The sequence below is a fragment of the Cryptosporangium aurantiacum genome, assembly GCF_900143005.1.
In the GTDB taxonomy this organism is placed as follows: domain Bacteria; phylum Actinomycetota; class Actinomycetes; order Mycobacteriales; family Cryptosporangiaceae; genus Cryptosporangium; species Cryptosporangium aurantiacum.
On sequence record NZ_FRCS01000011.1, the window covers coordinates 1 to 115343 of the forward strand.

95 protein-coding genes, 5 pseudogenes and 1 riboswitch are annotated in these 115343 nt (G+C 71.3%); of the genes and pseudogenes, 13 read left to right on the forward strand and 87 right to left on the reverse strand.

The window, feature by feature from the left end:
- Positions 1 to 1360: 1360 nt before the first annotated feature.
- The 9 genes and pseudogenes from tyrS to argC form a co-directional block, all read right to left on the reverse strand.
- Positions 1361 to 2638 carry a tyrosine--tRNA ligase gene (gene tyrS / locus BUB75_RS30215; RefSeq protein WP_342761159.1) on the reverse strand — a complete coding sequence of 426 codons (1278 nt, stop codon included), beginning with the start codon at positions 2636 to 2638 and terminating at the stop codon, positions 1361 to 1363.
- Positions 2622 to 3233: a DNA-3-methyladenine glycosylase gene (locus tag BUB75_RS30220; RefSeq protein ID WP_073262003.1), complete on the reverse strand. Its 612-nt coding sequence runs from the start codon at positions 3231 to 3233 to the stop codon at positions 2622 to 2624. Before BUB75_RS30220 ends, tyrS begins: the two co-directional genes overlap by 17 nt.
- Positions 3230 to 4669: an argininosuccinate lyase gene (argH, locus tag BUB75_RS30225; protein ID WP_073261624.1), complete on the reverse strand. Its 1440-nt coding sequence runs from the start codon at positions 4667 to 4669 to the stop codon at positions 3230 to 3232. Before argH ends, BUB75_RS30220 begins: the two co-directional genes overlap by 4 nt.
- 314 nt (positions 4670 to 4983) lie before the next feature.
- Positions 4984 to 5472: pseudogene (locus BUB75_RS48590) on the reverse strand (arginine repressor); the annotation flags it as partial.
- Between the two features lie 87 nt (positions 5473 to 5559).
- Positions 5560 to 6486 (reverse strand): ornithine carbamoyltransferase, encoded by a 927-nt coding sequence (gene argF, locus BUB75_RS30235; RefSeq protein ID WP_073261626.1) that lies wholly within the window; start codon positions 6484 to 6486, stop codon positions 5560 to 5562.
- Positions 6483 to 7763 carry an acetylornithine transaminase gene (locus BUB75_RS30240; RefSeq protein ID WP_084741895.1) on the reverse strand — a complete coding sequence of 427 codons (1281 nt, stop codon included), beginning with the start codon at positions 7761 to 7763 and terminating at the stop codon, positions 6483 to 6485. The genes argF and BUB75_RS30240 overlap by 4 nt, the downstream gene beginning before the upstream one ends.
- Positions 7760 to 8662 carry an acetylglutamate kinase gene (gene argB, locus BUB75_RS30245; RefSeq protein ID WP_073262007.1) on the reverse strand — a complete coding sequence of 301 codons (903 nt, stop codon included), beginning with the start codon at positions 8660 to 8662 and terminating at the stop codon, positions 7760 to 7762. The genes BUB75_RS30240 and argB overlap by 4 nt, the downstream gene beginning before the upstream one ends.
- A gap of 14 nt (positions 8663 to 8676) precedes the next feature.
- Positions 8677 to 10032, reverse strand: coding sequence for a bifunctional glutamate N-acetyltransferase/amino-acid acetyltransferase (locus tag BUB75_RS47840; protein ID WP_143175503.1), 1356 nt, complete (start codon positions 10030 to 10032; stop codon positions 8677 to 8679).
- Positions 10029 to 11057: an N-acetyl-gamma-glutamyl-phosphate reductase gene (argC, locus tag BUB75_RS30260; RefSeq protein WP_073262009.1), complete on the reverse strand. Its 1029-nt coding sequence runs from the start codon at positions 11055 to 11057 to the stop codon at positions 10029 to 10031. Before argC ends, BUB75_RS47840 begins: the two co-directional genes overlap by 4 nt.
- Before the next feature lie 144 nt (positions 11058 to 11201).
- Between argC and BUB75_RS45620 the strand changes: the two genes are divergently transcribed.
- On the forward strand, positions 11202 to 11669 hold the full coding sequence (locus tag BUB75_RS45620) for a nuclear transport factor 2 family protein (RefSeq protein WP_143175504.1): 468 nt from the start codon (positions 11202 to 11204) through the stop codon (positions 11667 to 11669).
- Between the two features lie 48 nt (positions 11670 to 11717).
- On the opposite strand, the gene pheT is transcribed toward BUB75_RS45620, so the two are convergent.
- From pheT to infC, 6 genes are all read right to left on the reverse strand, one after another.
- Positions 11718 to 14216, reverse strand: a complete 2499-nt coding sequence (pheT, locus tag BUB75_RS30265; RefSeq protein ID WP_073261628.1) for a phenylalanine--tRNA ligase subunit beta — start codon at positions 14214 to 14216, stop codon at positions 11718 to 11720.
- Positions 14216 to 15286, reverse strand: coding sequence for a phenylalanine--tRNA ligase subunit alpha (pheS, locus tag BUB75_RS30270; RefSeq protein ID WP_073261630.1), 1071 nt, complete (start codon positions 15284 to 15286; stop codon positions 14216 to 14218). Before pheS ends, pheT begins: the two co-directional genes overlap by 1 nt.
- 410 nt (positions 15287 to 15696) lie before the next feature.
- Positions 15697 to 16533 carry a TrmH family RNA methyltransferase gene (locus tag BUB75_RS30275; RefSeq protein ID WP_084741896.1) on the reverse strand — a complete coding sequence of 279 codons (837 nt, stop codon included), beginning with the start codon at positions 16531 to 16533 and terminating at the stop codon, positions 15697 to 15699.
- Positions 16530 to 16919: a 50S ribosomal protein L20 gene (rplT, locus tag BUB75_RS30280; protein ID WP_073261634.1), complete on the reverse strand. Its 390-nt coding sequence runs from the start codon at positions 16917 to 16919 to the stop codon at positions 16530 to 16532. The genes BUB75_RS30275 and rplT overlap by 4 nt, the downstream gene beginning before the upstream one ends.
- Positions 16920 to 17005: 86 nt before the next feature.
- Positions 17006 to 17200, reverse strand: a complete 195-nt coding sequence (rpmI, locus tag BUB75_RS30285) for a 50S ribosomal protein L35 (RefSeq protein ID WP_035850665.1) — start codon at positions 17198 to 17200, stop codon at positions 17006 to 17008.
- An 82-nt stretch (positions 17201 to 17282) separates the two neighbouring features.
- Positions 17283 to 17858 carry a translation initiation factor IF-3 gene (infC, locus tag BUB75_RS30290; RefSeq protein ID WP_073261636.1) on the reverse strand — a complete coding sequence of 192 codons (576 nt, stop codon included), beginning with the start codon at positions 17856 to 17858 and terminating at the stop codon, positions 17283 to 17285.
- Positions 17859 to 18092: 234 nt separating this feature from the next.
- Between infC and BUB75_RS30295 the strand changes: the two genes are divergently transcribed.
- A complete protein-coding gene (locus BUB75_RS30295; RefSeq protein WP_073261638.1) occupies positions 18093 to 18458 on the forward strand; it encodes a DUF1844 domain-containing protein in 366 nt (121 codons plus the stop codon).
- Here the strand turns inward: BUB75_RS30295 and BUB75_RS45625 are convergent.
- On the reverse strand, positions 18452 to 19942 hold the full coding sequence (locus BUB75_RS45625; protein ID WP_073261640.1) for an ankyrin repeat domain-containing protein: 1491 nt from the start codon (positions 19940 to 19942) through the stop codon (positions 18452 to 18454). The two genes, BUB75_RS30295 and BUB75_RS45625, sit on opposite strands and share 7 nt — an antisense overlap.
- A gap of 264 nt (positions 19943 to 20206) precedes the next feature.
- Here BUB75_RS45625 and BUB75_RS30305 point away from each other — a divergent pair, with 264 nt between their 5' ends.
- The 3 genes and pseudogenes from BUB75_RS30305 to BUB75_RS48595 all read left to right on the forward strand — a co-directional run bounded on the left by BUB75_RS30305 (position 20207) and on the right by BUB75_RS48595 (position 21626).
- A complete protein-coding gene (locus BUB75_RS30305) occupies positions 20207 to 20764 on the forward strand; it encodes a PadR family transcriptional regulator (protein WP_218617847.1) in 558 nt (185 codons plus the stop codon).
- Positions 20761 to 21216 carry a hypothetical protein gene (locus tag BUB75_RS30310; protein ID WP_073261642.1) on the forward strand — a complete coding sequence of 152 codons (456 nt, stop codon included), beginning with the start codon at positions 20761 to 20763 and terminating at the stop codon, positions 21214 to 21216. The genes BUB75_RS30305 and BUB75_RS30310 overlap by 4 nt, the downstream gene beginning before the upstream one ends.
- 62 nt (positions 21217 to 21278) lie before the next feature.
- A pseudogene (locus tag BUB75_RS48595) lies at positions 21279 to 21626 on the forward strand (dihydrofolate reductase family protein).
- Here the strand turns inward: BUB75_RS48595 and BUB75_RS30320 are convergent.
- The 5 genes from BUB75_RS30320 to BUB75_RS44500 all read right to left on the reverse strand — a co-directional run bounded on the left by BUB75_RS30320 (position 21602) and on the right by BUB75_RS44500 (position 30696).
- Positions 21602 to 23236 (reverse strand): ABC transporter permease, encoded by a 1635-nt coding sequence (locus BUB75_RS30320; protein ID WP_073261644.1) that lies wholly within the window; start codon positions 23234 to 23236, stop codon positions 21602 to 21604. The pseudogene BUB75_RS48595 and the gene BUB75_RS30320 overlap by 25 nt on opposite strands.
- Entirely contained in the window at positions 23233 to 24123 is an 891-nt protein-coding gene (locus BUB75_RS30325) for an ABC transporter ATP-binding protein (RefSeq protein WP_073261646.1), read from the reverse strand. The genes BUB75_RS30320 and BUB75_RS30325 overlap by 4 nt, the downstream gene beginning before the upstream one ends.
- A 100-nt stretch (positions 24124 to 24223) precedes the next feature.
- Positions 24224 to 25528 (reverse strand): Na+/H+ antiporter NhaA, encoded by a 1305-nt coding sequence (nhaA, locus tag BUB75_RS30330; RefSeq protein ID WP_073261648.1) that lies wholly within the window; start codon positions 25526 to 25528, stop codon positions 24224 to 24226.
- Positions 25529 to 26137: 609 nt separating this feature from the next.
- Positions 26138 to 26755 (reverse strand): TetR/AcrR family transcriptional regulator, encoded by a 618-nt coding sequence (locus BUB75_RS48240; protein ID WP_073261650.1) that lies wholly within the window; start codon positions 26753 to 26755, stop codon positions 26138 to 26140.
- Positions 26752 to 30696, reverse strand: a complete 3945-nt coding sequence (locus BUB75_RS44500) for a family 78 glycoside hydrolase catalytic domain (RefSeq protein ID WP_143175505.1) — start codon at positions 30694 to 30696, stop codon at positions 26752 to 26754. Before BUB75_RS44500 ends, BUB75_RS48240 begins: the two co-directional genes overlap by 4 nt.
- A 210-nt stretch (positions 30697 to 30906) precedes the next feature.
- Between BUB75_RS44500 and BUB75_RS30355 the strand changes: the two genes are divergently transcribed.
- Positions 30907 to 32355: an MFS transporter gene (locus tag BUB75_RS30355; protein ID WP_073261652.1), complete on the forward strand. Its 1449-nt coding sequence runs from the start codon at positions 30907 to 30909 to the stop codon at positions 32353 to 32355.
- Positions 32356 to 32497: 142 nt separating this feature from the next.
- Here the strand turns inward: BUB75_RS30355 and BUB75_RS30360 are convergent.
- Positions 32498 to 33361 (reverse strand): annotated as a pseudogene (locus BUB75_RS30360) (ISAzo13 family transposase); the annotation flags it as partial.
- Between the two features lie 261 nt (positions 33362 to 33622).
- Here BUB75_RS30360 and BUB75_RS30365 point away from each other — a divergent pair.
- Positions 33623 to 34825 carry an IS110 family RNA-guided transposase gene (locus BUB75_RS30365; RefSeq protein ID WP_218617849.1) on the forward strand — a complete coding sequence of 401 codons (1203 nt, stop codon included), beginning with the start codon at positions 33623 to 33625 and terminating at the stop codon, positions 34823 to 34825.
- 46 nt (positions 34826 to 34871) lie between these two features.
- Here BUB75_RS30365 and BUB75_RS30370 read toward each other — a convergent pair.
- From BUB75_RS30370 to BUB75_RS30400, 7 genes and pseudogenes are all read right to left on the reverse strand, one after another.
- A pseudogene (locus BUB75_RS30370) lies at positions 34872 to 35710 on the reverse strand (IS256 family transposase); the annotation flags it as partial.
- A 100-nt stretch (positions 35711 to 35810) separates the two neighbouring features.
- On the reverse strand, positions 35811 to 36980 hold the full coding sequence (locus tag BUB75_RS30375) for a M23 family metallopeptidase (RefSeq protein WP_084741900.1): 1170 nt from the start codon (positions 36978 to 36980) through the stop codon (positions 35811 to 35813).
- 9 nt (positions 36981 to 36989) lie between these two features.
- Positions 36990 to 37532, reverse strand: coding sequence for a hypothetical protein (locus tag BUB75_RS30380; protein ID WP_073261656.1), 543 nt, complete (start codon positions 37530 to 37532; stop codon positions 36990 to 36992).
- Positions 37533 to 37558: 26 nt separating this feature from the next.
- Positions 37559 to 39727: an MFS transporter gene (locus tag BUB75_RS45630; protein ID WP_143175506.1), complete on the reverse strand. Its 2169-nt coding sequence runs from the start codon at positions 39725 to 39727 to the stop codon at positions 37559 to 37561.
- 11 nt (positions 39728 to 39738) lie between these two features.
- The gene (locus tag BUB75_RS30390; protein WP_218617850.1) at positions 39739 to 43533 is read right to left on the reverse strand and encodes an ATP-binding protein; all 3795 of its coding nucleotides are present in this window, start codon (positions 43531 to 43533) and stop codon (positions 39739 to 39741) included.
- A 1145-nt stretch (positions 43534 to 44678) separates the two neighbouring features.
- Positions 44679 to 45032 carry a hypothetical protein gene (locus BUB75_RS30395; protein ID WP_073261663.1) on the reverse strand — a complete coding sequence of 118 codons (354 nt, stop codon included), beginning with the start codon at positions 45030 to 45032 and terminating at the stop codon, positions 44679 to 44681.
- A 5-nt stretch (positions 45033 to 45037) separates the two neighbouring features.
- The gene (locus tag BUB75_RS30400) at positions 45038 to 45334 is read right to left on the reverse strand and encodes a hypothetical protein (RefSeq protein ID WP_073262019.1); all 297 of its coding nucleotides are present in this window, start codon (positions 45332 to 45334) and stop codon (positions 45038 to 45040) included.
- Positions 45335 to 45752: 418 nt separating this feature from the next.
- Here BUB75_RS30400 and BUB75_RS30405 point away from each other — a divergent pair, with 418 nt between their 5' ends.
- Together BUB75_RS30405 and BUB75_RS46575 are read left to right on the forward strand one after the other, a co-directional pair.
- The gene (locus BUB75_RS30405; RefSeq protein ID WP_073261665.1) at positions 45753 to 47513 is read left to right on the forward strand and encodes a CvpA family protein; all 1761 of its coding nucleotides are present in this window, start codon (positions 45753 to 45755) and stop codon (positions 47511 to 47513) included.
- A 240-nt stretch (positions 47514 to 47753) separates the two neighbouring features.
- A complete protein-coding gene (locus BUB75_RS46575; protein ID WP_178380014.1) occupies positions 47754 to 47906 on the forward strand; it encodes a hypothetical protein in 153 nt (50 codons plus the stop codon).
- A 97-nt stretch (positions 47907 to 48003) separates the two neighbouring features.
- On the opposite strand, the gene BUB75_RS30410 is transcribed toward BUB75_RS46575, so the two are convergent.
- The 25 genes and pseudogenes from BUB75_RS30410 to pyrR all read right to left on the reverse strand — a co-directional run bounded on the left by BUB75_RS30410 (position 48004) and on the right by pyrR (position 74381).
- On the reverse strand, positions 48004 to 48495 hold the full coding sequence (locus BUB75_RS30410; RefSeq protein WP_218617851.1) for a PH domain-containing protein: 492 nt from the start codon (positions 48493 to 48495) through the stop codon (positions 48004 to 48006).
- Between the two features lie 14 nt (positions 48496 to 48509).
- Complete coding sequence (gene hisG / locus BUB75_RS30415) at positions 48510 to 49364, reverse strand: ATP phosphoribosyltransferase (RefSeq protein WP_073261667.1); 855 nt, start codon at positions 49362 to 49364, stop codon at positions 48510 to 48512.
- 20 nt (positions 49365 to 49384) lie between these two features.
- On the reverse strand, positions 49385 to 49648 hold the full coding sequence (locus BUB75_RS30420; protein ID WP_073261669.1) for a phosphoribosyl-ATP diphosphatase: 264 nt from the start codon (positions 49646 to 49648) through the stop codon (positions 49385 to 49387).
- A gap of 69 nt (positions 49649 to 49717) precedes the next feature.
- A complete protein-coding gene (ribH, locus tag BUB75_RS30425) occupies positions 49718 to 50224 on the reverse strand; it encodes a 6,7-dimethyl-8-ribityllumazine synthase (protein ID WP_073261670.1) in 507 nt (168 codons plus the stop codon).
- Positions 50221 to 51513 (reverse strand): bifunctional 3,4-dihydroxy-2-butanone-4-phosphate synthase/GTP cyclohydrolase II, encoded by a 1293-nt coding sequence (locus BUB75_RS30430; RefSeq protein WP_073261672.1) that lies wholly within the window; start codon positions 51511 to 51513, stop codon positions 50221 to 50223. The genes ribH and BUB75_RS30430 overlap by 4 nt, the downstream gene beginning before the upstream one ends.
- The gene (locus BUB75_RS30435; RefSeq protein ID WP_073261674.1) at positions 51510 to 52112 is read right to left on the reverse strand and encodes a riboflavin synthase; all 603 of its coding nucleotides are present in this window, start codon (positions 52110 to 52112) and stop codon (positions 51510 to 51512) included. Before BUB75_RS30435 ends, BUB75_RS30430 begins: the two co-directional genes overlap by 4 nt.
- 103 nt (positions 52113 to 52215) lie before the next feature.
- Positions 52216 to 52347: riboswitch (FMN riboswitch) on the reverse strand.
- A gap of 140 nt (positions 52348 to 52487) precedes the next feature.
- On the reverse strand, positions 52488 to 53573 hold the full coding sequence (locus tag BUB75_RS30440) for a GGDEF domain-containing response regulator (RefSeq protein ID WP_073261676.1): 1086 nt from the start codon (positions 53571 to 53573) through the stop codon (positions 52488 to 52490).
- Positions 53570 to 54265: a ribulose-phosphate 3-epimerase gene (gene rpe / locus BUB75_RS30445; protein ID WP_073261678.1), complete on the reverse strand. Its 696-nt coding sequence runs from the start codon at positions 54263 to 54265 to the stop codon at positions 53570 to 53572. The genes BUB75_RS30440 and rpe overlap by 4 nt, the downstream gene beginning before the upstream one ends.
- 10 nt (positions 54266 to 54275) lie before the next feature.
- Entirely contained in the window at positions 54276 to 56009 is a 1734-nt protein-coding gene (locus tag BUB75_RS30450; protein WP_073261680.1) for an RsmB/NOP family class I SAM-dependent RNA methyltransferase, read from the reverse strand.
- Positions 56010 to 56091: 82 nt separating this feature from the next.
- A complete protein-coding gene (gene fmt, locus BUB75_RS30455; protein ID WP_073262023.1) occupies positions 56092 to 57021 on the reverse strand; it encodes a methionyl-tRNA formyltransferase in 930 nt (309 codons plus the stop codon).
- Between the two features lie 2 nt (positions 57022 to 57023).
- On the reverse strand, positions 57024 to 57572 hold the full coding sequence (gene def / locus BUB75_RS30460) for a peptide deformylase (RefSeq protein ID WP_073261681.1): 549 nt from the start codon (positions 57570 to 57572) through the stop codon (positions 57024 to 57026).
- Between the two features lie 101 nt (positions 57573 to 57673).
- Positions 57674 to 59935, reverse strand: a complete 2262-nt coding sequence (locus BUB75_RS30465; RefSeq protein WP_245806335.1) for a primosomal protein N' — start codon at positions 59933 to 59935, stop codon at positions 57674 to 57676.
- A gap of 231 nt (positions 59936 to 60166) precedes the next feature.
- A complete protein-coding gene (gene metK / locus BUB75_RS30470; protein ID WP_073261682.1) occupies positions 60167 to 61363 on the reverse strand; it encodes a methionine adenosyltransferase in 1197 nt (398 codons plus the stop codon).
- A gap of 117 nt (positions 61364 to 61480) precedes the next feature.
- Positions 61481 to 62698, reverse strand: a complete 1218-nt coding sequence (gene coaBC / locus BUB75_RS30475; protein ID WP_073261684.1) for a bifunctional phosphopantothenoylcysteine decarboxylase/phosphopantothenate--cysteine ligase CoaBC — start codon at positions 62696 to 62698, stop codon at positions 61481 to 61483.
- Between the two features lie 248 nt (positions 62699 to 62946).
- Positions 62947 to 63237, reverse strand: a complete 291-nt coding sequence (gene rpoZ, locus BUB75_RS30480; protein ID WP_073261686.1) for a DNA-directed RNA polymerase subunit omega — start codon at positions 63235 to 63237, stop codon at positions 62947 to 62949.
- A gap of 83 nt (positions 63238 to 63320) precedes the next feature.
- A complete protein-coding gene (gene gmk, locus BUB75_RS30485) occupies positions 63321 to 63920 on the reverse strand; it encodes a guanylate kinase (RefSeq protein WP_073261688.1) in 600 nt (199 codons plus the stop codon).
- Positions 63910 to 64239, reverse strand: coding sequence for an integration host factor, actinobacterial type (gene mihF / locus BUB75_RS30490; RefSeq protein ID WP_073261690.1), 330 nt, complete (start codon positions 64237 to 64239; stop codon positions 63910 to 63912). The genes gmk and mihF overlap by 11 nt, the downstream gene beginning before the upstream one ends.
- 309 nt (positions 64240 to 64548) lie before the next feature.
- Positions 64549 to 65400 carry an orotidine-5'-phosphate decarboxylase gene (gene pyrF, locus BUB75_RS30495; RefSeq protein ID WP_073261692.1) on the reverse strand — a complete coding sequence of 284 codons (852 nt, stop codon included), beginning with the start codon at positions 65398 to 65400 and terminating at the stop codon, positions 64549 to 64551.
- A gap of 152 nt (positions 65401 to 65552) precedes the next feature.
- A pseudogene (locus tag BUB75_RS30500) lies at positions 65553 to 66614 on the reverse strand (quinone-dependent dihydroorotate dehydrogenase); the annotation flags it as partial.
- Entirely contained in the window at positions 66611 to 69931 is a 3321-nt protein-coding gene (gene carB, locus BUB75_RS30505) for a carbamoyl-phosphate synthase large subunit (protein ID WP_073261696.1), read from the reverse strand. The gene carB and the pseudogene BUB75_RS30500, both read right to left, overlap by 4 nt.
- Positions 69931 to 71046, reverse strand: a complete 1116-nt coding sequence (gene carA / locus BUB75_RS30510; protein ID WP_073261698.1) for a glutamine-hydrolyzing carbamoyl-phosphate synthase small subunit — start codon at positions 71044 to 71046, stop codon at positions 69931 to 69933. The genes carB and carA overlap by 1 nt, the downstream gene beginning before the upstream one ends.
- Complete coding sequence (locus tag BUB75_RS30515) at positions 71043 to 71573, reverse strand: PH-like domain-containing protein (RefSeq protein WP_073261700.1); 531 nt, start codon at positions 71571 to 71573, stop codon at positions 71043 to 71045. Before BUB75_RS30515 ends, carA begins: the two co-directional genes overlap by 4 nt.
- Positions 71570 to 72853, reverse strand: a complete 1284-nt coding sequence (locus tag BUB75_RS30520) for a dihydroorotase (RefSeq protein WP_073261702.1) — start codon at positions 72851 to 72853, stop codon at positions 71570 to 71572. The genes BUB75_RS30515 and BUB75_RS30520 overlap by 4 nt, the downstream gene beginning before the upstream one ends.
- A complete protein-coding gene (locus BUB75_RS30525; protein ID WP_084741903.1) occupies positions 72850 to 73821 on the reverse strand; it encodes an aspartate carbamoyltransferase catalytic subunit in 972 nt (323 codons plus the stop codon). Before BUB75_RS30525 ends, BUB75_RS30520 begins: the two co-directional genes overlap by 4 nt.
- Positions 73818 to 74381: a bifunctional pyr operon transcriptional regulator/uracil phosphoribosyltransferase PyrR gene (gene pyrR, locus BUB75_RS30530; protein WP_073261704.1), complete on the reverse strand. Its 564-nt coding sequence runs from the start codon at positions 74379 to 74381 to the stop codon at positions 73818 to 73820. Before pyrR ends, BUB75_RS30525 begins: the two co-directional genes overlap by 4 nt.
- Before the next feature lie 513 nt (positions 74382 to 74894).
- On the opposite strand from pyrR, the gene bldD reads away from it, so the two are divergent.
- Positions 74895 to 75371: a transcriptional regulator BldD gene (gene bldD / locus BUB75_RS30535; RefSeq protein ID WP_073261706.1), complete on the forward strand. Its 477-nt coding sequence runs from the start codon at positions 74895 to 74897 to the stop codon at positions 75369 to 75371.
- A gap of 269 nt (positions 75372 to 75640) precedes the next feature.
- On the opposite strand, the gene nusB is transcribed toward bldD, so the two are convergent.
- Positions 75641 to 76093 carry a transcription antitermination factor NusB gene (gene nusB, locus BUB75_RS30540; protein WP_073261708.1) on the reverse strand — a complete coding sequence of 151 codons (453 nt, stop codon included), beginning with the start codon at positions 76091 to 76093 and terminating at the stop codon, positions 75641 to 75643.
- Positions 76090 to 76653 (reverse strand): elongation factor P, encoded by a 564-nt coding sequence (gene efp / locus BUB75_RS30545; protein WP_073261710.1) that lies wholly within the window; start codon positions 76651 to 76653, stop codon positions 76090 to 76092. The genes nusB and efp overlap by 4 nt, the downstream gene beginning before the upstream one ends.
- Before the next feature lie 193 nt (positions 76654 to 76846).
- Here efp and BUB75_RS30550 point away from each other — a divergent pair, with 193 nt between their 5' ends.
- Positions 76847 to 78877: a glycoside hydrolase family 9 protein gene (locus BUB75_RS30550; RefSeq protein ID WP_143175507.1), complete on the forward strand. Its 2031-nt coding sequence runs from the start codon at positions 76847 to 76849 to the stop codon at positions 78875 to 78877.
- A gap of 69 nt (positions 78878 to 78946) precedes the next feature.
- On the opposite strand, the gene aroQ is transcribed toward BUB75_RS30550, so the two are convergent.
- The 12 genes from aroQ to BUB75_RS30610 all read right to left on the reverse strand — a co-directional run bounded on the left by aroQ (position 78947) and on the right by BUB75_RS30610 (position 91460).
- Positions 78947 to 79375: a type II 3-dehydroquinate dehydratase gene (gene aroQ, locus BUB75_RS30555; protein WP_073261712.1), complete on the reverse strand. Its 429-nt coding sequence runs from the start codon at positions 79373 to 79375 to the stop codon at positions 78947 to 78949.
- Entirely contained in the window at positions 79372 to 80523 is a 1152-nt protein-coding gene (gene aroB, locus BUB75_RS30560; RefSeq protein WP_073261714.1) for a 3-dehydroquinate synthase, read from the reverse strand. Before aroB ends, aroQ begins: the two co-directional genes overlap by 4 nt.
- Positions 80520 to 81035 carry a shikimate kinase gene (locus BUB75_RS30565; RefSeq protein ID WP_073261716.1) on the reverse strand — a complete coding sequence of 172 codons (516 nt, stop codon included), beginning with the start codon at positions 81033 to 81035 and terminating at the stop codon, positions 80520 to 80522. Before BUB75_RS30565 ends, aroB begins: the two co-directional genes overlap by 4 nt.
- Positions 81032 to 82213 carry a chorismate synthase gene (gene aroC / locus BUB75_RS30570; protein ID WP_073261718.1) on the reverse strand — a complete coding sequence of 394 codons (1182 nt, stop codon included), beginning with the start codon at positions 82211 to 82213 and terminating at the stop codon, positions 81032 to 81034. Before aroC ends, BUB75_RS30565 begins: the two co-directional genes overlap by 4 nt.
- A gap of 148 nt (positions 82214 to 82361) precedes the next feature.
- Positions 82362 to 83237, reverse strand: a complete 876-nt coding sequence (locus BUB75_RS45635; RefSeq protein WP_143175508.1) for a prepilin peptidase — start codon at positions 83235 to 83237, stop codon at positions 82362 to 82364.
- A gap of 27 nt (positions 83238 to 83264) precedes the next feature.
- The gene (locus BUB75_RS30580; RefSeq protein ID WP_218617854.1) at positions 83265 to 84146 is read right to left on the reverse strand and encodes a shikimate dehydrogenase; all 882 of its coding nucleotides are present in this window, start codon (positions 84144 to 84146) and stop codon (positions 83265 to 83267) included.
- Positions 84147 to 84197: 51 nt separating this feature from the next.
- Positions 84198 to 85376, reverse strand: coding sequence for an endolytic transglycosylase MltG (mltG, locus tag BUB75_RS30585; protein ID WP_073261720.1), 1179 nt, complete (start codon positions 85374 to 85376; stop codon positions 84198 to 84200).
- Positions 85373 to 85855 carry a Holliday junction resolvase RuvX gene (gene ruvX, locus BUB75_RS30590; protein WP_218617855.1) on the reverse strand — a complete coding sequence of 161 codons (483 nt, stop codon included), beginning with the start codon at positions 85853 to 85855 and terminating at the stop codon, positions 85373 to 85375. The genes mltG and ruvX overlap by 4 nt, the downstream gene beginning before the upstream one ends.
- Before the next feature lie 73 nt (positions 85856 to 85928).
- Positions 85929 to 88628 carry an alanine--tRNA ligase gene (gene alaS, locus BUB75_RS30595; protein WP_073261723.1) on the reverse strand — a complete coding sequence of 900 codons (2700 nt, stop codon included), beginning with the start codon at positions 88626 to 88628 and terminating at the stop codon, positions 85929 to 85931.
- 342 nt (positions 88629 to 88970) lie between these two features.
- Positions 88971 to 89228, reverse strand: coding sequence for a hypothetical protein (locus BUB75_RS30600; RefSeq protein ID WP_073261725.1), 258 nt, complete (start codon positions 89226 to 89228; stop codon positions 88971 to 88973).
- The gene (locus BUB75_RS30605; protein ID WP_073261727.1) at positions 89228 to 89653 is read right to left on the reverse strand and encodes a DUF948 domain-containing protein; all 426 of its coding nucleotides are present in this window, start codon (positions 89651 to 89653) and stop codon (positions 89228 to 89230) included. Before BUB75_RS30605 ends, BUB75_RS30600 begins: the two co-directional genes overlap by 1 nt.
- Before the next feature lie 217 nt (positions 89654 to 89870).
- On the reverse strand, positions 89871 to 91460 hold the full coding sequence (locus tag BUB75_RS30610; RefSeq protein WP_073261729.1) for a replication-associated recombination protein A: 1590 nt from the start codon (positions 91458 to 91460) through the stop codon (positions 89871 to 89873).
- A gap of 201 nt (positions 91461 to 91661) precedes the next feature.
- On the opposite strand from BUB75_RS30610, the gene BUB75_RS30615 reads away from it, so the two are divergent.
- Positions 91662 to 94103: an MMPL family transporter gene (locus tag BUB75_RS30615; protein WP_143175509.1), complete on the forward strand. Its 2442-nt coding sequence runs from the start codon at positions 91662 to 91664 to the stop codon at positions 94101 to 94103.
- Between the two features lie 25 nt (positions 94104 to 94128).
- On the opposite strand, the gene aspS is transcribed toward BUB75_RS30615, so the two are convergent.
- The 3 genes from aspS to BUB75_RS30630 are packed head-to-tail and all read right to left on the reverse strand — an operon-like array spanning position 94129 to position 97849.
- Positions 94129 to 95907 carry an aspartate--tRNA ligase gene (gene aspS / locus BUB75_RS30620; protein WP_073261732.1) on the reverse strand — a complete coding sequence of 593 codons (1779 nt, stop codon included), beginning with the start codon at positions 95905 to 95907 and terminating at the stop codon, positions 94129 to 94131.
- Entirely contained in the window at positions 95904 to 97163 is a 1260-nt protein-coding gene (gene hisS / locus BUB75_RS30625; protein ID WP_073261733.1) for a histidine--tRNA ligase, read from the reverse strand. Before hisS ends, aspS begins: the two co-directional genes overlap by 4 nt.
- Positions 97160 to 97849 (reverse strand): MBL fold metallo-hydrolase, encoded by a 690-nt coding sequence (locus BUB75_RS30630; RefSeq protein WP_073261735.1) that lies wholly within the window; start codon positions 97847 to 97849, stop codon positions 97160 to 97162. The genes hisS and BUB75_RS30630 overlap by 4 nt, the downstream gene beginning before the upstream one ends.
- 361 nt (positions 97850 to 98210) lie before the next feature.
- Here BUB75_RS30630 and BUB75_RS30635 point away from each other — a divergent pair, with 361 nt between their 5' ends.
- Positions 98211 to 98960 carry a peptidylprolyl isomerase gene (locus BUB75_RS30635; RefSeq protein WP_073262031.1) on the forward strand — a complete coding sequence of 250 codons (750 nt, stop codon included), beginning with the start codon at positions 98211 to 98213 and terminating at the stop codon, positions 98958 to 98960.
- Between the two features lie 184 nt (positions 98961 to 99144).
- Here BUB75_RS30635 and BUB75_RS30640 read toward each other — a convergent pair whose 3' ends face one another.
- From BUB75_RS30640 to pgsA, 16 genes are all read right to left on the reverse strand, one after another.
- Positions 99145 to 99327: a hypothetical protein gene (locus BUB75_RS30640; protein WP_073261737.1), complete on the reverse strand. Its 183-nt coding sequence runs from the start codon at positions 99325 to 99327 to the stop codon at positions 99145 to 99147.
- A 9-nt stretch (positions 99328 to 99336) separates the two neighbouring features.
- Complete coding sequence (locus BUB75_RS30645) at positions 99337 to 101643, reverse strand: RelA/SpoT family protein (RefSeq protein WP_073262033.1); 2307 nt, start codon at positions 101641 to 101643, stop codon at positions 99337 to 99339.
- A 277-nt stretch (positions 101644 to 101920) separates the two neighbouring features.
- A complete protein-coding gene (locus tag BUB75_RS30650) occupies positions 101921 to 102553 on the reverse strand; it encodes an adenine phosphoribosyltransferase (RefSeq protein WP_084741910.1) in 633 nt (210 codons plus the stop codon).
- Positions 102550 to 103737: a protein translocase subunit SecF gene (secF, locus tag BUB75_RS30655; RefSeq protein WP_073261739.1), complete on the reverse strand. Its 1188-nt coding sequence runs from the start codon at positions 103735 to 103737 to the stop codon at positions 102550 to 102552. Before secF ends, BUB75_RS30650 begins: the two co-directional genes overlap by 4 nt.
- Before the next feature lies 1 nt (position 103738).
- Positions 103739 to 105712: a protein translocase subunit SecD gene (gene secD, locus BUB75_RS30660; protein WP_073261741.1), complete on the reverse strand. Its 1974-nt coding sequence runs from the start codon at positions 105710 to 105712 to the stop codon at positions 103739 to 103741.
- 207 nt (positions 105713 to 105919) lie between these two features.
- Positions 105920 to 106408, reverse strand: coding sequence for a preprotein translocase subunit YajC (gene yajC, locus BUB75_RS46580; RefSeq protein WP_073261743.1), 489 nt, complete (start codon positions 106406 to 106408; stop codon positions 105920 to 105922).
- A gap of 199 nt (positions 106409 to 106607) precedes the next feature.
- Positions 106608 to 107714 carry a Holliday junction branch migration DNA helicase RuvB gene (ruvB, locus tag BUB75_RS30670; RefSeq protein ID WP_073261745.1) on the reverse strand — a complete coding sequence of 369 codons (1107 nt, stop codon included), beginning with the start codon at positions 107712 to 107714 and terminating at the stop codon, positions 106608 to 106610.
- Positions 107711 to 108313, reverse strand: coding sequence for a Holliday junction branch migration protein RuvA (ruvA, locus tag BUB75_RS30675; RefSeq protein WP_073261747.1), 603 nt, complete (start codon positions 108311 to 108313; stop codon positions 107711 to 107713). Before ruvA ends, ruvB begins: the two co-directional genes overlap by 4 nt.
- On the reverse strand, positions 108310 to 108996 hold the full coding sequence (gene ruvC / locus BUB75_RS30680; protein WP_084741911.1) for a crossover junction endodeoxyribonuclease RuvC: 687 nt from the start codon (positions 108994 to 108996) through the stop codon (positions 108310 to 108312). The genes ruvA and ruvC overlap by 4 nt, the downstream gene beginning before the upstream one ends.
- A 53-nt stretch (positions 108997 to 109049) precedes the next feature.
- Positions 109050 to 109799: a YebC/PmpR family DNA-binding transcriptional regulator gene (locus BUB75_RS30685; RefSeq protein ID WP_073261749.1), complete on the reverse strand. Its 750-nt coding sequence runs from the start codon at positions 109797 to 109799 to the stop codon at positions 109050 to 109052.
- Positions 109796 to 110446, reverse strand: coding sequence for a pyridoxal 5'-phosphate synthase glutaminase subunit PdxT (gene pdxT / locus BUB75_RS30690; RefSeq protein ID WP_073261751.1), 651 nt, complete (start codon positions 110444 to 110446; stop codon positions 109796 to 109798). The genes BUB75_RS30685 and pdxT overlap by 4 nt, the downstream gene beginning before the upstream one ends.
- 8 nt (positions 110447 to 110454) lie before the next feature.
- Complete coding sequence (gene pdxS, locus BUB75_RS30695; RefSeq protein ID WP_073261753.1) at positions 110455 to 111369, reverse strand: pyridoxal 5'-phosphate synthase lyase subunit PdxS; 915 nt, start codon at positions 111367 to 111369, stop codon at positions 110455 to 110457.
- Positions 111370 to 111443: 74 nt separating this feature from the next.
- Positions 111444 to 111980 (reverse strand): LemA family protein, encoded by a 537-nt coding sequence (locus BUB75_RS30700; protein ID WP_073261755.1) that lies wholly within the window; start codon positions 111978 to 111980, stop codon positions 111444 to 111446.
- Between the two features lie 71 nt (positions 111981 to 112051).
- Positions 112052 to 113248: a glycosyltransferase family 4 protein gene (locus BUB75_RS30705; RefSeq protein WP_073261757.1), complete on the reverse strand. Its 1197-nt coding sequence runs from the start codon at positions 113246 to 113248 to the stop codon at positions 112052 to 112054.
- 17 nt (positions 113249 to 113265) lie between these two features.
- Complete coding sequence (locus BUB75_RS47270) at positions 113266 to 114405, reverse strand: phosphatidylinositol mannoside acyltransferase (protein WP_073261759.1); 1140 nt, start codon at positions 114403 to 114405, stop codon at positions 113266 to 113268.
- On the reverse strand, positions 114402 to 115115 hold the full coding sequence (gene pgsA / locus BUB75_RS30715; protein ID WP_073261761.1) for a phosphatidylinositol phosphate synthase: 714 nt from the start codon (positions 115113 to 115115) through the stop codon (positions 114402 to 114404). Before pgsA ends, BUB75_RS47270 begins: the two co-directional genes overlap by 4 nt.
- Positions 115116 to 115343 lie beyond the last annotated feature (228 nt).

Genomic DNA, 115343 nt, shown 5'->3' on the forward strand with positions numbered 1-115343 from the left:
AAGGAACCATCAACCCACCAAACGATGGGCCGAGGGTAAAACACTTGGCACTAACTTTTGAACACACTGTTGAGTTCTCAAACAACACACGCGCATCAAACCCGCCCGCTAGGACTTCGTTGAGGCTTGCTGTCTTTCGTTTTCAAGCTTACCCGAACCGTTTCGCAGAACCAAATTCGCTCCGCTTTCCGATCGAGCGCCGGAAGTGCAATTCCGGCTTGCTTTATCGCTCCTGTCGGAGACGATTTCCGCTCGCCGTCTTGCGTTTCCCAGCTTACCGGGTCGAATTCGCTGCGCCAAATTCGCACAGTTCCTTTCGGCCTGGCCCCTACACCGTCACAAACCGCGCCGTTGAGGCGCTGTTCGCTCGGGCTTCCCAGCGTATCCGGTCGATCCCGCGGCGCCAAATTCGGCCGCCTCGCCCGGCACAGCACTACCGCCCGGTTCGCACCGGTCAGATCGGCTGCTTTCCCGCGGGCCGTCCACTCCGCCGCTTGCGCGACCGGCTGGTGTCCGTCTCCCCTGCGGGCTCGATGAAATCTACGCGGCTCGCCGACGATCCGCAAACCGCCCGGACGTGGCGGTGGCCACACCTCTCCGGGCACAGTCGGTGGCGTCTCTGCCGCCGGTGGCCACGTCGCCCAGCGGCGCTCGTCGCGCCACGAGCACCGGCCCCGGCGCCATCCGACAAGGGACGACCGCCACCTCAGCGAACGAGCAACAACCAATCTCCACAGACCACCGCCAGCCCCGGTCACCACAGACCTACCGGCGTGACGGCACCGCTGTTGGACCTGGGTCTACCCCGACCACGAGCCGGCCCTGCCCACGGTGGTGTCGGCTCTACGCGGAACGGCACCACTGTTGATCCTGCACTGGGCGGCCCCGCTGTTGGCACAGAGCGGGTCGGCGTGCGGTCTTCGCGGGGTGGGCTGCGGCGGGTCTGGGGCGGGACGACGTTGACCCTTCGACGCCGGATACGCGGAACCGGCCTCTAAGGCACCTGTTACAGCCCGAGAACCCCTCATCTGACGGGCCCCGCACGGTGTCGGCGAACCGGGCCACGTTCGTGGACACCGCGGCGCCGACGACCGCGAACGCCAGGCATCCGGGTCGTGTGAGGCCCGGCCGTCAGGAGGCCGAGTGGGCGCGTTCAGGCGACCTATCACTTGCCTGAATGCGTCCACTTGCGGTGGCGAGGCCCGGCGCCACTGCGGGGGTCGGCACAGTGTGGTGCGGTGAGTAGTGACCGGAGGAAGGACCCCTCCCGCGCCAACGACGGCGGAACCGCGCGTCGCGCGGCCCGCCACCGGCCGCGCCGGACGCGGAAGCGACCGGCGCGCGCCAGGCAGGCGTAGATCTAAAGGACCTCGACACCGGAGATTGTGCGCTTGCCGCGGCGGAGCACCAGCCAGCGGCCGTGGAGCAGTTCCTCCCGGGAGGGAGGGACCTCGCCGTCGGTGACCTTGACGTTGTTGACGTACGCGCCGCCCTCGCGGACCGTGCGCCGGGCCTCGGAGAGGCTCGACGCGAGGCCGGAGGCCTGGAGCAATGCCGCGACCGTCGGGAGTTCGCCGGTCACCTGGTGCAAGCCCGCTTCGGTGAGCGCGGCGCGGAGCGTCTCTCCGGGGAGGTCACGCAGCTCGGCGCGGCCGAAGAGGGCTTGGCTGGCGGTGTTCACGGCGGCGGTTTCGTCGGCGCCGTGGACCAGCGTGGTCATCTCTTCGGCGAGCCGACGCTGGGCCAGGCGGGCCGCGGGGCGCTCGGCAACGGCGATCTCGAGCTCCTCGATCTCCTTGCGGTCGAGGAACGTGAACGTCTTGAGCCTGGCGACAACGTCGCGGTCGTCGGTGTTGAACCAGAACTGGTACCAGGCGTAGGGGCTGGTGAGGTCGGGGTCGAGCCAGACGGAGCCGCCGCCGGTGCTCTTGCCGAACTTCTCGCCGTTGGCGTTGGTGAGCAGCGGGAGCGTGAGCGCGTGCGCGGGGCCGCCCTCGTTGGCGGTGACGCGGCGGATGTAGTCGAGGCCCGCGGTGATGTTGCCCCACTGGTCGTTGCCGCCGATCTGGAGGCGGCAACCCTGGTCACGGTAGAGCTGAAGGAAGTCGTTGGCCTGGAGGAGCTGGTAGCTGAACTCGGTGTAGCTCAGTCCACCGGAGTTGATGCGGGCGGCGACGGACTCGCGCGCGAGCATCTGGGTGACCGGGAAGTGCTTGCCGACGTCGCGGAGGAAGTCGAGTGCCGAGACGGAGGCGGTCCAGTCGAGGTTGTTGGCGAGGAGAGCGCCTTGCTCGAAGTCGACGAACCTCGCCAGCTGGGGTCGGAGGGCTTCGACCAGCTCGCGGACGCGCTCCGGGGTGTTGAGGACGCGTTCGGTGGAGCGACCGCTGGGGTCACCGATCAGTCCGGTGGCGCCGCCGGCCAGGACGATCGGCCGGTGGCCGGCCTGCTGGAAACGGCGCAGCGTGAGCAGCGGGACGAGGTGACCGGCGTGCAGGCTCGCCGCGGTGGGGTCGAACCCGGCATAAACCGTGAGCGGGGCGTTGTCGAGGGCCGCGCTCAGGGCCTGTTCGTCAGTGGTCTGGGCGATCAGGCCACGCCAGCGTAGTTCGTCGAGGAAGTCACTCACGCACAGCATCATTCCGTATCTGCACAGCTCTGGGCGAACGCCTATACGGGCTGACTGTCGGGTCCCCGTCGATCCAGAACCGCCACGGCCGGTCGGCCTCCTTCGAGACGCCGGTGCGGGGGCCGGTTCTGATCCGCCCTCCGAGGTCGTGGCCGGGGACGATCGTGAGCGGGCCGTTGCCGTCGAGGAGGTTGGTGCCGTCCGCGGTGCGGTCGAGTCCGAGTGACTTGGCGAGCCGGGCGGGGCCGCGGGCGAGGTCCTTGAGCGGGATGGTGCGGCCTCGTCGCGCGTGCTCGAGGCCGTCGACCACCTGTCCGGCGCGGAGCAGGACGGCGGAGGCGACGCCGACCGGTCCGCAGGTGATGTTGACGCACCAGTGCATGCCGTAGCTGAAGTAGACGTACAGCGTGCCGGGGCCCTCGAACATGCTGGCGTTTCTCGGGGTGGGGCCGCGGTGGGCGTGCGAGGCGGGGTCACCGGCGGTGCCCGCGTAGGCCTCGACCTCGGTAAGCCGGACCGTGACCCCGTGCGCGTGGATGTACCGCCCGAGGAGCGCTGGTGCGGCCTCCTCGGGCGGTCCTTCCAGGATGTGTTCCAGGCTCAGCGGGGCACCACTTGCTCTGCCGCCCAGTTCTTGAAGTGCTCGATCGTGGTTTTGGCTTCGCTGAGCTGGACCGCTACCGCGTCCGGGCCGGTGGAGCCCGGGGTGGTGCGGGCGCGGAGGGCTCCGTCGACCGACAGCACGCTGCGGACCGAGGGGTCGAGGTGCGGGCTGACCTCGGAGAGGTCGTCGTCGGTGAGGTCGTCGAGTTCGATGCCGCGGTGCGCTGCTTTCGCTACCAGAGCGCCGACGATTTCGTGCGCGTCGCGGAACGCGACCCCCTTGCGGACCAGCCACTCGGCGACGTCGGTCGCGAGAGCGAAGCCGGTGGGCGTCGACTTCTCCAGCACCTCGGTGTGGACGTGCATCGTGCGCACCATGCCGGTGAGGGCCGGGAGGAGCACGTCGAGCGTCTCGACCGCGTCGAACACCGGCTCCTTGTCTTCCTGCAGGTCACGGTCGTAGGCGAGCGGAAGCGCCTTGAGCGTGGCGAGCAGGCCGGTGAGGTGGCCGATCAGCCGGCCGGACTTGCCGCGGGAGAGTTCGGCGATGTCCGGGTTCTTCTTCTGCGGCATGATCGAGCTGCCGGTCGCGAACGCGTCGTCGAGCGTGACCCAGCCGAACTCCTGCGACGTCCAGAGCACGAACTCTTCGCCCAGCCGGGAGAGGTGGACGCCGATCAGCGCCGCGACGAACAGGAACTCCGCGGCGAAGTCCCGGTCGCTGACCGCGTCGATGGAGTTTTGCGCGCTCCGGGAGAAACCGAGCTCTCTCGCGACCGCATCCGGGTCGAGGGGCAGCGAGGAACCCGCGAGGGCTCCGGCACCCAGCGGGCTGACCGCGGCGCGGTCGTCCCAGTCAGTGAGGCGGTCGAGGTCGCGGAGCAACGACTGGACGTGGGCGAGCAGCTGGTGGCTGAACAGGATCGGCTGGGCGTGCTGGAGGTGGGTCATGCCCGGGGCCGGCACGGTCTTGTGCTTCTCGGCCTGCTCGGTGAGTGCGTCCGCCAGGTCGGTGAGGCCCTTCGCGACGCCGCGCGCGTGGTCGCGCAGGTAGAGGCGCAGGTCGGTGGCGACCTGGTCGTTGCGGCTGCGGCCGGCGCGGAGCTTGCCGCCGAGCGCGCCGAGCCGTTCGAGGAGGCCGCGTTCGAGGGCGGTGTGGACGTCCTCGTCGTCGATCGTCGGGGTGAATGCCCCCTCGGCGCAGTCCTTCTCGAGCTCGTCGAGCGCCTTGAGCATCAGGTGGAGCTCGTCGGCGGTGAGGAGCCCGGCGCGGTTCAGGACGCGGGCGTGGGCGCGGGAGCCGGCGAGGTCGTAGGGGGCCAGGCGCCAGTCGAAGTGGACGCTGACGGACAGCCGGGCCAGTGCCTCGGCCGGTCCGCCGGAAAACCGGCCGCCCCACAGGCGGGTCGTCTCTGCGTTGGGCTCGGGGTGGGTCACGAAGGTTCCTTGGAGAAGGTCGAGTCAGGCGACGATACGAGGTCGGGCGCCGCGGGTCGGGTGTGGGTCGGCGTGTCGGCGTCGCCGGGCGTGCTGGGGTGGCCCGGGGTGCCGGGATCGCCCGGCGTGCTGGGGCGGCCCGGCGTGCCGGGATCGCCCGGGGTGCTGGGGCGGCCCGGCGTGCCGGGATCGCCCGGCGTGCTGGGGCGGCCCGGGGCGCCGGGATCGCCCGGCGTGCTGGGGCGGCCCGGGGCGCCGGGATCGCCCGGCGTGCTGGGGTGGCCCGGGGCGCCGGCCGGGCCGGGTGTCGTTCCGCGGTGGGCCCAGTCGAGTGCTTTGGCGGCGAACGCCTGGCCGCCGGCCGGGTCGCGGGTGATGACGAGGATCGTGTCGTCGCCGGCGATCGTGCCGATGATGTCGGGCAGGCCGGAGCGGTCCAGGCCGGACGCGAGGAACTGCGCGGCGCCGGGCGGCGTCCGGAGCACCACCAGGTTGCCGCTGGCCTCGGCGCCGGTCAGAAGTTCCTGAAGGCGCCGGACCAGCAGGTCGGGTGGCGCGACCGACGGCCGCATCGGGGCCGCGCCCTCCTCCGGCAGGACGTATGAGGCCGGTGACCCGTCCGCCCCCCGCAGCTTGACCGCGCCGAGTTCCTCGAGATCGCGGGAGAGCGTGGCCTGGGTGACGGCCATGCCCTCGTCGGCCAGGAGTCTGGCCAACACGGTCTGCGACGGGATCGGCGTGGAACGGACCAGCTCGCTGATCCGGGCGTGGCGGGCCGCTTTGGTCACCGGATTGCTCATCGTCGGTTGCTCATCGTCCGTCGCTCGTCGGGTCGGTCGCTGGCTCTTCGGTCGCTGGCAGTCGTCGGCTGTGGTCGCTGAGGATAACGATCAGGGCTGGTCGAGCAGCCAGGTGAGCAACGCCTTCTGCGCGTGCAGACGGTTCTCCGCCTGGTCCCAGACCGCCGAACGCGGGCCGTCCAGCACGTCGGCGCTGATCTCGTTGCCCCGGTAGGCCGGCAGGCAGTGCAACACGATCGCGTCGGCCGCCGCCAGCGCGACCGCATCGGCGTCGACCCGGTACGGCGCGAGGGTGGCCAGGCGGTCGGCGGAGTTCGCGGTCTCCTGCCCCATCGAGACCCAGGTGTCGGTGGCCAGGACGTCGGTGCCGTCGGCGGCCGCCTTGGGGTCGTCGGTGATCGTGATTTCGCTGCCCGTCCTTTCGGCGATCGTCTTCGCGCGCTGGACGATCGTCGGGTCGGGCAGGGCGTTCTCCGGGCCGGCGATCCGGACGTGGAGGCCGGCGACCGCCCCGCCCAGCAGGTACGAGTGGGCCATGTTGTTCGCCGCGTCACCGAGATAGGTGAGCGTGCGGCCGGCCACCGTGCCGAAGCGCTCCCGGATCGTGAGCAGGTCGGCCAGGATCTGGCACGGGTGGAACAGGTCGGTGAGCGCGTTGACGACCGGCACCGCGCTGACGCTCGCCATCGCCTCGACGCGCTCCTGGCCGAACGTCCGCCAGACGATCGCGGCGCACTGCCGGTCGAGGACGCGGGCGGTGTCCTCGATCGTCTCGCCACGGCCGAGCTGGCTGCTCCCGGAGTCCAGGAGCAGCGGGTACCCGCCGAGTTCGGCGACGCCGATCGCGAACGAGACCCGGGTGCGGGTCGAGGGCTTGTCGAACAGCAGGGCGACGCTCTTCGGGCCGGCCAGCGGGGTGAACGCGTGCCGGTCGGCCTTCATCCGGAGCGCGAGCTCGAGGATCTCGGACTGCTCGTCCGGGGTGAGGTCGTCGTCGGCGAGGAAGTGGCGGGTCACCGCGTGCTCCCGGTGGTAGTGGGGGGTTTCGGGGGCGCCGCGGCGGGCGTTGCCGGGGGCGCCGTGGCGGCGGTGAGCGCTGCCGGGAGGGCCGCGAGGAAGGCGTCCACCTGTTCGTCGGTGAGCACCAACGGCGGGGCCAGCCGCAGCACGCCGGGAGCCACCGCATTGACGAGGAAGCCGGCATCGGCGAGGGCCGCCTCGGCGGCCTTCGCCACCGAGTCGGTCAGGACGACGCCGAGCAGCGCACCGCTCCCCCGCACCTCGGCGACGCCGTCGAGGTTCTCGATGCCGGCGCGCAGCCGCTCGCCCAGGTGCTTGGCGCGCGCGAGCAGGTCCTCGGCGACGATCGTGTCGAGCACGGCCAGCGCTGCGGCGCAGCAGACCGGGTTGCCGCCGAACGTCGAACCGTGACTGCCCGGACCGAGCAGCTCGGCGGCGTCCCCGAACGCGATGCAGGCGCCGAGCGGGAGCCCGCCGCCGAGGCCCTTCGCGAGCGTCACGACGTCGGGCTGGATGCCGTCGGCCTGGTGGGCGAACCAGTAGCCGGTGCGTCCGATGCCGGTCTGCACCTCGTCGAGGACGAGCAGCGCGTGGTGCGCTGTGGTGATGCGGCGGGCTTCGGCGAGGTAGCCGGGCGGCGGCGGGACGACACCGGCCTCGCCGAGCGTCGGTTCGAGGATCACCATCGCGGTTTCGTCGGTGACCGCTTCGGCGAGCGCGTCGACGTCGCCGTACGGGACGTGCGTGACGTCGCCGGGCAGCGGCAGGAACGGGTCGCGCTTCGTGGGCTGGCCGGTGAGCGCCAGTGCGCCCATCGTCCGGCCGTGGAATCCGCCGTGCGCGGCCACGACGTGCGTCTTACCGGTACGTCGGGACAGCTTGAACGCCGCCTCGTTGGCCTCCGCGCCGGAGTTGCAGAAGTAGACGCGTCCGTCGCGGCCGGACAGCGCGAGCAGTCGCTCGGCCAGCGTCACGGCCGGGACGCTCGCGAACAGGTTCGATACGTGGCCGAGCGTGGCGATCTGGGTGGAGACCGCCTCGACGATCGCCGGGTGGGCGTGCCCGACCACGTTGACCGCGATTCCGGCGTAGAGGTCGACGTACTGGCGGCCCCGGTCGTCCCAGACGGTGGCGCCGTCGCCCTTGACCAGCGCGGTCGAGGGGGTGCCGTAGTTGTCCATGAGCGCGGCGCGCCAGCGGGCGGAGAGACCCTCGGGGTTATCCGGGGCGGACACGGACTGCGGGGCCGCGGGCGGGGTGGGCGAGCCGGTCATGAGGCCGCCTCCGGGCTGGGAACGACCATCGTGCCGAATCCTTCCTCGGTGAAGATTTCCAGGAGCAGGGAGTGCGCCACCCGCCCATCGATCACGGTCGCCTGGGGCACGCCGCCGCGGACCGCGCGCAGGCACGCCTCCATCTTCGGGATCATGCCCGCCGACAGCGACGGGAGCAGCTCCTCCAGCTCCTGGGTGCCGATCTGGCTGACCAGCGAGTCGTGGTCGGGCCAGCGGGTGTAGAGGCCCTCGACGTCGGTGAGGACCACGAGCTTCTGCGCGCCGAGCGCGACCGCGATCGCGGACGCCGCGGTGTCGGCGTTGAGGTTGTGCACCTGGCCGTCGGCGTCCGGGGCCACGGTGGAGATCACCGGGATGCGTCCGGACTCGATCAGGTCCCAGACCGCTGCCGGGTTGACGGTGGCGACGTCACCGACGAGGCCGACGTCCACTTGCTCCCCATCGACGGTCGCCGACCGGCGGGTGGCGGTGAGGAGATGAGCGTCCTCGCCGGACATGCCGACGGCGAACGGCCCGTGCTCGTTGATCAGGCCGACGAGTTCCCGGCCGACCTGCCCGACGAGCACCATCCGGACGACGTCCATCGTCTCCGGAGTGGTGACGCGGAAGCCGCCGCGGAACTCGCTGTCGATGCCGAGCCGGTTGAGCATGGACGAGATCTGCGGTCCACCGCCATGGACGACGACGGGACGCGCGCCGGCGTAGCGCAGGAACACCATGTCGGCGGCGAACGCGCGCTTGAGCGCCTCGTCGGTCATCGCGTGGCCGCCGTACTTGACGACGACGACGGCGCCGTTGAACCGCTTGAGCCACGGCAGCGCCTCGATGAGGACCCGGGCCTTGCGCTGTGCGGCTTCGATGTCGCGTGCAGAGAGCATGTGATCGGTGGCCGTCACGAGGTGTATGCCGAATTCTCGTGGACGTAGGCCAACGTCAGGTCGTTGGTGTACACGGTGGCCTCGGCCGTGCCGGCGTGCAGGTCGACGCCCACCGCCAGGTCGCGGCCGGAGATGTCGACGGTGGGGGCGTCGGGATCCGCGGCGCCGTTCTTGCAGACCTGCACGCCGTTGAACGACACGTCGAGCTGGTCGGGGTCGAACGTGGCGTCAGTGGTGCCGACCGCGGCCAGCACCCGGCCCCAGTAGGCGTCGTTGCCGAACAGCGCGCACATCAGCAGGTTGTTCCGGGCGATCGCCCGCGCAACCGTAACCGCCTCTGCTTCGGTGGCCGCGCCGGTGATGGTGATCGCGATCTCCTTGGACGCCCCCTCGGCGTCGCCGATGAGCTGGCGGGAGAGGTCCTGGCAGGCTTGCGTGACCGCGGCTTCGAGTTCCTCCGCGCTGGGGCGCACGCCGGACGCGCCGGACGCGAGCAGCAGCACGGTGTCGTTCGTGGACATGCAGCCGTCGGAGTCGATCCGGTCGAACGTGCGGGCGGTGGCGGCCCGCAGGGCGGCGTCGAGCGTGTCGGCGTCGGCGATCGCGTCCGTGGTGAGGACGCAGAGCATCGTGGCCAGCGCCGGTGCGAGCATGCCTGCGCCCTTGGCCATGCCGCCGACGACGAATCCGTTGCCGTGGATCGTGGTGGTTTTGGGGTGGGTGTCGGTGGTCATGATGGCGCGGGCTGCGGCGGTGCCGCCGGGGGTGGTGTTCTTGCCGTTGCCGTTGCCGTTGCCGTTGCCGTCGGCGTTGCCGTAGGCGTTGCCGTTGCCGTCGGCGTTGCCGTAGGCGTTGCCGTTGCCGTAGGCGTCGGCGTCGGCGGTGGTGTTGGCGCCGTTGCCGGTGGCGCCGGCGGTAGCGGTGGTGGCGTCGGCGGTCGCGGCGCCGCCGCCGTCGGCGGTGGCGGCCGTTCCGAGCGCCGCGGCTGCGGCGTCGACGCCGGACAGCAACGCGTCGATCGGCAGCCGCACGCCGATCACGCCCGTCGAGCAGACCGCGACGTCGGCTGCACCGCAGCCGAGCCGCTCCGCGACCCGCTCCGCGGTGGCGTGCGTGTCCTGGAAACCGGCCGGGCCGGTGCAGGCGTTCGCGCCCCCGGAGTTCAGGACCACCGCGGTCAGCCGTCCGGCCTTGAGGACCTGCTCACTCCAGAGCACCGGCGCGGCCTTGACGCGGTTCGTCGTGAACACACCGGCGGCGGCGTCGAGCGGGCCGATGTTGACCACCAGCGCCAGGTCCGGGTCGCCGTTGCTCTTGAGACCGGCCGCGACGCCGCTGGCCTGGAACCCCTTCGCGCTGGTGACGCTCACGGTGCTACTCCCGTCGTCGGCAGGCCTGTGGTCTCGGGCAGTCCGAGGGCCAGGTTGAGGCATTGCACCGCGGCGCCCGCGGTGCCCTTGGTCAGGTTGTCGATCGCTGCGACGACGACGATCCGGTTGGCGTCCTCATCCAGCGCGACCTGGATCTGCGCCGTGTTGGCACCCAGGGTCGCTGCCGTGGTGGGCCACCGTCCCGCAGGGAGCACGCTGACAAACGGCTCGTCGGCGTAGGCGGTCTCGTAGACCTCGCGCAGCCTCTCGGTGGTGACGCCGGGCTTCGCGGGTGCCGTGCAGGTCGCAAGGATGCCGCGCGGCAGGGGCGCCAGAACCGGGGTGAACGAGACGCTGACCGGCTCACCGGCGGCGGCGCTCAGGTTCTGAATGATCTCCGGCGTGTGACGGTGAGCACCGCCGACGCCATAGGCCGACAGCGAACCCATCACCTCGGCACCGAGAAGGTGCGGCTTGAGGGACTTGCCCGCTCCGGAGGCTCCCGAAGCGGCGACCACCACCGCGTCCGGACCGGCGATCCCGGCAGCGTAGGCCGGTGCGAGGGCCAGGCTCGCGGAGGTCGGATAGCAACCCGGGACCGCGATCCGGCGGGCCCCCTGCAGTGCCTCCCGGCCGCCGGGAAGTTCCGGCAGGCCATAGGGCCAGGTGCCGGCGTGGTCGCTGCCGTACCAGCGCTTCCAGGCGACCGGGTCGGCCAGCCGGAAGTCGGCGCCGCAGTCGATGACAACCGTGGACTCGGGAAGGGCCTTCGCGATCTCACCGGAGTGACCGTGCGGGAGGGCGAGGAAGACGACGTCGTGTCCCTGGAGGGTCTCGATCGTCGTCGGTTGGAGGACGACGTCGGCCAGCGGGGCCAGGTGGGGGTGGTGCTCGCCGACGGTCGTGCCGGCGCTGGACGCGGCGGTCAGGGCGCCGAGTTCGATGTGGGGGTGGGAGAGGAGGAGGCGGAGGAGTTCTCCGCCTGCGTATCCGCTGGCACCAGCTACCGCCGCCCGCACACCCACCACGCCCCTCCGATCACCGGTCTACGTATGAGTATGCATCCTCTCGGATTCCCATGCAACGGTGGCCACGGCACGCTCCGGTCGCAGCACAGCACGCCGGTAGCCTTGGCGTACCGTCTTTAACGCGCAGGAGGGCTGTTGCGAATGGCCGAACAGCCAGAAAACTTCGCCGACCGCAAGCGGCGGAAGACACTTGCGATAGTTCTCGCCGTGCTAGCGGCTGCCGCTCTTGCTGTCTGTTCAGTACTTGGATGGTTCCTCTACCAGTATTTTGATGATTCGCCGGAGAATCCATCCGAGGCGATATCACAATACTTTCTTAGCCTCCAGAATCGTGATCCTAGCGAGCTATCCGAGGTCATATGCTCTGGATCCCAGGAGGAAGCTGCCAACCTCATCGACGAATTCCACAAGGGATTTGCGGACGACGGCGTAACTCTTACGGACGTGCGATGGACCAACGAGGGCTCAAGGGAAGGTCGAGGCGACAACGTTTTGCTCGACACTCGTGTCACCTATCAGGTTGAACGCAACGGCGAAACCTTCGTCCGCCGGGCCAACGTGATTTTCACTGTCGAGAACAACAAAGTGTGCTCGGCCCAAGAAAAGTAATCTAGCGGTGCGCGACTGCCAGTCACGCACCGCTAGTGACACTTCTAGTTAGGCCCTGAGTGCTGCGCCGCAGGTCGTGGCGGCGGTGCTGACGGCCGCGTCTCGGGCTGTGGTGGCTTCTTCCACCGTCAACGTCCGATCGGGGGCGCGGAACGTCAGCGCGAACGCGAGCGACTTGTGTCCCTCACCCACCTGCGACCCCGTATAGACGTCGAACAACCGCACCGACTCCAGCAGCGGCCCGGCGCCCTCCGTGAGCGCGGCCTCCACCTCCGCCGATGGTACGGACTCGCCGACTACGAGTGCCACGTCCAGCAGCGCCGGCGGGAACGGCGAGATCACGGGCGCGGTCGGCACCACGGAGTCGGGGAACGCGTCCAGGTTCAGCTCCATCGCCGCCGTGCGCGCCGGCAATTCGAGCGCGGCGACGACCCGGGGGTGCAACTCGCCCGCGTGCCCCACGACGTGGCCGTCGACCACGAGCGACGCGCATCGGCCGGGGTGCCACGGCGCCAACTCGCCCCGCCGCACCTCGAGCGTCACGCCGGCGGCCGCGGCCACGGTGCGCGCCGCCTCGATCGCGTCGGCCCACGACGCCGCACGCCCCGGCCCCCACCACCCGGCCGGGTCGCGGTCACCGGCGAGCACTACCGCCACGTGGCGGGGCTGCGCGGGTACCGCCGCGAAGAGCGCTTCGAGCTCCTCGTCGGTCGGCCGCCGGTCGACGCCCAGCCGGGGCGCCGCAGCGGCACCCGAAGCCGGATGGAAGACCAGCCCCAGCTCGAACAGCGACACGTCCCGCTGCCCGCGGCCGATGTTGCGCTGCGCCGCCTTGAGCAAGCCGGGGAGCAGGCTGGTACGCATCTCCGGCTCGGTGTCCGAGAGCGGGTTCGCCAGCCGGGCCGCGTTCCGGCGCGGGTCGTCCAGGTCGAGCCCGAACGCGTCGTGGACGGTCGGCGACACGAACGGGTAGCTGAGCACCTCGACGAAGCCCGCCTCGGCCAGCGTCCGCGCCACCGAACGGCGACGACGCTGACCGTCGGTGAGGCCCGAACTCGACGGCGTCGGCGGCAGCAGCGACGGGATGTTGTCGTAGCCCTCCAACCGTGCGACCTCTTCGACCAGGTCGATCGGGTCGGTGAGGTCGGGGCGCCAGCTGGCGGGCAACACCCAGAGCTCGTCCTCGCCGGCGGTGGTCACCGTGCACCCGACGTCCCGCAGACGACGCTCCACGGTCGACCGCGAGTAGTCCACGCCGATCACCCGCGACGGCAGCCCGACCGGTAGCCGGATCGGCTCGATGGCTCGCCGCGCGTCCACATCGAGGACGTTCGGGTCGGCCACGGCCCCGCCGTACTCCACGAGCAACCGCACCGCGGCTTCCGCGGCGACCGCGGTCATCTCCGGATCGACACCCCGCTCGAACCGCTTGGACGCCTCGCTGGGCAGCTTGTGCCGCCGCGCGGTCCGCGCCACCGAGACCGGATCCCAGTGGGCCGCCTCGATCAGCACGTCCGTCGTGTCGTCGCTGATCTCGGTCGTGGCGCCACCCATCACCGCGGCCAGCCCGATCGGGCCGGTGTCATCGGTGATCAGCAGGTCTTCCGGATCGATGACCCGGTCGGCCCCGTCGAGCGTCGTGAGACGCTCCCCGGGTCGCCCGCGCCGCACCACGATCGGACCGGTGAGCGCAGAACGGTCGAACGCGTGCATCGGCTGGCCCAGCTCGAGCATCAGGTAGTTCGTGACGTCGACGGCCAGCGAGATCGAGCGCACCCCGGCGGCCTGCAGGCGCCGCTTCATCCACAGCGGCGAGGGCGCCGCGGGGTTCAACCCGCGCACGGCCCGCGCGTAGAAGCGGTCGCAGCCGACCGGGTCCTCCACGACGACCGGGTGCGGCGGCTCCGCGGTCGCGGCGGGGGCGTCCACGAGCGACGCGGGGTCGCGGAACGGCACATCCAGCGAGTGGCTGAGTTCCCGCGCCAGCCCGCGCACCGAGAAGCAATAGCCGCGGTCCGGCGTGATCGCCAGCTCGAACACCACGTCGTCCAGGCCGAGCAGCGGCTTCGCGTCGCTGCCCGGCTCCACGCCGGACGGGAGCTCGGCCGTCGAGTAGGCCAGGATTCCACTGTGGTCGTCGCTGATCCCCAGCTCACGTCCGGAGCAGATCATCCCGTCGGACACGTGCCCGTAGGTTTTCCTGGCGGCGATCGCAAAGTCACCCGGCAGCACCGCACCGGGCAACGCCGCGACGACGTACTCCGCGGTGGCCACGTTGGGCGCACCGCAGACGATGCCGCGACTCCCCTCGTCCCCGTTGTGCTCGGGCCCGACGTCGACGCGGCAGTACCAGATCGGCTTCTTGAAGTCGGTCAGCTCCACGGCCGAGAGCACGCGGCCGATCACCAGCGGACCGGACACGTCCGCACCCGGCCGGTGCACGGCCTCGACCTCGAGCCCGGCACGGACAAAAGCGGCGTCGATCTCCTCGACCGAGCGGCCCGCAACGTCGAGGTACTCGCCGAGCCAGGACAGCGCGACGCGCATCAGATCTCCATCCCGAAAGCGGTCGAGAACCGGACGTCGCCCTCGACCATGTCCCGCATGTCAGTGGCCTCGTGCCGGAACTGCAGGGCCCGTTCCAAGCCCATGCCGAACGCGAAGCCGGTATAGACGTCGGGGTCGATGCCGCACGCGATCAGCACGCGCGGATTGACCATGCCGCAGCCGCCCCACTCGATCCACCGCGGACCGCCCTTGGCGTGCGGGAACCAGACGTCGAACTCCGCGGACGGCTCGGTGAACGGGAAGTAAGACGGCCGCCAGCGGGTGACCGCCTCCGGCCCGAACATCGCCCGGGAGAAGTGGTCGAGCGTGCCGCGGAGGTGCGCCATCGTGATGCCCTTGTCGATCACGAGGCCCTCAACCTGGCTGAACACCGGGGTGTGCGTCGCGTCGAGTTCGTCGGTGCGGAACACCCGGCCGGGCGCGGCGATGTAGATCGGGGGTTCCCGCCGTTCGAGCATCACGCGGGCCTGGACCGGCGAGGTGTGCGTGCGGAGCACCAGCCCGCCCTCGGGCGGCTCGACGAAGAACGTGTCCATCATGGTGCGTGCCGGGTGGTCGGGCGCGATGTTCAGCGCGTCGAAGTTGAGCCACTCGGCCTCGATCTCGGGGCCCTCGGCGATCTCGTAGCCCATGCCGATGAACAGGTCGCTGACGCGATCGATCAGCGCCGCGATCGGGTGCCGGGCTCCGCGTGGGCGCCGGTCGAACGGCAGCGTCACGTCGACGGTCTCTTCGCGGAGCACACGCTCGTCACGCTCCGCGACCAGCACTGCCTCGCGGGCGTCGTACGCCGCCTGGATGGCCTTGCGGGTCTCGTTCACCCGGCGGCCCGCGTCGGCGCGGGCCTGCGGCGGCAGCGCGCCGAGCTCGCGGCGGGCCAGCGAAACCGGAGCGCGGTCGCCGAGGTGGGCGCTCTTCGCGGCGTGCAGCGCATCCAGGTCGACGGCGTCCGCGAACGCCTTCTCGGCGTCGAGCGTGGTGTCGCCGAGTGCCTCCGCGCTCAGCAGGGCGACCTGCTTGGGGTCGTACACGTCGTTGGGTCCAGACATGCGGTGGGGTTCCGTCCTCCGACTGAACGCACGCGCGGGCAGACGCCACGGCGCGCGCGAGGTGACCACGGTCTACTAGTCGGGCGGCTCAGCCGCAGCCCGCCGGCGTTCGGAGCGCTCAGGCCCTACCGGCGGGCCGACGAAACTCGTGCCGGTGGCGCACCGCTCGCCCCTCCTCGTACCGCGCGACCCGAGTGGTCGTGATGGGAAAACTCTAGCGGATCCGTCCGACACGACATCGACGCCGCTGGCGACCGCGATCGGCCGCGCCGCATCCGTGTTCACGGAGCGCGACCGCTGTGCATGCGAACGCGCAGACCGCTCCGCGGTCAGGTCCAGCAACCGCTGCCCGCACCCGCAGACCGCTTCGCGGCCAGATCCGGCCACCGCTGTGAACACCGTTCAAACCCCTACCGGCGTTGGGCACGCGCCGACGCGTACAGACACACCGCCGCCGCAGCGGCCAGGTTCAGGCTCTCCGCGCGGCCGTGAATCGGGATCCGCACCCGCCGGTCCGCCAGCTCGGCGAGCTCCGGCGGCAACCCCCGCGCTTCGTTGCCGAACACCCATGCGGTCGGTTTGCCCAGCTCCCCGGCGTCCGCCAAGTCGTCGAGATCGGCCTCGCCGTACCCGTCGGCCGCCAGCACCCGCAGGCCTGCCGAGCGAAGCGAGGCAATCGCCGAAGGCGCAGAAACCCCCCGCACGACCGGCGGATGGAACAGGCTCCCGGCCGACGACCGGACGCACTTGCCGTTGTAAGGATCGACGCTGCCGTCGGTGAAGACGACGCCGCTCGCACCCGCCGCGTCGGCCGTCCGCAGCACGGTCCCGGCGTTCCCCGGGTCCTGGATCTCCGCGAGCACGGCCACCAGCGATCCCGAGACGGCCGACAGCGGCACGTCCAGGAACGAACACACCGCTACCAGCCCCTGCGGCGAGACGGTCTCCGACAGCCCGGCCATGCCCGCGTCGTCAACGGCGATCACCGGCACCGAAGCGCCCGCGACCAGGTCCGCGTACCGCGAAAGCGCCGGAACGGTCCCGAAGACCATCGACGGCGCGCCGGGGGCGTCCGGATCGAGGGCCAGCGCCTCCCGCACGGCCTGTGGACCCTCGGCCAGGAACTGCCGGACAGAATCCCGCCGCGACCGGCGCGTCAGACGCCGAGCAGCAGCGACCCGAGGAGTCCGACCACTCGCGAGCGGCGGATCCTCGGGTCGCGTCAAACGATCAGCAGACCTGGTCAGGCCGCGTCCTCACGCGGAGCCGACGTGTCCTCGGGCAGCGCGGCCTTGGCCACGGCCACCAGCGCGGCGAACGCAGCGGCGTCGTTGACGGCGAGGTCGGCGAGGACCTTCCGGTCAACCTCGACCTCGGCGAGACGCAGGCCCTGGACGAAGCGGTTGTACGTCAGGCCGTTGGCCCGCGCCGCAGCGTTGATGCGAGTGATCCACAGCTGGCGGAAGTCACCCTTGCGCGCCTTGCGGTCGCGGTAGGAGTAGGTCGCGGAGTGGAGGAGCTGCTCCTTGGCCTTGCGGTAGAGCCGCGAGCGCTGGCCGCGGTAACCCTTCGCGGCCTCGAGGGTGGTCCGGCGCTTCTTCTGGGCATTGACCGCCCGCTTCACGCGTGCCACGGGTACACCTGTCCTTCTTGCGGTCGTCGTCCGGACCCCGGTATCGGGCGGCGACGATCAGTGGTCAACGAAATTACTGCGGGACTTCAGATACCGAGCAGCCGCTTGATGCGCTTGGTCTCGGTCGGCGCGAAGTCGGTCGTGCCGTCCAGCCGCCGGGTCCGGGTGCTGGACTTGTGCTCCAGCAGGTGGCGGCGGTTCGCCTTCTGGCGACGCAGCTTGCCGGTACCGGTCAGCTTGACGCGCTTGGCGGTGCCCTTGTGGGTCTTGTTCTTCGGCATCAGTTTTCCTTGTTGATGTACCTACTCAGGACGTACCGGGGCGCGGCGCCCGTGCTCCGGGTGCCGCGCCGCCCGTCACGCGTCAGACGTCCGCGGGGGCGTCTGTTTCTGCTTCATCCCCCTGGCCGCGCTGGCCAACGGTCTTCAAAGCCCGGTGCGGAGCCATCACCATGATCATGTTGCGGCCGTCCTGACGGGGAGCCGACTCGACGAAGCCGAGCTCGGTCACCTCGTCGGCGAGCCGCTTGAGAAGCCGGAAACCCAGCTCGGGACGGCTCTGCTCACGGCCACGGAACATGATCGTGATCTTGACCTTGTCGCCGGCCTTGAGGAAGCGCACGACGTGACCCTTCTTGGTCTCGTAGTCGTGCGGGTCGATCTTCGGCCGAAGCTTCATTTCCTTGATCACGGTGAGGCTCTGGTTACGCCGCGCCTCCCGTGCTTTCTGCGCGCTCTCGTACTTGAACTTTCCATAGTCCATGAGCTTGCAGACGGGCGGTCGCGCGGTCGGCGCGACCTCGACCAGATCCAGGTCGGTGTCCTGGGCGAGGCGCAGGGCCTCGGCAACCGGAACGATGCCGACCTGCTCCCCTTCCGGACCGACGAGACGTACCTCGCGGGCACGGATCTGGTCGTTCACACGCAGCTCTACGCTGATGGGACCTCCTCGGACGTACTTCTAGTCATTGACCATGCCCGGTGGAACCCCACAACACGAAAGGCCCCAGCGCACGCTGGGGCCCACTCGACCGGTCAGCGGCAATGCCGCTCCGGCGACAGCTGCCGCCGATGACCGGACCCTGCCGCCTCTCGGCTGCTCGGGTGGGAGCGGGGCTCCTCTTGGCTGCCACCCGCTGCGCGGACGGCTGGTCGTTCTGCCAGGGTACCAGGCATGAGTTCTGAACACCCAGCCAACGATGTGCATTCCCTCGAACCGGACATCCGGGACCTCGCGGAGATCCCGTCCGTCGAGGTGATCAGCCGCGCGGCCGTGATGCTGATGAGCGCCGCCGCGGAGCGCCTCGGCCTGGCGTCGGATGACCCGGACAGCTCGCCCCACCGTGACCTCGACGAGGCCCGCCGCCTGATCACCGCGCTCGCGGGCCTCGTCACCGCGTCCGTGGAGTACCTCGGCGCCCACGCCGCGCCGCTCCGCGACGGGCTGTCCAGTCTGCAGCGCGCCTTCCGCGAGTCGTCGGTCATTCCCGACCCGCCCGGGCAGGGCCCGGGCGAGAAGCTGACCGGCCCCATCTATTGATCGGACGCTGAGCCGGGCGCCTCCAGCAGCCGGGCAGTAGCTTCCTGGTGGAGATGCCGGGCCCAGTCCAGCGGAGTGGCGTCGAATCGCCGATCGCGGACGAGCGGGTCCGCACCCAGCGCAAGCAGCCGCCGGGTGAGATCGACGTCGCCCTCGCCCGCGCTGTGGTGCAGCGCGGTCTCCCATTCCTGTTCGACCGGCGCGTCCGCGCGGCCCAGCGCGTTTACGCCAAAGCCGAGTTCGACAAGCAACTCGACCACCCCGGCCGGCGCCTGCGCCGCGCCCCAGACGACGAGGCCCGGGCGGGCACGCAGAGTCTCCTCCAAGACACCTGGGTTCCGGTCGCGAACGGACTGCACCGCAGCACGGTCGGCGCGAAACGCCGCTGCGATCAGCTCACTGACCGGGTCCGGCCGCGGTGGCCGAGCGCCATGCGCGAGCAGGTAGTCCGCGATCTCGGTGTTGCCGTAGAGCAGCGCGAGCTCGATCGGCGTCCGCCCGTCGCCGGCGGCCCAGACCGGCCGGTCGCCCTCGTACGGTGAGTCGATGTTCACACCGTGCACGGTCAGCAGCCGCACGCGGTCGAGCTGATCGTGCTCGACCGCCCAGCGCAGTTGGGTGCGGAGCATGTGGCCCGGGCTGGCTACCAGGCGCGCGCTCCAGCTCTCGCTGCGGGCATGGCCGAGGCCGTACTCGAAGAGCAGCACCAAGTGGTCGTTCGCGGGCGAGAACATGTTGTTGTACAGCGCCTGGTCGTCGTTGGGATCGGCGCCCTCATCGAGCAGCAGCCGGGCCAGCTGCCGCCAGCGAGGGTGCCGCGGCTGACTCCGTTCACCACCGCCGAGAACGCCCGTGAGCGGCGTGAACGTGTAGGGCTGGCCGGTGAATAGAAAGCCTTCGCCCGGGTCAGCGCCGGCGGCCAGCAACTCGCCTGCGACCGCCACCGCGTCCAGGGCATCGGTACGCGAATAGGTCAGATAACACAGCGGCCGCCAACCGAACGGACCGCCACGGGCACGCGCCAAACTCCGATCGCCGGCCAGAAACGCGCGGACGTCCGCGGGCCGACCCGCCGCTGCCGCCGCCCAGATGTGCGTCCGGGTCAACTCCGGCTGCTCCGCGAGTAGGCGCGCGGCGGCCGCCCATCGGTGCGGCCCATCGTCGTCGGTGTAGGTCAGACACGCTAGCCGGCAGAATTCGTCCGCCGGATTGGAAGCCGGTACCGACGCGACCGCGCCGTCCCAGCCGTAGTCGGTCACCACATCGACGTACCGACGCAGCCGTGGCCAGCTGGCGAATCCGTACTCGCGAGCGACGACTAGCTGCGCGGCAGCGAGGGGGAACTCGGGGGTCGCCGGTCGCCCGTGGTGCTCGCCAACACGGGCGAGCGCGGCGGGGTCGCCGGAACGGGCCGCACGTTGCAGAGTTCGAGCTTCGCGGCGGAGGACGTCGAGATGGGGGTGACGGGGCAAGCGCGAGGGCACGGGGCCTCCTCTCGTGTGCCTGATGTCCGCTTGTCAGGCCGAAAGGAGGGCACTGCCAGGTCACTCGCAATTCAGGTGGGCTGTGCCCATTTCCGCGGACCGGTGGCTACCTGACAGCCACCGTCGACGATAGTTCATTCGCGGGTCCATCCAGTGGGGTCGGGACGGTCGTCTGTGACCTGCGCGGATTGATCGAGCCACCATCACCACCCGTTGACGACCAATGTATCTTCTAGATAGGTATCTAGGAGATACATTGGAGGCATGATGGCACGTGGCGACCAAACCCAGACTGCGGTGCTCGGCGCGCTGAGCGTCATGCCGATGACGGGTTACGCCCTGCGGAGCGAAATACAGAACACACTCGGGCATTTCTGGAACGAGAGCTTCGGCCAGATCTACCCGACGCTGGCCGAGCTCGAGCGACAGGGACTGGTCGAGCGACGGGGAGCCGAGCGCACCGGCTCCTCCACGTTCGCGATCACCGGCGACGGGACCGCCCGGTTGCGGGAGTTGCTCGCCCAGCCCGAACAACCCGCGCGGCCACGCAACGGACTGCTTCTCCGCCTCTTCTTCGGACGCCAGTTGGGCCCCGAAGCCTGCCGGGACCTCGTCGAGGCCGCGCGCCGACGGGCGGTGGAGCAACTGGCCCACATGTCGGCCGTGCGTGAGGAACTGCGGAACGACCAGCAGAACACCGCCGACAGTCCGTACTGGCTCCTCACCGTCTCCGCCGGCGAGCACGCCGCCAGAGCGACGATCGCCTGGGCCGACGAGACCCTGGCCGCACTTGCGAACCTTCCCGCCGAGGAGAACCCGTGACGTCACGCCCGTCGACCCCGACCGTTCCGACGCCGTCCCCGGCTCCCGCCGACGATGCGGTCACGCAGCACACCCGGCGGCTCGCCACCGTCCTTGCCTGCGGGTTCCTCGTCGTCAGCCTCTTCCAGGTAGCGCTCGCTCTCGGCGCGCCGTTCGGCGCCGCGGCGTTCGGCGGCGCCGACACCGGCCGGCTAGCCCCGAGCCTTCGCCTGGTCAGCACGTTCGCCGCCGTCTTCTGGATCCTCGCAGCCCTCCACGCACTCAGCCGCGGAGGCGTGATCAGTCGCTTCCCGCGAGCCGGAGGCCGGCGGCTGACCTGGGTCCTGGTGGGCATCACCGCACTCGGGACGCTGATGAACCTGGCGTCGTCCAGCCCGTGGGAACGGTTCGGGTGGGCGCCCTACGTCCTGCTGCTCACCGTCGTGGGCGTCCGTCTCGCTCGGAGGCCGTAGCCCGCGAGCCCCTATGAGGCCTGTGGTGTGCGGCCCTGAACGCCTGACGAGGAGGACTTCTGGTGCACAGCGTGACCTATTCGATGGCCGTCTCTGTGGACGGCTACATCGTCGGGCCGGACGGCGGCTTCGACTGGACGGTTCCCGACGACAAGGTCTTCCGCCTCTCCCTCGAAGAGAACCGAGAGGTCGGAGCGACATCGCGCTCGGCTGCGCGACTCTCGCCGCCGAGGCTGCGGCTGCGGCGTTGGATCTGATCGACGAATACCGCGTCAGGGATACCCGGTGCTGGTCCGCGGTGGCATTCCGTTCTTCCCCAGCGCGGGCGTCGGGTGGATCTCGAACTCGTCGAGACCCAGGCGCCGGACCTGCAGGCTTCTCGGCGTCAACCGCGGAGGTCGCGACGCTGATATCCAGCGGCTCCCGTGATCACAGCAAGGGCTGCGAGCGCTGTCATGACAGCTGTGGCGGTCCAGTGGACGCCGGTGAGGGGCACTGATGCGAGGTGCGCGAACGGGGAGAGGTTCACGATCCACGCGGGAGCTTCAGCGTCGAGCGCGAGGGTGAGCCAGAGGAATCCGCCGGCGGCGGGCAACCCGCCGAGTGCCGCGACGGCACGGGGTACCCAGGCGAGTGCGAGGACGGCGGCGCCGAGGCAGAGCGCGATGATCGGCAACGTGTTGAGGGTTCCGGCGAGGGCGCCGGTGAAGGAGAGTGCGCGGTTGCCGCCCGCAAGGACGCCGAGCCAGGTCGCGACGCCCGCGGTGAGGCAGAGGAGGACCGCACCGGCGGCGGTGACGGCGATTTCGGCACTCAGCAGGCGAAGCCGGATGATCGGTGCGGTGGCCAGGAGCGTGACGCGCCGGGCGTGTTCTTCTTCGGCGAAGGCAGCGATCCGGACCGCGACGAAGCCACCGACGGGCAAGGCGAGGATCGCGAAGAGGGTGGCGGCGAAACCCTTCACCGAGGCCAGCTCGAAACCGGCACCGGACGCCCGGTCGGCGAACGTGGGGTTGTCGGTGAGGAAGTCGATCGTGGTCTGCGCGGTGAAACCGATGAGCAGGAAGTACGCCGTGAGCGCCAGAGCCCACCCGGCCAAGGCGGGCAACAGACGCCGCAACGCGAAGCCCTCCACCGAGCCGAGCAGTCTCAGCCGGGCCGGGCGAACCGAGCGGGACGCCACAAGGCCTGCAGCGACGTCCCGCCGTCCGGCGGCAGCGAACGCTGCCGCGTAGAGCGCCACCGACGCGATCAGCAGAACCAGCAGCGGCGCCCACCTGTCCCGGCCATAAGGACCGGAGAGTTCCAGCAATCCGAGCGGGGAAAGCCAACGCAGCCAGCCGATGGCTTCCACGCCGTCGCCGACCATGCGCAGAAGCAGGGCGATACCGAGCACACCGACCGCGGTGCCGGTAGCCGCCGAGCGGGCGGCGAAGACCTGTGCCGCCAGCACCGCGGTGCCGGCGAAGAACGCGCCGAGCGCGGCCAGACCGACGCCGTGAACAGCCGCGCCCCGGCCGCCGGCGCCGCTGGCCGCGAGGGTCGCCGTCACCGCTGCACCGCCGGCGACCGGCACGACCATCAGCACGGCGAGATGCCCGGCGAGGACCCGCCGCATCGGCGCGCGGCCGGAGAGCAGGAGGCCCCAGCGGCCGGCGTCTTCCTCGCCGCGGGTGATGCGGGTGGCCGTAACGCTTACCCACGCCGCGAGGATCACGGCCAGCGGCGTTGCCGTGCGCCAGACGGTGAACCCGCCGACGGTGTCCAGGCTGATCGGTTCGCCGAACAGCGTCCGGATCGCGGGATTGCCGGCCAGCGCGCGCAGCGACTCGACGCCTTCTCGCTCGGCGAGGAGGGTGCCGGCGGTCGCGGCGACGAACGCGGTCATGCCCGCCGCGACCAGCACGACGACCACTGCACCGAAGCGGATCTGCCGGGCTGCCAGGCCCGTGAGGGCGCGAGCGGCGCGCACGCGACCGGTCCCGATCGTGGCGGTGGGAACAGTGAGCGTGGTGGTCATCGGGCCACCTCACCGTAGTAGTCGAGGAAAATCTCTTCCAGGCTCGGCTCCCGGACATTCAGCGCCGCGACATCGACGCGGGCAAGCGCTTGCAGCGCGGGGCTGGGTGGGCCGGTCAGCGCGAACCGCAGCCGCCCCTCACCGAGCAACTCGATGCTCTCCACGCCGGGCACAAGATCGAGGTCGGGCATCGTGCCGGTGTAGGTGACGGTGACCTCCGACCGGTGCAGTCGGCGCAGGTCGGCGACGGTAGCGGTCTCGACCAAACGCCCGCCGCGGAGGATCCCGACCCGGTCACAGACCGCTTCGACCTCGGCGAGCTGGTGTGAACTGAGGAAGACGGACTGGCCGCGGTCTCGGGCCTGGGCGACCGCGCGGCGGAACTCGCGTTCCATGAGCGGATCCAGGCCGCTGGTGGGCTCGTCGAGGATCAGCAGCGGCGCGCGGGTGGCGAACGCGGCGACCAGTGCGATCTTCTGCCGGTTGCCGGTGGAGTAGGCACCGGCCCGTTTGGACACCTCGACCTCGAACCGGTCGACCAGCTCGGACCGGTACGCGGTGTCGGTGCCCGGCCCGATGGCGGCGAGCAGGTGGAGGATCTCCTTGCCGGTCAGCCGCGGCCAGAGCGCGACGTCCGCCGGCACGTAGGCGACCCGCTGGTGGGCGGTGGCCACATCCCGGCTGTCGACGTCGAACAACCAGCACCGGCCCCTGGTGGGTGCAGCGAGACCCAGGAGCAGCCGGATCGTGGTGGATTTCCCGGCGCCGTTCGGGCCGAGGAAACCGAACACCTCACCGGCAGGGACGTCGATCGTGAGGTCCTCGACGGCGGTCGTGGAGCCGTAAAGCTTGCTGAGGCCCTGGGTGCGCACGGCGGAAACAGTCATCGCCGGAACCTTCCGGTCGGCATGGATATGACGTTGCCGACCAGACTTCCCGGCGCACCGGAAGTGACGGTACTCCTACCCGCGGTGGCCGGGAAGAGGGCTATTCCGGCCGCGGATAGACGTCGGGGACGCCATCAGCGTCGGCATCAACGCGCTCCTCCTGGGCGAGGCGCTGGTACACGCGGTTACGGGCGCGCAGGATCACGCTCGCCAGGAGGGCGGCGAGCAGCGACCCGGTGAGGACAGCGACCTTGGCGTGCTCATTGTGTTCGCTGCCGGCACCGAACGCGAGCTCGCCGATCAGAAGCGAGACGGTGAATCCGATTCCGGCCAGGACGGCCAGCCCGACGACGTCGACCCAGGCCAGGCCCTCATCGAGGCTGGCGCGGGTGAACCGGGCCACCAGCCATGTCGTGCCGGAGATCCCGATCGCCTTGCCCACCACCAGACCGGTGATGACGCCGACCGCGACCGGGTCGGCCAGGGCCGCTGCGAGACCGGACAGACCACCGACGGTGACGCCGGCGGAGAAGAACGCGAATACCGGCACCGCCACCCCGGCCGAGATTGGCCGGAAACGATGCTCGAAATGCTCCGCCAACCCGGCCCCGGCGTCCGGGCCGCCGGCCTTCTGGCTGCGCATGACCGGCACGGCGAAACCAAGCAGGACCCCCGCGACGGTGGCATGGACGCCGGAGGCGTGCATCAGCGCCCACGTCGCCATCGCCAGCGGCAGGAGGACCCACCAGGAGCGGACGCGTCGCTGGACTAGCAGGGTGAACAGACCGAGCGGAACCAGCGCACCCATCAGGGGGAGTACGTCCAAGGTCTGGGTGAAGAAAACCGCGATGATCAGGATCGCAATCAGATCGTCCACAACCGCCAACGTCAGCAAGAACGTCCGCAAAGCCGAAGGCAGGTGACTGCTGATCACCGCGAGAACGGCCAGGGCGAACGCGATGTCGGTAGCGGTCGGGATCGCCCACCCCCTGAGCGAACCGCCGCCGAACAGGTTGATCGCCACATAGAAGAGCGCCGGCAGCGTCACCCCACCGACAGCGGCAGCGATCGGCACCACGGCCCGCGCAGGACTGCGCAGGTCACCGGCGACGAACTCCCTCTTGAGTTCCAGGCCGGCGACGAAGAAGAAGATCGCCAGCAGCCCGTCGGCGGCCCAATGGCCCATCGTCAGGTCCAGATGCAGGCTCTCCGGCCCGAAACGCGCGTCACGCAGCGACTCGTAGCCACCCGACCAGGGCGAGTTCGCCCAGATCAGCGCCACGACGGCTGCAGCGAGCAGCAGCGCACCCCCGACGGTTTCGCGGCGCAGAACGGCGGCGACCCGCCGAGCCTCCGGCCAGGAACCACGCGCCAGTAGACGGGGCTTGTCGGAGAGCGGGCGCACGGCGCCTCCCGGGGGTGTGGGGTCGGGTCGGACATCGCCGACCAGACTTCCCGGCACACCTAGTCAGTCATTTTACCTGCTCAGCGCGGTCGTCGTGACCGTGGGGTCCGCAGTCACCCCGGCGTCACAACGGCGCGGGAACCTACACGATCACTGGCGGTGCTGGTAGACAGCAATATTCGAACCGTGCGGTATTCGGCGGGCCTGGCACGTGCAGCCCGGCCCGGCCGCTTCGCCTGGGGCGGTCCCCTAGCGAGGCCAGCGCCCCGTGCGGGCCCGACCGCTGACGGCGGGGCGTAGGCCAAGACCTCGACGCTGATCGCGGTGTGCCTGCGAGGGCCCTCGACGCTGCCCCAAGGGCCGTGGAGTCGCGTGGAACGCAGGACGCGGCAGTTGCGGATGTTTCGGGGTCACCAGTACGGCTGCCGCAACCGCGCTAGATCGTCAACGACAGGTTTCGGGTCGGCGGGAAAGCTCTTCCTGCGGCGCGGCAGCCGTGGCTGCTCGTGGTGGCGGGCGAGCTGACGACCCCGAAGGCTTGCTCGGGAGGGGAGCAGACCTCGGCGTCGGTGGGTACACGCCAGAGGATTTGGTGGGCTTCTGACGGCTTCAGGCGTGGTCGTTGAGATGAGCGCCGATGGCGCGAAGGTGGGCGTCGAAGGCGCGGACCATGTCGAACGTGGGGTTGAGGAGCCACTGCGTCTGCAGGCCGTCCATCACTGCGATGAGTCCCGCTGCGATCTGTTCGGCAGGTGGCCCGTCGGGCAGCGTTTCTGCGTGCCGGGCGGCTTCGACGCCGGTGGTGACCGCGGCCTGGACCATGGCGTAGCGGTCGCGGAAGAACTGGTGGGCGGGGTGGTCTGCTTCGGTGGCTTCGGCGGCGAGGGTGGCGAAGAGCCGGACCATGCCCGGGTCGGCGGAGTTGCGGCGGACCAGGTCGCGGAGTCCTTGGATGAAGTCGTCCCCGGCCTGGGGCTGTGGGCCGAGGTTGCTGCCGATGTCGCGTTCTTCGAGGAGCGCGACGAGGAGGCCTTCTTTGGATCCGAAGTGGTGGATGATGTTGCCGGCGCTGACGCCGGCGCGTTCGGCGACGTCGCGGAGGACGCCGCCGCGGTAGCCGCGCTCGGCGAAGACGGCGCGGGCGGCGTCGAGTATTACCCGCTGGGCTTCGCGGCCGGGCACGTAGGGGCCGCGGGGGCTGCGTTTGCGGGTCTGCGCGGCGCTCACGCTCCGACCGTAAACGGTGCGAGTCGGTGGTGGCGGCCTGGCCCGACCTCCTCCGGTTCGGCACCGGGCAGTTCGAGGCGGGCGCTCACGCCGTCGGGCACCAGGACGTCCACCCTCAGGGTGGTCTGGTCGAGATCCCAGCGAACCTCAGCCGGCCCGTGGGGGGTGAGGTGCCGGGCGCTGGCCCAGGTCAATTCGCCTCCGGCGGGTGGCTGGGGGCGGATCAGCAGCCGGGACCAGCCGGGCGCGGCGGGGGCGAGGCCTGCGACGGTGCGGTGGAGCCAGTCGGCGATGGCGCCGAGTGCGTAGTGGTTGAAGCTGGTCATCTCGCCGGGGTTGATGCGGCCGTCGGGGAGCAGGCTGTCCCAGCGTTCCCAAACGGTGGTGGCGCCCATGGTGACCGGGTAGAGCCAGGACGGGCAATCGCGGCGGAGCAGCATTCGGTACGCGTCGTCGACGTGGCCGGTCTCGGTGAGGGCCGCACAGACCAGGGGTGTGCCGACGAATCCGGTGCCGATGGCGTACTCGTTCTTCCGGACGAGTTCGGCGAGACGGTCTCCGGCCCGCTGCCGGTCCGGGCCGTCGAGCAGCCCGAAGCCGATGGCCAGGGCGTAGGCGGTCTGAGAGTCACTGGTGAGCAACCCGTCCGGGGTCACGTAGGCATCCCGGACGGCGGTTTTGATCTCTTCGGCGAGCGCTCCGTAGCGGGACGGCAGCCCGAGTGCGTCGTGGATCTGGCTGAGTAGGTCGGCGCAGTGGGCGAAGGAGGCGGTTCCGACGAGGCGGTAGTCGGTGCTGGACTGCCAGGGTGCGTCCGGTGGGGAGGCGGGTTCCAGCCAGTCGCCGAGTTGCATTCCTTCTGGCCAGGTCAGCGTGGGTCCGCAGAGGTTTTCGACGCCGTCGACCCAGGCGCGCATGCTGGGCAGCTGGTCGCGGAGCACTTGGTCGTCGCCGGTGGCCTGGTAGAGGGTCCAGGGCACGACGACGGCGGCGTCGCCCCAGGCGGCCATGAACTGTGGTGGCCAGCGGTCGTAGTTCAGGGTCGGGACGAAGAGGGGGACGTTGCCGTCGGGGTACTGCTCGGCGGCGAGGTCCCGTAGCCAGGAGCGGAGCAGTCCGGTGCAGTCGTAGAGGTAGGTGGCGGTGGGGGCGAAGAGTTGGATGTCGCCGGTCCAGCCGAGGCGTTCGTCGCGTTGCGGGCAGTCGGTGGGCAGGTCGACGAAGTTGCCGCGCATGCTCCATACGACGTTTTCGTGCAGGCGGCTCACGTCGGGGTCGGAGCAGTCGAACCAGCCGGTGCGGGGCATGTCGCTGTGCACGACGATCGCGGTCAGCGCGTCCGGTGTGAGGTCGCCGTCGACCTGGACGTAGCGGAAGCCGTGCAGTGTGAAGCGTGGTTCCCAGACCTCTGTGCCGTCTCCGGCGAGGACGTAGGTGTCGGTTTGGGCGGCTTGACGGAGCGGGCGGATGCCCAGGTCGCCGTTGTCGAGGACCTCGGCGTGGCGGAGTGTGACGGTGGCGCCGGCGGGGCCGGTGACGGTGAGGCGGACCCGGCCGACCAGGTTCTGTCCGAAGTCGTAGATGCTGCCCCGTACGGCGACCGGGGCGAGTTCCTGGATCCGGCGCACCGGCGGCCCGTCGGGCGTCACGAGGTTGCGCGGTGGCGCGGGGTCGGTGGTGACCGGTTGCCAGTCGCCGCCGGTCCAGTGGAGGGGGATGCGGGCGTCGTGGTGCTCGCCGTCGTAGAGGCCGGTCCGGGTGATGGGGCTTGGTCCGTATTCCCAGTCCGGGCCGGTGCCGACGACGGTTCGGGTGCCGTCGGCATCGATAAATTCGAGCTGGGCGAACAGGCCGACCGTGTCGCCGTAGACGTCGCGTTTGCCGCCGTCGAAGCCGACGCGCCCGCGGTACCAGCCGTCGGCGACCAGCGCGCCGAGCACGTTCTGTCCGTCGGCCAGCAGCGGGAGCACGTCGTGGGTGGCGTAGCGGAGGCGGTGCGGGTAGCTGCTCCAGCCGGGTGCGAGGACGTCGTCGCCGATCCGGGTGCCGTTGAGGTACGGCTCGTAGACGCCGTGCGCGGTGACGTGCAGCCAGGCCGCGACAAGGCTGGCGCGGTGCACGGTGAACCGGCCTCTGAACGCGATGGCGGGCCCGTCGATCCCCGCGGTTGGTGGCTGGGCCGGCCGGATGAAGCGAGCCTGCCAGATCTGCCCGGCACCCCGCGCGAACAACGGATCGATGGCGTCGGACGGCACGTCCTCGCGCTGGCGCCGCACATCCTGCATCGAGGAGGGCAGCTCGACCGGTAGACGTCCACCGGGGGCGGTGCGGCCGAAGAGCACGTCGAGCAGCGCCTCGTCGCTCGCCCCGAAGTCGGCGGCCAGGCCGGCGACCGTGCGGGCCAGAGGGGTCAGGACGGCGGGCCGGTCGAGGAAGACGCAGAGCTGAACCGGGACCCGCGCGGCGAGGTCGAGGAGCCGGTGCTCCACATCAGCGGGAAACTCCAGCGAGCCGGCGTGGAAGAAGTTCTCGAACCCGGCGGTGCGCGGCTCGAACGGGGCATCGATCCGGACGATCGCGACGTCGGCCGCGTTGGGGTCGGTGGTGACAGTCGCGTACTCGGCGACGATCTCGGCGTCGGCGCCTTCGACGTAAACCGTCTGATCCGACCGCAGTGTCTCGCCGGTGAGAACCACGATCGAGCGCCGCTGGGCCTCCAGGCCCTCGGCCCGCGCGGCCGGAGTGCCGACCAGGTCGTCGACTGCGTCGACGTCGACGAATCGACGGTCGTCGAAGAGCCCGAGCCGGAACTTCTCGGCCAGCAGCCGCCGCACCGAGACGTCCAGCCGCGACTCCGCGAGCCGCCCCTGCGCGACGAGGTCGACGACGAGTTCGGGTGCGGCCTCGCCGCCGAGCTGGTCGCACCCGGCGTCCAGGATCCGGGCGATCCGTTCGTGCCGGTCGAGGTGTTCCACGCCCCAGGCGCGGGCCGGCATCGGGGCGCCGAAGATCTCCCCGTCGGTGACCAAGCCCCAGTCGGTGCAGACGATGCCGTCGAAGCCGAGCTTCTCGCGGAGCAGCCCGGTGACGATGCCGCGGTTGAAGCTGAATCCGACCTCTTCGACGTCGTCGAGGCCGACCGGCATTCCGTAGTAGGGCATTACTTGGGTGACCCCGGCGGCGATCGCGCGCTCGAACGGCGCCAGGTGCAGGTCGAAGCGGCCACCCGGGTAGACCTGCTCGCGTCCGTAGGGGAAGTGGGCGTCCTCGCCGTCCTTCTGCGGTCCGGCGCCCGGGAAGTGCTTGACCATCGCGGCAACTGAGTCCGGCCCGAAGATGTCGCCGCGTAGGCCCTCGAGGTAGGCCACGGTCAGCTCGCCGACCAGGTCGGCGTTGGCGCCGAAAGTGCCCAGCATGCGCGCCCAGCGTGGGTCGCTGGCCAGGTCGGCCGATGGGCCCAGAAGGACCCGGATCCCGACGGCGACCAGTTCACGGCGCACGACCTCGGCGTGCCGACGTACCAGCGCGGCATCACCGGTGGCGGCCAGCCCGAGCGGCTCAGGCCACTGCGAGAACCCCCCGGCCGCGGCGCTGGTGGCGAGATTGGCGACGAAGCCGTGGCGGGGGTCCGAGGACAGGGTCACCGGGATGCCGAGCCGCGTGTCGAGGGCCCGCGTCTGCAGCGTGTTGTGCCAGACGGCGATGGCGCGGGGCGTTGCCTCGCCGAGCACGTTGAAGTGCGACAGACCGGCCGAGATCTGCTCGCCGGTGCGGTCCACCGGAAGGCCACCGGCCTGCCCGGGCTCCAGAAGCACGCCGCCGGGGCCGGGCATGGCCATGGCGTGAAAGAGCAGCCCGGCTTTCTCCTCGATCGTCATGCGTCCGAGCAGGTCCTGGACGCGGGCGGCGACCGAAATACCGGGGTCTTGATAAGCGTGCACGAGGAGGCTCCCGAGCGACCTAAATCTGGAACATACGTTTAACGTTGGGCCAAACTAGCAGGCCAGGGCGTTCTCGTCCACGGCGCGCTGTGACTCTGGACACCGACGTGTCGCGCGGCTACATTGCCGGAACACATGAACCTTGAATCTTTGTTCAGTGTTCACTGCGTTGCATTGCCACCGTCGGCAACTCGATGACAGGACTCGGCCATGACCACCCAATCGCCGCCACAAGCCACCAGCGTGGGCTCGACCGGCACCGCCCGGTTCGCCCTTCTCCTCGTCGCCCTGATCTGGCCTGCTCAGCTGCTCACCGCCGCCGGCGTCGCGACCGGTATGACCTCGGCCGCGATCGCCCAGCACTTCCAGACCACCCAGATCGCCTGGTTCGGGCTCGCGTACACGATCGTCGCGACGGTGCTCACGCCCGTCGTCGCCCGCCTGGGCGACCGGTACGGCAAGAAGCGCGTCATGCTGGCCATCACCGCGATCGGCCTGGTCGGCGACCTACTCGTCGTGCTCTCTCCGGCCTACCCCGGGGTGCTAGTCGGCCGCGCGCTGGCCGGCTGTTACGGCCCGATCGCAGCGCTGGCATTCGCCGCCGCCCGCGACATCTTCCCGCCCAAGCGCGTCGGCCTTGCCAGTAGCCTCATCGGCAGCAGCCTTGGCCTCACCGTGGCGCTAGTGCCGCTGCTGTCGGGCTACCTGTTGGACTGGTTCGGATTCCGCGGTCCGCTGTGGTTCGTGGTGGCCGGCATCGTGGTCGCCTTCGCCCTGCTCACGACGCTGCCGGACATGCCGGGCCATCCGACCGGGCAGCGCTTCGACGTGCTCGGATCGGTCCTGCTCGGCGCCGCAACCGTCAGCCTCGTCTACGGCCTCGGACAGGGGACGGCCTGGGGCTGGGACAGCCCGCGCATCCTTGGCCTGTTCGCCGTCACCGTTCTGGCCACCGTCGCCTTCGTGATCGTCGAACGCCGCACCGCAGACCCGGTGGTGGACCTGCGCATGCTGACCCGCCGCAACGTGGCCACCGTGCTCGGCGGCACCGGGTTGATGCAGGGCACCCTCTACTCGGTCGCGACCGTGCTGACGTTGCTCGCGCTCTTCCCAGCCATCCCCGGCGTCTCAGCGGGACTCGGCTGGAGCGGCACGAAAATCGCCCTGGTCACCCTCGCCGGCCAATCGCTGCTCTTCGCCACCGGCTTCCTGGTCGGCAAGATGAGCGCACGATGGGATCCCCGCAAACCATGGTGGGCCGGCGCCGCGATCACCATCGCCGGACTACTCTCCTACGCCTTCCTGCACCACACCATCGCTCAGATCGCCTTCTCGGCAATCGTCCTCGGTCTCGGCTCCGGCCTGGCCATCGGAGCCGTCCCGCTGCTCATCCTCGGGAGCGTCAGCCCCGAAGAACAAGGCATGGCCAACGGCATGAACATCCTCATCAACGGCCTGATCAACGCGATCACCGCGCAGCTGATCTTCGTCGTGATGGCCCGCAGCGGCGTCGTACTCAAAGGCACCCAGTTCTACAGCGACGCCAGCTTCCGCGACGCCTACCTGCTCAGCGCCGGCCTCGCGGCGGTCGCCCTCCTCATCACCCTGGCGATACCTCGCGTCCTGAAGACCAGCGAAATCCACTCCGGCGGACAATGAACACGAGTCGTACAACGCGGATTCCATGACAGAGGCCAACAAGGGCCGCCGGTCTCGACACCGGCGGCCCTGCCCGGGACTGTCTCGCCAACGGTGTTTCCGGCGGGGTTGATCAGTAGGTCTCGGCGGCCGGGAATCGGTCACCGAAGGTGATGGCGAAGGCATTCAACGCGGGTTTCCAGCGCATCGCCCACCTGGCCCTGCCGGTTCCGGTCGGGTCGAGGGATCGGGTGACCAGGTAGAGGCACTTTAACGCGGCTTGCTCGGTCGGGAAGTGACCGCGGGCTTTGATCGCCCGCCGGTAGCGGGCGTTCAAGGACTCGATCGTGTCCACGCGCGGACCGGCGAAGAAGCTGTGGTCCTCAACCTGGATCGGCTGCCCGGACGGCCGCCATTCCCGGCCGGCCATCGGCAGCAGCCCGACCTGTTCCTTCTTCTTCGCATCCACGCTGATCACCGGTTGTCCGGCCGCCTGATGCTTCTTGACCTGGTCGTTCAGATAGCGGAACTGGGCGTCGCGGTCCGGGTGCTGAGCACCCTCAAGCATCTTGGCGGTGCTCTGCAGGCTGAATCCGTTGGCCTTCAACAACCTGCCGACCGTCATCGCGGACACCGCCCGGCCCTGCCGGGTCAATTCGGCGGCAAGATTGCGCAGCGACTTGGTCGTCCACCGCAACGGCGAACACGGATCACCCCGTTCGTCCGGCTCGACCAGACCGAGCAGCGCCGGGAGCAGTTCCGGATCAAGCTCCTCGGCGGGAGGTCGTCCGCCGCCGGCTCGGCGAACCTGTCCGATCGGCAGTGCGTCGGCCTGCAAATCGGCGACACCCCGACGGACGGCGGTCTCGCTGACCCCGGCGATCCAGGCCACTGCTCGGACCCCGCCGTGACCGAGCAGCCGAGCCTCGACCCCCAGCAGCAACCGCCGCTGCCGCTCGTTCAGATGCGGCAACAACGCCGCCAACCGCGCCGCGATCTGAGCACGCAGACCCTCCAAAAGCGCCATGTCGGTCCAACGAGGACCCCGTTACCTTTCTCGCGGTTCCCGGTTGGGGACTTCGTGGTCGCCCGGTCTGGCATGACTGACTGCCCCTGTCGTTGGGATGATCCGGGGGGTGTTGTCACCAGGCCGGGTGGCGTCGACGGACCGCTGATAGGGACACGGCCGACCGCTTCCTTGGTAGGTCTCTTCGTAACGTGGCTGCCGGCTGTCGATGCCTGACCTGCGACCTATTCCTGTTCCCGGGGGCGCGGGAGAGAGGCGGGCGTGAGCTCGGACAGACCGGACTACCAGGTGTTCTGCGGGTTGGATGTCGGCAAGGACGGCCACCACGCCACCGCGCTGAACCCGGCCGGGAGGCGGCTGCACGATGCGCCGCTGCCCAACGACGAAGCCCGGCTGATCGAGCTGTTCGATCGCCTGGCCCGCCACGGACGCGTGCTCGTGGTCGTCGATCAGCCGGCGTCGATCGGCGCGCTGTCGGTCGCGGTCGCCCGCGCCCAGGGCCATGACGTGGCCTACCTGCCCGGCCTGGCGATGCGCCGGATCGCTGACCTACATCCCGGTCAGGCCAAGACCGACGCCCGCGACGCGCACGTCATCGCGGACGCGGCCCGCACCATGCCTCACACGCTGCGACGGGTCGACGTCGGCGAAGAAGCCCTCGCCGAACTGGAGGTCCTGATCGGCTTCGACGACGACCTGGCCGGTGAGGCCACCCGGATCAGCAACCGCATCCGCGGGCTGCTCACCCAGATTCATCCCGCCGCTGAACGTGTCCTCGGTCCCCGCGTCGCCCATCCTGCCGTCCTCGAGCTGTTGTCCCGATTCGGCGGCCCGACCGGCCTGCGTCAAGCCGGCCACCGACGCCTAACCAGCACCGCTGTCAAGCACGGACCACGCATCGGCCAGCAACTCGTGATCGATTTGCTGACCGCTCTCGACCAGCAGACCGTCACCGTCCCGGGCGCCGCCGCAGCCGAAACAGTGCTTCCGAAACTGGCCGACTCTCTGCGCACCGTCCTGGCCCAACGCGCTGAACTGGCCGTCCAGGTCGAGGAACGGCTCGATGCCCACCCTCTCGCCCGGGTCCTGACCTCGATGCCCGGCATCGGCGTCAGGACCGCCGCCCGGATCCTGCTCGAAGTCGGCGACGGCAGCGCATTCCCCACGTCCGGCCACCTCGCCGCCTACGCCGGACTCGCGCCGGTCACCCGACGATCCGGGTCCAGCATCCGCGGCGAACACCCGCCCAAAGGCGGCAACAAGAACCTCAAACGAGCGTTCTTCCTCGCCGCGTTCGCCAGCCTCGCCGACTCCAACTCTCGGGCCTACTACGACCGCAAACGCGCCGAAGGAAAACGCCACAACGCCGCCCTCATCTGCCTAGCCCGACGCCGCTGCGATGTCCTGCACGCCATGCTCCGCAACCGCGCCACCTACCAACCCCGACCAGCGACCGCCGCTTGACGAAATCCATAGGGACACCCCCCCGCAAGCAACGACTTGTTTCTTGACGGCTCCGGTGAACGATGCAGGTCTGCACGATCGTCTGGGGCCAGACGTTCGTCACCACCTCCGGTAGCCCCTTGACGCCGTCGCAGACGAGGAAGAACACGTCTTTGACGCCGCGGTTACGCAGGTCGGTCAGCACCGCCATCCAGAACTTCGCGCCCTCACCACCGGTCCCGGCCCAAAGCCCGAGGATGTCGCGTTCCCCGTTCAACGTGACGCCGATCGCGGCATAGAACGGACGGTTAGCGACCTGCCCGTCGCGGACCTTCACGTGGATGGCGTCGATGAACACCGCCGCGTAAATCTCGTCCAGCGGGCGGGTCTGCCAGGCCTGCATCTCCTCCACAACCTTGTCGGTGATCCGGGAGATCGTCTCCTTCGACACCGACGCCCCATAGATCTCGGCGAAGTGCGCCGAGATCTCACCCGTCGTCAAACCCTTGGCATAGAGCGAGAGCACCACCTCGTCCACCCCGGACAACCGACGCTGGCGTTTCTTCACGATCTGCGGCTCGAAGCTGCCGGCCCGGTCTCGCGGAACGTCGATCTCCACCTCGCCGGTGTTCTCGGTCAGCACCGTCTTCGGCCGGGTGCCGTTGCGCACATTCCCGCCGGGCTGTTCGGGCCGGCCGCCTTTCTCGTGACCGAGGTGTTCGGTCATCTCCTCGTTCAACGCCGTCTCCAGGACGGTCTTGGTCAGCGCTTTGAGCAGCCCGTCCGGCCCGGCCAACGAGAGCCCTTGTTCCTGGGCCGACGCACCAGGTCCGCCGCGGCCTGCGCCTCGGCCGATGGTTCGGGCTTCTTCTTCCTCGGGGTCACATCACCCAGTGTCGCGGTCATCTCCGCGCCTTCCTGCCGAGCAAGGCTCGGCCGTTAGGCCGGAAACACCGTTAGATCCACAGTCCCGGTAGTGAACGAGCTCAATGTTGCATCTGACGCATCACCGGTCAGTTGTGCCGAGCGGGGCACCCCGGGCGGCCATGAACGGGACCGGGTTCACCGCGTCGCCGTTCATGCGGGTCTCGAAGTGCAGGTGGGGCCCGGAGGAGTTTCCGGACGACCCCACTCGCCCGAGCGGCTGCCCAGCCACCACCGACTGCCCGACCGTGACCAGCGGACGCGACACCATGTGGCAGTAACGCGTGGTCAGCCCCGAGGTGTGGGCGATCTCGACGTACCAGCCACAACCCTTGATCGACGGGCTGCCGTCGACGTCGCAGTTGTCGGTGGACGCGTTGCACATCGACGTGACGACGATGCCGGCGCTGGCCGCGTGGATCACCGTGTTCCGCGGGGAAATGATGTCCACGCCGGCGTGGCCGGGCCGCTCCGGCGTCCGGAAGCCGCTGCCCACGTCGCCCAGCGCGGGCACCGTCCAGCCCGCTCCGGTGACCTGACCGGGCACCGCACATTGGATCGGATCACCCGCCGTTGCCACGATGCCGTTCGCCGCACCCTTGGTGATGCGGTTGACCAGCAGCGTCGCGAACGCTTCCCAACGGGCGTAGCGCTCGGGGAAGGCCGAGATCTGCACCTGCTGCGCGACCTCCGCCAGCCGACGCGCGTTCCAGTTCGGCGTCCGGATGAGCTTCTCGTAGAACTTGGCGGACGCGTACTGCGGGTCGGTGAGCCGCTGGACAGGCGTCCGGCGATCGTTGGCGTCGACCGGAGCGTCACCCCAGCCGCTGCTCGGACGCTGCTGGAACAGTCCGACCGAGTCGTGGTCGGTGGCGACCGTGTAGTTGTGGAGCAGGCTTTCCTGGAGTGCGGTGGCGAGCGCGATGACCCATCCGCGCGGAGGCACTTTCATCTTCTGACCGACGCCGACGATCGTCGTCGCGTTCTGCAACTGGTCGGCGGCCAAACCGTCGATCTTGACGTCATCGTCGACGGTGAAGCCCAGCGAGCCGCACCCCTCCTGAGCGTTCTCGGCAGAGTCGCGCATGCTCTGCACGACCGAGTTGAACACCATCGGCGTGAAGCCCAGGCAGAGCAGCGCGCTCACCGCCAGCAGCGCGATGCCGATGACGATGAACTTGCGGACACGCCCCGGCCGCTCATCCGTTTCCGAGGGGCTGTCCGCCGCGTCCGGGCGCAGGTCGAGAGCCATGGGGGTGACTCACTCCCCCAGGTCGATCGTCGCCACCCGCCAGCCGTCCGCGGTGAGGACGCAAAGCGTGGTCGCGGGGCCGGCGTTGGTGGGCACCACGATGCGGGCGCTGGTCTCGCTCACCACGGTTCCGCTCGGGTCACCGGTCACAGCGGTGGCGGGGTTCGTCGTCGGGTCGACGTCGCGCAGCTGCTCCGCGAGATCGGGCAGCGCGTAACGGGACAGGCCCTCATACCACTGCTCCTGCGAGCGGCCGTCGGTCGGCTGGAGCCAGGCGCGCACGAACCCGTCACCGGCCCGGACCGCGTCCGACGGAACCCCGTCGGCCGATGGTGAGCCGCTGCTGTAGACGCTGTCGTCGCCCTCGGTGGACGACACCGTCCGGGACGGCTCCACCGCAGGGGCGACGTCCGGTGAGTTGTCCGGCGCGGTCGCCGATCCGAACAGCCGCGCCAGCAGCACGATGCCAGCGATGATGACCGCCAGCACCAGTGCGGACAGGATCCGGTAACCGGGCCGGCGCAGGTACACGCCCGCCGGCAGCCGCGACATCGTCGAACTCCTCTCGCTGCCCGGGCCTACTCAGGGCGACTGCCCGCGGTGACGTCGGCGCTCTCCCGCGGCGCCGGACGGGACTCCGGGCGGACGTCGGGCTCGACGGTCCGGTAGCCGCTGTCCGGGCGGTAGACGACGAAGCGCTCGTCGGACTCGACCGGAATCGTCTCGCCGCCGGTGCGCACCGGGTAGGACGGGTCGCGGTAGTCCAAGCCACCGCCGTTCTCCGGACGCGCCGGACCGGCGGCCACCCTCATCGGTGGGCGCGACCCGGCCGGTGTGACCACGTCGTCGTCCGCTCCGGGACCGGTGTAGGTGGTCGTACCCGGACCGGTGCCGCCCGGATAGGGATCCGAACCGGTGCCGCTCGTCTCCGGGCGACCCGCGGCTCCGTCACGGACGACCGGCGACTCGTCCGTGAGGCGGGTTCTCGTGCCGGCGCCCGCCGTTTCGGCTTCGAGCGGCGCATCGCCGGCGCGGACGAACGAGCGGTCGCGACTCCACGTTTCCGGGCGCGCTTCGCTGCGGCGCTCGTCGTTGTCCTCGGCGGCACGGTTGCCGATCAGGGCGCCAGCGGCGACGAGGCCGGCTTGGCGGGCGTCGCCGAACGCACGGCGACGGACCGCGCCGAGACCGCCGACGAGGTCGTGGAAGGGGTTGCCGCCGGCGAGGGAGGTGAGCCGGCGGAAGGGACGGAGCAGTAACCACATGACGAGGCCGGTGAGGAAGATCAGCAGGATCTGTTGCCATCCGGCGAGGGACGCGGTGCTCGTGATCAGCTCGAGGGCGAGGAGGTAGACGCTGGCGCCGACACCGAAAATGACGCAGTTCAAGATTGCCGCGACCACAGTCCGAAACAGCCCGCGTAGCGGTCCAGACGCTGGGCGGAGAATACCGACTACTGCGATTGCGGGCAGGAAAGCGACGGCGAGACGGATGATCAGGAATGCAATGATGATCAAGAGCGATGCCATCAAATCAAACGGCGCCACTACCAGCGCAGCTACCATCGACGTGAACGCAGATCCGATCCGCGCGCTACCCTGCTTTCCCGTCAAGTATTCATAGGCATCCGGATCCGCCTTCTTAATATCAGCTGCTACCTTCTTCCACTTCTCTTGCTTCTCTTTGACGATTCGGTCGCGCTCGATCGAGCTCTGGCGAGCGTCAGCGGCCTCTTCCCATGACATCGCCGAGGCTTCATAGAGCGACCTACCGTATTTCTTGGCAGTGGCGCTATCGGCCGAACCGAGTTCTCCACTCAACCACTGACGATATAGAACGACATCCGTGACTGTCGCACTCGCGCGCTCGGAAGGTCGCCGCGTGTCCTCGCAATCACGGGATCCACAGCTCTCCGAACTATTCGGATGAAGGGCGCTATTCACTGTTCCCAACGAACCTGTAAGACTGTTATCCGCTACAGTTGCCGCACGCACCGGCCAGGCGGCAACCGCTGTTGTAACGATCATCACTAGCAGCGCCCAGCCAGCGAGCGTCGCCGCATCGGACATATCGCCACGACGAGCGGTCCAAACAAGCCACGCACCCACAATGACGACCGTTACAACACCAATAGTCGTAAAGATCCGCTCATAGAGGGCACTGCTTGCCTCTTCAATAAGGCCGTTGGTCCAGCCCCACATTGTTTGCGGATCATACGCACGTTCCCTGACCGCATTGGTCAGGCCAACCGTGAATGTCGAAAAACTGAGCATCATGTTCGCAATGCTCGTATTAACCAAGGCATCAGGCGCGACCGCGCCATCCGGACCACACCCCAGGTCGTAGGTATGGTATTGCAGCCCGGCATAGCCAAACTGATCGTACGTCGGTGCTTTCTGATAATCGGCAGAGTCAATCTCGGCCGGTCGAGTAACGAAGAAACTAGTGGCGCCGGTGTCGGGCATGGCGGGGGTGGGGGGATCCAGGCAATCGACCACGCTACTACTCGGCAGACACGCCGCCGGGTCGGACGGACCGCAGGCGGCCTGTGCCGGCCGCACATCCGGCGACGCGAAAAGCGTCGCCACCGCCACCACCATCACCGTCAAAAACCACGCCGCCATCCGCCCGGCCGACGCACCGCGACCGATCACGGCATCGTCCGGATCCGGCGAGACGAGAGCTGACGAGACCGGACCCGACGAGAATAGCGTCGCCGAATCCGAGACCCCCGCTCGTGAGGCCACCGAAGGCAGGGTCACCGGGCATCACCCTCCTGGCCGGATATCCGGCCCACATCGCCGAGCGGATCGGCGGTGGTGTCAAGGTGTTCGAGCAGCCCTGGCACATAGGCCAGGTCCGCCCGGAATTTCTGGACTCGGCCGTCTACGTCACGCATGACGAATTCCCGGTAGCCGAGCCGCTGGTCGTTCTGAGTATCCGCAACCGACAACTGTGCCAGCGTGTTCTCGTACCCGATCCCACGCTGTACACCGAGCATACGGAGCGCCTGAGCCGCAATCTCCGGATCCTCGGCGATCCGCCCCACGAAAACCGTGGAAACTAGATTCTGGACATCAAGCCCCAAAATGTCCACAGGGTTCTGCGAAGCCGCCAACGCCGCGATGTTCCACTTACGGGAGTCCCGGGCGAGCCTGGTGAACAGCGCCCGGCCCGATCCCCAGCCCGCGAGGAAGTGCGTCTCGTCGAGGGCGACCAGCTTCCGCTCGTGCATCGCCTTGCCGTAGGCCCGACGGGTGGTGAACGCCGTGGCCAGGTGCAGCATCGGCAGCGCCATGCGCTCCTCGAGCTGCCAGTATTCGCGGTCGATCGACAAGTCCGGCAGCGCGAGGCCAGCCATCGTGATGACGGTCAGCACGGCCTCGTCCTGCCCGACCGGCGCGATGGACCGGCCGAAGAACAGCCGGGACAACGGCATGTCCCGAACGTCCCCCAGTGTCTCGGCGAGCTCCGCACCCTCGTCGCCGAACGTCGCGACGGTGGCGACGAGGTCGTCGAGCGTCGCGAATTCCTCCGGCTCGACCTGGCGCGCGGCCCGCTGCAAGAGGATCGGGGACGACCGCTCCCGCTGGATCTGCGGCGGCAGCAGCATCATGCAGATGTCGGTGGCCAGGGCCTTCCGCTCCGCCCGGGCGGCGGCGACCGCCGAGGTCCACTCGGCGGCACCGGCGTCGTCCGCCGGGTAGTGCTCGCGCCGGGGCGTCGGGATCAGCCCGTAGGGCGCGAGGGTCCCCGGCTCGCCGCGGGTCAGGTTGTAGATCTTGCTGTACGGCGCGAGCTCGGGCATCGTCGCCAGCCGGGCCAGTGGCCCGGACGGGTCGAGGATCGTGCACTGGACGCCACGCCGCGCAGCCAAGTAGGCGATACCGCCCATCAGCGTCGACTTACCACCGCCGGGCTCGGCGACGAACACCGTCAGACCGGAGCGCTCCCGCACCTCGGTGGCGTAGTGCGGGTCCCACATCACCGGACGGTGGCTGGTCCCGCACGTCTCCCCGATGATCGGCCCTCGGCGGTCACCGATCGCGGCAGCCGCCTGAGGGATCGCCGCCGCGAAGTACTTCGCCGGCATCCGCCGCAGGTAACCGGTGTTGGCGACCGGCTGCCCGGGGATGAACTCGTCCAGCAGCCGCAGCTGGTCACGCGGGTGCTGCAACGCGATCCGCATCGAACGGTAGTGGTCGGTCAGCGCCCGGACCCGCTTCAGGCACTCCTCCTCGGTCCGGCCGGCCACCGCGATCCGGTGCCAGCCGTGAACGCGAGCGGCGTCCAGGTCGAGGCCCGTCGACATCTCGTCGGAGATGTCCAGCGCCCGCTGCGCGAGCCGCTCCAGCTCGGGCGGAGCGTCCATCTCGTGCTCGTGGTAATCGCGCTGCTGCGACCGGATCGTCAGCAGCTTGTGCTCCAGGCTGCGCAGCGCGTCGCCCTGGCCGAGCACGTCGACGCGGCTGGACAGCTCCATCGGCCACGGCAGCTGCTCGTGGAAATGCAACCACGGCTCGTGCCGCTCGGGGATCGTCAGCTCCTCCATGCGCCCGAACGTCAGCACCGCGACGTGCCGTTCGACGTGCTCGTCGCCGATCCGCGAGAGCAGCTTGACCGTGCTCCCGTACGGCGACCGGTAGCGCATCGTGTGCTCGGTGAACGCCAGCAGGTCACCGGTCTCCCAGCCGCCGGCCTCGGCTGGTGAGAGCGCGGGCGGCGGCGGCATGCAGAGCGCCACCGACCGGTGGATGAGCCACTCCACCTGCTTGGCCGTCGCCGGCCGGGCCTGCATGCCGAACGCACCGAGCACCTCGTCGAACCGCCCGACCAGCTGCTCCAAGCGAGCCCGCTCCGCGTTACCGGAGCCGCGCTTGCGCAGGGCGTTGAGCGTCTCGATCATCTGCTCACGCATGGTGCGGCGCTGGAACACGACGCCGAGGTAGACCTCGCCCTCGGCGAGGCTGGTGGCGTGCAGCCGACGCTGGCCGGCCTCCAGGTGGTCCGACCAGCTCGACGCCCCGTACACGTCGGGCACCGGGTGCGGCGTCAGCGCGGCCATCCGGCGCGCCCAGCCGACGGCCGGGTACGGCCGGTTGGTCCGGCGCAGGTGCAGCCGGTACCCGGCCAGCGCCGCGTACTGCGCCGCGATCCCGAGCAGGATCGACGTCCGCTCCTTGTCGGCCCGGAACGCCCACTGGATGTCGGGCAGGTGGTACCACGCGGTGACGTCGTTGCGGGTGAAGGTCAGGTGCCCGGCGATCTCGCGCAGCTCGAGTTCATGAACCGCCTGCCGGTCCTTGCGTCCCTTGGGCGCACGGCTCTTCACCCGCCGCGACTGACGTTTTTTCTTCGGACGCTCTTCGCGCTCACGCCGTGGCTCGTCGGACTCCGGGGGGTCGAGCGCGGGGTAACGATCGGGTGCGGGCACGTAGAGCGGGGCCGGCGGCACGGACTGGGGCGGCGCGGACGCGGGCACCCCGGTCACCGGCCGGCTCGGGACACGCGACGGTGGTGCGACTGCGACGGCCGCCGGGTGGGTCGGCAGCGTGGTCGGTGGCGCAGCGTTCAGCGGTGCGGCGTTGAGCGGGTGCTGGACGGGCCAGGGAGCCGCGCCGACGCCGGTGCCTTCCGCAGCGGAGACCGGATGCGCGACCGGACCGGAGACCGGACGCGCGGCAGGTCCGGACACCGGCGGATGTGCCGGCCCGGAGACCGGCCGTCCGGCCATGCCACCTGGGCCGCCCGGACGCGGACCGTCCGGAGGCGGCGGATATCCGCCTGCCCGCGGAGTACCGCTCCGTGGCGGCGCGGACGCGGGGCCCGGCCCGCCGCTCCAGCCTGCGGGCGGCGCGGACGCGGGGCCCGGCCTGCCGCTCCAGCCGTCGGGCGGCGCGGAGGCGGGACGGCCACTCTGGTTCGGACCCCAGCCGTTCGGCGGCGGTCCCTGCGACGGGCGGCCGGAAGGCACCGGACCGCCCGTGGACGGCGCCTGACCCGGGTAGCCCTGCGGTCCCCCGGGTTGCGGCGGGCCGGGGCGCTGCCCCGGCCCGACGTTCGGCGGCAGCACCGGATGCGCCCCCGACGGCTGGGAGACTCCCGGTGGAATGGCTCCGGGCGGGAGGACGCGGTGCGCGCCGGACTGTTGCCCGACGCTCGGCGGCACCGCGCCCGGCGGAAGGACGCCATGCGCCCCAGACTGCTGCCCCACGCCCGGCGGAAGGACGCCATGCGCACCGGACTGCTGCCCCACGCCCGGCGGAAGGACGCCATGCGCACCGGACTGCTGCCCCACGCTCGGCGGCACCGTGTTGGGCGGGAGGACTCGGTGTGCGCCGGACGGCTGAGCGACGCCAGGGTGCGGGCCGCCCCCGGGGTGCGGAGCCGCGTTCGGCGGCAGCACCGGGTAGCCACCGGACGGCTGGTTGATCACGCGATGGGCACCGGACGGCTGGTTGACCGCGGGATTGCCCTGGCCGGCCGGCGGCTGGCCGTAGTTGGGCCGCGCGCCCGGCGGCATGATGCGGGGCGGGAACGGCCCGGGGCGCACCGGCGGTCCCCCGGTCGGTCCACTGGACTGGGGCGCACCCGATTGGGGCGCACCCGACTGCGGTGCCGAGGCCTGGGGCCCGACCTGCGGGCCGCCGGACTGGGGGCCGCCGGGCTGCGACGGTCCGGACTGCGGGCCTCCCGGCTGCTGGACCCCGCCCTGCGGACCGCCCGGCACAGAGGATCCTGACCGCGAGCCGCTCTGCGGAGGCCCAGCCTGCGGACCACCCGGCTGCGCGGACCCCGGCTGCGATCCGCCGGGCTGTGAGGGTCCAGGCTGCGATCCGCCCTGCGGAGCCCCGGTGGGCGGACCACCCGGTTGCGACGGCCCGGCGTACGGACCGCCCAGCTGAGGGGGTCCGGACTGCGGGCCCCCGGGCCGCGGACCACCCGGCTGAGAAGAAGCGGACTGCGGTGCCCCGGCATGCGTGCCACTGGGCTGTGAAGAGCCGCCGTACGGACCACCCGGCTGCTGCGCGGACCCGGGCTGCGGTCCGACCGGCTGCGGGCCGTCGAACTGCGGGCCTCCGGGCTGCGGCGGTCCGGCCTGAGGGCCGCCCGGCTGCCCTGTCACAGCACCCGGCTGCCCGGTCGCGGAGCCCGGCTGCCCGGCCGCAGAACCCGGCTGCCCGGCCGCAGAACCCGGCTGCCCCGTCACAGAACCCGGCTGCCCCGTCACAGAACCCGGCTGCCCCGTCACAGAACCCGGCTGCCCCGCTGGGGGCGGCGGCGCGACGGTTTGCGGTGGTCCGCTCGACGGAACCGGCTGCCCCTGCGGCGGCGGCCCGAACGACGTCGGCCCGGGCTGACCCGGACCCGGCTGACCCGGACCCGGGTGACCCGGGCCGGACGGCGTCGCACCGGCTTGCCGCACCGGCGCACCGGCCGGCCGGAACACCGGGAAGCCGGAACGGCTTGCCCCGGCGCCCACGGGCACGCTCTCCCGATCGGCAGCGGCTCCGCCGCCGTCGGTCTCGGCCCCACCTGGCGCGGCTGCCCCAGAGGTCACGGCAGGCGTCACCGGCTCCGACGACGCGGCGCCGGACGTTGCGGCGCTCTCCGCCGCCGTCTCCACGGCCTCGTCGGCGCTGGTCTGTGCGGCCCGGGCTTCCGCCGAGTGGGCGTCTCCCCGGGCATGGCGTCCGCTCATCGAATGGTCTCCCGAACGACGATCCTCGACCGGGCACGGCCGCCGCGTTCATCGGCGGCGCGGTCCCGCCGCCAGTCCGTCGCCGCGGTGCGCAGCACCGCGCGGACCGGGCGGTCAGGACTGACCTGGCGGAGGATCAAAGAGGTCAGGACGATCGACAGGGCGATCTCGATCGCGGGGAAGTAGTCAACGTCTCCGGTCAGGGCGTACCGGATCAGGATGATGACAGCGAGCACGACGGCGAACAGCGGATACGCCACATAGGGCAGGTGCACCGGCAGCGTGAAGCCCTTCGGACCCAGGAAGAGCAGCTTCGCGCGGTAGATGTCGTCGTCGGGGCGGAGCCGCATCCGGTTCAGCCTCCGAGCGCCAGCTTGGCGACGCTCTCACCGAACGCGAAGAGCAACCCCGCGCCGGCGATGAACACGATGCCGAGTATGGCGATACCACCGGTGGTCAGCGCAGCCGACCACTGGCCTTTACCTGATCTGCTCAGGATGATCACGCCGACGACGGCGAGCAGGATCGGCACGATCTTGGACACGATGAAGCCGACGATCCCGTCGGTGTTCAGCGTGGTGCCGCCCGGGTCTGCCGCGGCGAGAATCCCGTCAGGAATCCCTGCAGTCGCCTGGATCACGTGGGTCAGCATCTGTACCTCCCGCATTGGTACGCCGACTCCTCGGCCCTTTACACGGCCACGGACACTACTGGGTTCCCGCATCCGTCGATCGGCATGCCGACGTACCACCACCTCTCTGGTGACGCTAAGACACGCTACCGCTACGTCGGAGGAGTTGGTAATAACGCCGTTCACCGGTTGGGACCGCCAACAGCCCACGTCCGGGCGGCCGTTGGTCCCCGATACGGACGACCCGACGCCCGCTGAGCGCTGTCGGGCGGCCGCCGGTCGGGCTCTGGGTACGGTGGCGGGTTTCGGCTACGGAGGGTGCTACCCGCTACGCTGATTCCCGCGGCGCGGCGACCCCCGGCAGCGCCGAATCCACTGTTTCCTCGCGGCCCTCAACTCGTCGGCGCCGGTGAGGCACCGAGTGTCCGCGGAGGGACCGGTGAACAGGACGACGCTGGTCGCAGCCGTCGCACTCGGCTTGGGATTACTGCTCGCCACCGGTGGTTCGGTGGTGCTCGCGCACGCGCGGGCTGCGGTGCGGGCCGATCACCCTCGGCGCGGAGCGATCACCCAGTACCCGGCCGCGCTCTCGGCCCTGCTGGGGTTCCTGCTCACCAGCGTGGCCGGTGCCGTGCTGTGCTGGCGGCTGGCTCCGGAACGCGGGACCACCGCGGCGCTGGCCGCGATCGTCGCGGGCGTCATCCTGTTCGCACTCGTCGGGGCGCTGTTCGCGCGGGTGGCCGATCGTGTCGAGGAACGCCAGCTGCGGCAGGTGCCGCACGAGGTGCACCGTCCGATCTCGGCGCCACCTCGACGCGCAGCGCTCACAGCGGCACCATCGAGCCCATCGGCCACGTCGGCCTCATCGGGCACATCGGCCTCATCGGCCACGTCGGGTTATGGCGGGCGCCCGGCGCTCGGGCGCACCGAGCTCCCGGCCCTCGGTTCCGCCGAGATGTGGACGCCGAACGCAGGCGCGGTCCCGATCACCGGTGGAGCGGGAACCTCCGCGCTCGCCCCGGCCGGAAGCCCCGGCGCCGTCCCGACTCCCCGCGCCGGCGACGCACGGCCGCTCGGTCCGGCCGGGAGCCCGGCTCTCGGCTCGTTCGGGAGCCCGGCCCGAGGCCTCGCCGGAAGCCCGGCGGCGACCCCCCTCAGTGGCTCGATCGTCGGCTCGACGCCCGGCCCCGCAGTCACCCCGCCGCTCGGCGCCCCCGGTAGCCCGGCCGCCGGCCCCGAAGGACATCCGGTCATCGGCCCCGCGACCGGTCCGGTGCCCGCTCCGGGAGGGATCCCGGCACAGGGCCCGGCCGCGGGCCCGGATCCCCGCCCCGCGGATGCCTCGCCGATCGGCTCCACCGGTAGCCCCGTTGCCGGCCCCGCAGGATGGCCGCCACCCGTTAGTCCGGCCGCCGGCCCGCACGGCGGCCCGATAGCCGACCCGCACAGCGGCCCCCCGGCCAGCCCGCACAGCAACCCCACCACCGGCCCACACAGCAACCCCGCCGACGACCCGCACAGCAACCCCACGGCCAGCCCGCACAGCAATCCCACCACCGGCCCACACAGCAACCCCGCCGACGACCCGCGCGGTGGCTCGATGGCCGACCCGCGCGGCAACCCCGCCACCGACCCGATGGCCGGCTCCTCGGAAGGCCCGATCCCCTGCCCGGGAGCAGAAGTAGGCCACGGCCCCGGCCGCGCCCTGGAGCCAACCCCGGCCCGGGCGACCGAACCCGTCACCTCGCCGGTGCTCGCGGCCGACGAGCAGCCGCCGGTCCCCCGGCCGCGGACGCCGTCCGACCCGCCGCCGTTCGGCTACTCGACTCCGCTGGTGCCGGTACCACCCCGCGAGCCCACCGCCGACGATCCACCCACTGTGGAGACCGCCCCGGCGTCGCAACTCGTCCCCGGCTGGATGTACCACGACGAGGCCGACAGCTGGTTCCTCGCGGTCGGGACGCCCGGCGGCGCACCGGCCCTGTTAGGACTCCCGTCCTTCGCGCTGGTCGTTCCGGGCGGCCCGGGTGCGCCCGTGGGTACCCTGAGCCGGGCCGGTGCCGCCGAGCTGACGGTGCTACCCGAGGAGGATCCCGTGCCCGAACTCCCGGAGGACGACGTCAGCGCGGACACAGCGGGTAACCCACCGGACAGATCCCCGAATGCCCCACTGGAGCCCGGCGAGGGAGAAGCCGGTTGAGTAGGACGCTGTCTCACCATTCGGACGCACCGTGGCGTTCGCGCTCCGGTGACCAGCGTGGATTGCATGAGAATGAATGAATACCGGGGTGCTCACGCGCGCTGCCTCGTCATCCGACACAATCATGCATGGGGTCACCGACCCACCGCATCGTGTTAGATTCTAACTGTTGGTATATGTGCTGTAACTCTGTGGCTAGCAGTGCGCGTGGGCGCCAACCCCGCTGCGAGGAGGCGTGACATGAAGAAGTTCCTCAAATGGGGAGCGGTTGCTCTGCTGGTGTTCTTCGTGGTGACTCAGCCCGCGGACGCCGCCGGTGTAGTCCGATCGCTCGGCAATGGTTTGGTCAACATCGCCAGCGGCATGAGCGCGTTCGTCACCAACCTGGCCTAACCCACCGTCACCGCACGCCGCCCGGCAGCGTGTCCCCTTCCGAGGACCCGCCGCCGAGCGGCGTCAACGGCACCCGCCGCCGAGCGGCGTCAGCGCCTCATTGCGGTGGCTGCTTGCCTTCCCAGGCCGCGGCGTGCAGCCGCCGGAGCCCGCGGACGGCGTCCACGGCCCGTTGTTTGTCCGCAGCCTGTACGGCCAGCACCGAGACCAACTCGTCGTCCAGCAGCTCGAGCGCGGCCCACGGCGAATGCTGATCGAATCGCACGCCGCGGACCAGCGTCCACGGCACGGTGATGCCGCCGACGACGTTTTGGACCTTCACCTGGTGCGCGTCGGCGACCACCCGCGGCCGGGTCAGCGACAGCACTCCCCCGGCCATCAGGATGCCGAGGAACACCATCCCGAGCTGGTCGCCGATGCCGAACGGTGCGCCGACGTCCGGGTCCTCGGTGGTCGTCGGGCGGCCGAGCAGCACCGCGACGACACCGAAGATCACGACGATCGCGACCGCCAGGATCCAGGCGACGATCGTCAGCCGGTGCGGCCGGGCCCGGACGACGTCCGGCGTACCGCTGCTCACCTCGGCCACGTCGGGCTCCCCGGTCACAGGCGGCAGGCGTGAATCGACGTGACCAGGATGGCCCGGGCACCGAGGTCGTAGAGCGAGTCCATGATCCGATTCGTGTCCTCCCGGGGCACCATGGCCTGCACCGCGACCCACCCGTCCTTGTGCAGCGGGGAGATCGTCGGCCCCTCGATGCCGGGGGTGAGCGCTACCGCGGCGTCCAGGCGGGCCAGCTCGACGTCGTAGGCCAGCATCACGTACCGGCGGGCGACGAGGACGCCGTTGAGCCGGCGGGTCAGCTGGTCGACGCGGTGGTCGGCACCGGACTCGCTCTGACCCTTGCCGCGGATCACCACGGCCTCCGACCGCAGGATCGGCTCCGCGACGATCTCCAGGCCCTGCTGGCGGAGCGTCGCACCGGTCTCGACGACGTCCGCGATCACGTCGGCGACACCCAGCCGGATCGCGGTCTCGACCGCACCGTCCAGCCGGATCACCTCGGCGGCCACTCCGTGCTCGGCGAGGTGCTGGCGCACCAGGCCGGCGTACGACGTCGCGATGCGGCGTCCGGCCAGGTCGCCGATCGACTCGACGGTGCCCGGGCGGGCGGCGAAACGGAACGTGGACTTGCCGAAGCCCAGCGCGAGCATCTCGACGGCGTCGGCGCCCGAGTCGAGCAGCAGGTCGCGGCCGGTGACCCCGAGATCGAGGTCGCCGGAGCCCACGTACACCGCGATGTCACGGGGGCGGAGGTAGAAGAACTCGACCTCGTTCTCGGCGTCCACCAGAACGAGTTCTTTGGGGTCGCGGCGCTGAAGGTAGCCCGCCTCGGCGAGCATCGTGGTGGCTCGCTCGGAGAGCGAGCCCTTGTTGGGGACGGCGATGCGCAGCATGCCCGGCCTTCCGTGGGGGGTTACAGGTGGGCGTAGACGTCGTCGAGGGTCAGGCCGCGGGCCAGCATCAAGACCTGCAGGTGGTAGAGCAGCTGCGAGATCTCTTCGGCGGTCCGCTCCGCGGACTCGTGCTCCGCGGCCATCCAGACCTCGGCCGCTTCCTCGACGACCTTCTTACCGACGGTATGGACGCCTGCCCGCACCGCCTCCACCGTGCCGGAACCCGGGGTGCCGGCGGCCACCTTGGCCGAGAGTTCGGCGAACAGCGCATCGAACGTTTTCACGTCCGCAGTCTTTCACGCGAAGGTGCGGTGCTCGGGTGCCAGTATCCGGCGGCACCCGAGCACGACGCCTCAGCCGACGCCGAAGCCCACCTTCGGCACCGGGGCGCGACGCAGATCACGGAGGACCAGCGCCGCGTCGAGAGCCGCGAGCGTCGCCTCGCGTCCCTTGTCCTCGGCGCTGCCCTCGAAGCCGGCCCGGTCCCGGGCCTGCTCGTCGGTGTCGCAGGTGAGGACGCCGTTCCCCACCGGGACGCCGGAATCCAGCGCGACCCGGGTGAGGCCGGCGGTCACCGCGTCGCAGACGTACTCGAAGTGCGGTGTTCCGCCGCGGACGACGACGCCCAGCGCCACGACCGCGTCACACCGCCGGGCCAGCTCCTGGGCGACGACCGGCAGCTCGATGGCTCCCGCGACCCGGGCGGTGACGATGTCGGTCACGCCGCTCACCGCCGCCGCGGCCAGCGCGCGGTCCAGCAGGTGGTCGGCGATCTCCTGGTGCCAGCGAGTGGCGACGACGCCGAGCCGCAGCCCGGCCGCGTCGACGGTTCCGAGGTCGGCCGCGCCCGCGCCGCTCATGCCGGCGCTCCGAGCGTGGCGCGCTCCCGGACCGGTGCGCTCTCGATCACCGCGGACGCGACCGCGATCTCGTCGGGCAGCCCGACGATCTCGTGGCCCATCCGGTCGCGCTTCGTGCGGAGGTACCGGACGTTCTCCGGATGGGCGTGGGTGGGCAGCGCGACCCGATCGTGCACACGGACCCCGTAGCGCTCCAGGCTGGTCCGTTTCGCCGGGTTGTTCGTCAGCAGCCGGACCGACCGGATCTGCAGGTCGAGCAGGATCTGCGCACCGATCGCGTAGTCCCTGGCGTCCACCGGCAGCCCGAGTTCGAGGTTGGCGTCGACGGTGTCCGCGCCGGTGTCCTGCAGCTCGTACGCGCGCAGCTTGTGCAGCAGGCCGATCCCACGGCCCTCGTGTCCGCGCAGGTAGACGACGACTCCGCGGCCCTCGGTGGCCACCGCTTCGAGCGCCGACTCCAGCTGCGGCCCGCAGTCGCACCGCAGGCTGCCGAACACGTCGCCGGTGAGGCACTCCGAGTGCACGCGCACCAGGATGTCGTCCTCACCCTCGACGTCGCCCAGCACGAACGCGACGTGCTCGGTCTCGTCGACCGTGCCGCGGTAGCCGACGGCGCGGAACGCGCCGTGCCGGGTCGGGACCCGGGCGTCGACCTCCCGCTCCACCTGCCGCTCGGTGCGCCTCCGGTACGCGACCAGGTCGGCGATCGTGATCAGCGTGAGGTCGTGGGTGTCCGAGAACGCGGCCAGCTCCGGCAGGCGCGCCATCGTGCCGTCGTCGTTCACGACCTCGGCGACCACACCCGCCGGGTGCAGACCGGCCATCCGAGCGAGGTCCACGGCGGCTTCGGTGTGGCCGGGCCGGGCCAGCACGCCGCCATCGACCGCGCGTAGCGGGAACACGTGGCCGGGCCGGGTGAACGCGTCCGCGGTGGCGTCCGGGTCGCCGAGGAGCCGGATCGTGTGTGCGCGCTCGGCGGCGGAGATGCCGGTCGTGGTCTTGTCCCTAGCGTCCACCGAGACCGTGTACGCGGTGCCCTTGCTGTCCTGGTTCGTGTGGTGCATCGGGGGCAGGTCCAGCCGGTCGGCGTCCGCCTCGGTGACCGGCGCGCAGACGACGCCGGAGCTGTACCGGATCGTGAACGCGAGCAGTTCCGGGGTCGCCGCGGACGCGGCGAACACCAGGTCGCCCTCGTTCTCCCGGTCCTCGTCGTCGACGACGACGACGGCCTTTCCGGCCGCGATGTCCGCGATCGCCTGCTCGATCGTGCCGAACGTCACCTCGGTCATGCCCGCTCCTCCCGCGTGTGGACCAGCTTTTCGACGTACTTCGCGATGACGTCGACCTCGAGGTTGACCGGCGCCCCGACGCCACGGGTGCCGAGCGTCGTCAGCGCGAGCGTGGTCGGGATGAGGCTGACCTCGAAGTGGTCGTCAGTCACGGCAGAGACGGTGAGCGAGACGCCGTCGACGGTGATCGAGCCCTTCTCCACCACGTACCGGGCCAGGTCGGCGGGCAGGCTGATCCGGACGATCTCCCAGTGTGTGTCCGGGCGCCGTTCCAGCACCGTGCCGACGCCGTCGACGTGGCCCTGGACCAGGTGACCGCCGAGCCGAGTGCTGAGCGTGGCCGCCCGTTCGAGGTTGACCCGGTCGCCGGGCGCCACCCCTCCCAGCGTGGAGCGGTCGAGCGTCTCGGCCATCACGTCGGCGGTGAATCCGTCCGCGGTGGCGTCGACGACCGTGAGACAGACGCCGTTGACCGCGATCGAGTCGCCGTGGGCGGCGTCCGCGGCCACCCGTGGACCCTTCAGGGTGAGCCGGGCGGCTCTGTCGAGGTGGTCGATGCCGGCCAGGGTGCCGAGTTCTTCCACGATGCCGGTGAACATGTGCGCCGCGTGCCTCCTCGCCTCGGGCGGCTCCGAGGCGCCGGGAGGGCAAGCACGGGCGTCGGCGTACCCCGCGCACGCGCACGGGCACGCCGATCAGCCCGCGCGCTTCCTCCCATCCGGACTTTCACCGTCGGTCCCGGAGTTCCACCGGGTCAACCGCTTGCCCCGAAGGGCGCACGGGTCGCGGACTGTCACCGCCGGCTCGGAATTTCACCGACCCCGGAGCGCGCGTACTGCGTCGTCTCTATCTCGTGTCTACTTCGTGGGACGCGATACCGCCACATCAGCGGTCCGAAATCCCACGGTTACGCGCCAGTCTGGCACGGTCGGCGCGGCCCGGACCGCCCAGTGCGACCGGGATCACGCGGTACATCAAACGGAGTCGGGCTCCGCCACCGGTTCGATCGCGGCCCGTTCCCGGGCCGAGCGGCCCCGCCCGGGCTCCGGGTCGCGCCGCCGGTCGACCGCGACCATCGACCCCTCGGTGCGCTTGGCCACGGCCTTCATCTCGCTGGCCGCGGCGACCACCTCCCGGTGGTCGGTGAACCGGCGCTGGGTCGAGAGGGCGACGCCGATCGAGAGCGTCAGCAGCCCGTGCCGCCGTAACCGGCCCTGCCGGTCGAGCACCTCGAAGTAGCCGCGGGCCAGGTCGTCGGGGTCGTAGAGCACCCGGCTGGACTGGTCGAACAGCCGGATCGCCCGGTCGGTGATCGGCGTGATCTGGTCGGGCGTGCAGACGACGAGGAAGTCGTCGCCGCCGATGTGGCCGAGGAACGGCGGCGGGCCGGCGACCCCGATCGTGGACGTGTGCAGCGCGCCGGCCGCCGCGGTGAGCATCTGGTCGCCGCGGTAGAAGCCGTAGACGTCGTTGACGGTCTTGAAGTTGTCGAGGTCGATGTAGCAGACCGCGTACTCCCAGCCGTGGTCCCGGCGGGCGGCGATCCGCTCGGCGATCGCGTCCAGGATCCGGGTGTTGCCGGGCAGGCCGGTCAGCGGCGAGACGTCCCGCATCTCGCGGTTGCGCCGCAGCGTCGACCGGACCCGCGCGACGAGCTCGCTCAGGTCGAACGGCTTGACGATGTAGTCGTCGGCGCCCGCGGTGAGCCCCTGGATGCGGTCGGCGGACAGGTCCTTGGCGGTGAGCATGATGATCGGCAACGCGGCGGTCAGCGGCGACGCGCGTAACTGCCTGCACAGCTCGAAGCCGTCGACCCGCGGCATCATCACGTCCAGCAGAACCAGGTCGGGCCGGTGCCGTTCGATCGCGGCCAGCCCGCTGCGGGCCTCGTTGGCCACCACCACCTCGAAGCCCTCGAACCGCAGGTTCATCGCGACCAGCGTGGTGACGTCGGCGTCGTCGTCGACGACGAGGATCAGCCCTTCGGAGCCCCGGTGGCCTCCGGCGCGCGGGAGCTCCCCGGGAGTCTCTCCCCCGGCCGGCCCCGCGCTCGCGGTCACCGGATCGCCGCCGACTCCGCCGCACGGACCGCCGCGGACCGCAGAGCGGCGACGGCGGCGGCCGGATCGTCGGCGTTGTAGACGGCGGACCCCGCGACGAACGTGTCCGCGCCCGCTTCGGCCGCCGCGTGGATCGTGTCGGCGTTGATGCCGCCGTCGACCTCGATTCGCAGCTCGAGGTGCCCGGTCTGGACCCGGCGACGGGCCTCGGTGACCTTCGGCAGCACCTCGGCGATGAAGTCCTGCCCGCCGAAGCCCGGCTCGACGGTCATCACGAGCAGCGTGTCGAAGCCACGGAGGATCTCCAGGTACGGCTCCAGCGGGGTGCCCGGCTTGAGCGCCAGACCGGCCTTCGCACCCGCTTTTCTCAGGTCGCGCGCCACCGCGGACGGGTCGTCGGTGGCCTCGGCGTGGAACGTGACGTTGTGTGCGCCCGCCTCGGCGTAACCGGGTGCCCAGCGGCCCGGGTCGTCGATCATCAGGTGGCAGTCGAGCGGGATGTCGGTCGCCGCCTTGATGCTCTTGACGACCGGCAGGCCGAGCGTGAGGTTCGGAACGAAGTGGTTGTCCATGACGTCGACGTGCAGCCAGTCCGCCCCCGGCGTGCCGGGCCGGCCCGCGACCGACGCGGCGGCGTCGGCCAGACGGGCGAAGTCTGCGGACAGAATGCTCGGTGCGACGAAGAGCTCCACGCCCGAAATACTAGTCGCGGGGTGTGACAGGCTTGCGGAGCAGCGACAGGAACATCGCGTCGGTGCCGTGCCGGTGCGGCCAGAGCTGAAGAGCCGCAGCGCGTGCCGCGCTGAGTTGAACTCCCTCGGGCGTCGGGTTCACGTCCGCGGCCGCTGCGGCTTCCGGCACTCCGCGGACGTCGACCGGCTCGGCGCCGGTGCGCCGGCACACGTCCGCCACCAGCACCCGGGTCTCGGCCAGGTGCGGTGAGCAGGTCACGTAGGCGACCAGCCCGCCGGGCCGAGTCGCCCGCAGCGCCGCGGTGAGCAGCTCACGCTGGAGTTTCGCCAGCGCCGGGACGTCGCTCGGCTGGCGGCGCCAGCGTGCCTCCGGACGGCGTCGCAGCGCGCCCAGCCCGGTGCACGGCGCGTCGACCAGCACCCGGTCGAACCCACCCTCGGGCAGGTCGGGATGGGTACCGACGTCGCGGCCGTCCGCGGTGAGCACGGTCGCGGGGAGCCCACGCACGGCCTGTTCGACCAGCTTGGCGCGGTGCTCGGACACCTCGACCGCGGTGAGGTGCGCGCTGCGGCCGTCGGCGATCGACGCGAGCAGCCCGGCTTTTCCGCCGGGGCCGGCGCAGAGGTCGAGCCAGCGGGCGTCGGTGCCTTCCAGCGGGGCGGTGGCCAGGGTCCAGGCGCAGAGCTGGCTGCCCTCGTCCTGCACGTGCGCGCGTCCGTCGGCGATCGCCGCGACGTCGCCCGGCGCGCCCTCCGGCAGCTTCACGCCGACCGGCGACCACCGGCCCGGCTCGCCGCTGACGTCCGCGGCCAGCTCCTTGGGGTCGATCCGGCCCGGCCGAGCCGCCAGGTCGACGCCCGGCCGCTCGTTGTCGGCGGCGAGCGCGGCGGCGGTCTCGCTGTCGCCTGCCGCCAGGCGGGCGGTGTCCTCACCGAGCGCGTCGGCGAACGCGCGGATGACCCACTCCGGGTGGCTGTAGCGGATCGCCAGGTGGGCGATCGGGTCGGCGGCGAGGTCCGGCGTGACCTCGGGGAGCCAGGCGTCCAGGTCGCGTTCGGAGACCCGGCGCAGCACTGCGTTGACGAACCGGGCCGGCCCGTCGGTGAGCGCGACGCGGGCCACCTCGACGGTGCCCGCCACCGCGGCGTGCGGTGGCACGCGGGTGAACAGCAGCTGGTACGCGCCGAGCCGCAGCGCCTGGAGCACCCGCAGGTCGACCTTGTCGATCGGGCGGCTGCTCCCGGCGCCGAGAATGGCGTCGAGCGTTCCGCGGTGGCGCAGGGTTCCGTAGGTCAGTTCGGTGACGAATGCCGCGTCCCGGCCAGTGATCCGGCGTTCGACCAGCACCGACGGCAGCATGAGGTTCGCGTACGCCTCACGGGCGGCGACCGCCACCAGCACGTCGAACGCCGCACGTCGGGCCGGGTCCGGGGTGGCCTTCTGGTACGTGCCCCAGGACCGCTTCGTCCCCTCGTGCCCTGATTCGTTACGCGGCCGCTCGGAACGATCACGGCCGGGGCGGCCGGCGCCTTGGTCGCGGCCGGGGCGGCCGCGGTCGGAGCCGCCGCGCGCCCGGTCCTGGCCGGGGCGGCCGCGCTCCGGGCGGCCTTCACCGCGGCCCCCGTCCGAGCGGCCCCCGTCCGAGCGGCCCCCGTCCGAGCGGCCGCGGTCGGGGCGGCCGCCTGCGGGTGGGCGTCCGCTGCCCGGTCGCCGTCCCTGGGGTCGGCCGTCTCCTTCGGTCACCGCTGCACCTTCGATTCCTGGGGTATTGCTGGCGATTCCTGGGGTATTGCTGGCGATTCGTGGGGTAATGCGGGAAGTTCGGTCACTCGAAGCGTTCGCCGGGTTCCGGCCGGACGCCGCGCGCCCAGTCGGTGGCGGGCATCGCCTTCTTGCCCGGCGGGACGACGTCGCCGAGAACCACCGGGTCCGTGGCGGTCCCGACCAGTATCCGCTTCCGCTCGACCAGCAGCGTCCCCGGCGCCGGGCGTTCGGCGGCGTCTGGTGTGGGGCGCACCGGCCCCACCTTGACCCGTTCGCCCCGGAACGTCGTCCAGGCCCCCGGCGCGGGCGTGCACGCCCGGATCCGCCGGTCGATCGCGAACGCGGGCACCGACCAGTCGAGGTGCGCGTCCTCGACGGTGAGCTTCGGCGCCAGCGACACCCCGTCGGACGGCTGCGCGACCGGCGTCAGCGCTCCGGCCGCGATGCCGTCGACCACCTGGGCCAACAGTTCGCCACCGGCCACCGACAGCCGCTCCAGCAGCGCGCCGGCCGTATCGTCCGGCCGGATCGGCTCGGTGAGCGTGCCGAACACCGGTCCGGTGTCCAGCCCCTTCTCCAACTGGAACACCGCGGCGCCGGTCAACTCGTCGCCGTGCAGGATCGCGTGCTGCACCGGCGCGGCCCCGCGCCAGGCGGGCAGCAGCGAGAAGTGCAGGTTGATCCAGCCGAGGCGTGGCACGGCCAGCGCCGACGGCGGCACCAGCCCGCCGTACGCGACGACCGGCGCGAGGTCGGGCGCCAGCTCGGCGAGTCTGGCCAGGAAGTCGGGATCACCGGCCTTCGCCGGGGTCAGCACCTCGATGCCGTGCGCGTCGGCGACCTCGCCGACCGGCGACCGGTGCAGCTTGCGCCCGCGTCCGGACGGCGCATCGGGCCGGGTGACGACCGCGACCACCTCATGGCCGGTCTGCAGGAGCCGCTCCAGCGGTGGTACGGCGACCGCTGGTGTGCCGGCGAAAACCAGGCGCAGGCTCACCGGAGCTTCCCGAACAGCGGGTGCGGGCTGACCTTGACCGTCGGCGCCGGCTCGTTCGCCCATTCGGCCTGCCGGATCGCGCGCATCGCTTCCTTCTTCGTGTCCGGGTCGAGCCGGTCGACGAACAGGACGCCGTCGAGGTGATCGGTCTCGTGCTGCAGGCACCGCGCCATCAGCTCGGTGCCGACGACCTGGATCGGCTCGCCGTGCATGTCGAAACCCTTGGCGACGGCGTTCATCCGGCGCTTCGTGTCGAAGTAGAGGCCGGGAACCGAGAGGCAACCCTCGGGTCCCTCCTGCTCCTCCTCGTCGGGGAACTCCAGGACCGGGTTGACCAGGTGGCCGACCACGTCGTCGACGTCGAACGTGAAGACTCGGAGTGAGACGCCGAGCTGCGGGGCGGCCAGACCGGCGCCACGCTCGTTGAGCATCGTTTCGGTGAGGTCCTTCACCAGGGCCCGCAGCTGCCGGTCGAAGTCGACGACCTCGTCGGCGGGGGTGCGCAGCACCGGGTCTCCGAAGAGGCGAATGGGACGGACAGACACTCTTGGTACCCCTCGGGACGCTGGCGGGCACGACGGAATCAGGCGCGGGTCCGCACCAGCGCTCCAGGCTACCGTGCACGGCTCCGGTCCCGAGCAAAGCGTCAGAGAAGCTCGAGGGGGTCGACGGCGATGCGGGCCGGGTGGGGGGCCTTGTGGGCGCTGCGGACGGAGGCCGCGGCGCGGAGGGCGGCGGCCAGCGCCGGGCCCAGTGACCGGGGGCAGCGCACGAGTGCGCGCTCCAGCTCCTCGTCCTCCGCCCCCGCCCGCGGTGCCGGCGGGATCGGTACCGGCCCGAGGACCTCCGCGGCGTCCGGGAGATCCGCGAGCCGCAGCAGGTCGGCGACCGCGTCGGGCGTGCCGGTCACGCTGGCCATCCGCACCGCCGGGGGAAACCCCAGCTCGGCGCGGTCGGCCAGCTCGCGCGCGGCGTGCCACGCCGGGTCCCACCGGAGCAACGCCTGCACCGCCGGTATCGCCCCGTCGGCGGCGATCACGACCCGGCCGCCCGACCGTGCCGGACGTACCAGCGCGATCGCGTTGGCCCAGCGTCGCAGCGCCTCCTCCGACGCGCGCAGGTCGGCCCTGGTCAGCAGGGCCCAGGTGTCGAGCAGCAGCGCCGCCCCGTACCCGCCGTCGGCGACCGGCTCCGCGCCCGGAGTGGCGATGACGAGGGCCGCGCCGCCGCCGACCTCGGTCAGCACACCGTCGCGGCCCGACGTCCGGACCGGGATGCCGGGGAACGCCCGCCCGAGTTCCTCGGCGGTGCGGCGGGCCCCGAGCACCGAGGCGCGCAGCCCGCGGTGCCCGCAGTCGGGGCAGGTCCAGCCACCGGCGAGGTGCCCGCACCACCGGCAGGAGGGCACGTCGCCCTCGCCGGACTCGCCGCGGCCGCGCAGCTCCAGCGGACCGGAACAGGTCGTGCAGCGGGCCGGCCGCCGACAGCGCCCGCAGGCGACCGACGGTACGTAGCCGCGCCGCGGCACCTGGACCAGCACCGGGGCGTCCGCGGCCAGCGCCTCGCGGGCCGCGCGCCAGGCCACGGTCGGCAGCCGGGCGGCCGACGCGCTCGGGTCGGCGGCGAGGTCGCGGTCGTCACCCACCGGGACGACCCGCGGCGCGGCGGCCCGCACGACCTCGCGGTCGGCTTCCAGCGGCTTGGCCCACCCGGTCTCCACCAGCAGCTGCGCCTCGGCGGTGCGCGCGAACCCGCCGATCAGCAGCCCGGCGTCGGCCATCTGGGTGCGGACCAGCAGTACTTCGCGGGCGTGGCAGTACGGCGCGCGGGGCTCGGCGTGCAGGTCGTCGCCGTCGTCCCAGAGCACGGCCAGCCCGAGGTCGGCGACCGGCGCGAACGCGGTGGCCCGGGTTCCCGCGACGGCTTGTACCTCACCGCGGCGGACGGCCAGCCAGCGCCGGTATCGCTCCTCCGGGCCGAGCGAGGCGGCCAGCGTGGTGTGCCTGCCCGGCCCGAGGACGTCGGCGAGCGCGGCGTCGAGCCGGTCGAGGTCGCGGGCGTCGGGCACCACCGCGACGGCACCGCGGCCGGACGCCAGCGCGGCGGCGACGGCCTCGGCGATCCGGCGCGGCCAGTCCTCCCCCGGCAGCGCGGCGAGCACGGCGCGGGGTGAGCGACCTTCGGCGAGCATCCTGAGATAGGCGGGGCCGCCGCGGTACCGGCCGAAACCGTCGTGCGGCGGCTGTGGGCGGCCCTGCGCGTCCACCGGCAGGACGTCGCCCGCGCGGCGGGCGGCGGACTCGGCACGGGCGTGGCGGGGCGGGATCGCGAGCCGCAGCACGTCGGCGAGCGTGCCGGCGCAGCGGTCGGCGACCGCGCGGGCGAGGCGGGCGATCTCCGGGCTGAGCACCGGCTCGGCCGAGAGCGCGCGGTCGAGGTAGGCGAGCTTGCCCGGGTGTTCGCTGCCGCCGACCCGGTCGAGCACGTAACCGTCGACGAGCTGCCCGGCGAACCGCACGCGGACCCGGCCGCCGACGACCGCGGTGTCGGCGAGGTCGGACGGGACGAGGTAGTCGAACGGCCGGTCGAGGTGCGGGAGCGGCAGGTCGACGCAGACCCGTGCCACCGGCAGCTCCGCCGCGGGCTCCCGCGCGCCCTTGGGCTTGCCGGCCCGCTTCTTCTTAGCGGCGGGCTTCGCGGCGGACTTCGCCGCGCTCTTCGCGTCCGCTGCGGGTTCGGGTGCGCCGGTGGTGGGCGGGCCGGCGTCCGGCGCGGGGGCGGACTCGTCCGGCGCGAGGTCGAACGGCAGCGCCTCGTCGCCCCCGGCGGCCCCCGCGCGCCGCGCGGCACCAGCGCGCGGACGCGCGGACGCTGCCGGACGCGGGGAGCCCGCGGAGCCCGATGACACAGTCGCGGACTCCATACCTGCGAGACGCGGGGAGCCCGCGGGGCCCGATGACACAGTCGCGGGCTCCATACCTGCGAGACGCGGGGAGCCCGCGGAGCCGGAAGGCTCCGCGGGCTCCATGTCCAGCAGCGTCATACCCCTGGTTTACCAGCACCCTGTGACAAGGTGCGCCGCGATCAGGCTCCCGCGGCGTCCTTGAGCGCCGCAGCCAGCAGCACCAGTTCGGTCTTCTCAGGCTCCCGCGGCGTCCTTGAGTGCCGCAGCGCGGTCAGTCTTCTCCCAGGTGAAGTCGGGCAGCTCGCGGCCGAAGTGACCGTAGGCCGACGTCTGGCGGTAGATCGGGCGCAGCAGGTCGAGGTCACGGATGATCGCGGCCGGACGGAGGTCGAACACCTCGGAGACGGCCTTGCTGATCCGGTCCGGGTCGACGGTCTCGGTGCCGAACGTCTCCAGGAACAGGCCCACCGGGTGCGCCTTGCCGATCGCGTACGCGACCTGCACCTCGGCCCGCTCGGCGAGACCGGCGGCGACGATGTTCTTGGCGACCCAGCGCATCGCGTAGGCGGCCGAGCGGTCGACCTTGGACGGGTCCTTGCCGGAGAACGCGCCGCCGCCGTGGCGGGCGAAACCGCCGTAGGTGTCGACGATGATCTTGCGCCCGGTCAGACCGGCGTCGCCCATCGGGCCACCGATCTCGAACCGGCCGGTCGGGTTGACCAGCAGGCGGTAGCCCTCGGTCTCGATGCCCAACTCGGCCAGCTCCGGCGCGACGACGTACTCGGCGATGTCGGGGGCGAGCAGCGTCTCCAGCGAGATGTCGGACGCGTGCTGGGTGGAGACGACGACGGTGTCGAGACGGACCGCCTTCGGGCCGTCGTACTCGATCGTGACCTGGGTCTTGCCGTCGGGACGCAGGTACGGGATCAGCCCGTCCTTGCGGACCTGCGCGAGGCGACGCGCGAGCCGGTGCGCCAGCGCGATCGGCAGCGGCAGCAGCTCGGGGGTGTCGTTGTTCGCGTAGCCGAACATGAGGCCCTGGTCGCCGGCGCCCTGACGGTCGAGCACGTCGTCGTCGGTCTCGTCGGTGCGGGTCTCGTACGCGTTGTCGACACCCTGGGCGATGTCGGGCGACTGCGACCCGATCGAGACGCTGACGCCGCAGGACGCCCCGTCGAAGCCCTTCTTCGACGAGTCGTAGCCGATGCCGAGGATCGTCTCCCGCACGATGCTCGGGATGTCGGCGTACGCGTCGGTGGTGACCTCACCGGCGACGTGGACCTGGCCGGTGGTGATCAGCGTCTCCACCGCGACCCGGCTGCGCGGGTCCTGAGCCAGCAGCGCGTCGAGGATGCCGTCGCTGATCGCATCGGCGATCTTGTCGGGGTGACCCTCGGTCACGGATTCGGAGGTGAACAGTCGGCGGGCCACGGTGCTCCCAGGGTCGAGGGTGGGTTTGTTTCGGCGCGAGTCTACCGATCCGGTGGGGGACCCCCGGAAAGTGCGGTGACTTGGGTCCAAGTTGTCGAGCTACCGAAACACTGCTGCTCAGCGAGCGAGTCGCCGGACCACCAGATCCCACACCACGTCGGCGAGGGCCTCCTTCGGTCCCTGCGGCACGGTGGTGGACGTTCCGTCGTCGGCGAGCACGACCGCGGCGTTCTCGGTCGACTCGAACGCCTTGCCGCCGGAGACGTCGTTGACGACGAGCAGATCGCAGCCCTTCCGGGCGAGCTTGGCGTGACCGTGCTCGAGCACCGAGCCGGTCGCGTCCCCGGTCTCGGCGGCGAACCCGACGATCACCGGCCCGTCCCCCGCCTCGCGGCGGCGCCGGACCAGCCCGGCGAGGATGTCGGGGTTCTGCACCAGCGACACCACGGGTGCGCTCACGTCGTCGGTCTTCTTGATCTTGCTGTCGGCGTACTCGGCCGGGCGGAAGTCGGCGGGCGCGGCGGCCATCACGACCGCGTCCGCGTCGGCACCGGCCGCGAAGACGGCTTCCTGCAGGTCGCGCGTGCTGACGACACGGACGACGTCCACGCCTGCCGGATCGGGCAGCGCGGTGTTGGCGGCGATCAGCGTCACTTTCGCACCGCGTGCGGCCGCCGTCCGAGCCAGCGCGTAGCCTTGGCGTCCGGACGAGCGGTTGCCGAGGAACCGGACCGGGTCGAGGAACTCGCGGGTGCCGCCCGCGGACACGACGACGCGCCGGCCGGCGAGGTCGGGCGCCCCGGCGCCGCGCCGCAGCAGCGCGAACGCCACCTCGGCGATCTCGGCCGGGTCGGGCAGCCTGCCTTTGCCGGTGTCCGGGCCGGTGAGCCGCCCGACGGCCGGTTCCAGCACGACGACGCCGCGCGAACGGAGCGTCGCGACGTTGGCCTGCGTGGCCGGGTGTTCCCACATCTCGGTGTGCATCGCGGGCGCGAACAGGATCGGGCACCGGGCGGTGAGCAGCGTGTTCGTGAGCAGGTCCGGGGCCAGCCCGTTCGCCGCCCGCCCCAGCAGGTCGGCGGTGGCTGGCGCGACCACGACCAGCGAGGCGCGGCGGCCGAGCGCGACGTGCGGTACCTCGTGGACGTTCGTCCAGACGTCGGTGGCGACCGGCCGCCCGGAGAGCGCCGCCCAGGTCGGTGCGCCCACGAACTCCAGCGCGCTCGCGGTCGGCACGACGGTGACGTCCAGCCCCGACTCCGTGAGCCGCCGCAGCAGCTCACATGCCTTGTATGCCGCGATCCCGCCCGCTACGCCCAGAACGACTTCGGTCACCGCACAGGCTTACCATGCCGCCGCCGTGCGCGGCCGTGACCCCGAACACGCAGCAGCGGACGACCGGCCGCTGCCGATCGTCCGCATAACGCATGTGCTTGTAAAGCGCCGCCAGGCGCGCGCAGTTGCTCTGACCTGGAGCCCGCTGAGGGCGGGGCGCTGCCTAGCGAGCGCGATGACGCCGCGTATAAGTGATACTCAAGTCGTCGCGCTCGCTTGGCAGCGTCGTTCTCAGCGGGCCGCCCACCTCAGCCGCGGTGTTTTGCCGTGGGGTCGACTTCGTTGGTCTGCTCGTGGGTCAGCATGTCGCTGTTGATCTCGCGCAGCGCGATCGACAGCGGCTTCTCCTGCGGCGACGTCTCCACGAGCGGACCGACGTACTCGAGCAGGCCCTCGCCGAGCTGGCTGTAGTAGGCGTTGATCTGGCGCGCCCGCTTGGCCGCGTAGATCACGAGCGCGTACTTGGAGGAGGTCTTCTCCAGCAGCTCGTCGATCGGCGGGTTGGTGATGCCTTCGGGGGCAGCGACGGTTCCGGACAAAACGGATCAGCCTCGATGATTTTCGGGAGATTGTGGTTTCTCGTGAACCGAGCCAACGGCCCACATCAGCGCCCGACCGTCCCTCAGCGGACCGGCACGGAGAGCAACTCTACCAACTCCGTGGCAGCCTGACCGACATTGTCGTTGACGATCGTCACGTCGAACTCTTTCTCCGCGGCGAGCTCGACGACTGCCGCGTCCAGGCGGCGGCGGATCGTGTCCTCGTCCTCGGTGCCCCGGCCGACGAGCCGGCGGACCAACTCGTCCCAGGACGGTGGAGCGAGGAACACGAACTGCGCGTCGGGCATCGCCTCACGGACCTGCCGGGCACCCTGCAGCTCGATCTCCAGCAGAGCGGGACGCCCGGCGGCGAGCCGCTCCTCGACGGCGCGGCGGGGGGTGCCGTAGCCGTTGCCGGCGAACTCCGCATGTTCCAGGAGCTCGCCGGCGGCCACCATCGCGTCGTACTCGTCCCGGCTGACGAAGTAGTACTGCTTGCCGTGCTCTTCGCCAGGCCGGGGCGGGCGCGTCGTCACCGACACCGACAGCCACACCGAGGGGTGGTGACGCCGGATCTCGGCCACGACGCTGCCCTTGCCGACTCCGGACGGACCGGAGAGCACCGTCAGCCGCGCCGCGTTGTCAGCGGCGCGGGACGGGAGACCGGGAGATTCAGCGCCCACCGGAGGTGGAGCCGAACTCCTGGAGCAGCGCGCGCTTCTGGTTGTCACCCAGGCCACGCACCCGCCGACTCTCGGCGATCTTGAACTTCTCCATGATCTGGACGGCACGGACCTTGCCGATGCCCGGCAGGGCCTCGAGAACGGCCGAGACCTTCATCTTGCCGATGACGTCGTCCTGTTCGGCCGAGTCGAGGACCTCTGACAGGGACAGGCCACCGTGCTTGAGCTTGTCCTTGACCGCGGCACGCTGCTTGCGCGCCTCGGCAGCCTTCTGCAGAGCAGCAGCGCGCTGCTCGGGGCTCAACGACGGAAGAGCCACAGGTCACCTCGGGTGTTCGTTGGGGAAGCGGACGATTCCAGCGCGTGAACCTAGCGAGGAAGTACGACAGGAATCAATGCGGCCCCGAATTGGCACCCACCCAATCAGGGCAAGAAACCGCGCAAAGCTGCGATTTCCACCCATTTGTGCGACCGAGTGGCGCCCATCGGGACCAATGCAGTGATCGATGACACACTCCACACTGACAGCAACGAGGGTTCGCCGCGAGGGGTTCATGCAGGTCGGAGAGTACCCATCGAGACGAAGGCAACACCTACGTCCGTTCGGGGCACCCGAACCGGCCTGCTCCTAGGCAAGCACAGTCCGAAATTCGTCCGCAGCCCGGGCTGCCGCCGAGCGCAACGCGGACACCCCCGGACCCGCCCGCAGCACCTCGCGGGAGACCGACGGAAGCACCGCCCGGCGGGCGTCCCCGAACACCGCGCGGAGGTCGTCGGCGGTGCCGCCCTGCGCGCCCAGACCGGGCGCGAGGAACGGTCCGCCGACCCGGCTCAGATCGTGCCCGGTGTCCCCCACGGTCGCTCCGACGACGACCCCGACCGGCCCGTAGGGGTCGTACCCGGCGTTGGCGTCGGCGACGGAGTCCAGGATCGTCTGGGCCACGGTCCGGCCGTCGGCGGCGACCGCGTGCTGAACCTGGGGTCCCTCGGGGTTGGACGTCAGCGCGAGCACGAAGACCCCGTTGCCGTGTTCGCGCGCGGTGGCGATCAGCGGGGCCAGCGACCCGAAGCCCAGGTACGGGCTCGCGGTCATCGCGTCACCGCACAGCGGCGAAGCGGGGTCCAGGTACGCGGCCGCGTACCCGTCCACGGTGCTGCCGATGTCGCCGCGCTTGACGTCGTTCAGCACCAGGGCGCCCGCCGCACGGGCGTCGCGGATCACCCGCTCGAGTACCGCGATCCCGCGGCTGCCGAACCGCTCGAAGAACGCCGACTGCGGCTTGAGCACCGCGACCTGGGCGGCCAGGGCCTCGACCACCGTGCGGGCGAACCGTTCCACGCCGTCGGCGTCGCTGGTCAGGCCCCAGGCGTCGAGCAGCCCCGGGTGCGGGTCGATGCCCACGCAGAGTGGTCCCCGCTCGGCGACCGCACGGGCCAGCCGCGCACCGAAGTGGTCGGTCGTGGTCGCGACCTGCGTCACTCGGACCCCTCCCCGTTGCCAGGCCCGCTGAGCTTCGTCACCCCGCGGGTGGTCACCGAACCCTGCACCGCCTGTCGAAAACCGCTCTGCGGGCTGCTCAGCGGGCCGGGAACACCCTCGCCGAGCGGCGATCGTCCGACGCCACGCTGAGTGACGGTTCGGTTGATTTCCCGGACCAGTCCGGGACCGCGGTAGATCAGCCCGCTGTAGACCTGCACGAGCGCCGCGCCGGCGTCGAACAGAGCGGTCGCGTCGGCGGCGGTGAGGATCCCGCCGACGCCGATCACCGGCAGCCGTCCGTCGGTCTCCCGGACCACGAACCCGACCAGTTCCCGCGCCCGGGCGGTCAGCGGCGCGCCCGACAGGCCACCGGCCTCCGTGGTGTCCACGCCCGCGCGGCTCAGCGTGGTGTTCGCCACGATCACCCCGGCGACGCCGTGCGCCGCACAGACCTCGAGGACCTCGCCGATCGCCGCGTCGGTCAGGTCCGGTGCGATCTTGACGACGAGCGGCACCGGCTTTCCGGCCGGGCGGCGGGGTCCCGGGGAAACGCTGAGCGCTGCGGCCTCCGAAGCCAACGCGCCGATCAGCGCGTCGAGCGCCGCACGGTCCTGCAGCGCGCGCAGCCCCGGTGTGTTCGGCGAGCTGACGTTGACCGCGACGTAGTCCGCGTACCGGTGCACGAGCCGCAGCGACGTCAGGTAGTCCTCGACCGCCTCGTCCAGCGGCGTCACCTTGGACTTGCCGAGGCTGACGCCGACCGGGATCGGCAGCGGCGGCGTCCCACCGGCGGACAGGTCGGCCAGCCGGGCGGCCAGCGCCGCCGCGCCCCGGTTGTTGAACCCCATCCGGTTGACGATCGCCTCGTCGGCGGGGAACCGGAACAGCCGCGGGCGCGGGTTGCCCGGCTGGGCGTGCGCGGTCACGGTGCCGGCCTCGACGAACCCGAACCCGAGCCCCGCCCAGGCCGACAGCGCGACCCCGTTCTTGTCCATGCCGGCGGCCAGCCCGACCGGCCCCGGGAACCGGACGCCGAACAGCGTGCGGCTCAGCCCCGGGGCATCGCCGAGGGCCCAGCGACGCCCGGCAGCCACTGCGGCGGGCACGCGGCCGAACCGAGTCAGGAGAGCCAGCGTGCGCTCATGAGCCGGCTCGGCGTCACCGCCACCGAGCCGGAACAGCGCCTGGTCGCGCAGGACCCGGTAAACGCTCATGGACGCAGCGCCCGGTGCAGCTCCTGGAGCGGCCGGACGTACAGCTCGCCCCGCAGCTGGGCCTCGATGCCGAGGACGGCCGCGGCCGCCGCCTGCACGGTCGTGATGCACGGCACATCGGCCGAGACCGCGGCGGAGCGGATCTCGTACCCGTCGACCCGCGGCCCGGAGTTGCCGTACGGCGTATTGATGACGAGTTGAACCTCACCCTCCTGGATCAACGTGACCACATCGTGATCGTCGTCGCCGCTGGCGGGCTCGAAGTGCTTGCGCACCACGCGAGCCGGGATGCCGTGCCGCCACAGCACCTCCGCGGTGCCGTGCGTCGCGATCACCTCGAAGCCCAGGTCGGTCAGGCGCTTGACCGGGAAGACGATCGAGCGCTTGTCCTTGTTCGCCACCGAGACGAACACCCGGCCCTCGGTCGGCAGCGAGCCGTACGCCCCGGCCTGGCTCTTGGCGAACGCGGCGCCGAACGCGGTGTCGATGCCCATCACCTCGCCGGTGGACTTCATCTCCGGGCCCAGCAGGTTGTCCACACCGGCCCCGGACGTCGTGCGGAACCGCTTGAACGGCAGCACCGCCTCCTTGACCGCGATCGGCGTCTGGCCCAGCGCCAGCGTCCCGCCGTCGCCCTCGGCCGGCAGCAGGCCTTCGGCCCGCAGCTCGGCGATCGTCGCGCCGAGCATGATCCGGGCCGCTGCCTTCGCCAGCGGCACGGCGGTCGCCTTGCTCACGAACGGCACGGTCCGGGACGCCCGGGGATTGGCCTCGAGCACGTAGAGCGTGTCGTCCTTCAACGCGTACTGGACGTTGAGCAGCCCCTTCACGCCCACCCCGGCAGCGATCGCCGCGGTCGAGCGTCGCACGTTCTCGATGTCGGACGAGCCGAGCGTGATCGGCGGCAGCGCGCAGGCCGAGTCGCCGGAGTGGATCCCGGCCTCCTCGATGTGCTCCATCACGCCGCCGAGGAAGACGTTGCCGGTGCCGTCGGCCAGCGCGTCCACGTCGATCTCGATCGCGTCGTCGAGGAACCGGTCGACCAGGACCGGGTGCTCGGGGCTGACCTGGGTCGCCCTGGCGATGTAGGACTCCAGCGTGGCGTCGTCGTAGACGATCTCCATGCCGCGCCCACCGAGCACGTAGGACGGCCGCACCAGGACCGGATAGCCGATCGTCTCCGCGATCGTCCGGGCCTCGCGGTACGACGTGGCCAGGCCGTGCTTCGGAGCCGGGAGCCCGGCCTCCTCCAGGACCCGGCCGAACGCGCCGCGCTCCTCGGCGAGGTGGATGCTCTCCGGCGGCGTCCCGACGACCGGGACGCCCGCCGCGGCCAGCCGCCGCGCCAGGCCGAGCGGCGTCTGACCACCGAGCTGGACGATCACACCGACCACACCGGGCCCACCGGCCTCGCGACCGGACGTGTTCTCGGCGTGCCAGACCTCCAGCACGTCCTCGAACGTCAGCGGCTCGAAGTAGAGCCGGTCGGACGTGTCGTAGTCGGTGGAGACCGTCTCCGGGTTGCAGTTGACCATCACGGTCTCGTAGCCGGCGTCCCGGAGCGCCATCGCGGCGTGCACGCACGAGTAGTCGAACTCGATGCCCTGCCCGATCCGGTTCGGACCGGAGCCGAGGATCATCACCTTCGGCCGGTCGCTCGGCGCGACCTCGGTCTCCGCCTCCGGGTCGGTCTCGTAGGCCGAGTAGTGGTACGGCGTGCTCGCGGCGAACTCCGCCGCGCAGGTGTCGACGGTCTTGTAGACCGGACGAACCCCGAGCCGGTGCCGCAGCGTGCGGACGCCGTCCTCACCCGCGAACTCCGGACGCAGTGCGGCGACCTGCCGGTCGGACAGGCCGGCGCGCTTGGCCCGCAGCAGCAGGTCGGCGTCGAGCACGGCGGCGTCGACCAGCTCGGCACGCAGCTCGACCAGCGACAGGATCTGGTCGACGAACCACGGGTCGTAGCCACTCACCGCCGCGACCTCGGCCACCGAGTTACCCAGGCGCAGCGCCCGCTCGGCGTCGTAGAGGCGGCCGTCGTGGGGCGTACGCAGCGCCTCGAGCGCGTCGTTGTCCGGATCGGGAACGGTCCAGAACCCACCCGAGCCGGTCTCGGCCGAGCGCAGCGCCTTGTTCAGCGCCTCCGGGAACGACCGGCCCAGCGCCATCGCCTCGCCGACCGACTTCATCGTGGTCGTCAGCTCGGGGTCGGCGCCGGGGAACTTCTCGAACGCGAACCGCGGCACCTTCACGACGACGTAGTCCAGGCTCGGCTCGAAGCTGGCCGGGGTCTGCTTCGTGATGTCGTTGCGGATCTCGTCCAGCGTGTAGCCGACGGCCAGCTTCGCCGCGATCTTCGCGATCGGGAAGCCGGTGGCCTTCGACGCGAGCGCCGAGGATCGGGAGACCCGCGGGTTCATCTCGATGACGACCAGGCGGCCGGTCTCCGGGTGGATCGCGAACTGGATGTTGCAGCCGCCGGTGTCGACGCCGACCGCGCGCAGCACCGCGATGCCGACGTCACGCAGCCGCTGGTACTCGCGGTCGGTGAGCGTCATCGCCGGGGCGACCGTGACCGAGTCGCCGGTGTGCACGCCCATCGCGTCCACGTTCTCGATCGAGCAGACCACGACGACGTTGTCGTTGCGGTCGCGCATCAGCTCGAGCTCGTACTCCTTCCAGCCGAGCACGCTCTCCTCGATCAGGACCTCGGTGGTCGGGCTGGCGGCCAGGCCGGCGGACGCGATCCGCTCCAGGTCCTCGGGCGTGTGCGCCATGCCCGAGCCGAGGCCGCCCATCGTGAACGAGGGCCGGATCACCACCGGCAGGCCGAGGTCGGCGACGGTGGCGCGCACCTCCTCCATCGAGTGGCACACCGCGGACCGGGGCGTCTCGGCGCCGACCGACGCGCAGATGTCCTTGAACCGCTGCCGGTCCTCGCCGCGCTGGATCGCCTCGATGTCGGCGCCGATCAGCTCGACGTTGTACTTCTCCAGGACGCCGCGCTCGTGGAGGGCCACCGCCGTGTTCAGCGCGGTCTGGCCGCCGAGCGTGGCCAGCAGGGCATCGGGCCGCTCGCGGGCGATGATCTGCTCGACGTACTCCGGGGTGATCGGCTCGATGTAGGTCGAGTCGGCGAACTCCGGGTCGGTCATGATCGTCGCCGGGTTGGAGTTGACGAGGCTGACCCGCAGGCCCTCCTCGCGCAGGACCCGGCAGGCCTGGGTGCCGGAGTAGTCGAACTCGGCGGCCTGGCCGATCAGGATCGGCCCGGAGCCGATCACCAGCACGTGCCGGATGTCGTTGCGCTTCGGCATCAGGCCGCACCTTCCATGAGCTTCACGAACCGGTCGAAAAGGTAATCTGCGTCGTGCGGACCGGCCGCCGCCTCGGGGTGGTACTGGACGCTGAACGCCGGCCTGTCCAAGCAATTCAGCCCCTCGACGACGTCGTCGTTGAGGCAGACGTGGCTCACCTCGGCGCGCCCGAACTCGGTCTCGGCGGAGCCGGTGCGGGGGGCGTCGACCGCGAACCCGTGGTTGTGCGCGGTGATCTCGACCTTGCCGGTCTCCCGGTCGATCACCGGCTGGTTGATGCCCCGGTGCCCGTACACGAGCTTGTACGTGCCGAACCCGAGCGCGCGGCCGAGCACCTGGTTGCCGAAGCAGATGCCGAACGTCGGCAGCCCCTCGCCGAGCGCGGCCTGCGCGAGCTTCACCGCGGTGTCGGCGGTCGCCGGGTCGCCCGGACCGTTGGAGAAGAACACCCCGTCGGCGCCGCGCGCCAGCAGCTCCTCCGGCGACGACGTCGCCGGCAGCACGTGCACCTCGATGCCGCGCGCGGCCATCCGGCGCGGGGTGTTGCGCTTGATCCCGAGGTCGATCGCGGCGACCCGGAAGCGCGTCGGGCCCTCGGCGTTCACCACGTACGGCTCGGGCGTCGTCACGTCACCGACCAGGTCGGCGCCGGCCATCTGCGGGCTGGCCAGGACGCGTTCCAGCACCTCCTCGGCGCTGGCGCCGTTGCTGGAGACCGCGGCGCGCATCGCTCCGCGCTCCCGCAGGTGCCGGGTGAGCGCCCGGGTGTCGACGCCGGCGATGCCGACGATGCCCTCGTCGGCGAGCCGGTCGTTCAGCGCGCCGGTCGCGCGCCAGTTCGACGAGATCCGAGCCGGGTCGCGGACCACGTACCCGGCGACCCAGATCTTCGCCGACTCGTCGTCCTCGAGGTTCACGCCGGTGTTGCCCACGTGCGGCGCGGTCATCGTGACGATCTGGCGGTGGTACGAGGGGTCGGTGAGCGTCTCCTGGTAGCCGGTCATGCCGGTGGTGAAGACGGCCTCGCCGAACGTCTCGCCGACCGCGCCGAACGCCTCACCGCGGAACGTGCGGCCGTCCTCCAGGACGAGCAGGGCAGGGGTCTTGGTGCTCATGCGGTCTTCTCCAGGATGACTTTCTCGATCTCGCGCAGATGAGTGGCGTTGTCGATGCGGTGGTCGGCGCGGAAGCCGCTGTCCAGCAGGTAGCCGTTCTGCTCCCAGGTGACGACGAGCAGCCCGGCGCCGCCGACGACCTTGTTCGCCAGCCCGGCGTCCAGGCGGGCTTCCCGGACCGCGGCGGCCGGGATGAACAGCGGCGCGGTGCCGTCCCGCTCGATCAGCAGCCCTTCGGGGCCGGTGTGCAGGGTGGCAGCGGCCCGGTCGGCCAGCTTCCCGGCGTAGACCCGGGCCTGCCAGGAGCCCGCTTCGGTGGTGCCGACGTAGAGCCCGTCGGACGCCGGGGTGGCATCGGTGACGGTTCCCTCGGGCAGCGGCAGCAGGTCGGCGTGCGCCGCGACACGGCGCTTCCAGGCTCGTCGGGCGGCCCAGACGATCAGCGCGAAGACCACCAGGACGCCGAGCGTGAAGAGAATCCGGCCGGTCCAGTTGTCGGGTGGACGTTCGTACGCAGCGGCGATCATGCCTGTGCCTTCCCGTCGAGCACCGTCGCCCGACCCCGCAGGAAGGTCGCGACGATCTTCCCGGGCAGCGTGAGCCCGGTGTACGGCGTGTTGCGGCTGATGCTGGCCAGCCCGTCGGGGGTGACCGTCCAGGTGGCTGTCGGATCGACGAGCGTCAGGTTCGCCGGTTCACCGACGGCGAGCGGCCGGCCGTGCCTGCCGTCGAGGTTCGCGATGCGCGCCGGAGCGCTGCTCAGGCGCTCCGCCACACCGGCCCAGTCGAGCAGCCCGGTGTTGACCATCGTGTGGATGACGATCGGCAGCGCGGTCTCCAGCCCGAGCATGCCGGGCCGGGCCGCCGCCCACTCGCACTCCTTGTCCTCGCGGGCGTGCGGGGCGTGGTCGGTCGCGACCGCGTCGATCGTGCCGTCGGCGAGCGCCTCCCGCAGCGCGGTGACGTCCTCCGAGGTGCGCAGCGGCGGGTTGACCTTGTAGACCGGGTCGTAGGTCGCGGCCAGTTCGTCGGTGAGCAGCAGGTGGTGCGGCGTCACCTCGGCGGTGACCCGGATGCCCCGGCTCTTCGCCCAGCGCAGCACCTCGACCGAGCCTGCGGTCGACACGTGGCAGACGTGCAGCCGCGAACCGACGTGGGCGGCGAGCAGCGCGTCGCGGGCGATGATCGCCTCCTCGGCGACCGCGGGCCAGCCGGTCAGCCCGAGCCGGGCCGACTGCTCCCCCTCGTTCATCTGCGCGCCGACCGTGAGTTTCGGATCCTCGGCGTGTTGGGCGATGACCCCGTCGAACGCCTTGACGTACTCCAGCGCGCGGCGCATCACCGCGGCGTCGTGCACGCAGTGGCCGTCGTCGGAGAACACCCGGACCTGCGCGGCCGAGTCGGCCATCGCGCCGAGCTCGGCCAGCCGCTCGCCGCCGAGCCCGAGCGTGACCGCGCCGACCGGCTGAACGTCGACCAGGCCGACTTCGCGGCCGAGGCGCCAGACCTGCTCGACGATCCCGGCCGCGTCGGCGACCGGGTCGGTGTTGGCCATCGCGCAGACCGCGGTGAACCCACCGAGCGCGGCGGCGCGGCTGCCGGTCTCGATCGTCTCGGCGTCCTCCCGGCCGGGCTGGCGCAGGTGGGTGTGCAGGTCGACGAGGCCGGGCAGGGCGCGCAGGCCCCGGGCGTCGATGACCTCGGCCTGCGGGTCGGAGCCGTCGGCGAGCAGGCCGTCGCGGATCAGCAGGTCGGTGACCGTGCCGTCCGGGAGCGTCGCGCCACGAAGCAGGTACGAGGGGTTCACCGGGCGCCTTCCGGGTCGATCGCGGGCGGGACGTTCAGCGTGGGCCGGGCCGGGCCGACCGCGCCGCCGAGAAGCAGGTAGAGCACGGCCATCCGGACGTTCACGCCGTTGGTGACCTGCTCGACGATCGTCGAGCGGGGTGAGTCGGCGACCTCGGGTGCGATCTCCATGCCCCGGTTCATCGGGCCGGGGTGCATGACGATCGCGTGCTCGGGCAGCGCGCCCAGGCGCCGGGCGTCCAGGCCGTAGCGGCGGGCGTACTCGCGCTCGGTCGGGAAGTACGAGGCGTTCATCCGCTCCCGCTGGACCCGCAGCGCCATCACCACGTCCAGCTTCGGCAGGACCGCGTCGAGGTCGTAGGAGACCGTGACCGGCCAGGACCCCACCCCCACGGGGACCAGCGTCGGCGGCGCGACCAGCGTGACCTCGGCGCCGAGCGTCGAGAGCAGCAGGACGTTGGACCGGGCGACCCGGCTGTGCAGGACGTCGCCGACGATGCCGACCCGCAGGCCCTCCAGCCGGCCGAGCCTGCTGCGCATCGTGTAGGCGTCCAGCAGCGCCTGGGTCGGGTGCTCGTGGGTGCCGTCACCGGCGTTCACGACCGCACCGTCGACCCATTTCGCCAGCGTGTGCGGTGCGCCGCTCGCCTGGTGCCGGATCACCACGGCGTCCGCGCCCATCGCCTGGAGGGTCAGCGCGGTGTCCTTGAGCGATTCGCCCTTGCTGACGCTGGAGCCCTTGGCGGAGAAGTTGATGACATCCGCGGACAGCCGCTTCGCGGCCGCCTCGAACGAGATCCGGGTGCGGGTGGAGTCCTCGTAGAAGAGGTTCACGACCGTGCGGCCGCGCAGCGTCGGGAACTTCTTGACGCTTCGGCCGGCCGCCGCCGCGAGCTCGGTGGCCGTGTCGAGCACCAGCGTCGCGGTCTCGGCGTCCAGGTCGGCGGCGGAGAGCAGGTGCGTGATCACGCCTCCACCTCCGCCCTGGCCAGCACGACCGCGTCCCGGTCGTCGACCTCGCGGAGCTGCACCCGGACGCTCTCGGTGCGGGAGGTCGGCAGGTTCTTGCCGACGTAGTCGGCCCGGATCGGCAGTTCGCGGTGCCCGCGGTCGACGAGAACGGCGAGCTGGACGATCCGCGGGCGACCGAGGTCGGACAGGGCGTCGAGCGCGGCGCGGATCGTCCGGCCGGAGAACAGCACGTCGTCGACCAGGATCACCCGGCGGCCGTCAACGCCGTCGCTGGGCAGGTCGGTGCGCTCCAGGGCGCGCGGACCGCGCAGCCGCAGGTCGTCGCGGTAGAGCGTGACGTCGAGGGCGCCGACCGGGAGCCGCACGCCGGTGAAGGTCTCGATCCGCTCGGCCAGTCGCCGGGCGAGCGGGGTGCCGCGGGTCGGGATGCCGAGCAGAACGGTGTCGGCGCCACCGTCGGTCTTCTCCAGGATCTGGTGTGCGATCCGGTCGACGGTTCGGGATACCGCCGCGTCATCGAGGATCTCCCGGTCTACCGGGGTCGTGCCCTCCGGCACTGGTTCCGAGGCAGGCGTCACCGCCGGCCACCTCCTTCCCCGCCTCACCGGACGGGTCGTTAAAGGATGTGCGTTCCGAAGAGCAACGCTAGCAGCGCCGGTACGGTGTGCGACGGATCGCCGCACAAGCATCAGACGCCGCACGCGACCCAGATCACAGCACTCGTCCGCGGAGTCACCACCGCACGTGGGGGGTGGTTTCTGTACCGATTCGCACCGCCCCGCACACAGGTTCCGGTACCGATGCGAACCAGGTGACGACGGGATGGTGAACTATGGCGGTCACACCGCGCAGCAACATCGGGCACGGTTGCTTACCGCGTGGAATCGACTGAGGCGTTCAACGTCACATCGCCGGGCGGCTACGGTTTCGCCATTCCCCTTGACCGGATTGCCCCACTGGGCCTACGGTCACTCTCCGTAGCGACCGGGCGCGGTGACGTGGCTCGGCTTGTCGCTGCCCGTCCGCCCGCATGCTTTCCCCGGGCATGCGCATTACCCCTCGGAGAACGAATGTCCGATTACGCCAAGGCCCTCGGCGCCCGGCTGCGAGCCATCCGGCAGCAGCAGGGCCTCTCGCTACAGGGGGTGGAGGAGAAGTCCGGTGGTCGCTGGAAGGCGGTCGTCGTCGGGTCGTACGAGCGCGGCGACCGGGCTGTCACCGTCGCCCGCCTCAACGAGCTGGCCGAGTTCTACCGGGTCCCGATCGCGGAGCTCCTGCCCGGCGACGGCCCCGGTCGCCACGAGGGCGCGAGCAAGGTCGTGATCGACCTCGAGCGGCTCGAGCAGCTGCCCGGCGACGAGCTCGGTGCCGTGCAGCGGTTCGCCCGCAGCATCCAGCAGCAGCGCGGTGACTACAACGGCCGGGTGCTCTCGATCCGCGCCGACGACCTCCGCACGCTCGCGATCGTCTTCGACGTCTCGCCCGCCGGCCTGATCGAGAAGCTGACCGAGTGGAACGTGCTGGTCGCCACCCCGATCCGGCCGTAGTACCCCTGGAGCGCCAGCCGGGGGTGTCGGCTGGAGCCACCTACGACGAAGCCCCTCGCGCCGATGGCGCGGGGGGCTTCGTCGTTGCCTGCGGCGGCTCGCGGCTCAACGTCCGCAGGATGCCGCGAAAAGCGCCGCCAGGCGCGTGCAGTTGTCTGAAGGTGGAGCCCGCTCAGGGCGGGGCTGGCAGTCGAGCGCGAGGCCGCCTCGTATTAGTCATACTCAAGGCCTCGCGCTCGCCTGTCAGCGTCGTCCTAGGCGGGCCGCCCTCAAAGTTCTGCTTTGACGAGTTGGAGACGGCCTAGCAGGCCGTTCACGAAGCGCGGGGACTCGTCCGTCGAGAGTTCGCGGGCGAGATCCACCGCCTCGTCGATCGCTACCGCGTCCGGGATGTCCTCGCGGAACAGCAGCTCGTACACGCCGAGCCGGAGCAGGTTCCGGTCGACGGCGGGCATCCGGTCGAGCGTCCAGCCCTCGGCGTACGTCGAGATCAGCTCGTCGAGCCGGGGCCGGTTCTCGGTCACGCCCTCGACCAGCGTGATCGCGTAGTCCGGAACCGGAGGGTCGGACTGCGCGAGCCGGTCGCGGGCGGTCGCGAGTGGTTCGGTACCACGGACGTCGGCCTCGAACAGGATGTCGAGGGCGCGCTTCCGTGCCTTGCGACGCGCCGACCGCCGATCCGGGTCGTTGTCTCGGCGCGGGTTGGAGCGAGGGGTAGTCACCCGGTGACCCGGCCGATGTATCGCCCGTCGCGGGTGTCGACCTTCAGCTTGTCACCGGTGTTGACGAACAGCGGGACCTGGATCGTCGCGCCGGTCTCCAGCTCGGCCGGCTTCGTGCCGCCGGTCGACCGGTCGCCCTGCAGGCCGGGGTCGGTGTGTGCGACGACGAGCTCGACGGACGCCGGAAGCTCGACGTACAGCGGCGTCGCGTCGTGCAGCGCGACCGTGACCTCGGCGTTCTCCAGCAGGTAGTCGGCGTTGCCGCCGACGGTCGCCGCAGGCACCGTGATCTGGTCGTACGTCTCCGAGTCCATGAAGACGAAGTCCTCGCCGTCCTTGTACAGGTACGACATGGCGGCCTTGTGGACGTTGGCGGTGTCAACTTTCACGCCGGCGTTGAACGTCTTGTCGACGACCTTGCCGGTCAGCACGTTCTTCAGCGTCGTCCGCACGAACGCTCCGCCCTTACCGGGCTTCACGTGCTGGAACTCGACGACGTTCCAGAGCTGACCCTCCAGGTTCAGCGTCATGCCGTTCTTCAGGTCGTTCGTGGTGGCCATGCGGAAGCTCTTCGTCTCCTGGTCGGCCGGTCCGACAGGCCGTGTGGCAGGCCGTGGGCCGGTGCGCAAGTCGTAGGGATCAGCTGAGAGGCTGGGCGGCGGTGACCGCCCGCTTGGCAGGTCACCAGATACTACCTGTATCCGGTAGCCGCCCCACCGGCTACACGTCCGCCGGACCGTGGCCGGCGGCCGGATGCAGGTCGACCCACCGACCTGGCTCGTGCTGATCGGCCCGACGTCCGGGTCGCACCGATATCTGTCAGGAAGGGAACTCGTGCGCAACCGCCTCCCCCGGCTGCTCACCACGGCATCCGCCGTCCTCACCACGCTCGCGCTGGTCGCCGGCTGTACGGGCGAGTCCGACGAGAAGCCCGAACGGCCCAGCCAAGACGGCAGTTGGAGCCCGGTGGGACCCACCGACGCGGTGGTGCACACCGACCAGGTCGGCTACGGCACTCTCGAGACCAAGGTCGCCGTGCTGCTGGCGCCGCGTAAGGCGGACAGCGCCGGGTTCGTCGTCGAGCGGCAGGACGGGTCGGTCGCGCTGAAGGGCACGGTCGGCACCGACCGGGGGGCGTGGAGCGAGCGGTACCCGGCGACGTACCCGATCGACGTCTCCGGTTTACGCACCGCGGGCGCCTACCGGATCCGGGTCACCGGCGGCATCACCGCGGTGTCGCCGGTCTTCGTGGTGGGCGCGAGCAGGGAGCTGTTCGGCCAGGTCGCAGCCGACACGGTCGAGTTCTTCGGGGTACAGCGGGACGGCGCCGACGTGCTGAGCAAGCCGATCCCCCGCGAACCGTCCCACCTCAACGACGCGAAGGCGACGGTCTACGACGCGCCGGACTTCGCCGACGGCGACGACCTGGGCAAGAACCTGACCGCGACCGCGGGCGCCCCGGCCGTCGACGTCACCGGTGGCTGGTTCGACGCCGGCGACTACCTGAAGTTCACCCACACCACCGCGTACGCACTGGCCCTGATGCTGCTGGCCGAACGGGGAGGGGCCACCAGCATCGGCAACGGCAAGGCGATCGACGGTATCGGCGCGGAGGCGGCGTTCGGTGTCGACTGGCTGGACAAGATGTGGGACGAGTCGACGCAGACGCTGTATTTGCAGGTCGGGCTCGGCAGCGGTGGTGCGGACGGGCTGCTCGGCGACCACGACGTCTGGCGGCTGCCCCAGGACGACGACAGCGCGTCCGGCGAGTCGAAGCGGTACCTGAGCCACCGGCCGGTGTTCCGGGCGAACCAGCCGGGCGAGGAGATCAGCCCGAACGTCGCCGGCCGGGTCGCGGCCGCGTTCGCGCTGGCCGCGCAGGTCGAGGCCGGTGACGACCCGACCGCGGCCAGGGCACACCTGGACGCCGCCGCGACGATCCTCGACCTGGCGGGCGGCGAGGACTACGGCACGCTGATGACGTCGTACCCGCGCGAGTACTACCCGGAGAGCTCGTGGGCCGACGACATGGCCCTCGGCGCGACCGAGCTGGCCCGGGCGGGCCTCGTGCTCGGCGACACCCGCGCGACCACCTGGACCCAGCAGGCGGCCCGCTTCGCGAGCCTCTCGATCAGCGCGGGCAACAAGGGTCCGCTCAACCTGTACGACGTCGGGCCGCTCGTCGACGCCGAGCTGCACGCGCTGCTGCAGGAGACCGGGAACCCGGCTACCGAGGTGACGCCGGAGACGCTGGTGGGCAACCTGAAGGCTCGCCTGGACACCGCGGTCGCGGCCGCGGCGAAGAGCCCGATCGGGGCCGCGGCGCCGATCACGCAGGACGACTTCACGTCCAAGACGTTCGGCTGGGCCGCGGTCGCCGCGCTCTACCACCGCGCGGCCGACGACGACAGCTACGACGCGTTCGGCACCACCCAGCGCAACGTCGCGCTCGGGACGAACGGGTGGGGGCTCTCGCTGGTGGTCGGCGTCGGCCACACGTACGCGAAGTGCATCCACCACCAGATCGCGAACCTGGCCGGGAGCCTCACCGGCACCGGGAAGATCGCGACCGGAGCGGTCGTGAACGGGCCGAACGCGTCGAGCGCGTTCAAGGGGCTGACCACGTCGGATACCGCGAAGACGTGCACGGGCGTGAACGTGAGCCGCTTCGACCGGTCCGACGCGAAGTTCGTCGATCAGCCGCAGGCCTACTCCAGCGTCGAGCCCGCCATCGACTTCACCGCAACGGCTCTCCTAGCCGTGACGCTGCAGGCTCGGTTGTAGCGCTGCTCGGTTGATGCGCCGAGGCGCTGCACATTTTGTGCCCCTGGAGGGGCACAAAATGTGCAGCGCTTAGCGGGCGGCGATGTGGCGGAGGGCCAGCTGGTAGCCGGTGAGGCCGAGGCCGATGATGGCGCCGGTGGCGACCGGGGAGATCACGCTCGTGTGCCGGAACGGCTCGCGCTTGTGCACGTTCGTGATGTGCACCTCGATCAGCGGGGCGTTCAGCATCGCGCACGCGTCCCGTACCGCGATGTTGTAGTGCGTCCACGCGCCGGGGTTCAGCACGACCGGTGCCCGCTCGTCGGCCGCCGCGTGCAGCCAGCCGAGCATCTCGTGCTCCGCGTCGGTCTGCCGCACGACGACGTCGAGGCCCAGCTCCGCGCCGGTCTTGACGCAGAGCGCCGCCAGGTCGTCGTAGGTGTCCGCGCCGTAGATCTCCGGCTCCCTGGTGCCCAGCCGCCCGATGTTCGGTCCGTTGAGCACGTACACCCGGGTCACAGCTGCACCGCCCGCGCCGGGGTGCTCTCGGTACCGACCGCGCCGTACGCCGCCACCAGCAGGCCCGGATCCGGGTCCTCCAGCACGGTCGGCTTGGCCAGCCCGTCCAGGACGATGAACCGCAGGCGGTTGCCCCGCGACTTCTTGTCGACGCGCATCGTGTCGAGCAGCTTCGGCCAGGCGGCGGCCGAGTACGTGAGCGGCAGCCCCAGCGCGCCCAGCACGGCCGCGTGCCGCTCGGCGGTCGTGTCGTCCAGCCGCCCGGCGAGCCGCCCCAGCTCGGCGGCGAACACCAGCCCGACGCTCACCGCGGCGCCGTGCCGCCATCGGTAGCGCTCGTTCTTCTCGATCGCGTGCCCGAGCGTGTGCCCGTAGTTGAGGATCTCGCGCAGCCCGGACTCGCGCAGGTCCTTCGAGACCACGTCGGCCTTGACCGCGATCGACCGCTCGACCAGCTCCCGCAGCACCGGCGACGAGGGATCGGTCGCGGCGGCCGGGTCGGCCTCGATCAGCTCCAGGATGCGCGGGTCGGCGATGAACCCGGTCTTGACGATCTCGGCCATGCCGGCGACCAGCTCGTGCTTGGGCAGCGTCTCCAGCGTGGCCAGGTCGACCAGGACGCCGGCGGGCGGGTGGAAGGCCCCCACGAGGTTCTTGCCGGCCGCGGTGTTGATGCCGGTCTTGCCGCCCACCGCGGCGTCGACCATGCCGAGCACGGTCGTCGGGACCTGCACCACGCGGACGCCGCGCAGCCAGCAGGCGGCCACAAAACCGGCGAGGTCGGTGACCGCGCCGCCGCCGAGCCCGACGATCGCGTCGGTGCGGGTGAAACCGGCCTGGCCGAGCACGTCCCAGCAGAAGCCGGCAACCTCGAGGGTCTTGCCGTCCTCGGCGTCCGGGATCTCCAGCGAGTGCGCCTCGAAACCACTCGCCCGCAGGTCGTCACGGACGGCCTCACCGGTGGTGCGCAGCGCGCCCGGGTGGATCACCGCGACGCGCTGGGCACCAGCCAGCAGCGGCGCCAGCTCGCCGAGCAGCCCGTGCCCGACCAGCACGTCGTAGGACGACTCGCCGGTCACCGAGATGCGGGTCACGTCTGTGCCGGTGCCGCCGGCGGCGGCGCCGTTCCCGTCGGACGGGGCACTCATGCGGGCACCTCCTCGAGCTGGGCCAGCACGTCGGCGACGATCTCCTCGGGGGCCCGCCCGTCGGTGGTGACGGTGATCGTCGCGACCTCGGCGTAGAGCGGGGCCCGCTGGGCGAGCAGCGTGCGCATCGTCGCCCGGGGGTTGAGCGCCAGCAGCGGCCGGGCCGTGTTGAGCCCGACCCGGTCGACGGCGTCGGCCAGCCCGACGTCCAGGTGGACGACACGGTGGCCGCGCAGCGCCGCGCGGGTGGCCTCCGCCAGCACCGCGCCACCGCCCAGCGCCAGGACGCCGTCGTGGGCGCCGAGGGCGGCGGCGACCGCTGCGGCCTCCAGCGCCCGGAACGTCTCCTCGCCATCGTCGACGAAGATGTCGCTGATCGGCTTGCCCGCGCTCGCCTCGATGTCGTGGTCGACGTCGCGGAACGTCACGCCGAGGCGCGCGGCGAGCAGCTCACCGACCGTCGTCTTGCCTGCGCCGGGAGGGCCGACCAGCACCGCGACCGGGCGGCTCACTCGATCACCAGCGCGGCCTTGTAGCCGGCGAGGTTCCGGCGGACCTCGTCCACCGAGTCGCCGCCGAACTTCTCCATCGCCGCGTCCGCGAGCACGAGCGCGACCATCGCCTCGGCGACGATCGCCGCGGCCGGGACCGCGCAGACGTCGCTGCGCTGCGCGATCGCCTTGGCCGCCTCGCCGGTCGTGACGTCGACGGTCGCCAGCGCGCGGGAGATCGTCGCGATCGGCTTCATCGCGCCGCGGATCCGCAGCACCTCGCCGGTCGTCATGCCGCCCTCGAGGCCACCGGCGTGCCCGGTCAGCCGCCGGACGCCGTCGGGGGTGTTGACGATCTCGTCGTGGGCGGCCGAACCCCGGGAGCGGGCCTGGGTGAACGCGTCGCCGATCTCGACGCCCTTGAACGCCTGGATGCTGATCAGCGCGCCGGCCAGCCGGGAGTCGAGCTTGCGGTCCCACTGGACGTGGCTTCCCAGCCCCGGCGGCAGGCCGTAGGCGAGCACCTCGACGATGCCGCCGAGCGTGTCGGCGTCGGCCTTCGCGGCGTCGACCTCGGTGACCATCCGGGCGGAGGCGTCCGGGTCGGCGCAGCGCAGCGGGTCGGCGTCGATGCGCTCGCGGTCGGCCGGGGTCGGCAGCTCGGTGCCGTCCTTGACCGCGACCGAGCCGAGCTCGACGACGTGGCTGACGATCTCGACGCCGAGCGCCTGCCGGAGCAGGGATTGCGCGACGGTGCCGAGCGCCACCCGAGCGGCGGTCTCGCGGGCGCTGGCCCGCTCCAGGATCGGCCGGGCGTCGGTGAAGCCGTACTTCTGCATGCCGGCCAGGTCTGCGTGGCCGGGGCGGGGCCGGGTGAGCGGTGCGTTGCGCGCCAGCGTCGCGAGGACGTCCTCGTCGACCGGGTCGGCGGCCATCACCTGCTCCCACTTGGGCCACTCGGTGTTGCCGACCCGGATCGCCACCGGGCTGCCGAGGCTGCGGCCGTGGCGGATGCCGCCGAGGATCTCCACCTCGTCCTGCTCGAACTTCATCCGGGCGCCGCGGCCGTAGCCCAGGCGGCGGCGGGCGAGCTGTTCGGAGATCTCGGTCGTGGTCACCGCGACACCGGCGGGCAGGCCCTCCAGCATCGCGACGAGGGCGGGTCCGTGCGACTCCCCCGCGGTCATCCAACGCAACATACCCCCTATCTTGCACGGCCCGTCGAGGACGACGCTGACAGGCCAGCGCGCTCCTTATGACGGCCCCCTAAATGTCACGGCGTGGCGCGCTGGACCGCCGGCCCCGCCCTCGACGGGCTCCACGTCAGAACCAGAGCGCCTACGGCGCTCAGGGAGACAGCACGATGGCCGTGAGGGTTCCGGCTAACAGGAAGGGGCCGAAGGCGAGGCGGTCGGTGCGGGCGAGGCGGCGGGTGGTGAGTAGGGCCGCGGCGCACAGCCCGCCGTAGACGAACCCGTACACGAGCCCGGCGAACACCGCCGACCAGCCGTACCAGCCGAGCGCGGCGCCGAGCAGCCCGGCGAGCTTCACGTCGCCGTAGCCGAAACCGGCGGGCACTGCGATCGCCAGCAGGTACAGCACACCGAACGCGACCAGGCCGGCCTCGGCGGCCCGGAGCGGCTGCGCGGCGTCAACGTCGCCGTTGACGCCGACGAGCAGCGCACCGGCGCCGAGGAGGATCGCGAGGATCGGGTACGCGGGTAACGTCAGCGCGTCGGGCAGCCGGTGGGTACGCACGTCGACCGCGGACAGGACCAGGCCGAGCGCGGCGAGGAACAGCATCCCGGGAAGCTCCGCCGCCGCGCCCACCGCCCAGGCCACCGCCCCGCCGAGCGCCGCCGCCGCGATCCCGACCTCCACGCCCTGCACAGGCCCGCTCCGCGCAGAGGCCGCCCGCCCGGGACCCTCTCGCGCGGAGACCGCCCACGCCGCGGACGCCGGGGCCCGGGGCGCCGAAGCCGACCCCGCAGAGGCCGCGCGCGGCGGGGCCGCGGGCTGTGCGGGCCTGCGCGGTGTTGGGCGCATCCACGAGACCGGCGGTAGCGCGAGGGCTGTGGCGGCGGCTCGGGCGAGCGCGGGTTCGCCCGCCACCGGTCCACCCGCCACCAGCGCGGTCCGCTCCAGCGTCTCGGCGAGCCACCGCCCCGCCACAGCGGCAACGACGACAGCCACGATCACCGCGGCGACGTCAGCGCCGGTCACGGCCGCCCTCCCGTCACCGCGCCCGGATCAGCGCGCCAGCGCGAGCGCGGCCCGCATCGCCTCGATCGGCGCCTCGCGCCCGGTCATCAACCGCACCTGGTGCCCGGCCTGGTGGAGCAGCAGGTCGAGCCCGGAGACGACCCGGCACCCGGCCGCGGTGGCCGCGGTCGCCAGCGCGGTCGGCCACGGGTCGTACACGACGTCGAACACCACGGCGCCCGGGCGCAGCGCGGCGTGCGCGAGCGGATCGGCGATGCCCTTCGGCAACGTGGAGATCACCAGGTCGGCAGCGGTCAGCCGGGTCGGTGCCTCGTCGAGCGGCCGGACGTCGAGCGCCAAGCCGAGCCGCTCGGCGGTGGTGCGGAGGACATCGGCCCGGTGCGGCGACCGGACCAGCACGGTCACCGGCCCGTCGACCAGCGGCGCGATACCCGCCCCCGGGGCCGCCAGCGCGGCGAGCGCGGCCTGCGCGGTGCCACCGGCCCCCAGCACGAGCGGCGTCGACGCGATCTGCAGCCCGGCCTCCCGCAGCGCGTCAGCCATGCCAGGCGCGTCGGTGTTCTCGGCCCGGCGGCGACCCGGCGCGAGCAGCAGCGTGTTCGCCGCGCCGATCGCCTCGGCCTCGGCGCTGACCTCGGTGGCCACCTCGAGCGCGACCCGCTTCAGCGGCATCGTCAGCGAGAGGCCGGCCCACTCGGGGCCGAGACCTGCCACGAAGCCGGACAGGTCGTCCTCAGCGCACTCGACCCGGGTGTACGACCAGGTACCGAGGCCGAGCACGGCGTACGCGGCCTCGTGCAGCACCGGCGAGAGCGAGTGGGCGATCGGCGACCCGAGCACGGCGGCGCGGCGAACCGCACCGCCGGGAGCGTGCGACGTCACGGAGGGCTCAGTGGAGAACGTGGGCACCCGAACACAGTAGGCGGTTCGCGCGATCACCCGCGTGCCCCGTCCACAGGCTCAGCAGCGCCCGACCTCGCGGCACTTCTCGATGTTCTCCTCGTGCTGCTGCAGGCTGTCGGTGAACGACGAGTGCCCGTCCTTCGACGTCACGACGAAGTACGTCCAGTTCCCCGGCTCCGGGTTGGCGGCCGCCTTCAGCGCCGCGTCGCCCGGGTTGCCGATCGGGGTGGGCGGCAGGCCCTGCACCCGGTCGACGTGCGTGCTGTAGTTGTTGTCCGGGTCCTTGAGCTCGGCGTCGGTGACGATGGCCTTGCGTCCCTTGCCGGTGATGATCAGCCAGTACTGCGTCGTCGAGTCGAACTGCAGGTACGAGAGCGCGTCGGTCGATTTCAGCCGGTTGTAGACCACCCGGGAGACCTTGCCGAAGTCGTCCTCGATGCCCTCCTGCTCGATCAGCGAGGCGATCTTCATCAGATCCCACTCGGTGACCCCGAGCTCCTGCGCCTTCTGGGCGAGTTCGTCCCTGGTCGCGGCCTGCACGGCCTTCGCGACCATCTGCTTGAGCAGGCCCTCCGCGGTCGTCTTGTCGTTGAACTCGTACTTCGCCGGGAACAGGAAGCCTTCGAGCACCCGCTTGTCCGGGCTCGGGCCGCCCCACTCGGGCACGCCGAGCGCGGCGGGGTCCTTCGCCGCCGCCTGGAACTCGGCGAGCGGAATCCCGGTCGCCTTGGCCAGCTCCGGGAGGATCTCGACGACCGTGAGGCCCTCCTTGATCAGCACCTCGTTCTCGGCGATCCGGTTCGACCGGTCGAGCAGCACCGCCAGCGCGTCCGAGGCCTTCATCTGCTTCTTGAGCAGGAACTTGCCGGGCTGCAGCCCGGTCGTCGCGTCGGCGTTCTCCTCCGCCGCGTCGACGAACGCCTGGGCGCTGGCCACGACGTCGGCCTTGTAGAGCGTGTTGCCGATGTCGGTGACGTTCTGACCCTGAGTGATCGTGATCGTGACCTCGCCGCTACCCGGGCCCGGGTAGTCCTCGGCCGTGAAGAAGTCGCGCACCTTGTTCACGCCGTACCACCCGCCGAGCGTGAGCCCGGCGAGCACCGCAACCACGACCAGCAGAGCCACTAACGTCTTACCGCTGCTCCGCTCGGTCTTCCGCCGCCGATGACGTCCGGGGGTGCCGGGGCCGTAGCCACCCGACTCCTCCGTGAACGGCACGAGATCGAGGTCGTTCACGGTTGATCCGCACTCCGCTCCGCGTCCAACCAGGCCTGAAGGATCAGCACCGCGGCGGCCTGGTCCACCACAGCGCGGTGTTTTTTCCCGCGTACGCCCCTCTGGGAAAGAGTACGTCCCGCGATGACGGTCGTCAGCCGTTCATCGGACAACTGAACCGGTGCCGGGTGGGGAGATTCACGTAGTCGTTCGGCCAATGAGTCCGCGTATTCACGCGCCGCCACCGCCGCACGACCCTCCGCGCCGGACAGCGATCGGGGCAGGCCGACCACCACCTCGACCGCCTCGTACTCGGCGACCAGCGCGACGATCCGGGCCAGGTCGGAGCCGTTCTTGGGGTCCCGGGGGACGGTCTCCACCGGGGACGCCAGGATCCCGGACGGGTCGCTGGCCGCGACACCCACCCGTACCGATCCGACGTCGACCCCGAGCCGGACGCCGCGTTTCACGTCCGCCCACCAGGGAGAAAGCGCTTCCACATCTGCGATTGTGCCGTATCGGGCAGCCGGTTCCGGCCCGCTACGCGGACCGGAACCGGATTACCGGGTTCATTCACGCGGACGCAGTGCCCGCAACCAGGTCGGAAATCGACGCCAGCACCGTGGGCGCCGCGTCGGCGGGCACGCCGCCGCCCTGCGCCAGGTCGTCGCTGCCGCCGCCGCGGCCCGAGAGCGCGCCCTTGACCAGTGCGGACGCCGAGATTCCGCGGCCCCGCGCGGCCTGGTTCACCGCGACGACGAGCGACGCCTTGCCGTTCGCACGGGCCGCGACCGCGACGACGCCCGGACGGTCGGCCGCCAGCCGGCCCCGGATCTCCTGCGCCAGCCCACGCACGTCGTTGCCGGACGTACCTTCCGGCGCCTCGACCGCGGCGACGGCCACGCCACCGACGTCCTGCGCCCTGGCTGCGATGTCACCGGCGCCCGACAGCACCGCCGCCGCACGCAGTTTCTCCAGCTCACGCTCGGCGTCGCGCAGCTGCGCGACGACCGACGCGACCCGGTCGGGCAGCTCGTCGGGCTTGGCCTTGAACTGCTCGGCCAGCTTCGAGACCAGCAGGTGCTCCTTGGCCAGGAACCGGAACGCGTCGAGCCCGACCAGCGCCTCGACCCGGCGGACACCGGACCCGATCGACGCCTCGGACAGCAGCTTGACGACGCCCAGCTGACCCGAGCGCGCCGCGTGCGTCCCACCGCACAGCTCCCGGGCGTACTCGCCGACCTCGACGACCCGCACCTCGTCGCCGTACTTCTCGCCGAACAGCGCCATCGCGCCGATCCGCCGCGCCTCGGCCTGCGAGGTGATGAACGCGCGCACCTCGAGGTCGTCGAGGAGGACGGCGTTCACCTCGTCCTCGACGTCCGAGAGCACCGACTGGGGCACGGCGCCGGGCGTGTTGAAGTCGAACCGCAGCCGGCCGGGCGCGTTGAGCGAACCGGCCTGGGTCGCGGACTCGCCGAGCGCACCCCGAATCGCGGTGTGGATCAGGTGGGTCGCGGTGTGGGCGCGGGAGATCGCCCGGCGGCGATCCACGTCGATCGTGGCCAGCACCGGGTCGTCCTGCTTGATCTCCCCGTCGACGACCTTGCCGCGGTGCACGATCAGGCCCGGCAGCGGCTGCTGGACGTCGAACACCTCGAGCTTGCCGCCGGGTGTGACGAGCACACCCTGGTCGGGCTGCTGGCCACCGCCCTCGGCGTAGAACGGTGTCGAGTCGAGGATGACCTCGACCTCCTCGCCCTGGCCGGCACCGCCGCGGATCGCGCCGTCGCGGCCGATGATCCCGCCGATCCGTCCCTCGCGCTCCACCTCGAGGTACCCGGTGAAGTTCGTCGGGCCGGTGCGGTCGAGCACCGAGCGCAGCACGGACGTGTCTGCGTGGCCGGTCTTCCGCGACTGCGCGTCGGCCTTGGCCCGCTGCCGCTGCTCGCTCATCAGGCGGCGGAAGCCCTCTTCGTCGACGGTCAGGCCCTGCTCGGCCGCCATCTCCAGGGTGAGGTCGATCGGGAAGCCGTACGTGTCGTGCAGCTGGAACGCGCTGCTGCCGGAGAGCTGAGAGCCGCCGCTCTTCTTGGTCTCCGCGACCGCGGTGTCCAGAATCGTGGTTCCGGAGCGGAGCGTCGCGCGGAACGCGTCCTCTTCGGCGTAGGCGTAACCGGCGATCCGCGCGTAGTCGGTCGCGACCTCCGGATAGGACCCGCTCATCGCGTCCCGGGCCACCGGGAACAGCTCCGGGAACGAGGGGTCCTCGTACCCGAGCAGGCGCATCGCGCGCACCGCGCGGCGCAGGATGCGCCGCAGCACGTAGCCGCGTCCCTCGTTGCCGGGCGTGACGCCGTCGCCGATCAGCATCAGCGCGGTGCGGACGTGGTCGGCCACGACGCGCAGCCGGACGTCGTCCGGGTTGGGGTGGCCGTCGTGTTGTTCGTGCGCGGGGTAGCGCTTGCCGCTCAGCGCAGCGGCCTTGTCGAGGATCGGGCGGACCTCGTCGACCTCGTAGAAGTTGTCGACGTCCTGGAGCAGGAACGCGACCCGCTCCATGCCCATTCCGGTGTCGATGTTCTGCGCGGGCAGGTCACCGAGGATCGGGTAGTCGGTCTTGCCCTGGCCCGGCCCCCGCTCGTACTGCATGAAGACGAGGTTCCAGAACTCCAGGTAGCGGTCGCCGTCCGGCTCGACCCCCGGCGTGTTGACGTACTCCGGGCCGTACTCCGGGCCGCGGTCGATCAGGATCTCCGAGCAGGGACCGCACGGCCCCGGCACGCCCATCGACCAGAAGTTCGGGCCCTTGCCCAGCCGGATGATCCGCGACTCCGGGACGCCCACCGCGTCGCGCCACAGCCGGTACGCCTCGTCGTCCTCTTCGTAGACCGAGACCCAGAGCTTCGACTCGTCGAACCCGTATCCGCCGTCCGCGATCGAGTTGGTGCACAACTCCCACGCGTAGCGGATCGCTCCGTCCTTGAAGTAGTCACCGAAGCTGAAGTTGCCGTTCATCTGGAAGAACGACCCGTGCCGGGTCGTCTTGCCGACCTCGTCGATGTCGAGGGTTCGAACGCACTTCTGGACGCTGGTCGCACGCGGGTAGGGCGGGGTCACCTGGCCCAGGAAGTACGGCTTGAACGGCACCATTCCTGCGTTGACGAACAGCAGGTTGGGATCGTCGGCGATCAGGCCCGCGCTGGGTACCACGGTGTGGCCGCGCTGGGCGAAATGATCGAGGAAGCGTTGCCGGATCTCAGAGGTCTTCATCGCCAGGTGTCCGTGAGTTCGAATGGGCTACAAGTGTCGACACTATCTCTCGCGGACGCGGGATCGCGCTGCCCATATATGTCCGCAACGCACGACGGCGCAGCGCCACCGGGCAGCCGCTGCACCTCGGGTCAGTGCGCCCTGCCAGCAGAGTTCCGCCACACGGCGGCCGAGGCACCTCGGGTCAGTGTGCCCTGCCAGCAGAGTTCCGCCACACGGCGGCCGATGCACCCGGGTCAGTGTGCCCTGCCAGCAGAGTTCCGCCACACGGCGGCCGAGGCACCTCGGGTCAGTGTGCCCTGCCAGCAGAGTTCCGCCACACGGCGGCCGAGGCACCTCGGGTCAGTGTGCCCTGTGGGCTCCGCCGTCGGCGCCGGACTGTCCCTCCGCGAGCGCGCGGGTCAGCTCGACCTCGTGCTCGGCCATCGCCACGCGCGCGTCCTCGACGAACGCCCGCACCGAGTCGAGCAGGTCCACGGCCGACCCACGCGCCGAGTCGGCCAGCCCGCGCGGGCTGTAGGCCTCCGCGGTCTTGGTGACCTTACGGACGACGAGGACGCCGACCGCGACGCCGATACCCAGCCAGAACAGCCGTCGCATCAGGCGCCCCTCCGCCGCTTCTTCAGCTCGTCGCGGACCTCCCGCTCGGTCTCCGCGGCCCGCCGGGCCCGGAGCGCCGAACGGACGCCGTAGCTGAACGCGGCGGCCTTCACCAGCGGGCCGGACACGGTGGCGCCGAACAGCGTCGTCACCTGGGCGATGCTGCCGGTCACCGCCGACACGTGATCGGTCAGCGTGTCGACCTTGTCGAGCTGGTGGTTGACGCCGCCGAGGGTCTGGTTCACCCCGTCGACCGTGACGTGGGCGCTCGCCAGGATCGGCACCGCCTGCTCGGTGATGTCGGTGATGGCCTTGGTCGCGGCGTCGACCGTGCGACCCAGCTTGATCAGCGGCACGGCGAGCGCACCGACCAGAAGGACGAACGCAATGGCGGCGATGAGGGCCGCGATTTCGCCGAGAGACACCGGCGAGTCTCCTTGGGTGAGTGGGCTCGGGGTGAACAGACCCTACCGCCTGCGGCGATCACGCTCAGCGCAGGTCCCGGGTGTGCCGCGTGTGGCGCGTGTGGCCGGTGCTCTTCCGCCACGCCTCCGGCGCGCCGGGGGCTCAGAATCCTGTCCACCTACCGACCCATCCCGGGCTGGGGATACGTCGGTAGGTGGACACATTTCTTGGCGCGCCTTACGGCGCGGAGGTACCCCGCACCGCGGACCGGATCCGGTCCAGACGCTCCGCGATCGGACGCTCTGCGCCGCGCCGCGTGGGTTCGTAGTAGTCGCGGCCGACCAACTCGTCCGGCGGGTACTGCTGGGCCACGACCCCCGCCGGGTCGTCGTGCGGGTAGCGGTAGCCCTTGCCGTGGCCGAGCGCCTTCGCTCCGGGGTAGTGCGCGTCCCGCAGCGCCGGCGGCACCGCGCCCGCCTTGCCCGCCGCCACGTCGGACAGCGCCGCGGAGATCGCGGTCGTCACCGCGTTGGACTTCGGAGCGGTCGCCAGATGGACGACCGCGTGCGCGAGCGTCAGCTGCCCCTCCGGCAGACCGATCAGCTGGATGGTCTGCGCCGCTGCCACCGCGGTCAGCAGCGCGGTCGGATCGGCCATACCGACGTCCTCGCTGGCGAAGATCACCAGGCGCCGCGCGATGAAGCGGGGATCCTCGCCCGCGGTGAGCATCCGGGCGAGCCAGTGCAGCGCCGCGTCGACGTCGGAGCCGCGCATGCTCTTGATGAAAGCGCTGATGACGTCGTAGTGCGCGTCGCCGTCGCGGTCGTAGCGCACCGCGGCCTTGTCGACCGCCGCCTCCGCGGTCGCGAGATCGATCTCCACGGAGTTGCCCCCCGCCGCGCCGCCCGCCGCAGAACCGACCGCCGCTCCGCCGGCCGCAGACCCGACCGCCGCCGGACCGCCGGCCGCCGGGTCGGCCGCCGCAAGGCCGCCCGCTGCCGAGTCGGCCGCCGCAAGGCCGCCGGCCGCTGGGTCGGCCGCCGCAAGGCCGCCCGCTGCCGGGGCGGACGCTGCCGGGTCGGCGGCGGCTAGGGCGGCGTCGGCGGCGGCTTCGAGAGCGGTGAGCGACCGCCGGGCGTCGCCGTCCGCCAGCCGGACGAGATGGTCCTCGGCGTCCGCCGCCAGGCGGACCGCCCCGCCCAGCCCGCGGGGATCGACCAGTGCGCGGCGCAGCAGCCGGCGGATGTCGTCCGCGTCCAGCGGGACGAGCGTCAGCAGCAGCGAGCGGGACAGCAGCGGGGACACGACCGAGAACGACGGGTTCTCGGTGGTCGCCGCGACCAGCGTCACGGTCCGGTCCTCGACCGCGGCCAGCAGCGAGTCCTGCTGGGTCTTCGAGAACCGGTGGACCTCGTCGACGAACAGCACCGTGTAGACGCCGCGGCGACGCTCGAGCTTGGCCTGCTCGATCACCGCCCGCACGTCCTTCACGCCCGCCGACAGCGCGGAGAGCGCGACGAACCGCCGGCTGGTCGCCCGCGAGACGAGGTGGGCGATCGTGGTCTTGCCCGAGCCCGGCGGCCCCCACAGGATCACCGAGAGCGGCGCGTCCCCCTCCACCAGGCGGCGCAGCGGACTACCCGGGCCCAGCAGGTGCCGCTGGCCCACCAGCTCGTCGAGCGTCCGCGGGCGCATCCGGACCGCCAGCGGCGCGTGCGGGTCCACCCCGTCCGCGGCGCCCGCCCCGGCGATCGGCGCGGCGCGCGCGGGCGTCGGCTGCGAGGCCGGATCATCGGCGCGACCGTCGAACAGGCTTTCGGTCTCCACGCCCCGACCCTACTGAGTTCCGTTCCTCGAACGTGGAGCGCTGGGCGGGCCGCGCAATCCGGGAACTGGCCCCCTTGCGTCACTCGGAGCCGTACCGTCAACAGAACACCAGTGACCAGTGGCAACGTTGCCTGAGCTGCCGGAGATGAGTTGTTCGCACGTCTGGGTCGATTCTGCTACCGCCATCGAAGACTGGTCGTGGTGCTGTGGCTGCTCGTCTTCGTCGCAGGCATCGCGAACACCGGTCGGGTGACCGACCGGCTCGGCGGCGGGCAGCAGGCGTCCGAATCGATGGAGTCGGTGCGCGCGGCGACGCTGCTCGTCGAGTCCTCGGAGTACGGTGGCCGGGTTTCCGCCGTTGTCGACGGGGCACCGGTCGAGACACTGCGGAAGGCTGTCACAGACACTCGCAACGACCTCGGCCGCACCGAGGGTGTCGGCCGGGTGCTCGACCCGTTCGCCCCGCAGCTCCCGAAGCAGGGCCAGCAACTCCTCATCGCCACCGACGGCAACGCCGCGCTGATCGTCGTCGATCTGACCAGGGATCTGTCGGTGGACGCCCAGCACGCGGTCGAGGAGACGATCGCCGACCGGCTCCACGCGATCGCCGACGCCGTCCCCGGCACCGAGGTGACCGTCGGCGGCCCGACGCTGCTGCAGCGTCAGATCAACGAGCAGACCCGTCGCGACACCGAGAAGGGCGAAGTCATCGCCCTCCCGCTGACGCTGATCGCGATGGTGGCGATCTTCGGCGGCGCGGTCGCCGCGGGCATCCCGATCATCGGCGCGCTCGCCTCGATCGCCTGCGGAATGCTCGTCATGCTGGGCCTGCTCCAGCTGATGGACCTCGACCCGAACGTCCTGTCGGTGAGCACCGTCCTGGCGCTCGGCCTCTCGATCGACTACTCGCTGCTGATGGTCAACCGGTTCCGGGAGGAGCGGTACGCGAAACGGACCGTCCCGGAGGCGATCGAGCGGACGGTCGCGTCGGCCGGCCGCACGATCACGTTCTCGGCGCTCACCGTCGCACTGTCGCTGGCCGGCCTGTTCGTGTTCCCCAGCCCGATCTTCCGCGGCATCGGCTCGGCAGGCGTCGGCGTCGTGCTGTTCGCGCTGCTGGCCGGCATCACGCTGGTGCCCGCGCTGCTCGCGATGAGCGCCCGCCGGGTCGGCGTCGGACGACACCGGTCGGAACGCCCGAGCGACAACGGCACGTTCGCGCGGCTGGCCCGGCTGACCCGGCGGAGACCGCTGATCGCGACCGTGCTGCTGGTGACCGTGCTGCTGGCGACCGGGATCCCGTTCCTGTCGGTGACGTTCGTGAACAGCAGCGCGAAGATGCTCCCGGAGGGCTTCGAGGCGCGCCGCTTCGCCGAGGTCAGCGCCGAACGCTTCCCCGGCCAGGAAGCGCCGCCGATCACGATCGTCGCGAACACCAGCCAGACCGAACTCGCGCTCTGGGCGGCGAAGCTCGAGCGCGACCCCGAGTACGACGACGTCTCCCGGATCATGCCGCCCGCGCAGGTCACCGAGGGACTGTCCAGCATCGACATCATCCCGAAGGCGAGCGAGCACGACCGGATCGGCCAGCAGCTGGTGCGGCAGATCCGCGCCGACCGGCCCCCGTTCCAGATCTGGGTCACCGGCGACACCGCGGTACTCGTCGACTTCCTCGCCGAAGTGCGGCGGTACGCGCCGTGGGCGGTGGCGCTGATGGTCGTGGCGACGTTCGTCCTGCTGTTCGCGATGACCGGGTCGCTGCTGGTCCCGGCCAAAGCGCTGGTGATGAACGTCCTGTCGCTGGCCGCGTCGTTCGGGGCGCTGAAGCTGCTCTTCCAGGACGGGCACCTGCACGAGTACCTGGACTTCTCCCCCACCGGCGGGCTGGAGCCGTGGGTACCGGTACTGGTGTTCTGCTTCGCGTTCGGGCTCTCGATGGACTACGAGGTGTTCCTGCTCTCCCGGATCAAGGAGCTGCGGGACGCCGGTATGGACAACAACACCGCGGTCGAGATCGGGCTGCAGCGCTCCGGGAAGATCATCACGTCCGCCGCGCTGCTGATGATCATCGTGTTCGCCGGGTTCGCGGTCGGGCGGATGCTGGCGATCAAGGAGCTGGGCGTCGCGATGGCGATCGCGGTCGCGGTGGACGCGACCGTGGTGCGGTGCCTGCTGGTGCCCGCGACGATGGCGCTGCTGGGCGAGGCGAACTGGTGGGCACCGCGCCCGCTGCGCCGCTTCTACGACCGGTTCGGGCTGCACGAGGCACCCTCCGTGGAGCCGCCGCGGGCGATCGCGGTGCGGCCGGTGACCCCGGCCCTTCCTGCGGCCCCACAGTCCCCTGCCCCGCCGATGGACGACTACCCCGCCGCCGACTACCCCGCCCCCGAGCACCCGAACGGCAACCACCCGGCCCCCGGCTACCCGGCCGCCGGGTACCCGAACGGCGACTACCTCGCCGCCGACCACCCAGCCACCGGCTACCCCACCGCCGAGAAGAACCCCGTCGAGGAGTACCCGGGCGCTGACGAGCGGCTCTACGACGTTCCGCCGCAGCCGCGCGCCGCGCCACCGTTCCCCCGCCGGCCACCGCTGCCCAGGCCGCGCTCCGCGCCGGCCGAAGACACACCGCGCCGCCGGTGAGCGTGCTCACCGGCGGCGCGAGGAATCAAGCCTTCTGCGGCTTCCCGTCGACGCCGGCTTCCTTGCGCTGACGCGCGGAGATCGGCGCGGGCGCACCGGTCAGCGGGTCACCACCGGAGGCGGTCTTCGGGAACGCGATGACGTCGCGGATCGACTCGACGCCGGCCAGCAGCGCGACCAAGCGGTCCCAGCCGAGCGCGATGCCGCCGTGCGGCGGCGCGCCGTACTTGAACGCCTCGAGCAGGAAGCCGAACTTGCCCTGGGCGTCCTCCTCGGACAGGCCCAGCACCTCGAACACCCGCTCCTGGACGCGACGGTCGTGGATACGGATCGAACCGCCGCCGATCTCGGTGCCGTTGAGCACGATGTCGTAGGCCCAGGCCAGCGCCTCGGCCGGTGCCTCCTCGAACCGGTCGATCCAGTCCGAGTTCGGCGACGTGAACGGGTGGTGCACGGCAGTCCAGGAGCCCTGGGCCCCCTCGACGCCGATCTCCCCGCCGCCGACCGGCTCGAACATCGGCGCGTCGACGACCCAGAGGAACTCCCACCGGGACTCGTCGATCAGCCCGCAGCGGCGACCGATCTCCAGCCGCGCCGCGCCGAGCAGTTCCAGCGTGCCGGAGCGCTCACCCGCGCCGAAAAACACCGCGTCGCCCGGCTTGGCGCCGACCGCGTCGGCCAGCCCGGCGAGGTGCTCCTCGGAGAGGTTCTTGGCCACCGGGCCGCGGGTCTCGCCGGTCTCGGCGTCGAACAGTACGTACGCGAGGCCCTTCGCGCCGCGGGCCCGCGCCCACTCCTGCCAGCCGTCGAGCTCCTTGCGCGTCTGTGACGCGCCACCCGGCATGACCACGGCACCGACGTGCGGTGCCTGGAACACCCGGAACGACGTCCCGGCGAAGTACGACGTCAGATCGACGAGCTCGTTGCCGAACCGGACGTCGGGCTTGTCCGAGCCGTAGCGGGTCATCGCGTCGGCGTAGGTGAGCCGCGGCAGCGGCAGCGGGATCTCGTACCCGGCCAGCTCGCGCCAGATCGCCGACACCACGGCCTCGCCGACCGCGATGACGTCGTCCTGGGTGACGAACGACATCTCGATGTCGAGCTGGGTGAACTCCGGCTGCCGGTCGGCGCGGAAGTCCTCGTCCCGGTAGCAGCGGGCGATCTGGTAGTACCGCTCCATCCCGGCGACCATCAGCAGCTGCTTGAACAGCTGCGGCGACTGCGGCAGCGCGTACCAGGAACCGGGCTGCAGCCGCGCGGGCACCAGGAAGTCGCGGGCGCCCTCGGGCGTCGAGCGGGTCAGCGTCGGCGTCTCGATCTCGACGAACTCCTGCTCGTCGAGCACCCGCCGGGCGATCCGGCTCACGGAACTGCGCAGCCGCAGCGCCGCGGCCTGGTGCGCGCGCCGGAGGTCGAGGTAGCGGTACTTGAGCCGGGCCTCCTCGCCGACCTCACCGGCGGTCTGGCCGTCGATCGGGAACGGCAGCGGCGCGGACTCGCTGAGTACGGTGAGCGTCTCGGCGACGACCTCGATCGCGCCGGTCGGCAGCTCGGGGTTCTCGTTGCCCTCCGGCCGCGTCCGCACCTCGCCGGTCACCCGGATGCAGTACTCCGCCCGCAGCGCGTGCCCGACCTCCTCGCGCAGGACGACCTGGACGTAGCCGGAGGCGTCCCGGAGATCGACGAAGATGACCCCACCGTGGTCACGGCGGCGAGCCACCCACCCGGAGAGGGTGACGGTCTGCCCCGCGTGCTCGGCGCGGAGCACGCCGGCCTTGTGGGTGCGGTAGGTAGTGCCGCTCACGAGAGAAGCTCCTTGACGGTGCGGGCGAGGTCGGTCAGCGGTACGGCCCGCTGCTCGGCGGTGGTCAGGTCTTTCAGCTGCGCGGTCCCGTCGGCGAGGTCGCGCTCGCCGAGCACCACCGCGTACCGGGCGCCGGAGCGGTCGGCGGCCTTCATGGCCCCTTTGAGCCCCTTGCCGCCGAACGCGAAGTCGGCCGGGACGCCCGCGTTGCGCAGTTCGGTGACCAGCGCGAGGCCGCGACGCCGGGCCGCGTCACCGAGCGGGACGACGAACGCCGCCACCCGGGACGGCGCATCACCGACCAGTCCTTCGGCGCGCAGCGCGAGCAGCGTCCGGTCGACGCCGACCGCGTAGCCGATCCCGGACACGTCCGGCCCGCCGAGCTGCTTCGAGAGCCCGTCGTACCGGCCGCCGCCGCCGATCGCCGACTGGGCGCCCAGGCCGTTGTGGACGAACTCGAACGTGGTCTTCGTGTAGTAGTCCAGCCCGCGGACCAGCCGCGGCGCCTCCTGCCACTCCACGCCGAGGTCGGTGAGGTACTGCCGGACCTCGTCGTAGTGCCGCTGGCACGGGTCGCAGAGGTGGTCGACCATCAGCGGCGCCTCGGCCAGCTGCGCGGCCACGTCGGGACGCTTGTCGTCCAGGACCCGCAGCGGGTTGATCTCGGCGCGGCGCCGAGTCTCCTCGTCGAGGTCGAGCCCGGCCAGGAACGACTGCAGCTTCTCGCGGTACTGCGGGCGGCACTCCGCGTCGCCCAGCGACGTCATCAGCAGGTCGAAGTCGGTCAGCCCCAGCTCCCGGAACCCGGCCACGGCCAGCGCGACGACCTCGGCGTCCAGCGCCGGGTCGTCGACGCCCAGCGCCTCCATGTCGACCTGGGTGAAGTGGCGGTACCGACCGGCCTGCGGCTGCTCGTACCGGAAGTTCGACCCGACTGCGTAGAGCTTCACCGGCAGCTGCCCGGAGTAGAGCTTGTGCTCGATGAACGCCCGCATCAGCCCCGCGGTCAGCTCCGGCCGCAGGCTCAGCGACCGCTCTTTGCGGTCGGTGAACGTGTACATCTCCTTGCTCACGACGTCCGTCGACTCGCCGACGCCGCGGGCGAACAGCGCGGTGTCCTCGAAGATCGGCGTCTCGATGTACCCGTATCCGGCACGCCGCAGTGGCGCGGTCAGCGCGTCCCGAACCGCGAGGAACGTCGCCGAGTCGGGGGGAAGGGTATCGAACGTGCCCTTGGGGGCGGTAAAGCTGGTCACAGTCCGGTCCTCGGAAGATTGGTAGCTTCGGCCACCTGCAGCAGGTAGGGGTTGGTGGCGCGCTCCCGGGCGATCGTGGTGTCGGGGCCGTGCCCCGGCTTCACCACGGTGGCGTCGTCCAGCGGCAACACGACCCGGGCCAGCGACGCCAGCATGTCCTGGGCGCTGCCGCCGGGCAGGTCGACACGGCCGATCGACCCGGCGAACAGCAGGTCACCGGAGAACAGCACCGGCGCGTCCGGCGTCCGCACGCCGAACACCAGCGAGCCGGGCGTGTGCCCCGGCGCCAGCGTGACGCTCAGCTCGACACCGGCGAGCTGCAGCGTCTCACCGTCGGTCAGCGTCTTCACGTCGCTCGGCTCGGTGTACTCCAGGCCGAACATCGGCGTGCCCTTCGGGGCGCCGATGTAGCTCCACGGGTCGGCGAGCTGATCGGCGTCGGCCGGGTGGATGTACGCCGGGATGTCCTTCGCGCCGCAGACCGGGGCCACCGAGAACGTGTGGTCGATGTGACCGTGGGTGAGGATCACCGCGGCCGGATGCAGCCGGTGCTTGGTTAGGACGTCCTCGAGCTGGTCGACCACGCCGATCCCCGGATCGATGACCACACACTGTTCGCCGGCCGCGGGGGCGACGACCCAGCAGTTGGTGCCGAGCGCGGGGGCCGGAAATCCGGCGATGAGCACGAGCGTCCCTTCTTCTCCGACGGGGGGTCTTCTCCGGCGACGATCGCGCCGCCACGTTCCCACCAGCCTACCGATCGCAGTCGGCCGGAGCCGACCGCCTTTCCGTGCCGCAGCCTCGACGACGCGCCCGGCGCGTTCTCGACCGATGCACGGCGCGCTGTCGTGGGGTATCAGCCCCTTCCCTAGGAGGGCGCCGTACACTCAGCCGCACGCGCGGGCCCCCGCTCGCGACATGCGCAGGCGGCTGAGCTAACGGTGCACCGGACCAGTTGGGCACGGCGCCGGAAACCGAACAGGAGAGCACGGAGTGCCGACGAAGGATCGCCAGCGGCAGCTGGCCCGCGCCAAGCTCGAACGGCAGATGGCCCGGCGGGCCGCGGCCGCGAAACGCCGCCGCCAGACCCAGGCGGCGGTGGGCGCCGGTATCGCGCTCCTGCTCGTCGTGGTCGGCGCCGTCTTCCTCGTCGTCAACCTGAGCGGCGACGACGACAAGGACACCACCACCGAGGCCGCCTCGGGCCCCACCTGCACGTACCAGAAGGCAGACAGCAGCACTGGCAAGGTGAAGGACGTCGGTCAGCCGCCCACGTCGAACATTCCGGACACCGGAACGCGCACCGTGACGATGACGACCAGCGTCGGCGCGATCCAGTTCACGCTCGACCAGGCGAACGCGCCGTGCACGAGCAACAGCCTCGCGTTCCTGATCGGCAAGAAGTTCTACGACAAGACGTCCTGCCACCGGATGACGACGTCCGGCATCTTCGTCCTGCAGTGCGGTGACCCGTTCGGTGACGGCACCGGCGGCCCGGCTTACCGGTACGGCACCGAGAACCTGCCGACGAACCAGCACCCGCCGTACCCGGCCGGGACGATCGCGATGGCGAAGAGCTCCGAGGAGATCTCGGTCGGCAGCCAGTTCTTCATCGTCTACAAGGACATCCCCGAGGAAGCTCTCGGCGCGGAATACACCGTGGTCGGCAAGGTCACCAAGGGCCTCGACCTGGTCGAGAAGGTCGCCGCGAAGGGCGTCGAGGGCAGCACCGGCGACGGCAAGCCCAAGCAGGCCGTCAACATCACCACCGTCACGGTGTCTCCCGCCGCGAGCTGACCGCTCACCCACGCGAGTTCACCCGAAACCGGGGTCTAAGCGCCGCTTAGGCCCCGGTTTCGCGTCAATCCGCGTCAGGCCGCCCGCAGCGGCGGCCCTCTGATACAGCAGAGCGCCCGCAGCGGCGGCCCCCGGCACAGCAGAGCGCCCGCACGCAAATGCGTGCGGGCGCTCGCGCGTTGCGTCAGCCTCGGTAGCCTGCCGACTCGGCGTTGCCGAGGTCCGGGGGCGGCTCGGGCGGCGGCGTCGAGGTCGCCTGCAGTGACCCGGTCTCCCGGAACGTCTCCAGCCCGACGATCTTCGCCCGCACCTTTCCGGGCTCCGACGCCCCCGCGGGACGATCCGGCAACCTGCGCTCGATGCTCATCGCGCCTCCCTAGCCCGAGGTAACACGGTACGCGTCGTAGACACCCTCGACCCGGCGCACCACTCGCAGCAGGTGCCCGAGGTGCTTCGGGTCGGCCATCTCGAACGTGAACTTCGAGACCGCCACCCGATCGCGGGTCGTGCTCACGGTCGCCGAGAGGATGTTGACCTTCTCGTCCGACAGCACCTTCGTGACGTCGGAGAGCAGGCGGTGCCGGTCGAGCGCCTCGACCTGGATCGCCACCAGGAACGTCGAACCGGCGGTCGGCGCCCAGGAGACCTCGACCAGCCGCTCGTCCTGCCGCTTGAGGTCGCTGGCGTTCGTGCAGTCGTCGCGGTGGACGCTGATCATCCCGCTGCGGGTGACAAATCCGAGGATCGCGTCGCCCGGCACCGGCGTACAGCACTTCGCGAGCTTCACCCAGACGTCGTCGCCGGCGTTGCTGACGATGACACCCGGGTCACCGGGACCGGCCGGCCGGGAGCGGTGCCGGGACGGACGCGCGGTCTCGGCCAGGTCCTCGGTGGCACCCTCCGCGCCCCCGAGCGACGCGACGACCCGCTGGATCACGGCCTGCGCCGAGACCTGGTTCTCCCCCACCGCGGCGTAGAGCGCGCTGATGTCGGAGAGGTGCAGGTCACGCGCGATCGTCAGCAGCGCGTCGCCGCCGAGCAGCCGCTGGAGCGGGAGGCCCTGCTTGCGCATGACCCGCTGCAGCGCGTCCTTGCCGGACTCGATCGCGTCCTCGCGGCGCTCCTTCGCGAAGTACTGGCGGATCTTCGTCCGGGCCCGCGGGCTCTTGACGAAGCTCAGCCAGTCCTGGCTCGGGCCGGCGTTCTCCGACTTCGACGTGAAGATGTCGACGGTGTCGCCGTTGTTGAGCGTGCTCTCCAGCGGGACCAGCTTGCCGTTGACCCGCGCGCCGATGCAGCGGTGCCCGACCTCGGTGTGCACCGCGTAGGCGAAGTCGACCGGCGTCGAGTCCTTCGTGAGCGCCACGACGTCACCCTTCGGGGTGAAGACGTAGACCTCCTGGCCGCCGAGGTCGAACCGCAGCGCCTCGAGGAACTCACCCGGGTCGCTGGCCTCGCGCTGCCAGTCGAGCAACTGCCGCAGCCACGCCATGTCGTCGACGGTGGCGGGCGGACCGGCCACCTCGGCGCCCTTGGTCTCCTTGTACTTCCAGTGCGCGGCGATGCCGTACTCGGCGGTGCGGTGCATCGCCAGCGTCCGGATCTGCAGTTCGATCGGCTTGCCCTCGGGACCGATGACGGTCGTGTGCAGCGACTGGTACATGTTGAACTTCGGCATCGCGATGTAGTCCTTGAAGCGGCCGGGAACCGGCTGCCAGGACGCGTGGATGACGCCGAGCGCGGCGTAACAGTCGCGGACCGAGTCGACCAGCACACGCACGCCGACCAGGTCGTAGATGTCGGCGAAGTCGCGGCCCCGCACGATCATCTTCTGGTAGATCGAGTAGTAGTGCTTCGGCCGCCCGACCACGGTGGCGCGGATCTTCGCGTTCTTCAGGTCGTTCTGGACCTGGTTGGTCACCTCGGCCAGGCCCCGGTCGCGCGCGGGCGAGTGCTCCTGCACCAGCCGGGCGATCTCCTCGTACCGCTTCGGGTAGAGGGTCATGAACGCGAGGTCTTCCAGCTCCCACTTGACCGTGTTCATGCCCAGCCGGTGCGCCAGCGGCGCCAGCACGTCGAGCGTCTCGCGGGCCTTCTTCTCCTGCTTGTGGCGGGGCAGGAAGCGCAGCGTCCGCATGTTGTGCAGCCGGTCGGCGAGCTTGATCACCAGGACCCGCGGGTCGCGGGCCATCGCGACGACCATCTTGCGGATGGTCTCGGCCTCGGCCGCGTCGCCGAACTGCACCTTGTCGAGCTTGGTGACGCCGTCGACGAGGTGCGCGACCTCGCCACCGAAGTCGGCGTGCAGCTGCTCGAGCGTGTAGCCGGTGTCTTCCACGGTGTCGTGCAGCAGCGCCGCGACCAGCGTCGTGGTGTCCATGCCCAGCTCGGCGAGGATCGTCGCGACCGCGAGCGGGTGCGTGATGTACGGGTCGCCCGACTTGCGCAGCTGCCCGCGGTGGAACTGCTCGGCGACGTCGTACGCCTTCTGGAGCAGGCGGACGTCGGCCTTGGGGTGCGCGCTGCGGTGGGTGGCGACCAGTGGCTCCAGCACCACGTTGACCGCACCCTGCCAGGACGGGGTGCTGAATCGCGCCAGCGCCGCTCGCACCCGGCGGCCGGTGGGCGCGCCGGTGCCGACTGGGTCGGCGCCGTTGCCCGCGACCGAGTCGGCGTGCGGCAGCGCGCCGTCCGCGCCACCGTCGCCCGCTGCCCGGGCTACGACCGGCGCAGCCGGGTCGGGGGTGTCACCGGCGGGAAGCGGATCCCGCTGGCCACCGGCGACGGTCGGTGCGACGTCTGACACAGGCCGCTCCCTCTACTGAAGGCATCGAGCTCTCTCCATGCTACGCGGGCGAGCACTGCCGACCCCGGCGCCTTCCACAGGAGCCAGGGTCAACGACTGCTGCCCGTCTGGTCACAACAGCATGGCCGGACGGTTGATGCCCTGCAGGGTCGCCTCAGACCACGAGTAGCGCGTGGACTTCGCGCTCCGGTAGCCGCGCGCGGCCGTCCAGGAACGCCAGCTCCATCAGCACCGAGAACCCGACGACCTCGCCGCCGGCCTGCTCGACCAGCGAGATCGCGGCCGCCGCCGTACCGCCGGTGGCCAGGACGTCGTCCAGCAGCAGCACCCGCGTGCCGGGCTCGAACGCGTCCGCGTGCACCTCGAGGACGGCCTCGCCGTACTCCAGCGCGTACGCCGCGGACACGGTCGCGCGCGGCAGCTTCCCGGCCTTGCGGATCGGCACCAGCCCGGCGCCGCTCGCGTAGGCGACCGCGGCCGCCAGCACGAACCCGCGGGCCTCGATCCCGGCGACGACGTCGAACGCACCGCCGTACTCGGTCGCGATCGCGTCGATCACCTGGGCGAACGCCGGCCCGTTGGCGAACAGCGGCGTCAGATCCTTGAACCCGACGCCCGGCTTCGGGAAGTCCGGGACGTCGAGCACGTGGGCGGCGATCAGGTCGCTCACCGCGGCCGGCGTCACCGGACCGTTGCCGACCCGCCCGGCCAGCGAACCGTGCGAGGCACGCTCACCGAGCGGGTGCCCGGCCACCACGGGCTCGGGCACCGATTCCGCTTCGGTCATCGCTTCTTCCGGTTTCCACCGGAGCGGCCGGGACGGTTGCCGCTCGGCCGCCGCCGCTGCTGCTGGGACGGCCGGTTCGAGGACGTCGTCCGCGTCGTGCCGGAACCCGCACCGGCGGTGGCCGGCTCCCGGGCGTCCTCATCGGCGTCGGTCGGCTCCTCGGCCTCAGCCGTCTCCTCGACCTCGGCCTCCGCCTCGGCGCTCTCCGCGGCCCTGGCCGCGGCAGCACGCTTGGCCCGGACGCGCTCCTTGAGCGCCTTGTACCGGGGCTCGCGCTCCTTCATGTCGACCAGCCACGGGGTCGCCAGGAACAGCGACGAGTACGCACCGGCCGCCAGACCGACGAACAGCACTAGCGCGAGGTCCTTAAGCGTGCCGACGCCGAGCAGCCCGGCACCGACGAACAGCAGACCACCGACCGGCAGCAGCGAGATCAACGAAGTGTTGATGGACCGCATCAGGGTCTCGTTCACCGCGTTGTTCGCGGCCTCGGCGTAGTCGATCCGGGACCCGCCGACGATGCCCCGGGTGTCCTCGGAAACCTTGTCGAACACGACGACCGTGTCGTACAGCGAGAAACCGAGGATCGTGAGCAGACCGACGATCGTCGACGGCGTCACCTCGAAGCCGATGATCGAGTAGGCACCCGCGGTCAGCATCAGGTCGTGCAACAGCGCGAGCAGCGCCGCGATCGCCATCTTCGTCTCGAACCGGATCGCCAGATAAGCGGCGACCAGCACGAGGAAGACGATCAGTGCGATCAACGCTTTGTCGGTGACCTGACCACCCCACGACGAACTCACCGCGTTGTCGGTGATGTCGTTGGCCTCGAGCTCGTACTTCGCGGCTAGTGCCTGCTTGACCTCGGTGGTCTCGGGGCCGGTGAGCGTCGCGGTCTTGATCACGAACTTGGCGTCCGCGCCGCGACCGGCTTCCTGCGTCGTCTGCACCTCGACGCCGGTGGCCTCGATGGTCTCGGTGACCTGCTCCGCCGTGACGCCGCTCGGCTGCTTGAACACGAACGACGTTCCGCCGGAGAACTCGATGCCCCAGTTGAAGCCGCGGAAGACGAACGCGCCGATGCAGATCAGGATCAGGATCGCCGAGGCGATGTACCACCGCTTCCGCGACCCGATGAAGTCGATGTTGGTCTCGCCCCGGTAGAGGCGTCCGGCCAGTCCCATCTCAGGACTCCTTCGGGCTGACACGACGGGCGGTCGCCGCGGGCCGTCCGGCTGCCCCGGTTCCGGGAGCGGCCGGGGTCTTACGCAGCGTACCGAGGCCCGAGAAACGCGGAGACGTGAACCGGCGCGAGCGGGACAACACGGCGACCAGCGGGTGGGTGAAGAGGAACACGATGATGACGTCGACGAGCGTGGAGAGGCCCAGCGTGAACGCGAAGCCCTTCACGGCGCCGACCGCGAGGATGTAGAGCACCGCGGCGGCGAGGAACGAGACCGCGTCCGCCGAGAGGATCGTGCGCCGGGCACGCACCCAGGCCCGCGGCACCGCCGAGCGGACGCTCCGGCCGTCGCGCACCTCGTCCTTCAGACGTTCGAAGAACACGACGAACGAGTCCGCGGTGATACCGACCGCGACGATGAAACCGGCGACACCCGCCAGCGTCAGCGTGAACCCGATCTGCCTGCCGAGCAGGATCACCGACGCGTAGATGATCGCGCCGGACGCGACCAGGCTGGCGATCGTCACCAGCCCGAGCGCCCGGTAGTAGAGCAGCGAGTAGACGACGACCAGGCCCAGACCGATGCCGCCGGCCAGCAGACCGGCCTCCAGCTGCTCGATGCCGAGCGTCGGGCTGATCGACTCTGCGGTCTCGACCGTGAACGACAGCGGCAGCGCGCCGAACTTCAGCTTCGCGGCCAGGTCCTGCGCGTCGGCCTTGCTGAACTGGCCGCTGATCTGGGTGTCACCAGTGATCACCTCGTTGGTGGTCGGCGCGGAGATCACCTCGTTGTCGAGGACGACCGCGACCTGCTTCTGCAGCGTCGCCTTGGTCAGGTTGGTCCACTTGTCCTGACCCTTGCCGGTGAACTTCAGGTTGACGACCCAGCCGCCCTGCTGCTGGTTGAACGTGAAGCTCGCGGTGTCGATGTCGGTACCGACGACGCCGGCCTTCTCCAGCTTGTACTTCGTGTTGCCGTCACACGCGACGACCTGCTGGTTCACGGCGTCGATCGAACCGGCAGGCCGGTTGTCGAGCATCGTGCAGGTGATCCACGGCACCTTGAACTGCCAGTCCAGCGGCAGCGCGGCGACCTCGGCGTCGGTCAGCTTCTTGGCGCCCGGCTCGAAGATCGCGGCGAGCTGCGGGTTGGTGGCCGCTCCCGCGAAGTCCTCGGCGGTGCCCTGCGAGACGTAGGTCGCGGCGTCCTTGGGGAACTTGGCCAGCGCGGACTTCTGCAGCGCGGCCTGGCTCGCCGACGTCGGGGTGGCCGACGGGGTAGCGGACGCCGAGGGGCTCGCGCTGCCCGACGGGGTGGCGCTCGGAGCGGCCGACGGCGATGCGGACGTCGTCGGGCTGGGCGTGTCCTCCGCGGCCGGGACCGCAGCCGGGGCCGCCTCGGGCGCACCACCGCCGCCGCCGCTGCCGGACGCCGTCGGGCTCGCCCCGACCTCGGCGCTCGTGCTGGGTGACGGCGACGCGGTGCCCGACGTGGACGGGCTCGGGCTGGCCGTGCCGGACGTCGACGGGGTGGGGGTGGCGCTGACCGTTGCCGACGCCGCCGCCTTGATCGCCACGATGTCCTGGGCGGACTCGAGCACCGCCCGGAACCGCAGCTGGGCCGGTTCGCCGACCTGCTTGATCGCGTCGTTGTTCTCGCCGGGGGCGTTGATGACGATGTTGCTGTCGCCCTCGGTCACGACCTCGGCCTCGGCGACGCCGGTGCCGTTGACCCGGTTCTCGATGATCTGCCGGGCCTGCTCGAGCTGCTCGGCGTCCGGTGCCTTGCCGCCGGCCTGCGCGGCCCGCAGCGTGACGGTGGTGCCGCCCTGCAGGTCCAGTCCGAGGCGGGGGGTGAGCTTGTCCTCCAGCGAGCCATCGCCTGTGAAGAACACGAGCGCGTAGAGCGCGATCACGAGGACCGCGAGGGAGGTGAGATACCGCCCGGCACGCAGCTGTCCGCGAGGTGGTGCCACGCTGAAAGGTCTCCTTCAGTGGTCGGGGCGGCAGGGTCTGTCGCCCCGGTGATTTCGCGCTACCGCCACCCGTGCCGGCGCTCGGCTTGCCGGGGACGGTGACGGTACGTCCGATTGGTGACGCTATCCGGTTGGCCCGCGCAGCGCAGGCCCTTGCGGCTCCGGTCGGCGGCGCGGCGCCGAGCACACCGCGCTGCCGACACGGGTTCAGCTGCGGTCGGTGCTGCCCTTGGCCGGATCGGCGGCCGGGTCGCGAGGTGCCTCGGGCGCCGGCTTCTCGGCGACCGGCGTCTCGACGGCGGACGGCTCCACGGCGGGCGACTCGACGACCGCGGCGTCGGTGACCGGCACGTCGTCCTCGTCGACGGCGTCCTCGTTCGGCGCGAGGCCGGCCTTCACGGCCTCCTCGTCGGTGAGCACCTTGGCGATGGCGGCGCGCGCGTACCGGTTCGTCACGCCCGGCGAGACCTCCAGGACGACCGAGTCACCCTCGGAGGAGACGACCGTGCCGTAGAGACCACTGAGGGTCATCACCGGCGCGCCCTCTTCCACCGCGTTCTGCATCTGGGTCATCTGCTTACGGCGCTGCGACTGCGGTCGGATGACCAGGAAGTACATCAGCGCGAACACACCGACCAGGAGCAGCAGCGGCAGGATGCTCCCGCCGCCCTGGGACTGTTCTGCGGCGTCTACCACGGAGGGCCCTTTCACACATTCGTCAGCGGGGTCTTGCGGGGGTGCGACTGCGGAAGTCTAGTAGCAGATGCTCGAGCGGCCGCCACGCGGTAACCCTCCGCAGCAGATCGGGTCGCCGTGAGCCCCGATCACACCCGCCCAGAGCATTGTCGACGGATCGTCAACGACTCACCCACCGTCATCGTTCCGCGCCCGCACGCTAGGGGGCCGCGCGGAACGAGCCGCCGAACAAGTCGTCGGCGTCCGGTGCCACGGCACCCGCGGCGCCCGCCGCGAGCGCTGCCGGGGACCCGGGCGCCGGAGTCTTCCCGAGATGCGCCCACGCCGCGGGCGTCGCGATCCGCCCGCGCGGCGTCCGGGCCAGCAGGCCGGCCCGCACCAGGAACGGCTCCGCGACCTCCTCGACGGTGCCCGGCTCCTCTCCCACCGCCACCGCGAGCGTCGAGAGCCCCACCGGGCCACCCCCGAACGACGAGACGAGCGCGTCCAGCACCGCGCGGTCGAGCCGGTCGAGCCCCACCCGGTCGACCTCGTAGACCGCGAGCGCGGCCCGCGCGACCTCCTCGGTGACGTAACCGTCGGCCCGCACCTCGGCGTAGTCCCGCACCCGGCGCAGCAGCCGGTTCGCGATCCGCGGGGTTCCGCGGGACCGGCCGGCGATCTCCGCCGCGCCCGCCGGGTCGATCCGGACGCCGAGGATCGCCGCCGAGCGGGCGAGCACCCGGCGCAGCTCCGCGGCGTCGTAGAAGTCGAGGTGGGCCACGAACCCGAACCGGTCGCGCAGCGGCCCGGTCAGCAGACCCGACCGGGTGGTGGCGCCGACCAGCGTGAACGGCTCCACGTCCAGCGGGATCGCGGTCGCGCCCGGGCCCTTGCCGACGACGACGTCGACCCGGAAGTCCTCCATCGCCGAGTAGAGCAGTTCCTCGGCCGGACGGGCGATCCGGTGGATCTCGTCGATGAACAGGACGTCGCCGGGCGCGAGCGTGGTGAGCACCGCGGCCAGGTCGCCCGACCGTTCGATCGCCGGGCCGCTGGTCACCCGGATCGCGCTGCCCAGCTCGGCGGCGACGATCATCGCCAGGCTGGTCTTACCGAGGCCGGGCGGGCCGGAGAGCAGGATGTGATCCGGCGGGCGGTTGCGGCGCTGCGCGCTGCGCAGCAGCACTTCCAACTGCTCGCGGACGCGATGCTGGCCGATGAAGTCGGAGAGCATCCGCGGCCGGAGGCTGGTTTCGACGTCCCGCTCGTCCGGCGCGGCGTACGCCGAGACCACGTCATCCGCCGGGCCGCCGTCGGCGGTCATCGGTTGCGTCCGAGCAGCTGGATGGCCCGGCGGAGCGCGGTGGACACCTCGACCGACCGGCCGTCGAACTCGCCCGCGACCGCCGTCACCGCGTCCTCGGCCTCCTTCGCCGACCAGCCGAGGCCGGTCAGCCCGTCGCGGACCTGCGCCTGCCACCCCGTGCCCGGCCCGGCGAGCCCCGGAACCGCGACCGGGTCCACGGACCCGATCCGGTCGCGCAGCTCGAGCACCAGCCGCTCCGCGCCCTTCTTGCCGATGCCCGGTACGCGGGTCAGCGCCGCGGTGTCGGCCCCGGCGATCGCCACGCGCACAGCGTCCGGAGAGTGCACGGCCAGCACGGCGAGGGCCAAGCGGGGCCCGACGCCGCTCGCCGTCTGGAGCAGTTCGAACAGCGACCGTTCGTCGTCGGAGGCGAAGCCGTAGAGCGTCAGCGAGTCCTCACGGACGACCAGGCTGGTGGCCAGCCGGGCCGGGGAACCGACCCGCAGGCCGGCCAGCGTCGCCGGGGTGCACTGCACGGCCATGCCGACGCCGCCGACCTCGACGACCGCACCGTCCGGCCCGACCGCCGCCACCTGTCCACGCACCGACGCGATCACGCGCCCACCGCCCGACCCGGCGCCTGCGGCCCCGCATCCGGCCCCGCCGCCGACCCGCGCTCACCAGGCGCCCGGCCCGGCCCGGCCGCCGACCCGCGCTCACCGGGCGCCCGGCCCGGCCCCGCCGCCGACCCGCGCTCACCGGGCGCCGTTCGCGGCCCGGACGAGGTGCCACGGCCGCGCGCGACCGCGGCCGCCAGGCGGGCCTGGGCGGGCGCCCGCCACAGGTGGCAGATCGCCAGCGCCAGCGCGTCCGCCGCGTCGGCGGGTTTCGGCGTGGACGAGAGCCCGAGGATCCGGGTCACCATCATTCCGACCTGCGCCTTGTCGGCGGTGCCCGACCCGGTGACCGCGGCCTTGACCTCGGACGGCGTGTGCAGCGCGACCGGAAGGCCCGCCCGCGTCGCCGCCACGATCGCCAGCGCCGCCACCTGCGCGGTGCCCATCACCGTCCGCACGTTGTGCTGGGCGAAGACCCGCTCGACCGCGACGACCTCGGGGCGGTGCTGCGCGATCGCCGATGCCAGCGCGTCCGCGAGGGTCACCAGCCGATGACCGAGCTCGGCGTCGGCCGGGGTACGGATCACGTCCACGTGGACGAGGCCGCAGCGCCGCCCGGGCGCCCCTTCCACCACACCGACCCCGCAGCGGGTGAGACCCGGATCGACCCCGAGCACACGCAAACCCGTCCACCTCCGTACAGCTGTTCGGTACGGACGTGATCAAACCACAGTTGTCAGCCGACCTCGGCCATGACCTCGTCGGAGACGTCGAAGTTGGCGTACACGTTCTGCACGTCGTCGCTGTCTTCCAGCGCGTCGATCAGCTTGAACACCTTGCGCGCGGCCTCGGCGTCGAGCGGGATCTGCATGCTGGGCACGAACGACGAGTCGGCCGAGTCGTAGTCGATGCCGGCGTCCTGCAGCGCGGTACGCACCGTGACCAGGTCGGTCGGCTCGCTGACGACCTCGAACTCCTCGCCCAGGTCGTTGACTTCTTCGGCGCCGGCCTCCAGCACCGCGAGCAAGACGTCGTCCTCGGAGAGCGAACCCTTGGGGACGATGATCACGCCCTTGCGGTGGAACAGGTACGCGACGCTGCCCGGGTCGGCCATCTGGCCGCCGTTGCGGGTCATCGCGGTGCGCACTTCGGACGCCGCCCGGTTCCGGTTGTCGGTGAGGCACTCGATCAGCACCGCGACACCGTTGGGGCCGTAGCCCTCGTACGTGATCGTCTGGTAGTCGGCGCCACCGCCCTCGGCCCCGGAACCACGCTTGACCGCGCGGTCGATGTTGTCGTTCGGGACCGAGCTCTTCTTCGCCTTCTGGATGGCGTCGTACAGCGTGGGGTTACCGGCCGGGTCACCGCCGCCGGTGCGTGCCGCGACCTCGACGTTCTTGATCAGCTTGGCGAACATCTTGCCGCGCTTGGCGTCGATGACGGCCTTTTTGTGCTTCGTGGTAGCCCATTTGGAGTGGCCGCTCACCGTACTGCCTCCTCGATCGTCTGCCCGCCGTTGGTCGGCACTGTCGCTGTCTCCCGAACCATCCGCACGAACAACTCGTGCACGCGGAGGTCACCCGTCAACTCCGGGTGGAAGGAGGTCGCCAGCAGGTTGCCCTGCCGGACCGCGACGATCCTACCGTCCGCGGGGCCACCGCTTACCCGAGCGAGGATCTCGACGTCCGGACCGGTCGATTCCACCCACGGCGCGCGAATGAAGACCGCGTGGACGGGGGCGCCCTCGACCTCGGCGAACGCCAGGTCGGTCTCGAACGAGTCGACCTGGCGTCCGAACGCGTTACGGCGGACGACCATGGTGATGCCGCCGAAGCTCTCCTGATCCGGCCGTCCGTCGAGGACGGTCGAGGCCAGCATGATCATCCCGGCGCACGATCCGTACACCGGCAGCCCGCCGGCGATCCGCTCGCGAATCGGGTCGAGCAGGTCGAACACCCGGGACAACCGGCTCATCGTGGTCGATTCGCCGCCGGGGACGACCAGCCCGTCGACCTCCGCCAACTCGGACGGGCGACGCACGGGCACCGCGACGGCGCCTGCGGCCCGCAACGCGCTCAGGTGTTCACGCACATCACCTTGCAGGGCGAAAACACCGATGAGGGGGGAGCTCACAGGGGAGGTCACCAGCCGCGGGACGCGTACTTCTGGTCCTGCGGCAGCGTGTCGACGTTCAGACCCACCATCGCCTCGCCCAGGCCACGCGAGACCTTCGCGATCACGTCGGGGTCGTCGTGGAACGTGGTGGCCTTGACGATCGCCTCGGCGCGCTTCACCGGGTCGCCGGACTTGAAGATGCCCGAGCCCACGAACACACCCTCGGCGCCCAGCTGCATCATCATCGCGGCGTCGGCCGGGGTCGCGATGCCACCGGCGGTGAACAGTACGACCGGCAGCTTGCCGAGCGTCGCGACTTCCTTGACCAGCTCGTACGGCGCCTGCAGGTTCTTCGCGGCGACGAACAGCTCGGTCTCATCCAGCGTCGTCAGCCGGCGGATCTCACCGCGGATCGACCGCATGTGCCGGGTCGCCTCGACGACGTTGCCGGTACCGGCCTCACCCTTCGAGCGGATCATCGCCGCACCCTCGGCGATCCGCCGCAGCGCCTCGCCCAGGTTGGTCGCGCCGCAGACGAACGGCACGGTGTACGCCCACTTGTCGATGTGGTGCGCCTCGTCGGCCGGCGTCAGCACCTCGGACTCGTCGATGTAGTCGACGCCGAGCGCCTGCAACACCTGTGCCTCGACGAAGTGCCCGATCCGCGCCTTGGCCATCACCGGGATCGAGACCGCGTTGACGATGCCGTCGACCATGTCCGGGTCGCTCATCCGCGCGACGCCGCCCTGAGCCCGGATGTCGGCGGGCACCCGCTCGAGCGCCATCACCGCGACCGCGCCGGCGTCCTCGGCGATCTTCGCCTGCTCCGGCGTGACGACGTCCATGATCACGCCGCCCTTCAGCATCTCGGCCATGCCGCGCTTGACTCGGGCAGTGCCGGTTGTACCTGCGGGGTTGTGGGGCTGGGCGGACACGGTTATCCGGCCTTTCGGTCGATTCTGGGTGTGTTTCTTACCGGAGAAATCTCTTCATCGTAGCTCCGGCGGCGGGGAGCTCACGACTGGCCGGTTGTGGCCCTTCCGACATCCTCGGCGGCCCGGCGCAGGGCTTCCTGCTCCCGGCGCTCGTGGTCGACGGCGTCCAGATCGAGCTCGTCGACGTCGAAGTACTGCGGGAGCGGCCGCCTGCGGGCCAGCCAGAACGTGCGCGGGATCCGGGCCGTGCGCAGCGAGCGGGTGTCGCGGACCGCGTCGTTGTAGACCTGCCTGGCGACGACCAGGCGGCGGTTCTCGGCGAGCAGCGCGGGTGCCTCCAGCGCGTCGGCACCGAGGTGCCGCAGCTCGCGCACCAGGTCGTTCTCGGCGCCCTGCCGGGCGTCGGAGTCGGGGCGGCCGCTGGTCAGCGCGGCCTTCGCCACCTCGTGCACGCCGGGTAGCTCAGCGGCGGCCTCGGCACGACGGCCGAGCTGCTCCTCCAGCGCGTCCAGAGCGGCGCGGGTGCGGGCGGTGAGCCTGGCGATGCGGCGGGAGAGCCACCAGACGTAGAGCAGCACGAGCGTCAGCGCCACGACGATGACGACGGGCCAGTCCACGCGTCGACTGTATCGGGTATGTGCATCGTGAGTGTTACGGCGTGATGGTTACGACAGCGCGCAGTAAAACCTCACCGCAGCCGCTCGCGCAGATACTGCGGCAGACGGTGCGTGGAGATCTCGTCCGCGTCGGTCACCATCGGTTCGCTGGGGTATGCCGCGACCGCGCTCTGGTACACGTCGACGACCCGTGCCGCCACCACCGGCCAGTCGAACGCCTCGACCGTCGAGCGCCCGACCGCCGCCAGTGCCGCCCGCTGCGCCGGGTCGTCGAGCAGCTCACCGACCCGCTCGGCCAGCGCCGCCGGCCTGCCGGTCGGGAACAGTGCACCGGCCCGCCCGTCGTCGAGCACGCGGCGGAACGCGTCCAGGTCGCTGGCGACGATCGTGGCACCGGCCGCCATCGCCTCGGTCAGGATGATCCCGAACGACTCACCGCCGGTGTTCGGTGCCACGTACAGGTCGACGCTGCGCAGCATCCGGGCCTTGTCGGTCTCCGAGACCATGCCCAGCAGCGTCACCCGCGGCCGTAGCGCGCGGGGCAACGCATCGAGCGCGTCGTCGGCGTCGCCGGGTCCTGCGACGAGCAGCCGGAGGCCCGGCCGCTCCGGTGCCAGCGCGGCGAACGCGTCCGCGAGCACCGTGAAGCCCTTCCGCGGCTCGCCGAACCGCCCGAGGAACCCGAGCGCGCCGCCCTCCCCCGGCCACCCCGGGAGCGGGGCCGCGTCCGCGAACTTCCCGACCGCCACGCCGTTCGGGATCTCCACCGCCCCGCCGTCCAGGTGCTCGACCTGCACCCGGCGGGCCAGCGCGGAGACCGCGATCCGCGCGGTGATCTTCTCCAGCACCGGTTGCAGGGCGCTGTGGACCGCGGCGAGGGTGCGCGACCGCTGGGTCGCCGTGTGGAACGTCGCCACGATGGGACCGGTCGCCACGACACAGGCCAGCAGCGACAGCGACGGCGCGATCGGCTCGTGCACGTGCAGCACGTCGAACCGGCCGTCGCGCAACCACCGCCGCACCCGCGCCAGCGAGATCGGCCCGAACGCCAGCCGGGCCACCGACCCGTTGTACGGCACCGGCACGGCTCGCCCGGCGGGCACCACGTACGACGGCAGGTCAGCGCCACCGTCCGCGGGCTCCTCGGCCGGTGCGAGCACCGACACCTCGTGGCCGAGGCCGATCAGCGCCTCGGCCAGGTCCCGGACGTGCGCTTGCACGCCCCCGGGCACGTCGAACGAGTACGGGCAGACGATTCCGACACGCATCCGTGCGTCCCCGGCGATCAGTCGGCTGTCCGCCGCCGCCGCCGTGGCGGCAGGTCGGCCAGCCAGAGCGGCTGCAGCATGTGCCAATCCACCGGATGCTCCGCGATGCCTTCCGCGAGCGCGTCGGCAACCCGCTGCGTCACGGCCGCGACCCGCGCGGCGTCCCGGTGCCCGTCTTCGATTTTTACGCTGTGCGGCGCGTCACCGCCCGAACGGTCACCACCGTCCGACGTACCGCCGTTCGCGTGCACCTTCGTCGGGGTGGCGTCCGGCTGCTCGTCCGCCGCAACCGTGGCCACCGCACCCGCGGCGGCCGGCTGCTCGGCGTCCGCCTGCGCAGCGGCCTGCGGGGCAGGCAGGCCCGGCGTCACCGCCTCCCCCCGCACCACCGCACTCCCGGGGCCGGTCTCGATCGGACCGATCAGCCGCGCCCGGGTCACCGGGCCGTCGTTCCAGAGCGCGAGCCCGAACAGCGGCGCGCCGGTCCGCAGCGCCAGTACCGCGGGCCCGGCGGGCATCTTCGTCCGCTCCCCGAAGAAGTCGACCTCGATCCCGCGCGCCGAGAGGTCCCGCTCGCTGAGCAGCACCGCCACCCGGCCCGCGCGCACCCGCTCGGTCAGCACGTCCAGCGGTGGCCGGGACGCGCCGGTGAGCGGCAGGATCTCCATCCCCAGCGCCCGCCGGAACGAGAGGAACCGCTGATAGAGGTCCTCGGGCTTGAGCCGCTCGGCGACCGTGGTGACCGGGACGCCGTGCAGTGTCGCCCAGGCACCGGCCAGGTCCCAGTTCCCGGCGTGCGGGAGCGCGACGACCACGCCCCGCCCGGCCGCGACGGCCCGATCGAGCTCCTCGACGTTCTCCAGCACGAACCGCCGCTCGATCTCCGCGTGCGACCACTCCGGCATCCGGAACGCCTCGTACCAGTACCGGGCGTACGACTGCAGGCCGCGCTTCGTCAGGTCGGCCAGGTCGGCGTCGGACATCTCGGGACCGACGACCCGGCGCAGGTTGGCAGCCAAGCGGCGCACGCTCGCGCCGCCGCGACCGGCCATCCAGCCGGCACCGCCCTCGAACAGCGCCCGCACCGGACGCTCCGGAAGTACCCGGACCAGCTTCCACCCCGCGGCGTAGGCCGCGCCCGTCACCCGCTCGTTCACCCCTGCTCCCGCCCGGCCTCAGCGGTGGGCCCACCAGTGGGCTCAGCAGGGGGCTCAGCGGGCGGGGGTGGAACCGGGCCGGTGTCCAGCGGCCGGGCCGGGCGGACGCGGTCGTCGCGGGTCTGGTTCCAGACCGCCCGCACCCGCTGCCCGACCGTGAACGCCGCCAGCGCGGTGAGCAGCCAGAGGACCCACTCGATGCCGCCGGGCACCCCGAGCACCTCGAGGACGCCACCGAAGCCGACCAGCACCAGCCGCTCGGTGCGCTCGGCGATGCCGACGTTCGCGGTCAGCCCGAGGCCTTCCGCCCGAGCCTTCGCGTACGACACCAGGACGCCGGTGATCAGGCAGAGCAGCGCCGCGATGCCGGCCGAGTCGCGCCCCTCGGTGAACAGCCAGTACGCGGCCGCGGCGAAGATCGACGCGTCGGCGAGCCGGTCGCAGGTCGAGTCGAGGAACGCGCCCCACCGGCTCGACCAGCCGCGCGCTCTGGCCATCGCGCCGTCGAGCATGTCGGTGAGCGCGAACAACGTGATCGCGATCCCGCCGGCGAGCACGTGGCCGGGGACGACCAGGAAGATCGAGGACAGTACGACACCGGTCGTCCCGATCAGCGTCATCGCGTCCGGGGTGAGGCCGGTGCGCACCAACGCGGCGCCGATCGGGCCGGTCACGCGGGTGATCCGGGCGCGCGCCAGGACGTTGAGCATCGGAATCCGTTCTCGAAGGGGGCGGCAGCGGCGTGCCCACGATAGCCGCTACCTGGGCGGCTCCCACTCGGGCGCCGGATCCGCCCCGGCGGCGCCCTCGTGGGCACTCCCGCCGCGACGGCCCGCGCGGGCAGGCGGATCCGACCCGCGGAGGAAGGGCGCCCTTACTCACCTCGCGTCCGGATCGCCCGACACAATTGGGCTTGTCGGATCGGTGCAGCAAGTCCC

Bases quoted from the DNA above. Each gene is read 5' to 3' on its own strand.
- tyrS (WP_342761159.1), bottom strand. From the start codon at position 2,638: ATGCTGTGCGTGAGTGACTTCCTCGACGAACTACGCTGGCGTGGCCTG.
- BUB75_RS30240 (WP_084741895.1), bottom strand. From the start codon at position 7,763: ATGACCGGCTCGCCCACCCCGCCCGCGGCCCCGCAGTCCGTGTCCGCC.
- argB (WP_073262007.1), bottom strand. From the start codon at position 8,662: ATGCTCTCTGCACGCGACATCGAAGCCGCACAGCGCAAGGCCCGGGTC.
- BUB75_RS45620 (WP_143175504.1), top strand. From the start codon at position 11,202: ATGGCCGAACAGCCAGAAAACTTCGCCGACCGCAAGCGGCGGAAGACA.
- pheT (WP_073261628.1), bottom strand. From the start codon at position 14,216: ATGCGCGTCGCGCTGTCCTGGCTCGGCGAGTACCTCGACGTTGCGGGC.
- pheS (WP_073261630.1), bottom strand. From the start codon at position 15,286: ATGTCTGGACCCAACGACGTGTACGACCCCAAGCAGGTCGCCCTGCTG.
- rpmI (WP_035850665.1), bottom strand. From the start codon at position 17,200: ATGCCGAAGAACAAGACCCACAAGGGCACCGCCAAGCGCGTCAAGCTG.
- BUB75_RS30295 (WP_073261638.1), top strand. From the start codon at position 18,093: ATGAGTTCTGAACACCCAGCCAACGATGTGCATTCCCTCGAACCGGAC.
- BUB75_RS30305 (WP_218617847.1), top strand. From the start codon at position 20,207: ATGATGGCACGTGGCGACCAAACCCAGACTGCGGTGCTCGGCGCGCTG.
- BUB75_RS30320 (WP_073261644.1), bottom strand. From the start codon at position 23,236: ATGACCACCACGCTCACTGTTCCCACCGCCACGATCGGGACCGGTCGC.
- BUB75_RS30325 (WP_073261646.1), bottom strand. From the start codon at position 24,123: ATGACTGTTTCCGCCGTGCGCACCCAGGGCCTCAGCAAGCTTTACGGC.
- BUB75_RS30355 (WP_073261652.1), top strand. From the start codon at position 30,907: ATGACCACCCAATCGCCGCCACAAGCCACCAGCGTGGGCTCGACCGGC.
- BUB75_RS30375 (WP_084741900.1), bottom strand. From the start codon at position 36,980: ATGGCTCTCGACCTGCGCCCGGACGCGGCGGACAGCCCCTCGGAAACG.
- BUB75_RS30380 (WP_073261656.1), bottom strand. From the start codon at position 37,532: ATGTCGCGGCTGCCGGCGGGCGTGTACCTGCGCCGGCCCGGTTACCGG.
- BUB75_RS30395 (WP_073261663.1), bottom strand. From the start codon at position 45,032: ATGCGGCTCCGCCCCGACGACGACATCTACCGCGCGAAGCTGCTCTTC.
- BUB75_RS30400 (WP_073262019.1), bottom strand. From the start codon at position 45,334: ATGCTGACCCACGTGATCCAGGCGACTGCAGGGATTCCTGACGGGATT.
- BUB75_RS46575 (WP_178380014.1), top strand. From the start codon at position 47,754: ATGAAGAAGTTCCTCAAATGGGGAGCGGTTGCTCTGCTGGTGTTCTTC.
- hisG (WP_073261667.1), bottom strand. From the start codon at position 49,364: ATGCTGCGCATCGCCGTCCCCAACAAGGGCTCGCTCTCCGAGCGAGCC.
- ribH (WP_073261670.1), bottom strand. From the start codon at position 50,224: ATGAGCGGCGCGGGCGCGGCCGACCTCGGAACCGTCGACGCGGCCGGG.
- BUB75_RS30430 (WP_073261672.1), bottom strand. From the start codon at position 51,513: ATGACCGAGGTGACGTTCGGCACGATCGAGCAGGCGATCGCGGACATC.
- BUB75_RS30435 (WP_073261674.1), bottom strand. From the start codon at position 52,112: ATGTTCACCGGCATCGTGGAAGAACTCGGCACCCTGGCCGGCATCGAC.
- carB (WP_073261696.1), bottom strand. From the start codon at position 69,931: ATGCCGAAGCGCAACGACATCCGGCACGTGCTGGTGATCGGCTCCGGG.
- carA (WP_073261698.1), bottom strand. From the start codon at position 71,046: ATGAGCACCAAGACCCCTGCCCTGCTCGTCCTGGAGGACGGCCGCACG.
- BUB75_RS30515 (WP_073261700.1), bottom strand. From the start codon at position 71,573: ATGATCGCCGCTGCGTACGAACGTCCACCCGACAACTGGACCGGCCGG.
- bldD (WP_073261706.1), top strand. From the start codon at position 74,895: ATGTCCGATTACGCCAAGGCCCTCGGCGCCCGGCTGCGAGCCATCCGG.
- efp (WP_073261710.1), bottom strand. From the start codon at position 76,653: ATGGCCACCACGAACGACCTGAAGAACGGCATGACGCTGAACCTGGAG.
- BUB75_RS30550 (WP_143175507.1), top strand. From the start codon at position 76,847: ATGCAGGTCGACCCACCGACCTGGCTCGTGCTGATCGGCCCGACGTCC.
- aroB (WP_073261714.1), bottom strand. From the start codon at position 80,523: ATGAGTGCCCCGTCCGACGGGAACGGCGCCGCCGCCGGCGGCACCGGC.
- aroC (WP_073261718.1), bottom strand. From the start codon at position 82,213: ATGTTGCGTTGGATGACCGCGGGGGAGTCGCACGGACCCGCCCTCGTC.
- alaS (WP_073261723.1), bottom strand. From the start codon at position 88,628: ATGAAGACCTCTGAGATCCGGCAACGCTTCCTCGATCATTTCGCCCAG.
- BUB75_RS30600 (WP_073261725.1), bottom strand. From the start codon at position 89,228: ATGCGACGGCTGTTCTGGCTGGGTATCGGCGTCGCGGTCGGCGTCCTC.
- BUB75_RS30635 (WP_073262031.1), top strand. From the start codon at position 98,211: ATGGCCCGGCGGGCCGCGGCCGCGAAACGCCGCCGCCAGACCCAGGCG.
- BUB75_RS30640 (WP_073261737.1), bottom strand. From the start codon at position 99,327: ATGAGCATCGAGCGCAGGTTGCCGGATCGTCCCGCGGGGGCGTCGGAG.
- BUB75_RS30650 (WP_084741910.1), bottom strand. From the start codon at position 102,553: ATGACCGAAGCGGAATCGGTGCCCGAGCCCGTGGTGGCCGGGCACCCG.
- secF (WP_073261739.1), bottom strand. From the start codon at position 103,737: ATGGGACTGGCCGGACGCCTCTACCGGGGCGAGACCAACATCGACTTC.
- ruvB (WP_073261745.1), bottom strand. From the start codon at position 107,714: ATGACCGCCGACGGCGGCCCGGCGGATGACGTGGTCTCGGCGTACGCC.
- BUB75_RS30705 (WP_073261757.1), bottom strand. From the start codon at position 113,248: ATGCGTGTCGGAATCGTCTGCCCGTACTCGTTCGACGTGCCCGGGGGC.
- pgsA (WP_073261761.1), bottom strand. From the start codon at position 115,115: ATGCTCAACGTCCTGGCGCGCGCCCGGATCACCCGCGTGACCGGCCCG.